Raw genomic sequence first — 114109 nt, forward strand, 5'->3', positions numbered from 1 at the left:
TTACTATACATTTCCCAAACCCTGCTTCCCGACGGAGGCAGGGTTTTTTTGTCTTGCTGCAGATGCCTGAAGGCGGTATCTCCGATTGGCCTGCCGCAGAAAGTATCGGTTTATACCCGGCTGGTTTCGAAACCTGCCGAATTGGTATCTTTGGTTTATGACGGGACTACCGGAAAAATTGAGGGAAAAGATGGTGGCCCGCGAGCGGGAAGGGAACCTGAGGACCCTCCGCGGGCCCCGGTACGGGGTGGATTTCTACTCGAATGATTACCTGGGTTTCTCCGGCAAAACCGCGGCCGATTCCCCCGAATCCGGAGCGGAACCTACCCGGCAAACACCCCAGGGAACGCCGGGGGATGCCCCTTCCGATTCCGGTGCTGGCTTCACGGCCCACGGAAGCGGCGGCTCGCGGCTCATCAGCGGCAACCACCCCCTGTATGCGGAACTGGAGAACACCTTGTGCCGGGCACACCGCGCCGATGCGGCCCTGGTGTATAATTCCGGGTATGATGCGAATATCGGCCTGCTCTCCGCAGTACCCCAGCGGACGGATTATGTATTCTACGACCAAAGCGTGCATGCGAGTATCCGGGATGGCCTGGGGCTTTGCCCGGCAAGGTCCTACAGCTTTGACCACAACTCCCTGGAGAGTCTCACCCGCCGGGTGGCCACCGTACTACCCGATGGGATCCCCCCCGGTTCCGAGGTGTATGTGGTAACGGAGACCGTATTTTCCATGGAGGGGGATGGCCCGGACCTGGCGGGGATTACCGCGTATTGCCGGGCCAACGGTTTCCGGCTTATCCTGGATGAGGCCCACGCCGTCGGGGTCTTGGGGAAGCACGGGGAGGGGGCCGTGGCAGCTGCGGGCCTGGAAGACCTGGTTTTTGCCCGGGTCGTCACCTTCGGGAAAGCCGTCGGACGCCACGGGGCGGCCGTACTATGCGATTCGGAACTCCGGGAGTATCTGGTCAATTTTTCCAGGAGCCTCATCTATACCACAGCCCTTCCCCCACGAACGTTGGAATCCATCCTGGAGGCCTACGCGCATCTGTCCGGGGATACAGGCATCCACAGGCGTGAAAGGCTTAGCGAGAATATCGAGTATTTCAGGCAGCAGGCGAGGGCCCTGGGCCTTGACCAAGGGTTTTATACAGCAGGGGGCCCTATCCAAACCTACAGGGTTGGCGACTCCCTGGAGGCAGGCCAATTGGCGGAACGGCTCCAGGAAAAAGGCTACCTGGTAAAGGCCATCCGCTATCCCACAGTACCCATGGGCAGCGAGTGCCTCCGTTTTTGCCTCCACAGTTACAATTCAAAGGATGAAATCCTGTCAGTTTTAAGTATCTTGTCCAAAGAATTGAAAAGGGAGAAATAATGGATAACCGATTTGTGGTGTTGGAATCCTTTCAGCTGGTCGCAGATGCGGAAATCCTGAAGCTGAAGCTGGAATCCGAGGGCATCCCGGTATTCCTGAAGGATGCGAATATCATGCAGGCCGAACCGTTTATTGCCACGGCAACCGGGGGGGTCAAGGTGTTGGTGGAAAAGGAAGATTTTTTACGCGCCAATGCGGTTTACGATGCCTTGCGGCAGTATGCCCTGGACAAAGACGGCAACCCGGTAACCTGCCCGAATTGCAAAGCCACCCGTAGTGAACGCTACTTTAAAAGGGAGAAGCTGCGGTACCGGCTTTTCCCATTTCTGGAACCGCCGCGCTACCGGTGCACGCAGTGCGGGATGATAACCGCTGCCGGTTCATGAAGCGAATCTTCGTCACCGGTATTTCCACGGAGGTGGGGAAGACCCTGGCATCGGCTGTACTGGTTGAGGCCCTTGGGGCGGATTACTGGAAACCCGTACAGGCCGGGGACCTGGATGCTTCCGACAGCCACACCATCAAAAACCTTGTAAGCCACCCGAAAACGGTGATTCACCCGAACTCCTACGCCCTGAACACCCCCATGAGCCCGCATGCAGCGGCTGAAATTGACGGGGTTCGGATTGATCTGGACCAGATCCGGGAACCTGAAACGACTAACCACCTGGTCATCGAAGGGGCGGGCGGGCTGCTCGTCCCCCTGAATGATACGGATACCATCGCCGACCTGATCCGTCCCGGTTACGTCGTGGTGGTTGTTTCCCGCCACTACCTGGGTAGCATCAACCACACGCTCCTCACCCTGGAAGCCCTGAAAAACAAGGGGCACAAACCCTACCTCCTCTATAGCGGCGATCCGCACCCGACCACCGAAACGATCATAAAATCCAAAACGGGCGTACCCGTCCTGGGGCGTATTGAAGAATTGGATTCCCCGGGGCGCCAGGAAGTAGTCAGGCTGGCAAAATCTTTGCGCCCCGCCCTTAGGGATCACAACCTTTTATAGATCACGGCCCGGCCGAGGACCGTGTCCTTCCGGTAGTATACCTGTAGGTAACTCATCACGGTGGCATTGGCTGCGGTGTGCCTACGGTCAAAAACGGGTTTCCCGCTGCGGCAAACCACGAAATCCGGGCGATATTCCCCAAGCAGGTATTCGAGTTCCTCCCCGGTGGATTCCCGCTCGGTGGGCATAAAGGGAAAAAGGGCCGGCCGGCAAATATTGCTCGGGTGGGTCGCCGCCGGGCTCGGGGGGGGTGTATCCAGCAACCAATAACCGATGTGGTATTCAAAAAAAAGCACCTTGCCGGGTTGTCCGTACCTTTCCCTGAAATACCGGGGTACCTCCACGCCCTCCCCATTGTAGAGGTGGCCCGTGGTACGGTGGTAACGGGCGACGGCCCCGTATTCCAGCCAGGATTCCACGGGGAGCAGGAGGAACAACATCAGGCTGAGGCCACATATTGTTTCCGGGATCCGCTGACCCGCCCGGTCCAGGATACCGGCCAGCAGGGCCAACAACAACGGATAGAATTGCAACAGGTAGTGGCCGTTGAGCTTGCCGCCGCTGATAAATGACAGCAGGATCCCGACTATCAGCGCTGTCAGGAGGCCGTTTGAAAAAAGCTTCGGGTTGAGCCATTGCCGCTTCCATGCAAAACACAGGAAGACCCCGACCAGTGCGTAAAATGGCAGGTGTCCGGCACTGAACCCTTCCTGCTCCCCGGAATAGGCCAGGGGTGCGCGTACCACGGCGTCCCACCAAAGCGCCGCATCCCCCATTAGGACATACGGAAGCACGGAAAGCAGGACAAACGACGATCCCCCGGCCAGCAGAAGCCCGAGCCTGGCCGGGGCCTGTGCGTCGCCCGTGCGAAGGGCGCGAAATACCAGAAACCACCCAGCGGCGAAAAGCGGGATGGCCAGGTTGCTCTTGGCCAAGACTGCCAGCCCCAGGAAAAGCCCGGAGGCGAAGTACCCGGGACCCGTCCTTCGACTGATAAGGAGCCAAACCCCCGGGAGGAAAAAAGCCATGCTGAGGTGTTCGGACATCACCCCCTGTACGCTGCCGAACAGGCTCATCAGGAAAAGGCAAAGCAGCCCGGAGGCAAAGCCGGCCGGTTTTCCGCCGACCTCCCGTCCGATACGATAGGTGTAAAAACTGCTGACCGCCACAGCCAGGACCCCCAGCAGGCGGATAGCGACGAAGCTTTTCCCAAAAACCCAGATAGGGATGGCAAGCAAGAGGAAAACCAGAGGGGGCTTCAGGTCCCATAGCTCTGTGTAGGGAAGGTGCCCGTCCACCAGCGATTGGGCCACCAGGATAAAGGTGCTCTCATCCCGGTCGATATAATCCCGGAAGAAAAATGGAAACCGGATGAGGAAGGAAGCGGCCAGGAAGTAAAGGAATACGACTCTTTCCCCGGCCTGTGCGACATGCCGGCCCACCCTGTCAATCATCCTTCGCAACATAGGGCTAGTTCCGATTATTTCTCATCTTTGCAAGATAGAAAATCAACTGAAGAACCCGCCGGCATGGGACAGAATCTTTCCCTTCGTGACGCCAGGCATATCTGGCACCCCCTTACCCAGCATAAGACCCACGGGATGGCCCATGGGATTGCCAGGGCGCAGGGAGTTTACCTGTACGATACGCAGGGAAAAGCCTATCTCGATGCTATTTCGTCCTGGTATACGGCGGTCTACGGACACTGCAACCCGCAAATTACCCGGCGGGTCGCCGCCCAGATGGAAGAGCTGGACCAGGTAGTGTTCAGCGGGTTTACCCACGAACCCGCCGTAAGCCTTTCCGAGAAGCTCCTTGGGCACCTGCCCGGGAACCAGGAAAAGGTGTTTTTCTCCGAAAACGGCTCCACGGCCGTTGAGGTAGCCCTGAAAATAGCCCTGCAATACCATTTCAACCTGGGGGCTCCGCGGAAGATCCTGCTGGCTTTTGAATCGGGGTTTCACGGGGATACCTTCGGGGCCCTTTCCGTATCCGGACTCTCCGTCTACAACGGGCCTTTTGAAGGGATGGCGCTGGAGGTCCGGAGGATCCCCGTTCCGGACGACCCGGACGCGGCCCAAAGCCTGGCTACCCTGGAGGCCATCCTGGCCGAAGCGCCCGTGGCAGGCTTTGTATATGAGCCCCTGGTCCAGGGAGCCGCGGCCATGAAAACCCACGACGCCGCGGGGTTGGATAAGATTCTGGCCCGGCTGCGGGAGACGGGGGCCCTGCTGATTGCGGATGAAGTGATGACGGGGTTCGGGAAAACCGGGACGAATTTTGCCTCTGCGCAACTGGAGACCCAGCCAGACCTGATCTGCCTCTCAAAGGCCCTTACGGCCGGCCTGTTGCCGATGGGTATCACCAGTTGTTCGGCACAGGTTTACAACGCTTTTTTAAGCGATTCGGTGGAAAAGGGGTTTTTCCACGGGCATACGTATACGGCAAACCCCTTGGCATGTACGGCTGCCCTGGCTGCTTTGGAGTTGCTGGAGACTGCGGAGATGCAGTCGAATATTTCGCGCATTGCCGGGGCGCACCGGGATTTTGAAACCCGGGTGCAATCGCACCACAAGGTCCTCGCCACCCGGCGTATCGGTGTGATCTTTGCCATGGACCTCGATGTGGAAACGGACCGGTACGGAAGCCTCAGGGATATCCTCTACGGTTTTTTTATGGAACGCGGCATCTACCTGCGCCCCCTGGGGAATACCGTGTATATCCTGCCCCCGTACATCACCACGGATGATGAACTCGCCCGGATCTACCAGGCGATGGAAGAAGTCCTGGAATTTATCAGCTGACCCTTATGAAAGACCTGGAAATATCCATTACCGGAATTGGATCGGTTTCAGCCCTTGGCCACGGGTCCGATTTGGGTTGGCCGGCCTACCGGGACCCGGGGCATTGCCTGGAACAGACGGATTTCGGAGGACAAACCGCATGGTGCGGCCGGGTTCCGGAGACCTCCGGGACCGAGCTGGACCGGGTGGCCAATTCGCATCCTGCTTACGAAGGCCTGGATCGAAGTGTCCTGTTGGCCATCTTCGCCAGCCGGCTGGCAGTACAACGTGCGGGATGGGGGAATTCCGAGGCCTTCGGGGTAAACATCGGGTCTTCCCGCGGGGCAACTGGTTTATTCGAGAAATACCTGGAAACCTATACTCAAACGGGCCGGGTGCCCGCCCTGGCCTCCCCGGCCACCACCCTGGGGAATATCGCTTCCTGGGTGGCCCAGGACCTCCGGGCCGGCGGCCCGGAACTCTCGCACTCCATTACCTGTTCAACCGCCCTCCACGCCATCCTCAACGGGGTGGCCTGGCTGCGCTCCGGGATGTCCGGCCGATTCCTTTGCGGGGGCAGTGAAGCCCCGCTGACCGGGTTTACCCTGGCGCAAATGCGTGCGCTGAAAATATACAGCCGGGAAAACGGGGCGTATCCGTGCCGCGCGCTCGACCCGGAGAAACCCAATAGCAGTATGGTCCTGGGGGAGGGTGCCGGGTCGGTTTGCCTGGAGACCGGCAGGCCGGATACCACCCTGGCGGTAATACGCGGGGTTGGGTATGCCACCGAACCGCTGGAACACCCGGTTTCCCTGTCCGCGGATGCCGTATGCCTGCAGGATTCCATGCGACGCGCCCTGGGGACCACGGACCCCGGCGAGGTGGATGCCGTGGTTTTGCATGCCCCGGGCACCCGAAAAGGGGATCTGTCCGAACTGCAGGCGGTCCAGGCGGTTTTCGGAGGGAAACCCCCTGCGCTGACATCCAACAAATGGAAGATCGGGCATACGTTTGGGGCGTCCGGGATCCTGAGCCTGGAACTCGCGGTAGGGATGCTCAACCGGCAGGAATTTATCGGGGTGCCCTACCTTACCGATTCCCGGAAACCCGTCGAGTTGAGAAACGTCCTGGTGAATGCCGTGGGCTTTGGTGCCAATGCGGTAAGCCTGCTGATTAGCCGTCCCTGATTGCCGGGTAAGCGATCCGGGGCCGTGGGGTGCCGAATTCGAATTGGAGGTTCGGCGGGGATCGCCTATTTTTATGCCATCAAGCAAAACAACTATGAGCGCCATACGACACGACTGGACCCGCGAGGAAGTCCTGGAAATCTATAACCGACCCGTCATGGAGTTGCTCTACCAGGCAGCCGGGGTACACCGGCAACACCACGACCCAAACACCGTCCAGGTTTCCACCCTGCTATCCATCAAAACGGGCGGGTGCCCGGAAGATTGCGGATACTGTCCGCAGGCGGCCCGCTACCACACGGATATCGAGGGGAACGACCTGATGACCGTAAGCCAGGTGAAGGCGCAGGCGCTTCGGGCCAAGGCATCCGGGAGCTCCCGGGTTTGCATGGGGGCGGCCTGGAGGAACGTGAAGGACGGCCCGGAATTCGAAAGCGTCCTGGAAATGGTGCGTACCATCAACAAACTGGACATGGAGGTTTGCTGTACGCTGGGCATGATAACCGAAAACCAGGCGCAGCGGCTGGCCGAGGCCGGCCTGTACGCCTATAACCACAACCTGGATACTTCCGAGGACTACTACAAGGACGTGATTTCCACGCGTGCCTTCGAGGACCGCCTGGAAACCATCGGAAATGTGCGGAAGACCAATGTGACCGTTTGCAGCGGGGGGATTATCGGCATGGGGGAAAGCCCGGAAGACCGGGCCGGGATGCTTGTAGCCCTCTCTACCCTGAGCCCCCAGCCGGAATCCGTGCCCATCAATGCCCTGGTAGCCGTACCCGGAACGCCTATGGAGGATATGGAGCCGGTGTCCATCTGGGAAATGGTGCGAATGGTGGCTACCACGCGCATCGTCATGCCGGAGACCCAGGTCCGCCTGTCGGCCGGCCGCACCCAGATGAGCCAGGAAGGCCAGGCGCTGTGTTTTTTCGCCGGGGCCAACAGTATCTTTGCCGGCGACAAATTGCTGACCACCCCGAACCCGGATGTGGCCGAGGATATGGAACTCTTCCGGCAGCTGGGACTGCAGCCCCAGAAGCCCTTTGTCAAAAAAGCGCAGCCCCAAACCGTTGAGGCAGCCGAATCCCAGCTCACCCCTTTAGGCGAGAAACCCCGGTGGAGTCGGCCCGGCCATGCCATCCCGCGGAATGAAGCGGCCCGATCGGCCGGGAAATCCTGAGGATTTGTAACTTTATTGGTTAAAATGCGAGAAAGGTGTACCTGAAGGACGTACAGCGTGTTGCTTCCATCTCCAGGGAAGCATTCCTCAGTGATTTTTTCAAAACCCAGACCCCGGTGGTGATTGAGAAGGCCATTGAAGGTTGGCCCGCCTATAAGAAATGGAACCTCGACTATATCCGGGAAGTCGCCGGCGACTGCATCGTACCCCTTTACGACGATCGGCCGGTAGACTACCGGGACGGCTTCAATGAGCCCCACGCCAGTATGCGGATGGCCGATTACATCGACCTGCTCCGGAGCGAACCCACCCGATACCGCATCTTTCTATGGAATATCCTCAAGGAAGTCCCCCAATTGCAGGAGGATTTCGATTACCCCGACTTTGGCCTGCGGCTGATGAAAAGTTTGCCCATGTTGTTTTTCGGGGGGCGGGATTCCTATACGTTTATGCACTACGACATCGACCTGGCGAATATCTTCCACTTCCATTTCGAAGGACGGAAGGAATGCATCCTGTTTTCACAGACCGAGAATAAATACCTCTACAAGGTACCCCATTCGCTCATCACGCACGAACGCATCGATTTCTCGGCCCCGGATTTAACCCAATGGCCGGCTTTGAGGTATGTCAGCGGCTTCCGGGCCGAGCTCGCCCATGGGGAAGTCCTGTACATCCCCGAGGGATTCTGGCACTATATGCGCTATATCACCCCCGGGTTTTCGATGAGCCTGCGGGCCATTGCCCGGAACCCGAAGAACCTGAGCAAAGCCCTGTACAACATCTTTATCATGCGGCATTACGACAACGTCATGCGGCGGATCCGGGGTCAGCAGTGGATCGACCTGAAAAACGAAAAGGCCATCACCCGCACCCACAAGCACCTGGAGGGGCGATAGCCTGCAGGCAGCCGCTCCCCATACCGGTACGGGGAAGGTCGAACAACCCGGTTGCCACCGTATCGGGACCCGGGTCTGAGAATCAATCCGGGAACTCCAGGCCCCCGAGGTATTCGTAGATTCTTTCGTTTTCCCAGCCCCGGTAATACAGGTAACTGTGCAGCTTCTGCCTGATTTCCGCGGCCGGCTTTCCGCGAAGGGATTCACGCCGTTTATCCGCGAGTTTTTCGAACTGCTCCCGGTACGCCTCTTCGGGGATAGACCCGAGGGCCTTGCGCACCAGGTAATCGGAGATGCCCCGCATCCTGAGTTCCCGCCCGATCCGGTTGCGCCCCCAGGACTTCTGCCGGAATTTCCCGCGGGCGAATTCCAGGGCAAAGCGCTCCTCGTTCAGAAAATTCCCCTCGATCAGGTGGACGACGATCTGGTCGATCGCCTCGGGGATCATCCGCATGCCCTGCAGTTTTCGGACCACCTCCTGGTGGCACCGCTCCTGGTAGGCACAATAGCGTTCCATACGCCGGGTGGCATCTTCGACCGTGTAGTTTTTCCTTCCGAATGGTGCCATGTTCAGTTCCGGGGATAGGTGATGGTTAATTCCCTGTCCGAACCCCGTACAACGGCCGTGCCGTCCGGGTTGGGGAGAAGTTGCCCCCCTTCGGTCCGGGCCCGCCGGGCTTGTTGCACATCCAGAGGGATTTCCAGGTCCCAATCGCCCTTCTGAACCACCCGGAGGGTTATCGTCTGCCTTTCGTCTTCTTCGTAGTAGACCGAAAGCGTGTTCCCGCCGATGGATACATTTTCCAGGGAGGCAACATCCCAGTCCTCAGGCATCAGGGGGTCGATCCGGATCAACCGGTCCGACGCCCGGGGGGAGATACCGAAAAACTGCTCCACGATGGGCACGGCAAAGGCATAGATATTCCACGCCTGTGCAATCATCCCGTAATCCGGAGATACTTCATACATACTGCCTGGCAGAGCATAGCTGAAACTGCGCGTCATCCTCCTGAGGTAATCGAGCGCCTGGTCCGGGCGGCCATAATTGTTCTCGGCTACGGCCTGAACCCCCGTAGGGAGCGTCATGACCGCCCCGGTATAGGAAAAGGCCGAACTGCCCTTGAACGAGCCGCTATCGCTCCCTGCAGATTCATCCCGGTCGATCCCCGTGACAAAAACGCCGAAGGGATTTGTGAATTTGCGGGCGGTTTCGAGCGCGGTGTAGGCCTTGGCCGAATCCGCAATCCCCATTTCCATGGGCGTATTCACCACCCAGTTATGGTGGAGTACAAAGGGCCGGACCCCCGGTTGCGGGTTACGCAGGAGCGCGTTGCGGGTCGTTTCCAACTCCGCAACAGCCCAGGGCTTGTCCAGGGTGTCTGCCCGGACAATGGCATCCTCGATGAGCCGTAATGCCTGCTGGTCCGTCCCGCGGAAGTCGGCAAAAGAGCCGTAGCGCTCCGACCAAAATTCCGAATTGATCCGGGCTTTCAGTTCGCTGGCCAGGGCAGCGTACTGGCGGGAAAGATCTTCTTCTCCGAGTTCGGCTGCAATCCGGGAAGCATGGTCAAACCCGGCCTGCGTATAGGAGGCCACATCGATCATTTCGCTATCCAGCCCATGGATTTCCATCATCCCGAAACCGTCGGGGAAACCATTGCCATCCCCGTCGTTTTCCCGCATCAGCCAGTCCAGGCCGTCCCGGATAGTCTGGAAATACCGCCTGAGGAAATCCCGGTCGCCGCTCCATCGGTAAATATGCCAGATCAGGGAGGCGAACTGGGGCGTTTCATTGATGTTTCCCGAGTTGAAAACAGCCCCGTTGGTGGACATCTCGTGGATGATGCGGCCGTTGCCGTTCACGGCCCGGGATACGCTGTCGATCAGGCGGATGGTCTGGAAGACCACTTCTTGCTGGCCGACTGCCATATACCCCCTCAGGGCGTATTCGCTGTCCACCCCGAACCACCAGGGGTAATCGGGGATCCCGGCCGTAACCCCCGTACCGATCCCCGGTACCTCCTGGATCATCCAGTCCGAGTTGTACTTCAACCATTCAAAAGCCTGTTGGAGGGCGGTATCCGGGACGGTTAGTTTGCTGCGCCCGGCCAGTTCCGCATACCGGTCCCTTTTGCTTTCCAGCAGGGAGGACGCCTCTTCGAGAATGCTTTGCTGTACCTGCCTGGCCGCGGCCTCCGTCGATGTAGAACCCCCTACGGCCATTCGGATGCGCTCCGTTTCACCCGGCCGGATTTTCAGGGAAAACCGATACCCTGCTGCAATTCCTTCCCCGCGTTGAATCGAATCGCGGTTTGCAGGCAGGATGCCGTCAGGGGCCCGGTTGGGCCCGAAGGCGACATACCAGGGCGATTGGCCATCCCGTGCCGTCCACGCGTTGATGCCGGAGTCGTAATAGGCGGAATCCCGCCCATCGGCCATCCCGGTTCGTTCCCCGAGCCAGGTAGGGCGCAGGTCGGTTTGCCCCAGGAAGCTGAATTCCACTGTAAGGGCCTCCTCCCCGGTGTTCTCAAATTCATATTCCAGGGCCACGCCGGGCAGGTGGTCGGGGACAAACTGCCAGCGGCTCATTCGGAGCGGCTGCCCGTCCCAGGACCAATGGTGGCTGTTGGCCATCGGGTAATTGACAAAGCGGGTGCTGTCGGCAGGCGGCAGGGGGTTGCCCCCAACCTCGATGGAGGTTTGGAAACCGTCCATCAGTTTGATGGGGTGCGCCCAGATACCCCCCATTTCCCCCGGGATATGCCAGCCGATTTCCGGGAAGCTCCCGTCCTGGTGCCCCACCATATAGGCGCGGTCGCCCGGGGTAACGTACGGACTCGCCAAATAGGCCGGTTTGCCGCTGATTGAGGGGCTCTCCCGAAGGAGTTCACTGAAGGACCCGACGTGGCCCGGAACCTCCGGGGAGCAGCCCAGCAGGAGCGCCAGGCTGGTGAGCGGAATGAATGCAAATTTCAGTGTGTTCACGGCGGTGGGTTTTATCTAATAAAAATAGGCAATTCGCAAAATTCGCCCGGCAGGCCGAATGGGAATTGCAGTCCCGGCAACTTCTGCCTGCAGGGAGGTTACCCATTTATCGAGGCCCCGGTTTTTTCCCGGGTTTCCCGCCCGGACAAAAAAAAACAGCCGCTGTTGGGCGGCTGTTTGTCTATGCTTCCTGGGCTTCCTGCAGGGGAGCCCCGTCTTTGTCGGTAAATCGGTACTCCAGGTAGGAATAGGCATCCCTTGGCTGGATCTTGATCCACTTTTTAAATTCCAGAAACCACTTGGACCGGATGGAAGGAAATCCTTTGGTCAGATAGGCTGCTATAAAGGGGTGGGCATTCAGCGTGATTGCCTTTTCCCTGCCTTCGCCTTTCATGATGCGCTCCAGTTCGTCGCTGATCTTCTCGATCAGCACAATGGGCGCCTCCACTTCCTGTCCGTTGCCGCTGGGGTCCACCTCGGTGGTCTTGATGTTGACCTCCGGCCGGACTCGTTGGCGGGTAATCTGGACCAACCCAAATTTGCTGGGTGGCAGAATCTTGTGCTTGGCACGGTCGTCCTTCATTTCATCCCGCAGGTGGTTGTACAGTTTTTTGCGGTGGTCCGGGCGGACCATGTCGATGAAGTCGATCACAATGATCCCCCCCATATCGCGCAGCCGGAGCTGGCGGGCCACTTCCGCGGCCGCGATGAGGTTGACTTCAAGGGCAGTATCTTCCTGATTTTTCGCTTTGGTGGAGCGGTTGCCGCTGTTCACGTCAATGACGTGCAGGGCTTCCGTATGCTCGATGACCAGGTAGGCCCCCTTGCTCATGGACGCGGTGCGTCCGAAAGAGGTCTTTATCTGGCGCTCTATTCCGAATTTCTCGAATATAGGCACGTTGGAAGAGTACAACTTTACGATGGATTCTTTGTCAGGGGCGATTTCGTGCACGTAATCCTTGATCTGATTGAAAAGCGTTTCATCATCTACATGGATCCCGCTGAAGCTGTCGTTAAAGACATCCCGCAGGATCGATGAGGCCCGGTTGAGTTCCACCAGCACCTTGGACGGTGTAGACGCCCGATTGATTTTCTTGCACATCGATATCCATTTGGACATCAGATTCTCGAGATCCTTGTCCAGCTCCGCGACTTTTTTGCCTTCCGCAACGGTCCGGATGATGACGCCAAACCCCTTGGGCTTGATGCTCTTCACGAGCCTTTTTAGGCGGTCTTTTTCCTCCTTGCTGCCAATCTTCTGGGACACGGAAACCCGGTCCGAAAAGGGAACCAAAATCAGGTACCGTCCAGCTATGGAAAGTTCAGAGCTGATACGGGGACCCTTGGTAGAGATAGGCTCCTTGACGATTTGGACCAGCATGGTCTGATTCGGCTTGACTACATCTTTGATGCTGCCGTTCTTGTCGATATCTTTTTCGAATGAAAAGTTCTTAAGGGAAAAGTCTTTCAACCTGCCGGATCGGGCCAACTTCAGGAATTTCAGCATACTCTTTAGCTGAGGCCCCAGGTCGTGGTAGTGAAGGAATGCATCCTTCTCATACCCTACGTTTACAAAGGCTGCATTGAGCCCGGTAACCGGTTTCCGGATTTTGGCGAGCATGATGTCGCCCACGTTGAATTTATGATCGTCTTCGTCTTTGTGAAGCTCGATGAGTTTCCCATTCTTAAGCAAGGCAAAATCGACGGAATTGGAATTGGATCTTACGATTAATTCTCTGTTCACCTGATTCATTTTTTTTCCCCGTTCCTTCTAGGGAACAGGAAAGATTAAACAATACTAATTGCAGGTTATATCGTAAACCCGTCGAAATCCCGATAGGAATTTCTATGTCAAAGAACGTATCAAAACTGAAAAAGTAGTACTGAGACTACTTTTTCTTATGGCGGTTAGCTCTCCTGCGCTTTTTACGCTTGTGGGTTGCTACCTTATGTCTTTTTCTTTTTTTACCACTCGGCATAGCTACTTCTTAACGATTTTTATTTAACCTGCACGTTGCTCTTAACGCCTTCGACAAACACTTTTGCCGGTTTGAACGCCGGAATGTTGTGCGCAGGAATCTTGATGGTTGTATTTTTGGAGATATTCCGTCCGGTTTTTTCGGCCCGGGTCTTGATGATGAAACTTCCGAATCCTCTCAGATATACATTGTCTCCATTCTCCAGAGAAGATTTTACCGCCTCCATGAATTTTTCAACGGTTGCTTGTACATCTCCTTTTTCCATTCCCAGTTCCTCTGAGATTATTGATACGATATCCGCTTTGGTCATTTTGAAATAATTAACTGTAGGTTTTCAGGGTTGCAAATATATAAATATTATTGAATCTTTCGGCCAAGGAATATTTTTTAAGTACTTAATTCAGATACGCTTGCAAGCCAGCCTGAAGCACCCGAATTTCACATCTGCCATTTTGGAGTGGTACCGGATTCACCAACGGGACCTGCCCTGGAGGGGAAGCCGCGACCCGTATGCCGTCTGGCTTTCGGAAATCATCATGCAGCAGACCCGGGTGGCTCAGGGAACCCCGTATTACCGCCGTTTCCTGGAGCGGTTCCCGGAGGTTTCCGACCTGGCCACAGCCTCGGAAGAGGAGGTGCTCAAGCTCTGGCAGGGCCTCGGGTATTATTCCCGTGCCCGGAACCTGCATGCAGCCGCCCGGAAGGTGGCTTTTGAATGGGGCGGGAAGTTCCCCGAATCCTATAAGGGCCTGCTGGAGTTGCCGGGGGTGGGCCCCTACACGGCGGCGGCCATCGCATCCATCTGTTTTGAGCTGCCCCACCCGGTGGTGGACGGGAATGTCTTTCGGGTCCTCAGCAGGTATTTCGATGTCGATATCCCAGTGGATACAGGCCCCGGCCGAAGGCATTTCGACCAGCTCGCCAGGGAAGTCATGGATCCGGGGCAAATTGGCCGGTACAACCAGGCGCTGATGGAATTCGGGGCGCTGCAATGCGTCCCGGCCAACCCGGATTGCGCGAGCTGTCCGCTCGTGCAGAGCTGCGGGGCCCACGCGGCGGGTACCATTGGCCAACGTCCTGTAAAGCAGGGGAAAACCCGGATCCGCAAACGGTATTTCCACTATGTGATGCCCATAGGCCCCGACTTGCAGACGCTCCTTATCAGGCGGGGCGGCCCGGGTATCTGGCAGGGGCTCTACGAATTCCCGCTTCTGGAACAGGAGGCAGACCCGACACCGGCGGAGATCGGGGCCCTGATCACCACCCACTGCGGGACCCGTACCACCATCGGCACAATTACCCGGTTCAACGATGCGCCGCGGGTCCATAAACTCTCCCACCAGCACCTGTACACCACTTTTTGGCTCGCTCGTGCAGAGGGCCTTCCGGAGGGCGCCCTGCCGCTTTCCGAGGCGGAAGAACTGCCGGTCCCGGTCCTGATTGCCGAATTTATGGATACCGTTAAAAATTCGTACTTTTGACCCAATAACAAGTCTATGAGCGGAACACTGAATAAAGTGATGCTGATCGGGCATCTGGGCGATGAGGTGAAGTTGCACTATTTTGAAGGAGGGAACTGCATTGGCCGGTTTCCCATCGCCACGAACGAATCCTATACGAACCGGCAGACCGGGGAGAAAGTCACCAATACGGAATGGCATAACATCGTGGTTCGCAACAAGGCTGCCGAGGTATGCGAGAAGTACCTGGGCAAAGGCGACCTGATTTATGTGGAAGGCCGGCTGAAGACCCGCCAGTGGCAGGGGGAAGACGGCAATACGCGGTATACCACCGAAATCCAGGTGACGGACTTCACCTTTCTGTCAAACCGTAACGACCCGTCGGGGAACCCGCAGGGCAACCCGCAGGCCCGGGAATCTTCGCCCGGGAGGACCCCGGAACCCAAGGGGAACGAACGTCCCGCCCCGGTGGATACCCCGGACGAGGAGGACGACCTTCCCTTTTAAATAAATAATCTTCGGCTATTGGACCCCGAACCCTTACCCTTGGCAATCTTCCAGATCGGCGCGGATGTACTGCTGATCTCCAAACTTGCCCTGCTGGTGGTCCTGCTTGGCTGCTCGGCACTGGTGTCGGGGGCGGAGGTGGCCTTTTTCGGGCTTAGCCAGACCGAACTGAACGCCTTCCGGGATTCCGGGAGTACCCCGGGGGGGATTGTCTACCGGCTGTTGCAGAAGCCCAAGAAACTGCTCGCAACCATCCTGATTGCCAACAACGCCATCAATATCGGGATTGTGCTGCTGCTTACCGATGTGGGGGAAACCCTTTTTGCCACGGTAGACCAGGTCTACCTGGGGGTGATATCCCTGCGTTTCGTCCTGGAAATCGTCCTGGCCACCTTCCTGATTTTGCTCTTCGGGGAAATCCTGCCTAAGATCTATGCGAACCGGAACCGGGAGGTGTTTGCCCTCCGCATGGCCTATCCCCTCAAGGCGCTCGATTTCCTCTTTACCCCGCTCACTGCCCCCATGCGGGCAGGAACCATCCTGTTGTACCGCCGTTTGGGCAAGCAAAAGTCCAACCTGAGCGTGGACCACCTCTCACAGGCCCTGGAACTCACCTCCGAGGGGGATACCACCAGGGAAGAACAAAAGATTTTGCAGGGCATCGTCTCCTTCGGGAACACGGATACCAAGCAGGTAATGCGCCCGCGCATCGATATTTTCGCGCTCGACGAGGGGATGAAATTCCCGGAGGTACTCGAGGAAATCCGGAAAAACGGCTATTCCCGCATCCCGGTGTTTTCCGAAAACATGGACAACGTCCTGGGGGTGTTGTACGTAAAGGACCTCCTGCCGTACCTGGACCGGAAAACGTTTAACTGGATCACCCTGATCCGGGAACCTTTCTTTGTGCCCGAAAACAAGAAGCTCGACGACCTGCTCCTGGAATTCCAAAACAAAAAGAACCACCTGGCCGTGGTGGTGGATGAATTCGGGGGGACTTCCGGGATCGTGACCCTGGAGGATGTTATCGAGGAAATCGTCGGGGATATCAGCGACGAATTCGACGACGAAGACCTGATTTATTCCAAACTCGACGATAAAAACATCGTCTTTGAAGGGAAGACCAACCTGAAGGATTTTTACCGCGTCGCGCGGATTCCCGATACGGAACCTTTTGAACAGCGGAAAGGGGAGTCCGAAACCATTGCCGGGTTTGTCCTGGAAATTTCAGGGAACTTCCCGAAACGGGGCGAAACGGTCTTGTTCAACGAATACCGGTTCCTGGTAGAAAGCGTGGATAAAAAGCGACTGAAACAAATTAAAATAACTTTGCCGGATGATGCGTAGGATTTTTTTGCTTGCCGGGCTGATGCCGTTGATTTGGGGATGCGGGGAAGACCCCCTGCCGAAACCCCGGGCAATGCTGCGCCTGGAATACCCCCGGAAAGCCTACCGGGTACTGGAGTCCGACTGCCCGTTCCGGTTTGAATACAACCAGATGGCCTCCCGGGAATTCCGGGGAGACTGCGACCTCGTCCTGGACTACCCCGAGATGAAAGGGTCGGTGTTTATCTCCTACAAGGCCGTGGACGGAAACCTCAGGTCGCTGCTTTCCGATGCGCAGAAACTATCCTACGAACACGTGGTGAAGGCGGACAACATCGTGGAACAGCCCTATATCAACCAGGAGGAAGCGGTATACGGGATGTTTTACGAAGTGCGCGGGGATGCCGCGTCCCAGTCCCAGTTTTACGTTACGGACAGCACGGACCACTTTGTAACGGGGTCCCTGTATTTTTACGCCAAACCGAACTACGACTCCATCTTGCCGGCCGCTGTCTACCTGCAGAACGATATCCGCCGGATTATGGAGAGCCTGCGGTGGAAGTAATCTTCCGGATCCATGACTGAAACCCCGCATACCCCAGAGGACCACTATACCCCGGAAAGCCTGAAGGAGGCACATGAGCTGATTGTGCCGTATATTCACAGGACCCCGGTAATGCAATCCCGGCAGCTCAATGAACTCGCAGGCGCGGAATTGTTTTTTAAGGCGGAGAATTTCCAGCGCGGGGGGTCCTACAAAATCCGCGGGGCAACCCATGCCCTGATCCGGCTGAGGCAGTCGCGGGACGCAGGCGGGGTGGTGACGCATTCTTCGGGGAATTTTGCCCAGGCGCTGTCCCTGGCAGCCCGGAGCCTCGGGATGCAGGCGCATATTGTGATGCCCGAAAATGCCCCGAAGGTCAAGCGCGAAGCCGTTTCCTCCTACGGGGGGCAGGTGGTGTTGTGTGCCCCAACCCTGGAGGCGCGTGAAGCCGAAGCGGCGCGTATTGAACGCGAGACAGGTGCGGCGTTTATCCACCCTTCCAACGACCCGATGGTTCTGCTGGGGCAGGGGACTGCCTGCTTGGAACTACTGGAAACGCACCCCGAATTGGACCGGGTAGTGGCCCCTGTGGGCGGGGGAGGCCTGTTGGCCGGAACCAGCCTGGCCTGTGCGTTTTTCGGCCGGGATTGTGAGCCGGTAGGGGCCGAGCCCCTGGCAGTTGACGATGCCTACCGCTCCCTGAAAAGCGGCCGAATCGAAAAAAATGAATCTACCGATACCGTAGCCGACGGGCTCCGCACCGTACTGGGCAACCATACATTCCCGGTATTGCAGCGCCATGTACGCACGATTATCCGCGTGGAAGAAGATGAAATCATCCGGGCGATGCGCCTGGTCTGGGAGCGGATGAAGCTGGTCGTGGAGCCCTCGAGTGCAGTAGCCCTCGCGGCGGTCCTGCGAGATCCCGGCCTGTTCCGGGGCACCCGGACGGGGATTGTAATTTCGGGGGGGAACGTCGATCTGGACAACCTGCCGTTCAGCCGTTGATGCATGGGGACACCCCGCCCTGGGGGGTTGTGCCATAAGAAGCTAACCGGGTTTTCGCAAGTGTTATTCCCGATCCGCGCCTTCCCGGGCTTCCTCAAGTACCTCCCGGGCCCGTTCGATACTGCCGAGTACCTGGTTGCGCATGGCCTCCACCTTTTCCTGTTCCTCCGCGAGCCACGCCTGTTTTTCCTGACTGAGGGCTTTTCCCTTCATGATTTCCTCGTGGTCAAACCGGTTGCCAAAGCCCTGCATCCAGTCCATCATACTCTGGTGGGCTGCCTGGAGGTCCTGCATCGCAACTGCATACTGGCTGTCCTGCCCGGTGCTGTCCGCCAGGGGTTTTAATTCGGCCACGAGGTTGGCGATGGTTTTCATTTCCGGCATCACCTCGTCGTGTACGGCGATTACCTCTTCCATCTGGCTGGGGGCGTCCTTGGCCTCCTGTTTTTTTTCGCCCCTGCATCCTGCAAGCAGCAGCATACCTGCCAACATCGCTCCCAGGACCGGCCGGCCGCCTAATAGATTCGTCATACTATCGGATTATACCTTCAAAAGTAGCAACTTTGCAGCAATTGGCTGAGAAATGAGCGAAACGCGACGCAGGTGGTTGTACCTGATGATCCTGGCAGTAATCTGGGGGAGTTCCTATATCCTGATCAAAAAGGCGTTGGCCGGGTTCAGCCCGCTCCAACTGGGGAGTGTCCGGATCGCAATGGCAGGCGGCATGTTGCTGCTGATCGGTCGTCGCTCCTTGCGCACCATCGGACGGCACCAATGGAAATGGGTGGCCCTGAGCGGCGTGGTCGGCAGCCTGGTGCCCATGTACCTGTTCGCCTTCGCGGAAACCGAGATATCGAGTTCGGTGGCGGCCGTCCTGAATTCGCTGGTGCCCCTTTTCACGCTTTTCGTAGGGTATTTTGCCTTCGGGATTGGTTTTAGCAGGAACCAGTTGCTGGGCGTTTTGGTGGGATTCGCAGGGGCCCTCCTGCTAATCGGGATCGGCTCCCTGGCCCATCCGGGGAGGAACTACTGGTATGCCGGCCTGGTAGTCCTGGCCTCGCTGGGATACGCCTGTAACGCCAATATCATCAAAAGCAAGCTGTCCGGCATAAGCCCCATGGGGATTGCGGTGGGTAATTTTGTTTGTATCCTGCCCGTGGCACTGGTCCTGACCGGCCTGTCCGGTGCCCTGAGCGAGCCGGTACGGGCATCGGCCGAATTCTGGCCTTCGGTGGGCTACCTGTTTTTGCTATGCGCTTTCGGGACCTGTATCGCCAAAGTCCTCTTCAACCACCTGATCCATATATCCACCCCCGTTTTCTCGGTATCCGTCACCTACCTGATCCCGGTGGTTGGCATCCTCTGGGGCCTGGCGGACGGGGAGGCCTTTGGGCTGAAACAGGTAGGCGCGGCGGGCCTGATCCTTTTGGGGGTCTACCTGGTAAACAAAAAAAAGCGCCTGCAGGTGCAGGCGCATAAAAATCGTTCGGGTTCCTAGGCCCATCCCGGGGTACAATCCGGGGTAACTGCCCCAGGTCCGCGGGTCAGTCAAAATCCGAATCCTGGATCTGGTAATTGACCACAGCTTCCAGCAAGGTAGTCTCCACCTGCTGGGGGCCCATCGCCTGGGATTTCATGGAGGGAAACAGGATTCCTTCCACCTCCTGGTAATCCGAGATCAGCGTTTCCTGGTTCTGGGTCTGTCCGTTCATGGAAACGACGGATGCCTCCTTGACCTTCAGGCCGGTTTCCACATCGTAGAAATAACTGGTTTGTACGGCCTGTCCGGGGACGTCAATACGGTAGGCCGGCTTGCCGTCCACTTCCTCGGTCCCCGCCAGGCTGGCATCCGGGTTGGCCGAAACAGCCTGTTCCGGGAAAACCCCCACCACCTGCATCATATCCTGTTTCATCTGTTCGGGCAGGGGTACCTTGTTGCCCCCCTGTTTCATGTAGAGTTCGTCCCCCTTGGCAACGACGCCCATCATGGCATTGTCGTTCATAAAGGTCGTCTGCGCAAAGCGGTCGGCTGTACGGACTTCTTCGATGCGGATGGCCGAGCCCATGACATTCCCCTGGTAGACCAGCTTCAGGGATTCAATCCGGCCCACCGCTTCCCGGCCTCCGATTGCCTCGAAATACCGGTCGATGACGGATTGAACGGTAACGCCTTCCGGTACGGCAGCTTCGTAATCGGGCCGGTCTACCGGTTCCGCTTCCTTGTTGTAGTATTTCACCGGGATCTTCCGGCCTTCAAAAGTGACATTTTCGAGGTTTTCGAGCACTTCGCTTCCTTTTCCGGCCACCACCACCCGGGCATTGGACGGTTCAAAATATTTCCGGGCCGCCTGCTGCACGTCTTCCCGGGTGATTTTCCCCAGGCGCTCCAGGTAGGTCTTGTAGTAATCCGCGGGCAGGTTTTCGGTTTCGATGTTGAGGGCATACCGCGCCATGGTGGCGGGTTGTTCCAGGGCCAGGACGAAACTGCCGGTATACTTGGCCTTGGCCACTTCCAATTCGCTCTCCGAAACGGGTTCCTCCCGGATCCGTTTGATCTCTTTGAGGATTTCCACCACCGAGCTGTCGGTTACCTGGTTCCGCACGCTGGCGGTGGCCCGGAACCGGGCCGGGCCGTACTTGTCGTTGTTGATCTGCGAATAGGAGCCATAGGTGTACCCCTTGTCTTCGCGGAGGTTCAGGAAGAGACGCGCTTCGCCCCCGCCTCCCAGGATACGGTTGGCCACCAGGGCAGCCAGGTAGTCCGGGTCGTTCATCTGCAGCTCCACGAGGTTCTGCACCGCGATCTCCGACTGCACGGCATTGGGCATATCGACAAAGTTGATTTGCGTGTATTGGGCGTCCGATGGCTCGGTGTAGGAGAAGGACGGGGGGGCTGCCTTGGTCCATGGGGTGAAATACTGATCCACCAGTTCGCGGACCTGGTCAAAGGACACATCCCCGATGACCACCAGGTAGGCGTTGGCCGGCACAAAGTAATTCCGGTAGAATTCCTGCACGTCGTACAGGCTTACATTATTGACGGTCTCCTCCGTGGTAAATTCCCCATAGGGGTGCTCCTTTCCGTAGGCCAGGGCGCGCTGCACCCGACCGGCTATCTGTCCCACGTCTTTCTCGCCGGCTTTCAGGGAGGTGAGCAGTTTGTCTTTCTCTTTCTGGAACTCTTCCTCGGTGAAATCCGGGTAGAGGGCTGCCTCGGACATCAACTCGAGTATGCGGGGGAAATACGTGCTCAGGGATTGCGCAAAAGCGCTCTGCGCCCCAAAGTTGATGGTTGCCCCGAGAAAGTCTACCTCCTCGTTGAATTCGTCCTTGGGAATGTTTTCGGACCCGTTGCCCATCAGACTGCCGACCAGGGAGGATACCCCGGCCTTCTCGCCTTCTTTTATCGGCGGGTTGTCCAGGAGCAACTGGATGGTTACCCGGGGGAGTTTGTGGTTTTCCACCACCAGGACTTTCAACCCGTTGCGCAATTCAAAACGCTGGGGGTCCTGCAGGTTGATTTCAGGTGCCGGGCCCGGCTCCGGCATCTGGGACCGGTCTGTCTGTCCGCGAAGCGCAATTGCGCCCAGGAACACAAAACAAAATATCAGATTCTTTTTCATGCTGTTAATTTTCGCTGGGGGGTTCGGGCAGGTAGTCGATTACCACCCGTTGATTCGGTTTCAGGTATTTTTGGGCCACCTCCCGGATTTCCTCCCGGGTGATGGATCGGTAGATCTCGATTTCCTTGTTGATGAGTTCCGTATCGCCGTAGAGCATGTAATTGGTGGCGAGGGAACCGGCAATCCCCTGGATGCTCGAATTGGAATTCACGTAGCGGTTCTCGAATTTGTTCTGCAGCTTCTGGTAATCCCGCTCGGTGATCAAATCGGTCCGAACAGCCGCAATTTCCTCTTCGATTTCCGTGACCAGGGTGTCCAGGGGCGTCTCCCCAACCGGGAGCGAGAAGACGATATACATGCCGTAATCCTCCTGCCCGATATTAAAGGCGCCTACCTGCAGGGCCTGTTTCTGGTCGTCTACGAGTTTCTTGTAAAGTTTCGAACTTTTCCCGTCGGAAAGATAGGAGGAAATCATGTCCAGTACATAGGCATCCCGTTGTTTAAAGCCCGGGGTCCGGTAAGCGACAATGGATGCGGGGATCTGGATGTTCTTGTCGTAGGCGGTACTCCGTACCTCCGAGGTAATCGGGTCTTCCACCGGGTAATCCCGTACAATCTGGTCCCCGCGGGGGATTTCCGAAAAATACTTGTCTACCAGCCGGCGCGTTTCCGCCATGTCGATATCCCCGGCTACCACCAGTACGGCGTTGTTGGGGACATAGTACTTTTCATTATAGGCGATGACGTCCTCGAGGCTGGCCGCGTCCAGGTCTTCCATATACCCGATATTCGGGTCTTTGTAGGGGTGTTTCTCGAAGAGGTTTTTCCCGAGTACCGGAAGGATCTGACCGTAGGGGGAGTTGTCGTACCGGAGCCTGCGCTCTTCCTTCACCACTTCGATCTGGGTATCCAGGCCTTCCTGGTTGATAATCGGGTGGAGCATGCGTTCGGATTCCATCCACAACCCGAGTTCCAGGTTGTTCGATGGGAACACCTCGTAATAATAAGTGCGGTCCTGGGAGGTGTTTGCATTGTTCTGCCCGCCCCGGGAGGAGACGATTTCGAACCATTTACCCTTTTCGATGTTCTCGGTCCCTTCAAACAACAGGTGCTCAAAGAGGTGTGCAAAGCCCGTCCGGCCTTCCGTCCGGTCTTTTCCGCCCACGTGGTACATCACCGAGGTCACGACCACGGGGGCCGTATTGTCCTGGTGGAGGATCACATGCAGGCCGTTGTCCAGGTCGTATTCCTCATAGGCGACCTCCTGGGCCGCTGCGGGAAGCGCGCTGGCCAGGCACAGGATTGTCAGCAATAATTTTTTCATTGATGGTCTGGTATTAAATGTGAATCTGTAGGATGCCTCCCGGAGGATGCCTCCCGGAAAGAAGCGATCGAGCTAAAATAACATGTTTCCCGGGAAAAGCAGAATTTTCGGTCTCTGGTTTACACTTTATTAACCCCGGAAATGCCCGGACAACGTCAATCCCTGCCCAAATCGCTCGGAAATTTATACAATAGTATTATCTTTAAATACATCTAAAACCAGCAACGCACCATGACGAATTACGCGATACCCGTCCGGTTCGGGCTGGCAACCAGCGGTTGCCTGATTGCCTATTTCCTGATCCTTTCCCTGTTTGACATGCATACCAATGTATTTTACAGCTTGTTCAACGGGGTGATCACAGGGTTTGGCATCTACGAGGCAATCAAGGTGTTCCGGTTGCGCCTGGGCGCGGGCTTCGACTACAGCAAGGGCTTTACCGCCGGCATTGTCACGGGGTTTGTGGCAACGCTGATTTTTACGTTTTTCTTTGCATTCTACAGTACGGAAATCAGCCAGGACTTCCTGCAGAACCTGTCAACGGTCTTCTTTAAGGATTTCCAGAATTTTGAGGGGATCGTATTTTTTACCGTAGCCATTATGGGGTTTGCCACATCGGTGGTTCTGACGCTCACATTCATGCAGCTGTTCAAATCCTCCAATAACCTGAAAAAATCTTCCTAAAATCCTCCCGGACAGCTTGCCAGTTGTGAATTAAGCAGTATATTTGCACCCGCCTTAACCGGTTGCGGCATTCCGCGTCGGAATATGGCCATTCATTAAATTATTTAGTAACGTATTCACGCTATGTACGCAATTGTAGAGATAGCAGGGCAGCAATTTAAAGTTGCGAAAGACCAGAAGGTTTACGTGCACCGCCTGCGGGAAGAGGAAGGCCAGAAGGTTTCCTTTGACCAGGTCCTTTTGATCGGGGACGGTGACTCGGTAACCATTGGCGCCCCGGCTATAGACGGAGCCGCTGTTGAGGCCAAAGTCGTTAAACACCTGAAAGGGGACAAGGTTATTGTCTTCAAGAAAAAACGCCGGAAGGGGTATCGCAAGAAGAACGGCCACCGCCAGTATCTGACGGAACTGATGATCGAGGAGATCGTCGCCAAAGGAGCCAAAAAAGCAGCCCCGAAAAAGGAAAAACCGGCCAAATCCGAAGCGGCACCTGCCAAAAAATCGGAGCCGGCCAAGGATGCCAAAGCGGAATCCGCCAAGAAGGAGGCCCCGGCCAAAACGGCCCCCAAGGCGTCTGAGGACCTGAGCAGCAAAACCGTAGCGGAACTCCGCGAAATGGCCAAGGCACAGGAAATCACCGGTTACTCTTCCATGAAGAAGGCCGAGTTGATCGAAGCCCTGGGCGGGAAATAAATAAATGAAAACCGGGAAGCGTTTCCCAGAAAACTTATAGATCATGGCACACAAGAAAGGTGTAGGAAGTTCTAAGAACGGACGCGAATCGGAATCGAAACGCCTGGGCGTAAAGATATTCGGGGGCCAGAAAGCCGTAGCAGGCAACATCATTGTCCGCCAGCGCGGTACCCGGCACAACCCGGGGGATAACGTGTATGCGGGCAAGGATCATACGCTGCACGCCAAGGTAGACGGCATTGTCCGTTTCGACAAAAAGTCAGGAGGCAAATCCTTTGTTTCCATCGAGCCCAGCGAGGCCTAGAGGCCTGCGTTTGGATTACACATCGAACCCTGGACCGGGATCTTCCCGTTCCAGGGTTTTTTTATGTCCATATCCCGCGGCACCCGGTTAATTCAGCCCTTAAATTCTGCGATTCGGTTTTTTCTTCCGGGAGTAATGGATTAGTTTTTGTGGAAATCTAAAACCACAAGACATGAAAAAATCCATGATGGCCGTTGCCCTGGCCGCATCGCTGCTTTTCAGCAGCTGTCTGGGCTCCTTCAGCGCATTTAACAACCTCAAAGACTGGAACATGCAGGTATCCGACAGCAAGTTTGTCAACAACCTGGTGTTCTGGGGGCTGAACATCATCCCGGTATACGGGCTGTTTTTCCTGGGGGATACGTTGATTTTCAATGTTATTGAATTCTGGTCCGGGTCCAACCCAATAGCGATGCGCGATGGGGAATCGGAGGTGCAGATGGTGGAATACCAGGGGAACACCTACCAGCTTAAGGCCACCAAGAACAGGATGGCTGTCAAAGTCGTTGACGGCCCCAGGAAAGGCGGAAAAATTGAATTGTTCTACAAGCCGGACGAAAAGTCCTGGAACGCTATCCGCCCGAGCGGCGAGATTATCCCGCTTTCCCGAATGGAGGAAGGCTTTTATATCGTTTACATGCCGGACGGGAAGAAGCTGCGGATGAAGCGGGAAACCACCCGGGAAGAAGGCCTGGCGCTGATCCGGGAATACCGGGATTGCTATACGCTTTACGGTATGCTGGCCGAGGCGAAGTAATACCCGCTCCTGATTCAAAAAAACCCCGGCTGGATTCCAGCCGGGGTTTTTGATTTCAAATCTGTTGTTTTGGCGGCGAATGTGAAAAAGTGGATTCCCCTGTAAGGCGACAAGAGTTGCCCGGGAATCCTTTTCCCGCCTTCGAAGCCCGCCCCTCCGGGTTTAGTAGCGGTAGTATTCCGGTTTGAAAGGCCCTTTTACGGGAACGCCGATATAACTGGCCTGATCCGGGCGGAGTTCCGTGAGTTCGGCACCGAGCCGCGACAGGTGCAGGGCCGCCACCTTCTCGTCCAGGTGTTTGGGCAGCGTGTATACCTGGTTCTCGTAGCGGTCGTGGTGTTTCCAAAGCTCAATCTGCGCCAGGGTCTGGTTTGTGAAACTGTTGCTCATTACAAAGCTCGGATGGCCGGTGGCGCACCCCAGGTTCACCAGGCGGCCTTCCGCCAGAACGATGATGTCTTTCCCGTCCAGGGTGTACTTGTCTACCTGCGGCTTGATCTCGTCCCGGGTATGCCCGTAATGCGTATTGAGCCAGGCCATGTCGATTTCGTTGTCGAAGTGCCCGATGTTGCAGACGATGGCCTTGTCCTTCATAGCGGCAAAATGTTCTTCGCGGATGATGTCCCGGTTGCCTGTGGCGGTGATCAGGATGTCCATCTGGGAAACCACGGTTTCGAGTTTCTTGACTTCAAAACCGTCCATACAGGCCTGCAGGGCGCAGATCGGGTCGATTTCCGCTACGGTCACGATGGCCCCGGCCCCCCGAAAGGAGGCAGCTGTGCCCTTGCCCACGTCCCCGTAGCCCATAACGACTACGCGCTTCCCGGCAAGCATCGTGTCCGTCGCGCGCCGGATTGCATCCACGGCACTTTCCTTGCAACCGTATTTGTTGTCGAATTTCGATTTGGTAACCGAATCGTTGACGTTGATGGCCGGCATCGGCAGGGTTCCGTTCTTAAAGCGCTCGTACAACCGGTGGACTCCGGTGGTGGTTTCCTCGGACAGCCCGCGGATCCCACTGGTGAGTTCCGGGTACCGGTCCAGCACCATATTTGTGAGGTCGCCCCCGTCGTCCAGGATCATATTCAGCGGCTGGCGGTCTTCCCCGAAGAAGAGTGTTTGCTCAATGCACCAGTCGAATTCTTCTTCGCTCATCCCTTTCCAGGCATACACGGGGATGCCCGCTGCTGCGATGGCGGCGGCAGCGTGGTCCTGGGTGGAAAAGATGTTGCAGGAGCTCCAGGTTACCTCGGCCCCAAGTGCCACCAATGTTTCGATAAGGACGGCCGTCTGTATCGTCATGTGCAGGCAACCCGCAATCCGGGCGCCTTTCAGGGGCTGTTCCTTTCCGTATTCCTCCCGCAGGGCCATCAGGCCGGGCATTTCGGCCTCGGCGAGTTCTATTTCCTTACGTCCCCAGGCTGCCAGGGAAATGTCCTTTACCTTATAGGGGGTGTATTCAACCGCTTTCGTACTCATTGGAATTAAATTAGTAATTTGTCATTGGCCCCCGGCAAGGGGGGTAATTCTGTGCAAAGGTACGGATAAACTCTTATTTCCATGCCGTTATACAAATCGATAGAAGCCGATCCGGATATCCGCATCCACGTCTGGAAGGTTACGGAGCCCGAGCCGGAACTCGCCCGGGAAGTGACCCTGAACCCCCATTGTCAACAGCGGTACGACGGCATGCGGTCCGAGTTGCACCGCCGGGCCTTCCTCAGCATCCGGCACCTGATGGCCCGGGAAGGCTATACGGATGCAGACCTGTTCTACGACGAATCCGGGAAACCCCACCTGCGGGACGGCACCCATATTTCCATCAGTCATTCGTTTGAATTCACCGGGATCGTGCTTTCCCGGAACAAAGAAGTGGGGATCGACATCGAGAAACAGCGCGAGAAGATCCTCCGGGTTGCCCACAGGTTCACCCCGCTGCGGGAATATCGGTCCCTGGCCAACGACGACGCGCTGATCCGGAAGCTCACGATGGTTTGGTGCGCCAAGGAATCTTTGTACAAGATCATGGCCATCCACGGGCTGAGCTTTCTGAACCATATCTGCATCGACGACTTTGCCATGGACAGCGGGAAGACCGGCGGATGGGTGGTGTATGAAAACCAAAAAGCTCATTTTGGGGTGGATTTCACGGAATTTGAAGGCTTTACCTGTGCCTATGCGGTCCGTCAGGATGCGTAAATGGCCGCACCGGTTGTATTATTGACCGAAACGGGACTACCTTTGGGGGGTAAACGCACCCCATGAAGATTTCCGTGGAATTAACGCTCAGTCCGCTTCAGGACAACTACGAACCCGAAATTATCCGGTTTATCAAAGCCCTCCGGGACTCCGGCCTGACCGTCCTGGAGAATCCGATGAGTACGCAGGTGTACGGCGAGTACGACCGCGTCATGGAAGTCCTCGGCAGGGAAATGCGAACCAGCTTGTCCGCCGTGGGGCAAGCCGTTTTCTTTATCAAGGTGGTTAAGACGGACCGCAGCCGGTATGAGCCCCATTTCTGATTTTTTCTTCGACCCGTACCGGGACCGGGAAACCTGGTTGATTGCCCTCGAGGCAATCGCATTCTTTTTCGGGATTGCCAGCGTGGTCTATGCAAAAAGGGAAAACATCTGGGTGTATCCCACGGGCCTCATCGCCACGGTCATCACCATGTATATTTTCCTCCGGGACGAATTGCTGGGGGATATGATGCTCAATGCGTATTACTCCATCATGAGCATTTACGGGTGGTGGAACTGGTCGCGGCGAAAGAACGACCGGAAGGTGGTGCGCATCTCCCGGACCGATACCAGGGATAAGGTCATCGGAGTGGCCCTGTTCCTGTTAACGGCGGGCTTCACTTACGCTGTTTACCGCATTTTCGGCACGGAAATCGGCTGGACGAACTATGTGGACATCGTTACCTCCGGCATCTTTTTTACGGCCATGTGGTACATGGCGACGAAAAAGATCGAAAACTGGACACTCTGGATCCTTGCGGACATCGTAACCGTGCCGTTATACGCCTATCGCGGCTGGGGGATGCTGTCCCTGCAATACCTCATATTCACTATCTTGGCCATCCAAGGCTATTGGGCATGGAAGAAGCACTTAGACAAGAACCGGCAGACGTCCTGAAAGTGGTGTTGTTCGGCCCGGAGTCGACTGGAAAAACCACCCTGGCCAGGGAGCTGGCCCGCCACTACGGGGAACCCTGGGTTCCCGAATACGCCCGGGAATACCTGCAGGAAAAATGGGACCGGGTGCAGCAAACCTGTGCCCCTGAAGACCTCCTGCCCATTGCCCGGGGCCAGATGCGCCTGGAAAACATCGGGGCCCGGGAAGCCAGCCGGCTGCTTATATGCGATACGGATTTGCTGGAGACCAAGGTGTACTCGGAAACCTATTACGGCGGGGGGTGCGACCCGAAACTCCAGGCGGCGGCCCTGGCCAATGACTACGACCTGTACTTCCTTACAGATATCGATATCCCGTGGGAAGCGGACGATTTGCGCGATAAGCCCCACGAGCGGGCGGAAATGTTCCATTATTTCAAAACGGCCCTCCGGGAGAATAACCGCAGATTTGTTATCTTAAGCGGTGGCCGGGAGGCCCGCTTCGAAAAGGCGGTAAAACATATCGATCAATTGCTGAACACTATGAGCGAATTTACATCCAGCGACCTGGAATATATGGCAGAAAAGGGGATCGACCCCGAAAAGGCCAGAGCACAAATTGAAACATTTAAAGAGGGGATCCCCCCGGTTCGACTGAGTAAGGCAGCAGTCGTCGGGGAGGGTATCGTCCGGTTCTCCCAGGAGGATGAGTCGCGGCTCCGGGAGCTGTACCGCAACCGGGATGCGGATACGGAGGTGCTGAAGTTCATCCCTGCCTCCGGTGCCGCCTCGCGCATGTTCAAGGCACTGTTCAATTTCCTGGGCGATTTTGACCCGTCTGCCGACGACCTGGACGCCTACCTGGCCGAACCCGGTCACGGGGATATGCGAAAATTTGCCGAGAACCTGCATGACTTTCCGTTTTACGGATTAGTACAGTCGCGTATCCGGGGGAAGGCAACAGACAAGGCGGCTGAATTGTATGCATTTGTACAGGAACTCCTGTCTGAAGACGGCCTGAATTATGGGTTTTACCCGAAAGGCCTGTTGCCCTTCCACAATTACGACGGCAACCTGGCAACTCCGTTTGAGGAACACTTGTACGAGGGGGCGGCCTATGCGTGCACCGGGGAAACCGCAGTCCTGCACTTTACGATCTCCCCCCAGCACAGCGACTTGTTCAATCGGGAATTCGACGGTTTGCGCGACCGGGTGGGCGACCAGGTCCATTGCTCCTTTACGGTTGGGTATTCCTTCCAGAAACCTTCCACGGATACCATTGCGGTAACCCCGGAGAATACGCCGTTCCGGGATAGCGAAGGGAAGATCCTTTTCCGTCCCGGCGGGCACGGCGCGCTGATCGAAAACCTCAACGACCAGGAAGCCGACCTGATTTTTATCAAGAATATCGACAATGTGGTAGTGCGGCCGGAACTCGATACGATCACCCGGTGGAAGGAGGTCCTCGGGGGCTATTTGATCGAATTGCAGGAGCAGGCTTTCAGTTTCTACCGCATGCTCTCGGACGGCAGCCTGGATCACGACCTGCTCAACCGGATCAAAACCTTTTTGGAGGACCAGCTCAATGCCCGGTTTGGAGAGAGTTTTCAGGGTCTGAGCATCGAAGAGCAGGTGGCGGTCCTCCAGGACAAACTGGCCCGTCCCATCCGTGTTTGCGGCATGGTAAAAAACGAAGGGGAGCCCGGGGGCGGACCTTTCTGGATTACGGACGACAAGGGCCACGATTCCCTGCAGATCATCGAGTCTGCCCAGGTGGACATGTCGGACCCCGGGCAAAAATCGCTTTTTGAGGATTCCACGCATTTTAATCCGGTGGACCTCGTTTGCGGCGTGCGGAATGCGTATGGGGAAAAATACAACCTGTTGAATTTTGTAGACGAAAAACAGGGGTTCATCACCGGGAAGACTTCTGAGGGCCGGCCCCTGAAAGCCCTGGAACTCCCCGGACTCTGGAACGGGGGGATGGCCTATTGGAATACCGTATTTGCCGAGGTGCCGGTCAGCACATTCAACCCGGTTAAAACCGTAAACGATTTACTAAAGCCTGCACACCGCTCCTCCCGGAAGAAATAGTCGGTTGCAGTTCCGGGTAACGACCCCGCCTTCCTCCCGGTTGGATACTTCCCGGCGGGTAAATTTTACACACTTCCCGTGTTTTTTACACAGAAAGACACACTGCGCCCTTTACGCAGAAAATTCCTATACACCTGAAAAACAGTGATATATGTGTATTATCCCGGTGCGCTGCCGCTATGGCACTGAATTTTCATTAAGTAAGGCAAGTCTAAACATTTAAAACACGATATATCATGAAAAAGTTAGTATTTGCCCTGCTGTTTGTATTTGCAGGACTCGGAGTATATGCACAGGATTCCGACCTCGCACAAGCCGAAACCGAAGCTACTGAAGTAGCCGCAGAAGTCCAGGACGATTTTACTGAAATCGCCGTGGATGAATTGCCTGCAGCCGTTCAGGAAGCTGTTTCCACAAATTACCCGTCGGCCACAATCAGCAAGGCCTTCGTCAACGAATCTGAACAGTACAAGCTCGAAGTAGCCCTGGAAGACGGAACTACAGGAACCCTGTATGCCGACGCCGAGGGTAATTGGATTGACATGTAATCACTGACGTGTAAAAGTCGAGCTTGAGTTATTTGTTTTGTATCAAGTTGGTTTGGTTGAAGGGAGTCGCTGTTAGCGGCTCCTTTCTTTTTGTATAAAGTCCCCAAACTTTCCAATCGGGTGCGGAATTAACGTTTTCCTCACGTCGCCGCGCCGCTGTTTCCCGTATATAGGATACAGACCCAAACCGATATGCCAAAAATCCTGATTATTGAGGACGACGCAGCCTTTGGCCAGATGCTCTCCCGGTACCTGGAACGCAACGGATACCAGGTGCAGTGCTTTCCCGGGGCAGAGCCGGCAATGGAATCGCTGGATCGGGGAGGCGTGGATCTCCTGCTTACCGACCTCCGGCTCCCGGCCTCCGACGGGATCGAAATTATGGAGTCCGTGAAGAAAAAGCACCCGGAGACTGCGGTGATCATCATGACCGGGTACGCCGAGGTGGAAACCGCCGTCTCTTCGATGAAGAAAGGCGCCGCCGACTATATTTCCAAACCCTTTACCCCGGACCAGTTGCAGGTAGTTATCCAACAGGCCCTCGCCAAAAAGCGTCCGGCCGGCCGGAAACCAGGGGCGGGGGACCCGGAAACTTCCCGGGCCAAAGACAACCAGCCGTTGCCTTCCCTGCCCTCCGACAAATCGCCGGGTATCAGCGGGGTGAGCGAGGCGTCCAAAAAACTGGCGGGCCATATTGAACTGGTGGCCCCCACGGCCATGTCCGTACTCCTGACCGGGGAAAGCGGCACGGGCAAGGAGGTGGCCGCACGGAACATCCACCGCCAGAGCAAGAGGCGCAAGGGGCCATTTGTCGCCGTCGATTGCGGGGCCATCCCGGCCGATCTGGCGGCCAGCGAATTCTTTGGTCATATCAAGGGCAGTTTTACCGGGGCCGTGCAGGACAAATCCGGATACTTTGAGGCTGCCGAAGGGGGCACCCTGTTCCTGGACGAGGTCGGTAACCTGTCCTACGAGAACCAGGTCCAGCTCCTGCGTGCATTGCAGGAACGAACTGTACGCAGGGTGGGAGGCAACCGGGAAATCCCGGTCGACGTCCGTATCGTTACCGCGACCAACGAAGACCTGGCCCGGGCCGTACGGGAAGGGGATTTCCGCGAAGACCTCTACCACCGCCTCAATGAGTTCAGCATTTCCATTCCCGCCCTCAGGGACCGGCAGGCGGATATCCCCATTTTTGCCGAGTATTTCCTGGAGAAAGCGAACGACTACCTGGACCGCACCTGCCCGGGATATGAGCAGGACGTATTACAGCGGTTCTCTACCTATGCCTGGCCAGGCAACCTCAGGGAGTTCCGGAATGTCGTTACCCGCGCCGTCCTCCTCAGTGAGAACCGCCCGATAGGGATGGAGGTGCTGCCGGCTTCCATGCAGGGGGATACCGACCCGCCAGTTGCCGGGACGGGACTCGAACTCACACGGGAGGAATACGAGCGGAAGCGCATTCTAAGCGCACTCGAGCAAACCAACTACAACAAGACCCAGGCAGCCAAATTGCTTCAGATTACCCGGAAGACCCTGTACAATAAAATCAATCGGTATAAGCTGACGGTTCCCTGAGGTCCCGCCTGAGTTTTTCCAGGAGGGACCCGATCGTCGGATCGAGTTGATCCAGGGCCTGCGATGCCCGCGCCATATCCAGCGGGTCGGATTCCCCGGCAGCTTCGATTTCCGAGAGGCGGGATGCTGCCTGCTGCAAGCCGAGTTGCCGGAACATGGGCAGTACGCGATGGGCAATTCGCGACATTTCGACCGGGTCTTTCCGGTCGCGGGCCGCCTGCAATTCACCCATGCTTTTCAGGGTACTATGGTAAAACGTCTCCAGAACTCTCCGAAGCGCCCCGGGGTCCGGGCCCAGGAATTGTTCCAGGGAACGGGTGTCCATATAGGTGCCGGGCTCCGGGGTGTTGGGCTCCGGGGTGTCCGGCTCTGGCCCGGAATCGGAAACCTCCGGCTTTACCTCCGCGCCAAGCCCCAGGCAGGCGGCAAATTCCCGTATCGAAAAAGGCTTGTGAAGCAAATCCGAAAAACCGGCTTCCACGGCAGTGTCCCGCTCCAGGTCGCGCCGGCCGCTCATGGCGATAACCGGTTGCCCCCGGTAGTGGTCAAAGGCACCATCCCGGAGCATTTTCAGGCCGCTGAAACCATCGGTTTCCGGCAATTCGATATCGGTTACGACCACATCGTAGGAGAGGGAAGCATCCCGGGGCAGGGAGGGGTAGCCATTTGCCGTCAGGCACCGGATGCCCAGGGTTTCGCAATAGGAGTCTAGCATGGCGCACAGGCTGGGGTCGTCGTCGATGACCAGGACGGATTGGATCCCGGCGGGGAGCGGGGTTGTGCCATTGGCAGCCGCTTCCCGTTTTTTCCCAGGCGTGCCGGTAGCGCCGGGGTCCTCTTTTCCAGGCGCCATACGCAGTGTCACGGGGACCCGCAGGGTAAAGGTGCTTCCCCTGCCCCATGTACTCCGCGCCGTCAGGCTGCCCCCGAGCAATTCGCTGAGTTTCCGCGAGATCGTGAGGCCCAGGCCGTATCCCTTCTGCCCGGCACCGGCATCGGCTTCCGCCTGGGTAAATTCCTGAAAGATCGACTCGAGGTTTTCCTCCCGGATTCCCATCCCCGTATCGCTCACCCGGATTTCGAGCTCCCTGAGGCCTTCCCGACCCCCATTCCCCGAGGGGCGGAGGCGTCCCGAAACGGTGATGGTGCCCTCGCGGGTAAACTTATAGGCATTGCCCAGCAGGTTGCTGAGGATTTGCCGGACCCGGAACGAATCGCCCAGGCAGGGCGTATCGAGGACGCGCTCGAGGTCCAGTTCCAGGGCTACTCTCCCGGTGCGGTTGGCCGCCTCGATGCTGTGGCAGGTTTCCCGGATCAATTCGGCCGGGATAAAAGGCAGTTCTTCTGTTTTGAGTTGTCCGGCTTCCAGGCGCGAGAAATCGAGTAGGTCGTTGGCCAGGCGCTCCAGGTAGCGTGAAGCCGAATCCATGGCCGCTGTATAGGCAGCCTGCTTTTCACTCAGCTCGGTCTGCCCGAGCAATTCCCCGTATCCCTGGATGGTATTCAGGGGCGATCGCAGGTCGTGGCTCACCGAAGCGATCAGCCTTTCGCGGCTGCGGAGCAGGGATTCGCTGTATTGCTTCTCTTTTTCGAGTTTTCGCCGGTAGGTGGCGATCCTGTCGATATCCCGGTGGATGAAGAAAGCGAAGATGACCACGGCGACCAACCCGAGTAAGGCGGCACCTCCGGCCAGCCGGATCGTATCGCGAAGCGTTTCCCTCCGGCGAAGGGTTTCCCGTAGGGACTGGGCGCGGACCTCCTGCTCCAGGGACCCCAGCAGGCTCCGGATTTGCCCGGAAAGCTCCTGGTTGTTTGCGCGGACCTGCTCCAGGCGGGCCTGTCGGGATTGTTGATTCTGGCGCTGGCTGGCCCGGGCTTGTTCCAGGAGCCCTTTGGAAACCGAAAGGATGGAGTCCAGGTAGGCGGGGTCCGCATTCTTGTCGTTTAATTGGGGGGCGTTCCGGCTGAGCAGGTCGGCGTATTCCCGGAGCGATTGCTGTACCTGGGGGCTCATGTCCTGGAAGCCGGGGAACAGGTTTTCGGCCTGGAAGCGGCCCAGGGATTCCTGAATTTTATTGAATTCGGCCAGGGCATCACCGATGGACAGGTCGGTCCGGGCTTCCTGCCTGCTGAGGTTGAGCAGCTGCCGGGTATTGCGAACCTGTTGTTCCAGGAGGCCCTGGATACTGTCCAGCCCCATGAATTCCTCCGGGAGGCGGCTCTCTTCCTTCAGGTCCTGGATTTGGGCCCGGATGGAATCCACGTTCCTGCTATAGGCCTCAAAATCTTCCTCCCGGGGTGCCAGCCGGCTGCCAATGGCGCTCTCCGCCTCGTAGATCCTGGAAATCAGCCCCCCGACCCGCACGAGGCGCATATCGGCTGCCTCGGGGGCGTCCTCCCGGAAGTAGATAGCCACTTCGTTGTAGATCGCATAGCCCGTGATTCCCGCCAGGACAATCAGGCTCAGGTAGCTCAACAGTAATTTCAGGGTAAACCGGCCTTCCCGCTTCATATAAATCGCTCGCTTCTAAAATATATACGGAGCGCAGGCCTATATCGATTAAAAGAGGCCAAAAGATTTTACAATTTTTCCCCTTCACCTTATATTTGCCCCGTCTCTCAAGGGGTGCTCCGCGCAAATTGCTTTAGTCCGCAACGGACGGGCAGCAAGCCGGGGCTGAGATTACACCCGCTGAACCTGGGCAGGTAATGCTGCCAAGGGACCGAGCGTAGAAATGCGGCGCTCAATAAATCACTATTAACCATAGAATAACAGCCCCTTTTATTCGTAAAAAACACTTTACGGATGAAATCTTTATTCACAACAGTAGCCTTGCTTGGGCTGGCTACGCAAATTTCCGCCCAGCAGATTCCCGCCGACACCACCCAAATGGATTCGATCCGCCTCGACGAGGTGCTGGTGGCGGCCGTACGCGCCACGCGGGAATCCCCGGTAACCTTCAGCAACCTGAATTCCGAACGGATCGAGACCCGCAACCTGGGCCAGGACATCCCGATCCTGATGAATTACCTGCCCTCGGTGGTGACCACCTCGGATGCAGGTGCAGGCGTGGGGTATACGGGGATCCGGGTTCGCGGCAGCGATGCCACCCGGGTGAACGTAACCATCAACGGGATCCCGTACAACGATTCGGAGTCCCATGGCACCTTCTGGGTGAATATGCCGGACTTTGCCTCATCTACCGAAAACCTGCAGTTGCAGCGCGGGGTGGGGACATCCACCAACGGGGCCGGGGCGTTCGGCGCCAGCCTGAATGTACTCACGGAAGCTGTCTCGGAGGATGCCTATGCCTCCCTGGCGGGTTCTGCCGGCAGTTTTAACACCCACAAGGCCACCCTGAAATTCAGTTCCGGCCTGCTTAAAGAACATTTTGAGGTGTCCGGGCGGTTGTCGCGGATAAGGTCCGACGGGTATATTGACCGGGCTTCCTCCGACCTGGATTCCTACTTCCTGCAGGGGGCCTACCTGGATGAAAATACGCTGGTGAAGGCACTGCTTTTCGGGGGGCATGAGATCACCTACCAGTCCTGGTACGGTTTCGACCCGGCTACCCTGGGGGCGATTGGCGTGGACAACGACCTGGAAAGCAACCGCACCTTCAATATCGCCGGGATCCAATTCGACGATTCGGGGAATTTCGAAGGCTTTTACGAGAACCAGGTGGACAACTACAAACAGGACCATTTCCAGCTCCACTGGAACGAGCGCTGGACCCGGGCGTTCCAGACGAACATCGCGCTCCACTATACCCGGGGCCGCGGATTCTTTGAGGAATACGTGGACGAATGGTATTACACGAATATCCTCTTTGCCCCCGATGCCTCGTATGCCTTCCTGGGGCTGGACAACCCGGTGATAGACGGGGAGGAGCAAACGACCACCGATTACATCCGGCGCCGCTGGCTGGACAACGATTTCCTGGGGACGGTGTTTTCGGCCATCCACAACAGCGGCCCCCTGGAACTGACCCTGGGCGGCGGGTGGAACACCTATCGGGGCGACCATTTCGGCGAACTTATCTGGGCCCGGTATTCGGGCAGTCTGGAACGGGGCGACCGGTACTACAACGACGACTCCCGCAAGGATGATTTCAACGTGTTTGCCAAGGCCAACTTCACCGCCGGGGATCACTGGCGGTTTTTTGCCGATATGCAGTACCGGAGCGTGGCCTACGAGGCCAACGGGGCCGATACGGGCCTGGTGGACGACACCTTTGGGTTTTTCAACCCGAAGCTGGGGCTTACCTACCAGTTCCGGCCGGGCAGCAGCCTGTACTTTTCCTATGCCGTGGCCAACCGGGAGCCCAACCGGAACGATTACGAAGGGGGCAACCCGCGGCCCGAACGCCTGCACGACCTGGAATTGGGTTGGCGGAGCCTGGGGGAGCAGCTGACCCTGAACGCGAACCTGTATTATATGCGGTACAAGGACCAACTGGTCCTTACCGGCCAGTTGAACGACGTGGGGGCGCCGCTCCGGGCCAACGTGGGGGACAGCTACCGCACCGGGCTGGAAATCGATGCCGACCTGCGCATTTCGCCCCGGCTTCGCTGGCAACCGAACATCGCGTTGAGCATCAACCGGAATGTGGACTATTTCTTTCGCAGGGACGGGGAACTCACCTCCCTGGGGGACACGGAAATTGCCTATTCGCCGGGCGTCGTAGCCGGCAGCCGACTGGTCTGGTCACCGGCAGAAGACCTGCAGCTCGGGGTACTCACCAAATATGTGGGCGATCAGTACATGAGCAATATCGAAGCGGAAGGATCCCGGTTGGAAGCCTATTCGCAAACCGATTTGAATGTGCAGTACCGCATCCCGGCCTCCGGGGGCTTTCCGGAGATAACCCTGACAGGCCTGGTGAATAATCTGTTCGATGCGAAATTCAGTTCCAACGGGTATTTCTATACCTATGATGACGATTTCTCGAACCCCGGGGTGGTTACCACCATCGAAGGGGCAGGGTACTACCCGCAGGCGGGAATCCATTTCCTGGCTGGGGCCCGGGTGCGATTTTAAGGGTACAGGCCTATGGGGGCGCCCGGATGGAACCGATTGAAAGAACCCGGGCGCCAATCGCATTTTTAACGCGGGGCAGCCGTACGGCGCATCGGGAAATTCCATAGCTTTCCCAAGGGTAATTAATGGGTGCCGCCATGGAGCCTTCCTTCGATTCGCGCTATCGGAAAAACCTCGTACAGGTGCCGGAAATTATCCGGGAGGCATCGGGTATCCGCATTTTTGGCCAGTTGCTCAAATCGTTCCTCTTCAGTACGGATGTGGCGCTGATCCGCAATACAAATGCCAACGCCATCATCGCGGTTTACCCGTTTACGGCCCAACCCGCCATATCCCATGCCCTGATTTCCGCTGCAGATAAGCCCATCCTCTGCGGGGTTGGGGGTGGGGTAACCGGGGGGCGCCGCGTGGTAGAACTCGCCCTGCACGCCGAATTCCAGGGGGCCATTGGGGTGGTGCTCAACAAACCCGTGCCGGACCGCGTGGTGGCGCAGGTGAAGCGCAAGGTGGACATTCCCGTGGTAGTAACAGTGGTTTCTGCGGATGAGGACTTTCCCGCAAGGATCCGTGCCGGCGTGGATATCCTCAACGTGTCGGGGGCGGAGAACACCCCGGCGATCATTCGGAAAATCCGCCGGTTCGATCCGGATATCGCCATTATCGGCACCGGGGGCAAAACGGAACAAACCATCCGGGAGACCCTGGAGGCCGGGGCGAATGCCATCTCCTATACGCCTCCCTCCACGGCCGAGTTATTTAAGGAGGTGATGCAGCGGTATCGCGCCGGAGGGTAGTAAACCGGAGGGTAGTAAAGTCGATTAGCCGGTCAGTTGCTGACGGTGACGACATCCCCGCTTCGGGTTGCCCGGTATTCGAGCAGGTTGTAGTAGCGTGCCCCGTCGTCGGGGGGGTCAAACATCTGCCCGGTGAAGAGGCTGTAGGTGTAGTCTTCACAGGGGCAGACGGCGTTCTGCCCGTCGATTTGCATGGTGGAACACCCGTTGGGCGGATGGTTCGGGCAGCTGGCTTCAAAGGCGCGCATTTGGTCAAAGCCCGTATTCATCACAAAAAAGCCGCGGATACCCGCGCCCGCATTTCCGATATATACCGGGTTTCCCGTACTGGTAAGCGGGCTGTAGAGCGGGAGGTTGAGGTTCATCTCAAAGCGGAACCCCAGCTCCTGCAGGTTCGGGTTCCGGTTGCCTGCGTCGTTGCTGCATGCCAGGAGCAAAACGGACAGGAATAGCTTGTAAATTAAGCGGCTAGGGCGCATCGGGTTCGGGCTTCTGGCACAAAAATCAGTAAAAAATCCCTATATTTGCGTTAAATCCTCTCTAAATAACCTGTACGCAGCACAGGTTTTGCAGGGGATTTTCTCTTTATAAAATCCGGATGATATGAGTAAGGTATCCTATTATACGCCCGAAGGGATGAAGAAGCTGAAGGACGAGTTGAATCATCTGCGCGACGTGGAGCGGCCGAAAGCCTCCCAGGCCATAGCCGAAGCCCGCGACAAGGGCGACCTGTCCGAGAATGCCGAATACGATGCAGCCAAGGAGGCCCAGGGCCTGCTGGAGATGAAAATAGCCAAATTGGAAGAGGTGGTGGCAAATGCCCGACTGATTGATGAATCCCAGTTGGACACCTCCAAAGTCCTGGTCCTCTCCACCGTGAAACTGCGGAACCAGCAAAACGGCCAGGAACTCAGCTATACGCTGGTGGCCGAAAGCGAAGCCGACCTGAAGGCGGGAAAAATCTCCGTTACCTCTCCGATTGGCAAGGGCCTGTTGGGAAAGAAAGTGGGGGATACCGCTGAGATCCAGGTCCCGAACGGCACCTTGAAGTTCGATGTGCTCGAGATTACCCGTTAATTTATAACGCGCCTTCGGCCCGGGCACTCCCGGGTCCGAACCACCGAAACCTGACCCATTTGCACAATTGAAATAATAATTAGATATTTATCTAAATATATAATTATTGAATGCCCTTTTTAAATCGCTGAACGACCCCACCCGGCGGGAAATCCTGCAACTGCTCAAGGAGCGCGACCTGAGTGCAGGGGAAATTGCGGACCAGTTCAATATCTCGAAACCCAGCATTTCCCACCACCTGGACCTCCTCAAGCGGGCGGGCCTGGTTTCCAGCAGGCGCCAGGGGCAGTTTATGCTATACTCACTGAATACCACCATTGTCGAGGACCTGTTGCAGTGGGTCCTGGACCTAAAAAAATAAACGATGAAAACTTCCCTGCGAACCGAATGGCCCATACTTCTGATTGTGGCCGCACCTTTTATTTACCTCGCCCTGCAATGGAATCAGCTGCCCGAGCGGGTGCCCCTGCACTGGAATATCCGCGGGGAAATCGACCGGTGGGGAGATAAATCCGAGTTGTGGCTGATACCGATTCTGACTACCGGGCTGGTCTATCTGATATTCCTGGCCGTACCGGCCATCGACCCCAAGAATAAAATCCGGGAGATGGGCGTGAAGTACACCCAACTGAAATATATCGTCACGGTCTGTATGGCGGCTCTGGCGGTGGTCATCATCCATATGACCCGGACGGAAGGCACCCTATCGCCCGCCCCGCTCCTGGCGGTAATCGGACTGCTTTTTGCGTTCCTGGGCAACTATTTCAAAACCGTCCGGCCGAATTACTTTATCGGGATCCGGACCCCGTGGACCCTGGAACACCCCGAAATCTGGAACAAGACACACCGCCTGGGCGGGGTGCTTTGGTTAATCGGCGGCCTGCTGATAGTGCTTGTGGCCGCCCTGGCAAACGGACCCTGGCTCATGTACCTGTTCTTTGGGGTGACATCCGTTATCGTCCTGGTGCCCCTGGTCTATTCCTACCTGCTTTACCGGAAACTGGACCTGGGCTGAAAGGGCCTGGAGGCAACGCCATGGCCTGCCCTTCAGGGTGCTGGCACTGGAACGCCCACCCTTATACGCCCGGATTTTTCGTATCTTGGCGGGACAAAACCAACATCACATGCCCAGTATATTTACGCGGATCATCCGGGGCGAATTACCCAGCTACCAGGTAGCCGAGGATGAGGCCCACCTGGCCTTTCTCGATGTCAACCCGAACAGCCGGGGACATACGCTTTGCGTCCCCAAACAGGAAGTGGACAAGCTTACCGACCTGGACGCCGAGGCCTATGAAGCGTTGATGCGGTTTTCCCGCAAAGTAGCCCTGGGGATCGAAGCGGCCATCCCCTGTAAACGCGTGGGGCTCACCGTCATCGGCCTGGAGGTCCCGCACGTACACGTCCACCTGATCCCCCTCAACAGCATGGCGGATGCGACCTTTGGAAAAAAGGAAAAGCTAACCGAATCGGAATTTGAGGAAACGGCAGCAGCCATTCGCCGCCAGATCGGTTAGTTGAAAGAAGGCTCCCCGGGCTTGGGAACCGCCCGCCCGGCTTCAGGTCTGGCCCCCCGGGCTTTAAAACAGATTCCCCAGGCATCAGGAATAGCCCTTCCAGGGAATAGCCAGGCCCTGCCAAAGGATCAGAACAGGCCTTCCACATACATATACACCAGGGCGCCTACCAGGCAAATCCCCAGCAATACAAAGACGTAGAACGACGATTTGAAATGGATACGGGCCCGCTCCGGGCGGACCGCTTTTTCGTAGTATTCCACGCTCCTGTCAATATCCTCCGTCCATTTTACCGGGTAAATCACATTTTTACAGGTGTTGCATTCCAGTTCCCGCGTGACTTCCGGGCTGATGCGGTGATACAGCCACCCAAATCGGTGTTTTTGGTAAAACCGCAGGGTCATATCCTGGTTAAAACACTCCGGGCAGTTGTTGCTCAGAGGCGCTTCCTTGATAACTACTTGCTTTTGTTTTCCCATAGCTAATTCTTTATGCGCAGCGAGATTTGCATTACGGTGCCTTCCTTGCCGGAAGACAGCACTTTCACTTTCCCCTGGTGGTACTCCTCTACAATCCTGCGCACCAGGGAAAGTCCGAGGCCCCAACCGCGTTTTTTACTGGTAACCCCCGGGTCGAAGATTGTATTCCAGCGGGTTTTCGGGATGCCGTGGCCTGAATCGGTGATGAGTACATGCACCAGGGGCGGGTCCGGGGCGATCTCCAGGGAGATGTCCCCCTTGCCCTTCATGGCATCGATACCGTTTTTTACAATATTCTCAATGGTCCAGTGATACAGCGAGCGATTCAACAGCACCGGAAGGGATTCCGCCCGGGAGTGGAAGCTGAACCGGACCAGTTTGGAACTCCGCACCCGCAGGTAATCAAACGCGTTGCGCGTTTCTTCCACAATGTCGAGCGTCTCCAGGCGGGGCGTCGAGCCGATCTGGGAAAACCGCTCGGTAATGGTTTGCAGCCGGCCGATGTCCTTCTCGATCTCCGCGGTAATCTTCGGGTTGAGTTCCTCGGACTTCAGCAACTCATTCCAACCCAGCAGGGAGGTCAGGGGGGTCCCGATCTGATGGGCAGTTTCCTTGGCCATGCCCGCCCAGAGTTTATTCTGTTCCGATGCCTTATTGGTCTTGAAAAAGAAGAAAATAACCGCGCCGAACAGGAAGATGATCAGGAGCAGGGCCACCGGGTAATATTTCAGCTTGTTGAGTACCTCGGAATTCCCGTAGTAAAGCGTGGCGAGCAACTCGCCTTCGTACTCGATGCGGATGGGCGTGTTTTCCGACCGGAATGTCGCAATCCGGCCCGCGATTTCCTCCTCGTCTTCCGGGGAGACGTCCGGCATGTTGTTGATCCGGTAGGAACCGTCCGAATTGACGAGGATCATCGGCGTACTCGTATTGTTCTGGAACACCCGCAGGTGCAGGTTTCCGAGTTCCTGCTCTTCCGAAAGCCGCAGGAGTTCGGATTGGGCCGTGGCCCATATCTCCATCTTGTTGCGCTCTTCTTCTTTGAATTTCCTGAAAAAGCTATTTGTGTTCCAAAGGATCAGGCTGACGATCACAAAGGACGTGATCAGCAGGATGGCGTTCAGGATTTTCTTTGGCGGATTGAATCGCATGCCCCCTTGGCGGATTTTTTTGGTTTTCCGGGCAGTCTGCCGGTTGGCAACTCCACGCGGACCATTCGGTTAAATATAACTCAATTTGGGCGGAAATGTTGTGGCGGGATCCCGGAGCGGGATTGCACATTCGATGTAATTTTACCTACCTTTGCCCCATGACCTCAGGCACCCTGTCACTCTTGCCGGAAGACTTGGAAACACGGGAGTTACACGCGTTTTTACTCGGTGCGGTAGCCCCGCGTCCCATCGCCTTTGCAAGCACGGTGGATGCCGGGGGAACCCCCAACCTGGCGCCGTTCAGTTATTTCAATGTTTTCGGGACCAACCCGCCGGTGCTCATCTTTTCGCCGGCCAGGCGCGTCCGGGACAATACGGTAAAACACACGTTGCTGAATGCCGAAAAGACCCGGGAGGTGGTCGTCAATATGGTGTCCTATGAAATGGTACAGCAGATGTCCCTGGCGAGCACGGAATACCCGGAAGGGGTGAACGAATTTGAAAAGGCGGGGTTTGGCATGGTGCCTTCCGATTTGGTGAAACCCTACCGGGTGGCCGAAGCCCCGGCCCAGTTTGAGTGCCGGGTAACCCGGATCATGCCGTTGGGTGAAGGGGGAGGCTCCGGGAACCTGATATTCTGCGAGGTGGTCAAAATCCACCTGAAAAAAAATATATTGTCCCCTCCGGGATTGCCCGATCCCAAGAAAATGGACCTGGTGGCCCGTTTGGGGGGAAACTGGTACAGCCGGGCAGCTGCCGGGCTTTTTGAAGTCCCGAAGCCGCTGTCGAGCCTCGGCATAGGGGTAGACGCCATCCCGGAACCCATACGGCTCAGCAAGGTGCTGACCGGCAACGACCTCGGAAGGCTTGGCAACGTGGAAAAACTGCCGGATGCCGCCGAGGTCAGCGCCTTTGTTTCCTCGGACGTCAACGCCCGTAAAGTAATCAGCGCCCGGGATACCGAGGCGCTGCACCGCAGGGCACAGCAATACCTGGAAGGCGGGGACGTCCATACCGCGTGGAAGTTGTTGTTGGCTGGACTGGAATGAAGCAGGCAGGGCTGGAATAGGTTCAGGCAAGGCTGCAACAGGCAAAGCTGCCACAGGGACGGACTAGGTTATAACAGGTGTAAGCAGGGACATAAAGCGGAAGAATACCGGGTTTGGTACCCGGCCCATTAAATCGAATAGAAATTTACAATTAATACAAGCGAGACGCATGGAGATTCAAGGAACCATCAAAGTAATCGAGGAAACCAAAACATACGGAAGCAATGGCTTCCGCAAGCGGGAAATGGTAGTAACCACGGACGAACAGTACCCGCAGCACCTGCTGGTGGAATTTGTACAGGACAAGACCAACCTGCTGGACAAGTTCCAGGTAGGCCAGCAAGTCAAGGTAAGCATCGACCTGCGCGGTCGGGAATGGGTAAGCCCGCAGGGCGATACCAAGTATTTCAATTCCATCCAGGGCTGGCGCATCGAGAACCTTCAGGAAGCGACCCCGGGCGATGACATTCCCCCGGTACCCCCGGCCGATGCCTTTGAGCCGGCGGACAACCTCAAGGAAGAGGATTACGACGACCTGCCGTTTTAAGGGATATCGGCGCCGGGCCCACCCGGCACAACCATGTCAGTTACCCGGACAATAGAGGCTCTTTTCAGGCGGTTTTTACCGTCCCCCTTCGCCATTGCTGTTATCCTCAGCCTGCTGGCGCTTTTTTTGGGAGGAGTGTTTGGGGTTTACCCGGACGGGACCAACAACTGGGCGGGAACGCTCAGGGCCTGGGAATCCGGGCTATGGAACCGCAACCTGCTCGTATTTGCCTACCAGATGATGCTCATCCTGGTATTGGGCCATGTCCTGGTACTCAGCGCGCCTGCCGAAAAGTTGCTATCCGCTCTGACCGCCCGGGCAGGCAATGCGGCCGGGGCCGCCCTGCTGGTGGCCTCCACCACGATGCTCGTTTCCTTCTTCAACTGGGGCCTTGGCCTGATCTTCGGGGCCCTGCTCGCCCGAAAGGTGGGGGAACACGCCCGGGACAGGGGCATCCCGATCAATTATCCGCTTATTGGTGCCTGCGGGTATCTCGGGCTGATGGTCTGGCACGGGGGTATCAGCGGTTCTGCCCCCATCAAAGCCAGTGAACCCGGACATATCCACAACCTGCTGGAGGGCATCCTGCCCGACGCATCCCTGGCGGCCCTTCCCGGCAGCATCCCAACCTCGGAGACGGTTTTCGGCCCCTGGAACCTCGGTATTTTCCTGGTGGTCTGGTTGGTTGTCAGCGGTCTGGCATACTGGCTGGGACGCACCACCCGGACAGGCCCTGTGGAACTGCCTCAGAGCGTATCCGAAGCGGAAACCGAGTCGGACCCGCAACAGGACGGGGACCGGGCAGACCGATCCCCGTGGCTGAGTCGTTTATTTGCGGCACTCGTTTTGGCTGCATTCCTGCTGCAGTACCTGCCGCAGCTCAGGCAACTAAACCTGACCCCGGACATGCTGAATTTTTTTATGTTCGGGCTTGCCCTGCTCCTGCACGGCAACTTTCGGAATTTCCTGAGGGCAGTTGAAACGGCCATCGGTGATACGGCTGGGATCCTCATCCAGTTCCCGCTCTATTTCGGGATCATGGGCATCATGACGGAGTCCGGGCTTATCCATCGTGTTTCGGACTTTTTTATCGCTGTCAGCACCCAGCGGAGTTTCCCGTTGTTCACGTTTTTCAGCGCCGGACTGGTGAATCTGTTTGTCCCCAGCGGGGGCGGACAATGGGCAGTACAGGGGCCCATCATCCTACAGGCGGCCCTGGAATTGAAAGTGCCACTGGAAAAGGCTTTGATGGCCCTGGCATACGGGGACCAGCTTACGAATATGCTCCAGCCATTCTGGGCCCTGCCCTTACTCGGGATCACCCGGTTGAAGGCCCGGGAAATCCTGCCTTTTACCCTCCTGTTTATGTGTGCTGCCGGTGGCATCTACCTGGCCGGGCTGTTGATTTGGTGAGGGATTGTACCTTTGCAAGGAGTAATAAAGGGCCCTTTTGTACCGGTTCTTGCTTGTTGCATGGGCGGGCTCAAAAACCCCATTTATTTAAACCCAAACTCCCTGGTAAAAATGCCCCCATCCCACGCACCTGTCCCGTATCTGGGTAATGCCCTGGTATTTCCCCCGGCCCGCAGCGCCGGCCCGGACGGGCTTCTGGCCATGGGGGGCGACCTGAAACCGGAGCGGCTCATGCTGGCATACCGTTCGGGGATTTTCCCCTGGTTTAGCGATGATTCCCTGATCCTGTGGTGGAGCCCGGACCCCCGGATGGTCCTGTTTCCGGATGAGCTCCGAATAACCAGGAGCATGCGTCGAATTATAGGGAAGAAAACCTTTCGGATAACCAAAAACCAATGCTTCGCGGAGGTGATATCCGCCTGTGCAGAAACTTCCAGAAAGGGCCAGGACGGTACGTGGATTACCCCGGGGATGGAGGCGGCCTACATCCGCCTTCACGAGGCCGGGAATGCCGTCTCCTATGAAGCCTGGCAGGGAAGCGAACTCGTTGGCGGCCTCTACGGGGTGGACCTGGGGGAAGTATTCTGCGGGGAAAGCATGTTTACGCGCGTATCCAACGCCTCCAAGGCCGCATTTATCCATATGGTAAGGGAGCTGGAGGAGAAGAATTACCGTCTGATAGACTGCCAGGTGCATACGCCCCACCTGGAAAGCCTGGGCGCCCGACTCGTCTCGCGGGCGCAATTCCTGAACCTCCTAAAGGGAGAGGACCAGGGTCATGGTAAAGAATAATTCATGCCCGCCGGTATGCGTAAAGTCCTCCCGCCGGTATTCCGTCCCGAGTTCTGTACGGACGCCATCCGCTGCCAGGTAACCCAGCTCCGCCCCGGCCCGGACATCCCATTCGGTAGACTGCGACCTCGAGACGCTCAGCAACTGCTCCAGGGTGCCTACCCAATACCACTCGCCCACATCGGTTCGCTCCCCTTGCAACGGGCCGTCGAACGCCAGCCGATACCGGAACCTGTGGACGGTCTGATCCGGGAAGATACGCTGTTCGGATCGCAGGCGGTGGCCGATCCGGATGACGCGGGGCCGAAAAGTGCGGTTGTATTGCTGGGTGAGCCTAATTTCGTTGGTACGGTCCGGTTCAAAAGGTTTTCTGAACCGGTATTGTATCCCGAGGCCAACGCTTTGGTTCCCTAAAAAAGCGACCGAAGTGAACAGGGCCAGGTCTACCTGGCGGCCCTGCAGCTCGGCGGCCCCGTTCCGTGAATAATACATGCGGTGGCCTGCCGAAACGTTTTGGGAGAATCCCTTGCCGAGGGAGTAATTCAGGTTGACGGCAGGCTCCAGATAGCCGGTAAATTCTCCCTGTCCCCATACCAGCGGGCCAACTGCCAGGAAACCGAGACGGATCGCCAACCGACAAAGTATCCGGGGGGTAAAACGAAGTGGTGGTTTGCTCATGCTGGCGATATCCGTTTATCAGGTATGTTATATGAGATCCAAAGCCGCAACCGTCAATAGAGGACGTGATTGTAATTCGGCGGCAAAGATTCCCGGATGCGCAATAGCCGGCCTTCGCTGTCGTACAGGAATTCATAGTGGGCCAGTCCGGAATCCTGGCGGGTCTGGATAACGAGTTCGTACCGGATTTCCGGCAAGAGCAGGTTTTGGAAGGCGTTTTTCAGGGTTTGGGTATCCGATTCGAAGGAAGCCCGGGGATACTGCTGCTGTATTTTTCGTACCCGGTACCGGCCGTAGGTTCCTTTGAGGTGGGCCTGAATGGCTTCCAGGGTTTCATTGGGGATATCAACCGGCCTGATACGGACTTCTGCATCCTCTAGCTCACCTTCCGGGGTAAACTCAATGCTGTAGTGAAGTCGCCGGTGTTTGAATTTCATTTCAAAACTGCTGCGGGCCGAGTCGATTTCCTTGTAGTACCTCAGGCGCCTGACACCTTCCAGGTAAGGTTCCATCACCTCCCGGGCCGACTCCGGGAACTGGGCTTTTCGGATACGGAATTCGCGCTCCTGTTTTTGTTGGGCGCTGGCGGGGGCAAGAGCAAGCAGCAGGATGAAAACGAAAGCCTGAAGCCTTCCGGATGAATTAAACCTGGTCATATCGGAAACATGTTACTTCGTGGTCGTTAACCATGCCGGTAGCCTGCATGTGCGCGTACACCACCGTGGAGCCCACGAATTTAAACCCCCTGCTTTTGAGGTCCTTGCTCAACTTGTCGGAAAGGGGGGTGGTAGCCGGGGCTTCCTTGTAGTTTTTTACCGCGTTGCGAATGGTCTTGCCATCCGTAAAGCCCCAGATATACTCGCTGAAACTCCCGAATTCTTCCTGGACCTCCATAAAGGCCCGGGCGTTGGAAACGGCTGCGCGGACCTTCAGGCGGTTCCGGATAATACCCGGGTCGGCCAGCAATTCGGCGATTTTGTCTTCACCGTAAAAAGCAATCCGCCGGTAGTCGAACGCGTCGAACACCCGGCGGAAATGCGCTCTTTTTTTCAGGACCGTAATCCAGCTGAGCCCTGCCTGGAAGGTCTCCAGGGTCAGGAATTCAAACAGTTTTCGGTCGTCCCTTACCGGTACGCCCCATTCTTCATCGTGGTAGGTAACGTAGAGCGGATCGCCCAGGCACCAACCACATCGGTGTTTCTCCATATGTGCAAGAAACGGAAAAAACGGGTACCGGTCAACGGGGTCATGAACGGGATAGCTCCCCGGCTTCCATGGCCTGGTCCAGTCGGGCTTCCACCCGGGGCATGAAGCGGAAGAACTTCCCTCCGTCTGCCCGCTCAAGGGTCACCCAGGTTTCGCCGTTGCGGCTGGTCTGCCCAACCACGACGACTTCCATGCCCTGGAGCCGGTTGAAATCGGCAATCGCCCCACGTTTGATAATGAAATTTTTACGGGGAAAGTCAATGTGGTCATAGCCGTGGGCATCGGCCTGGCCGAGGACCAGTGTACTGCCTTCCCGGACGTCTGATTGTTGTGCCTGGGCCGAAAACCCAGCAAAAAGCAGCGCCGCAATTGTCAATATGAAATTTTTAGCTCTCATAAAATGGACATTTAGGATTATCAAAGTTAATTATTGCGAATATATTAAAATGATAGTAATACTATCGTTAAATAATAGTTAAACCCATATTTGTTGAGAGTTGTACTATTATATTTGAACAAAATTTGGATAGTAGCGGATGGTTATCTTTGATATAAGAATCGCAATATGGATGCGTTAATCCGGAATATGGAAGTGTCGATCAACCCGGGACTGTATTTGAAAGACCCGCAGACTACCCGTTTGGGAAAGCGTATGGTGAGCTACGGAATCGCGATGATCTCCGAGATGGGAGTGGAAAAGTTCAATTTCCGGAAACTCGGGCAGGAAATCGGGTCGAATGAAAGCTCTGTCTACCGGTATTTTGAGAACAAACATAAATTTTTAATCTACCTCTGCTCCTGGTACTGGGGTTGGCTGGAACTCCGACTCGTTCAGGAAACACATGCCATTTCGGATCCGTCCAGCCGGCTGGAGCACGCCATCGATACGCTCACCCGCCCGGTGGTTACCGATGCCTCCTATGAACATATCGATGAGGTGGCCCTCCACCAGATTGTGGTCAATGAGTATTCGAAACCCTTCCTGACCCGGGAGGTGGACCAGCAGAACCGGGACGGGTACTTTGAGATTTACAAACGCCTTGTGCACAGGCTGGCCGATATGATCCGGGCAGTTAACCCAGAGTATCCCTATTCGGTTTCCCTGTCCAGTTCGGTTATTGAGGGATCGCTGCATCAATTTTTCCTCGAGCAGCACTTCCCCTCCCTCACCGAACTCGAGGGGGTGCGCAACCATACGCGATTTTTCATTCACCTGGTAACCAACACAATCCGAAAATAACCTACCCCCAACCATGGCAAAAGCGATTATGACTACCTGGCAGCGCCTGATGGGGCTCCTGAACCTTGAGAAGAAAGACATCCTGCAGGTATTCTACTACGCAATCTTCGCGGGCCTTGTCAATTTGTCCCTGCCGCTTGGAATCCAGGCAATCATCAACCTGATACAGGGGGCCCAGGTGAGCACTTCCTGGATTGTACTGGTAATTCTCGTTACCCTGGGGGTGGTCTTTGTCGGCGTCCTCCAGCTGATGCAGATCCGAATCATCGAGAATTTGCAGCAAAAGATATTTACCCGTTCCTCGTTTGAATTTGCCTTTCGGTTCCCGAAGATCCTGATGAGCGAGCTGACCCATTTTTACCCGCCGGAACTGGCCAATCGTTTTTTTGATACGCTAACCGTTCAGAAATCGCTTTCCAAGATCCTGATCGATTTCCCGGCGGCCCTGCTCCAGATTCTCCTGGGCCTGCTGCTGCTTTCCTTCTACCACCCGTTTTTCATCGCCTACGGCATTTTACTGCTCCTGCTGATCTATGCGGTATTTAAGTTAACGGCAAAAAAGGGGCTGGAGACCAGTTTGGAGGAATCCAAGCACAAGTACCGGGTGGCCCACTGGATCCAGGAAGTGGCCCGGAGCATCGTAAGCTTTAAACTATCCGGGAAAACCTCCCTGGCCGTCGATAAGAACGACCATTTGGTAACCCGTTACCTGAAGGCCCGGGAGAGCCATTTCCGGGTGCTGGTATTGCAGTTTATCCAGATGATCGGCTTTAAAGTCCTGGTCACGGCGGGGTTACTCATTATCGGCGGTTTGCTCGTCCTGAACCAGCAGATGAATATCGGCCAGTTTGTCGCTGCGGAGATTATCATCCTGCTGGTCATCACCTCGGTTGAAAAGCTCATTCTCGGCCTGGAATCCGCATACGACCTGCTCACGTCCCTGGAAAAACTCGGGCAGGTGGTGGACAAGGAACTCGAGCCCCTGGAAGGGGAGACCCCGCTGGATGAATCTGAAACCCTGGATGTAGAACTCCGGGAGATCACCTACCACTCTGCGGACGAGCAGAAAACGATCATCGATCACTTTTCCGTTCAAATACCCTCCGGGAGTCGCATCGTGATCAAGGGCCCGTCCGGCTCGGGCAAGACCACGTTGCTTCGGCTCATAACCGGGATATTGCGGCCGGATTCGGGGCAGATTTTTGCCAACGGGATTTCCCTGGACAGCATGCTGCTGAACCATTACCGCTCGCAGCTCGGGCAGTGTCTGCCCGAGGAAACGCCCTTTGAAGGCACTTTGCTCGAAAACCTGACCTTTGGCAACCCGAACATCCCCATGGAGGAGGTGTACCGGGCCCTGGAACAAATCCGGTTGCTCTCGTTTGTCAAGGCGCTACCCCAGGGCCTCAAAACGGTCATCTATCCGGAAGGACGGCAATTCCCCTATGTGGTTGCCCGGAAAATCGTGCTGGCAAGGAGTATCCTGAACCGGCCAAAACTCCTTGCGCTCAAGGACCCCCTGGATCAGTTTGAACCCGGGGAAGCCAGTGAAATCATGGATTTCCTGACCGATAAGGACAATCCCTGGTCCCTGGTAGTGGTTAGTTCCAACGACCGTTGGGAAGAGCAGTGCGCCCGTGTTCTGGAGATGGACTCCGGCAGATTAATCAAAGACTCCGGCCCATGTTGAATATCACAAAGAACAGACTGAACCGGGACGTGGACCTGCGGCAATTCGAGTCGGGGCGACTGGTCATCCACCAGCGGTACTACAAACATTTTAATCGCTTCCTGCTGGCCTTTGCAGGTATTGCGGTGATCATCCTGTTTTTGCCTTGGACACAGACCGTCAGCGGGACGGGGTATCTCACCACCCTGCGGCCCGACCAGCGGCCCCAGACGGTGCAATCACCCATCCCCGGACGGATCGAGAAATGGCATGTCCGGGAAGGGGACTTTGTCCTTGCAGGCGATACGATCCTGGTCATGTCGGAAGTCAAAGACGAATACTTCGACCCGCAGCTCGTAGACCGCACGCGTCAGCAGATCGATGCGAAAAGCCGGTCGGTGGGATCCTATCAGGAGAAGGTACGGGCACTGGAGAACCAGGTAGCCGCCCTGGGCCAGGAGCAGGCCCTGAAACTCGAACAGACGCGGAATAAGCTCATGCAGGCCCGGTTAAAAGTCAAGAGCGACAGTATTGACCTGGAGGCTGCCCGTACAGGGATTTCCATTGCCCAGCGGCAGTACGACCGGACCAGTACCCTCGAGGAGGAAGGTCTCAAGGCAGTCACGGATGTGGAAGAGAAACGGCTCAAGCTCCAGGAGGCGCAGGCGAAGCTCATATCGGCGGAAAACAAGTTGCTGGCGAGCAAGAATGAGGTGTTGAACGCCCGGATGGAAGTGGGGCGCATTCAGGCCGAGTATCAGGACAAGGTCGCCAAAGCGCAAAGTGAGCTATTTACGGCCCAGTCGGCACAATTCGATACGGAGGCCCAGGTGACCAAATTGGAAAACCAGTTCACGAATTACGAGCGGCGGCGCGAATTGAACGTGATCCGCGCGCCCCAGGCAGGGTACGTCAACAAAGCGCTGCAGGCCGGGATCGGCCAGACCTTCAAGGAGGGCGAACAGTTGGTGAGCATCATGCCGGCGTCCGTAGACCTGGCGGTGGAAGCCTACATTTCCCCCATCGACCTGCCGCTCATCCACGTGGGCGAGAAGTTCCGGATCCAGTTTGACGGCTGGCCGGCCATCGTGTTCAGCGGGTGGCCCAATATCTCCTTCGGGACCTACGGGGGGGTTGTTGTGGCCATCGAAACCTATATCAGCCCGAATGGCAAGTACCGCATATTGATAGCCCCGGACCCGGACGACCACCCCTGGCCGGACAAGATCCGCGTCGGGTCCGGGGCGAACAGCCTGGCATTGCTCGAAGATGTACCCATCTGGTTTGAAGTCTGGCGGCAACTCAACGGATTCCCGCCAAACTACTACACCCCGGAGCGGTCGGCGGCGGGATTAAGCGGAAAAAACCAGCCATGAAGATACCGGTGATTCTCATCGCGTGCATCTGCTGCCTGGCGGGGCTTCAGGCCCAACCAGGCAACCTCCCCGAACGGGCCGGCAACCCGGAAGGCCAATCGGACACCCTGGTTTTGGGGTTCCGGGAATTCATTGCGCAGGTCAAACAGTTCCACCCGCTGGCCCGTCAGGCGCGGCTCGTCCTGGACGCGGGGGAAGCCGGTTTGTTGCAGGCCCGCGGTGGCTTCGATCCGAAACTCGAGGTAGACCTCGAGCGGAAAGAGTTCAAGGGCACCGAATACTACGACCGCCTGAACGCCACTTTTAAGATTCCCACCTGGTACGGCGTGGAATTTAAGGGGCAGTTTTCCGAGAATGACGGGGCCTTCCTGAACCCGGACGAGGCCCTGCCGGACGCGGGGTTGTACAGCGCCGGGGTTTCCGTATCGGTTGGCCGGGGCATCTGGATGGATAAAAGGATGGCGGTGCTGAAGAAGGCCCGGCTCTACCGCCAACAGAGCCAGGCAGATCTGGAGCTCCTGGTAAACGCCCTTCTTTTTGAGGCCTCCCTGGCGTATTTTGACTGGTTGCAGGCCTATCAGGATCTCGCCGTTTTTGAAGGGTTTGTGCGGAATGCCCGGGTGCGGCTGGAAGGCATCCGCCAAAGTGCCCTGGCCGGGGACCGGCCTACCATCGACACGGTGGAGGCGCGCATCGCCTTTGCCAACCGGCGCCTCAGCCTGGAACAGGCCCGGGTTCGCACTACACAGGCCGCCCTGGAGGTGTCTACCTATTTGTGGCTGGAAGACGACCTGCCCGTGGAACTCCAACCCTGGGTGGTTCCCGAGGTCAATCCGGCACTGTCCGTAGACCGGGCCCTGGGTCTGGACCTGGAATTGGGCGAAGACTGGATTTCCGCCGAACACCCGAAGCTGCGCTCCCTCCAGTATAAATTGGAGGCCCTCGATGTGGAGCGCCAATTGAAGGCCAGCCGGTTGCTCCCCGAGATTGACCTGGAATACAACTTCCTGACCGAGACGCCCGAATTGCTGAACTCCTTCGATACGGGTCAGTACAAAGGGGGCCTCAGTTTCCGGATGCCGCTGTTCCTCCGGAAGGAACGGGGGGAACTCAAACTGGCCAAAATCCGGTTTCGGGACACGGAACTCGAAAGGCTCAGCACCCAGGTGGGGATTCGGAACAAGGTTTTGGGTATCTTTACCGAGTTGGAGTCCTTTGAGACCCAGAACAGCCTGATCCGGGATATTGTCAGGGACTACGATCAGCTGCTTCGCGCCGAGGAGCGGAAGTTTGAATTCGGAGAGAGTTCCGTGTTCCTGATCAACTCCCGGGAACGGGCCCTGATCGACGCCCGCCTGAAATCGAATGAAGTGGGCAACAAGTTCCTTTCTGCCAAGGCGAAGCTCTTCCAGGCACTGGCGCTGGGGCAGGAGGAGGTTGGGGAACAACCCTGAGAAGGCATCGAGCAGCGCGCCAGCGGATACTCCGGGTTGCAGAAAAGACCCGCCGTGTATCCATTTAACGGCCCGCCAGTGTAAATTCGCGACGCAGTCCAAACCCGCAACCGCCATGAAACAACGCAGCCGCACCGCCCGGAATATCCTGATAGACACCTTTTACATCGTGCTGGGGATTGCCTCGGCCGCCTTCGGCCTGGAAAGTTTCCTGTTGCCCAACCGGTTTATCGACGGGGGCGCCACAGGGATCTCCCTGTTGATCTCCAGCGTGGCGGACGCACCCCTCGCCCTGCTCATCGTTTTGGTAAATATCCCATTCCTGGTCTTCGGATACCGGGTGGTGGGACGGGGTTTTGTGCTGCGGGCCGCCCTGGCCATCCTGGGCCTGGCCGTCTCCCTGACCCTGTTCGAGTACCCGGAAGTGACGGACGACCCGTTGCTCGTTTCCGTGTTTGGCGGTTTTTTCCTCGGGGCGGGGATCGGCCTGTCCATCCGGGGAGGCGGCGTGCTGGACGGCACCGAAGTCCTGGCCATCTACCTGAGTAAGAAACTGCGGGTGAAAATCGGGGATGTAATCGTGATGATCAATATCGTGATTTTTGTCGCGGCCGCCTACCTGCTCTCCCTGGAAGCGGCCCTCTATTCGATGCTCACCTACCTGGCGGCATCCAAAACGCTCGATTTTGTGGTAGACGGGGTGGAGGAATATCACGGGGTGACGATCATTTCGGAGAAAAGCGACGCAATCCGCGAAATGCTTATCGAGAAACTCGGGCGCGGGGTGACCCTGTTACCCGCCCGGGGCGGTTACCGGGTTAGCGGAGGCCACCGGAGCTACGAGGCGGTGTTTTCGGTGATCACGCGATTGGAAATCAGCAGGTTGTATCGTGAACTGGATGAAATTGACCCCGGGGCCTTTGTGGTGATGCACCGTATTAGCGATACGCGGGGCGGGATGATCAAGAAACGCCGGCTCTAGCTTGTTGCCGGAGGGTCTGCGGCGGGGCCGATCCGGGCCTGCAAGCGAACTTATTTGCTGATAAAGAGATAGGTAATCGAGCCCTTCTGCCCGTCCCGGGTGGCCGGGCTGAAACGCGCCCGTTGCGCATAGGCGATCGCATTCTCCACCAGGCAGCCATTCGATGTGGAGGAACTGTTCGCGTTGAAGTGTGCATCGGTGACATACCCCTGGCGGTCCACTTCGATGTTGACCACCACTTTACCCCCTTCGATACAGGTGTAGATGGGGGGCGGCAACTCATAGGCATTGCGGTCTACCAGGGAATAGGAGATGGAAGTCCGCTTGTCCTTCAGGTAATTCGTGTACTCTTTTTTTACAGCCTCCTTTTCCCCCAGCAACTCCCGGGAAGCTTCCCGTTTTTGTGCGAGTTCCCTGAGGTGATCCGAAAATGCTGCGTTGTCTTCCGAAAGGTCGGAACCGGGGTCTGAGTCGGAGAGTTCCTGGCGCTCCTCGAGGATTTCCTGAAGGGTTTTCAGGGGTTCGGGATTGCCGAAACTGGGTTTCGCCGTCTCGTTAAAGGCCATGTGGCTTTCGACGTCGGCCTGCTGGGTCTCCTCCACCTCCTGCTCTTCCTCCACCAGGGTCTCCAGGTCTTCCTCGGAAAGGCTCATCTCGATTACGTACTCCTCGGCCTGTACGCTGCCCAGATGTATGTTGAACAGGGTCAATACCACGATTCCCAGCGTAAAGCCGGTAATGAGAAGCGATAATTGACTGCGGTTCAACTGCATAATCCTAATAACCCTTATTTCTGTATTTTATTTCATGCCGGCGCCGGATACTGCGGCCGCCGATGTTGTCCATGTGCCGTGTAACGGGTCAGACATCGAAGCCCTTTTCCCGAAATGCTTCCCGGAATGCGTCCGGGGTATGGGCTTTATTTACGGAATACGGACCCGTTTTGGTTCTTTTCAATGCAGAAAGATACGCCCCGGAACCCAGAAATTGCCCGAAATCATGGGCCAGGGAGCGGATATAGGTGCCTTTGCTGCAGGTGACGCGGAAATCCACTTCGGGCAGCGCAATCCGGGTCAGCTCAAAGGCATCGATCCGGACCACGCGGGTAGGGATATCCACTTGCTGGCCTTTCCTGGCGTACTCATAGAGCCGCTTGCCGTCTTTTTTAATCGCTGAAAAAACAGGGGGTTGTTGCCGGATTTCACCGGTAAAGGCCCGGGTTGCCTCCAAAAGGGCCTCCGGGGTAATATGTTCGGTGGGGTAGGTGCCTTCCGGGGGGGTCTCCAGGTCGTAGGACGCCGTGACTGCGCCCAATCGGATGGTCCCGGTATACTCCTTGGGCAGGCCCTGCAGGCCGGCAATTTGTTTCGTGGCCTTCCCCGTGCAGATCAACAGCAGGCCTGTGGCGAGCGGGTCCAGGGTCCCGGCGTGCCCCACCTTGATTTTCTTGAGGGAAAAAGCGCGCCGGAGCGTCCATTTAACAGCGTTCAGCGCCTGGAATGACGACCATTCGTACGGTTTGTCGATCAGCAGGACCTGACCGCTTAGGTAGGATTCTTTGCTAAATTCCAATTGTAGTTCTTTGGGGGTGCCGGGTTAACCGGCGAGCCAGGTTCCCAACCCGATGGCCAGGAGACCTGCCAGCAGGCAATATACGGCAAAATAGGTTAGTTTGCTGTTGCGGACCAGGCGGATCATCCAGGTGCATGCCAGCAGGCCCGAGAGGAACGCTGCCGCAAAACCGGCCGCAACGGGCACGGTATTCCCGCTTTCGAACACCAGGCCGCCGTCCAGGAGGTCCTTGGCGATTTTGCCCAGGATCAGGGGGACCACCATCAGGAAGGAAAAACGGGCAGCCTTCGATTTATCGACCCCCAGCAGGACGCTGGTGGCGATAGTGGCCCCGCTCCGCGAGATGCCGGGGAGCAGTGCCACGGCCTGCGCGATGCCGATTACAAAGGAATTGACGTATGAAACGGGCCGCTGGGTCTGCCGGGCCCTGTCTGCCAGGAAGAGGAGCAAGGCCGTAATCAGCAGCATACAGCCGACAAAGACGATGCTGCCCCCGAAAAACATTTCGAGTTGTTCCTCCAGAAAGAAACCGATCAGTGCAGCCGGGACCATGGACAGCACAATTTTCGCCGAAAACCGCGTGGCCTCGTTGTCGCGGAACTGGAAGAGCCCGCCCAGGATTTCAGCTACGTCCCGGCGATAGACCACCAGGGTGCTGAGGGCCGTGGCAAAATGCAGTACCACCGTAAAAAGCAGGCTTTCTTCAGGCAGGGAATCGTCGCCCAGGAGGGCCTTGCCGAGTTCCAGGTGGCCGCTGGATGATACGGGGAGGAATTCGGTGAGTCCCTGGATAATCCCGAGCAGGATGGCATCGATGAGCTCCAAGGATCCTAGCTGGATTTTTTCTTGTGGGGGTTCGCGAGAATCGCATAGACCTGAATCCCCAACCCGATCAGGACCAGGGTAGGCGCCAGGCGGATACGCCGGAAACTGAAGATTTCCGGGTTAAAGACGTTCGGGTCGTCGCTGCCCCCGCCCGCCATCAGGATATAGCCGAGGGCGATAAAGCCGAGGCCGACAGCCATGAGTATGTAGTTTCGCTTCTGGAATATAAACTCCCGCTTGGGCTTCTGGCTTTCCGGGGATTTGTGTTTTTTACTCATGCGACAAAGGTAATGAACCTAATAATATAAATCGTCCGTCCGCAGGTTCAGGAAGCGCTGCGTGGCAAAAAAGGTGCTGATTCCGGCAATGAATATGCCGAGCAGGAAAACGACCCCAAAGAGCAACCCGATTTGCGGGAGGTCGTCCAGCAGCCCCAGTTCCGGGAAGTTGCCGTCCAGGTAAACCAGCAGGCCGTAGAGTGCCAAAAGTGCCAGGCAGGCTCCGATCATCCCGAGTTTGACACTGGTGGCGATAAACGGCCGGCGGATAAAAGCCTTGGTGGCCCCCACCATTTGCATCGTCTTGATGATAAACCGGCGGGAATAGATCGAAAGCCGGATGGAGGAGTTGATGAGCAGCACGGCGATCAGCGTGAAAACCGCCGAGGCCACCAGGATGCCCAGCCCGATCCGCTGGACGTTTTCACTCAGCAATTCGATGGTGGGCCGGTCGTAGCTCACTTCTTCCACAAAAGATTTTTCCCCGATGACCCCGGCGATGGAATCGACCTGTACCGGGGAGACAAACGCGGCATTCAGCTGGACGTCAATGGAGTTTTTTAAGGGGTTGTACCCGAGGAATTCCATAAAATTCTCGCCGATCTCCTCGCTGTGCAATTCGGCGGCTTCCTCCTTGGATACGTACACGGCCGATTTGGTGTAATCCGCCATCACCAGGCTTTTTTGGAGCTGGTCAATTTCCACCTGTTTGGCGGAATCCCGGAAAAACACGGAAATCGTGATCTGTTCCTTGAAATGGTCGCCGAGTTTCTGGGTGTTGAGGACCAGCAGCCCGAGTATTCCCAGGAGGAAGAGCACGAGGCCGATGCTCAGAGTCACCGAAAAATAAGAGGATATCAGCTTCCGTTTCTGGTAGCGTTCAAAAGACTTGCTCATAGCGCTTGCTCAATGAATACCGGAACCGGCGGGCAGTTGTATCGGACGGGTTCCGGCAGGTCCGGACCCGGCGCCAGGCCCTGGCCCAATTCACCGTAAAAATAGGAAAGTAAACGGATTCCCCTTATTTTTGCGCAAATTAATGACCGGGGGTTCCGCCCCGGTTGGTTTACCCCTGAGACATGCAGTACAATTTTAAGGAAATCGAGTCCCGGTGGCAGCAATATTGGGCCGATAACCAGACGTTTCAAGCGGAGTTCCCTTCCGATAATCCCAAGTTCTATGCGCTGACGATGTTCCCGTATCCCTCGGGCGCGGGATTACATGTCGGCCACCCGCTGGGCTACATCGCCTGCGACATCTATTCGCGTTTCAAAAGGCACCAGGGTTACAACGTACTACAGCCCATGGGGTATGATTCCTTTGGGTTGCCGGCCGAACAATACGCCATCCAGACCGGCCAGCACCCGGCCATCACCACGGAGGCGAATATCGCCCGTTACAGGGAGCAGTTGGATGCCCTGGGATTCTCCTACGACTGGAGCCGCGAGGTGCGGACTTCGAACCCGGGGTACTACCGGTGGACCCAGTGGGTCTTTATGCAGCTTTTCGATTCCTGGTACGACCGGGAGACCGATAAGGCACGGCCCATCCGGGAGCTTGTCGATCGCTTTGAATCCGGGGGGAACGCCGCCGTGGATGCGGTATGCGATGCGGACACACCGGAATTTTCCGCGTCCGACTGGCAGGGTTTTGACCGGGCGGACCAACAGCGCATGCTGTTGAAGTACCGGCTTACCTACCTGGCCGAGGCAGAGGTAAACTGGTGCCCGGAATTGGGGACGGTACTCGCCAATGACGAAGTGGTCAACGGGGTATCCGAACGGGGGGGCTTCCCGGTGGTGCGCAAAAAGATGACCCAGTGGATGATGCGGATTACCGCCTATGCCCAGCGGCTGCTGGACGGGTTGGACGAAATTGACTGGCCCCAGCCCCTGAAGGATGCCCAGACAAACTGGATCGGCCGCTCGGTCGGGGCTTCGGTGATTTTTAAAACCGTGCCAAACGCCCATCAGGCCGAATCCTTCGACATTGAGGTATTCACCACCCGGCCCGATACGATCTTCGGGGTGAGCTTTATGACGCTGGCGCCCGAGCACGAGCTGGTGGGACGGATCACCACCCCGGAGCAGCAGGAGGAAGTGCAGGCGTATATCGAAGCCACTTCCCGCCGTTCGGAACGCGACCGCATGGCGGATGTGAAAACCGTATCCGGGGCCTTTACCGGGGCCTATGCGGCCCATCCCCTCACCGGGGAGCCCGTGCCGGTCTGGATCGGGGATTACGTGCTGGCAGGATACGGTACCGGGGCGGTGATGTCGGTGCCTTGCGGGGACCAGCGGGACTACGATTTTGCGAAACATTTCGAGCTGCCCATCCCGAATATCTTTGAGGGGGTGTCCCTGGAAGAGGGGGCTTATGAAGAGAAGGACGGGGTGGTGATTGCCCAATCCGGTTTTATCAGCGGCCTGGGGCGGGAAGCCGCCACCCGGAAGGTGGTCGACGCCCTGGAGGAAAAAGGCCTGGGCAGAGGGACCATCAACTACCGCCTGCGCGACGCGGTATTCAGCCGGCAGCGATACTGGGGGGAACCATTCCCCGTATACTACGACGCAGACGGGTTGCCCCGCCTGTTGCCGGAGCACTGCCTCCCTCTGGAACTGCCCGAAGTGGAAAAATACCTGCCCACGGAAACCGGGGAACCCCCACTGGGGAACGCCACCCGATGGGCCTGGGATACCGAAAAGGAAGCCGTGGTGGAGAATTCCCGGATAGACCGCAAAACCGTGTTCCCGCTGGAATTAAACACCATGCCGGGTTGGGCGGGAAGTTCCCAGTACTTCAACCGGTACATGGACCCGGGCAACGACCAGGCCCTGGTCTCTGAAGAAGCTATCGGCTATTGGGAGGACGTGGACCTGTACATAGGCGGAAGCGAACACGCCACGGGCCACCTGCTGTACTCGCGGTTCTGGCAAAAATTTATGTTCGATCGCGGCTGGGTGCCCAAAGACGAATATGCCCAAAAGCTGATCAACCAGGGGATGATCCTCGGCACGAGTGCGCTGATGTACCGCAAAAGCGGCACGCAGACATATCTCAGCAAAGGACTGGCGGATCGTGAAGCGACAGATGCCATACGCGTGGACGTCGGTCTGGTGAATGCATCCGATGCGCTGGACCTGGCTGGCCTGAAAGAGTGGCAGCCCCAATATGAAGACGCGGAATTTGTTGGGGAAGACGGGGAATTCTACGTGGATCGAGAAGTTGAGAAAATGTCCAAGTCCAAGTACAATGTCGTCAACCCGGACGAGATCTGCGAGGAGTACGGGGCGGATGCGCTGCGGATGTACGAGATGTTCCTCGGGCCCCTGGAACAGTCCAAACCCTGGAACACGGCCGGCCTTAGCGGGGTGTATGGTTTTCTGAAAAAATTCTGGCGCCTTTTCCACCAGGGGCCGGACCGCACCTTTGAGGTATTGGATGACACGCCCTCCGCGGCAGACCTGAAAACGCTGCACAAGACCATCAAAAAGGTAACCGAGGACATCGAGGCCTTCTCCTTCAACACGTCCGTCTCCACGTTTATGATTTGCGCCAACGAACTAACCGCGAGCAACTGCCGGTCTCGCGCCGTGCTGGAACCGCTGGTGGTGCTCATTGAGCCCTACGCGCCCCACATGGCCGAGGAACTCTGGCATCAATTGGGGCACTCGGAATCCGTGGCGCGGGAACCCTATCCGGTTTACGACGAGAAGTACCTGATAGAGAGCAGCAAGGAATACCCCATTTCCTTCAACGGTAAAATGCGCTTCACCCTGGAACTCCCCCTGGATATGAGCAAGGAGGAAATCGAAAAGACCGTGCTGGCCAACGAAAAAACCCGGCAGCAACTCGCGGGCCGGACCCCCAAAAAGGTCATCGTCGTGCCCGGCAAAATTGTCAACATCGTCGGATAGGGGTGTGTCGTTAATAATATTTAATAAATAGTTGTTACCCCCAAAAAAATAGGGGGTCAACATGAAAAACACTTGCTTTTTGACAGGCCAACCCCCTTGTTTTGTCGAAAAATTGGTTTGCATTCAATTTTTTACTACATCTTTGTTGTATAGCAACCAATCAAGCGACAAATGATTATCGGGATCCCAAAAGAGATTAAAAACAACGAGAGCCGGGTCGGGATGACGCCGGCCGGCGTCATGGAACTGGTCCACAACGGGCATACGGTACACGTGCAATCGGGTGCCGGGGCGGGAAGCGGTTTCTCGGACGATGATTACAAAAAAGTCGGGGCGCATATCCTGGATACCATCGGTCAGGTGTATACCCTGAGCGAGATGATCGTCAAGGTCAAGGAGCCTATCCGGGAGGAATACGACATGGTGCAGAAGGGCCAGGTGGTTTTCACCTATTTCCACTTCGCCTCCAGCCAGCGGCTCACCCAGGCGATGATCGACAGCCGGGCCGTTTGTATTGCCTATGAGACCGTCGAGGATTCGGACGGGACGCTGCCGCTGCTCACGCCCATGTCCGAGGTGGCCGGGCGGATGGCCATCCAGCAGGGGGCCAAATACCTGGAGAAGCCCAAGAAGGGACGCGGCGTGCTTCTGGGCGGGGTGCCCGGGGTGCCCCCGGGGCGGGTCCTCGTGCTCGGCGCCGGTACCGTGGGGATCCAGGCGGCCAAAATGGCAGCAGGCCTCGGGGCCCACGTAACCATGCTCGATATCAACATGAAACGGCTGCGGTACGTCAACGACGTAATGCCCAGCCATGTGGTCACCGAATATTCCAATGAATACAACATCCGCAAGCATATCCGGACGCACGACCTCATCGTGGGCGGCGTCCTCCTCAAGGGGGCCCGGGCCCCGAAGCTCATCACCCGGGACATGCTTCGCTGCATGCGGCCGGGGACGGTCATTGTGGACGTGGCCGTAGACCAGGGGGGCTGTGTGGAGACTACCCGGCCCACTACCCACGAGAACCCGGAATATATTGTCGACGACGTGGTGCATTACTGCGTCGCGAACATGCCGGGAGCGGTACCCTATACGTCCACTCTGGCGTTGACCAACGTTACCCTCCCCTATGTGCTGAACCTGGCCAACAAAGGCTGGGAGGCCGCCTGTGCCGCCGATGCATCCCTGAAAAAAGGGCTGAATATCGTAGATGGGCAGGTAGTCTATTCGGAAATCAGCGAGGCCTTCGACCTGAGTGCCCGTGTCCTGGTCTGACAGTACATTCTGTCAGTTTTAACCCATTTGGAATTGCAATGCGCGGATCCGGCTGGTATGGCCGGATTTTTGCTGTAGAAGTGATACATTTAGAACATTAAAGTTACAAGACCATGATGGGATATTATATACTGATCGGCGCCATTGCCCTGGTGAGCTGGCTGGTCAGCAATAAACTGAAATCAAAATTCCGCCATTATTCCAAGGTGCAATTGCGCAATGGGATGAGCGGGGCCGAAATTGCGGAAAAGATGCTGGCGGACCACGGTATCCGGGATGTTAAGGTGGTGAGTGCTTCCGGGATGCTCACCGACCACTACAACCCGAGGAACAAGACGGTGAACCTGAGCGAGGGCGTCTATAGCCAGCGAAATGCTGCCGCTGCCGCAGTAGCCGCCCACGAATGCGGACACGCCGTCCAGCATGCCCAGGCCTATGAGTGGCTGACGTTGCGTTCCCGCCTGGTCCCCGTGGTGAGTATCACTTCCGGGCTGTCCATGTGGGTGGTGTTTGGCGGGTTGATCCTGGGGGCCGCTTCGGGTGCCGGGATGGGCTTTTACATCGCCGTGGCGGGCCTGATTATGATGGGCCTGGCTACGCTGTTCAGCTTTATCACCCTCCCTGTGGAATACGATGCCAGTAACCGCGCACTCGCCTGGCTGAAACAAAAAAACATGGTTACCCCGGACGAGTACAAAGGATCCGAAGATGCCCTAAAATGGGCGGCGCGAACCTACCTGGTAGCAGCCATCGGTTCCCTGGCCACCCTGGTCTATTGGGGGCTGCAGGTATTTGGCGGAAGGGATTGAGGTATTACGGTCAGATACTGATCTGACGGTCGATTTGCTGATCCAGCGAAATGAAGGTCTCCGTTCGGGACACCCCTTCAATTTGCTGGATTTTTTTATTCAGCAGGTGCATGAGGTGTTCGTTGTCGCGGCAGAGTACCTTGATCAGGATGGACCAGTTGCCGGTGGTGTAATGGCATTCGAGCACTTCCGGGATTTTTTCGAGTTCCCGTACCGCATAGGGGTTGCTCATGGCCTTGTCCAGGAAAATGCCGATGTACGCCATGGTGGTATAGCCCAGCACCCGGGGGTTGATAACGAACTTGGAACCGGTGAGCAGGCCGGATTTTTCGAGTTTGCGAAGGCGCTGGTGGATGGCGGCACCCGAAATCCCGATATTCCGTGCAATTTCGAGTATGGGTTTCCGGGCATCCTCCATCAGGTATCTGAGGATTTTCTTGTCGATCCCGTCGATATGCAGGTTCCCATTGGTAGATTTCATGCGCCTACAGGTGTTGGAACCTTAAAGATACCATAATTATACAGAGTGCATGTGTCCAACCGCGGGTAGGGCACCCGGCCTCAGCTAGCCACCGAATCCGGATTGTATCCCAAATAGGGGACATCGTACTCCCGGAAGGCGATGCCGTTTGCCGCCAGTTCTGCCAGTACGGGCTCGTAAATACCGGGGTCTTTCGGGATCTGCACCCCGGGGGTATCATAGGTGCCCTCCAGGATCAGCAGGGTGGCCATCGCCACGGGCAGCCCGACCGTCTTGGACATGGCTGTCAGGCGCTTGTTTTCCCCGAGCACCACCATATTCGAGTCGAGTTGGTGCTTCCTGCCATCCAGCTGGTAGCCAAATTTATGGTACATGACGATCATATCCCGGTCGTCGGGCCCCAGCGTCCAGCTGGCCTCCAGGATTTCCTGCAGGATCTGGGCCGGCGTTGCATTCTCCAGGGTGATGGTTCGGTCCCGGTCAAAGAGGTGGATCTCCAGCAGCTTGCCCCAGATGATATCGTCCTGATCGATTTTCAGGTAGTGCCGGAGTTTGAGTTCCACCGAATCCGTAGGGGAATAGGGAAGGAACAGGTTCGTAAAATCCCGGTAGGACATCCCCCGGGAATTTTCAATCCGGTAGCTGTCGTCGGTCATGCCGAGCTGCACAAAGATGTTCCACGCGCGGGAGAACCCCACCCGCCGCATGGTCCCCCGGTAGAGCGTGAGGGCATCCTGCAGGCCGTAATCTTCCCGGTAGCTGAGGGAGTCCCGGTTTGCGTAGGCCTCGAATGTGCCGTACCCTTCGATTTCAAGAAATTCGGTCCGCCGGAAAAGTTTGTGGTACGGGATGTACTTGTAGGTGCCTTCCTGCTTGAATTTGGCCGCACCCCCCTGGCCCGCCACTACCACATTTCGGGGATTCCAGGTAAATTTGTAGTTCCAGAGGTTTGTATCGCTCTGGGGGGAGACCAACCCGCCGGTAAAAGATTCGAACAGGAGGATTTTGCCCCCCCGGGATTTGATCCGGTCGATGACCTGCATGGCGCTCATGTGGTCGATGCCGGGGTCCAGGCCAATCTCGTTCATAAAAACGAGGCCTTTTTTGCGAACTTCGGAATCCAGTTCCCGCATTTGCGGGCTGATATACGAGGCGGTGACCAGGTGCTTCCCGAATTCCAGGCAATCCCGGGCAATGTCGATATGCAGGGCGGCCGGAAGCATGGAAATAACGATATCAGACGCGCCGACCGCTTTGCGGCGCGCTTCCGCCCGGGCGATGTCCAGGGAGACTATTTCGGTTCTGGGATGATCGCTCACCGCTTTGGGGAGCTGATCGGGGTGTTTATCGGCAATCACCAGCCGGAGGTCTTTTTCGCCAGACTTGCCGAGGAGGTAATGCAGCAGGTAGGATGAGGATTTGCCAGCCCCAACCACCAGGATTTGTTTTGACATGAGAATCTGTTTGGTGTTTGAGAAATACGAAGGTATCAAATTGTTACATTTGTAAAAAAATAGCGAGGTATAGTTGTGAACAAAACAATTGTTATTGCCGGGGCGGCCCTCGGACTCACAGGCGTGGCCCTGGGCGCCCTGGGCGCGCACGCACTCCGGGAGCAGTTGGAACCCGTCGCCCTGGAGAGTTTTCAGACGGGTGTCCGGTACCAAATGTACCACGCCCTCTTTCTCTTGTTTCTCGGGGTGGAGCGCACCCTGGGGGAAGGAACGCGAAAATGGACTTTCCGGTTTATCCTGGGCGGCACCCTCTGCTTTTCATTTTCGATCTACCTGCTGAGCACTTCGGGGATCACCGGCTGGGATTTCAGTTCCATCGGCTGGGTAACCCCGGTAGGGGGGCTCCTCCTCCTTACAGGCTGGGGATTACTGCTTTACCGAGTTTTCCGGTTAACCGGCAGATAAGTTTTCTGCCCTTAGCCGGGCACCTTACATTTGCAATGAATTAAACTAACATAAATTCAATTTCTATGAGTACATCCACCTCGCAGACGAAATCGATTTCGTTGAAAGCGTACGGAATTACCTCAGACACGGTACACTATCAATTGCCGGCAGACGAATTGCACCGAATCACCATTGAAAAAGGCATGGGACGGGAAGCGGATTCCGGAGCGCTTGCAGTGGAAACAGGCGAGTTTACGGGCCGCTCCCCCAAGGACCGCTTTATCGTAAAAGACGACATCACCGCGGACCGGGTATGGTGGGGGGATATCAATATTCCGTTTGAACCTGCGGCCTTTGACCGGCTCTACGACAAAGTAGTCAGTTACCTGAGCGACCGGGAGGTGTATGTGCGGGATTGTTTTGCATGCGCGGACCCGGAATACCGGATGGGAATCCGCGTGGTCAACGAGTACCCGTGGTCCAACCTTTTTGTATACAACATGTTTATCCGACCGGAGGCCGGGGAACTCAAGGGGTTCGACCCGGAGTGGACGGTAATCAATGCCCCTGGTTTTAAGGCCGACCCGGCGGTGGACGGGACGCGGCAGCACAATTTTGCCATACTGAATTTCAGCCGCAAGGTGGCGTTGATCGGCGGAACAGGGTATACCGGGGAAATCAAGAAGGGAATTTTTTCGGCATTGAATTTTATCCTCCCGGTTTTCCGGGATACGCTGCCCATGCACTGCTCGGCAAACGTGGGGGAATCCGGGGAAACTGCCATCTTTTTTGGCCTGTCCGGCACGGGAAAGACCACCCTGTCAACGGATCCCACGCGGAAGCTCATCGGGGATGACGAGCACGGATGGACCCCGGACAACAAGATCTTTAATTTTGAAGGGGGTTGTTATGCCAAGGTCATCAACCTCTCTTCGGAAAGCGAGCCCGAAATCTACCAGGCCATCCGGAAAGGGGCCATCCTGGAGAACGTCCGGCTCAACCCGGACGGTGAGGTCGATTACTCGGATACGAGCATTACCCAGAACACCCGCGTGAGCTATCCGATTCACCACATTGAGAACCGGCAGGAACCCTCTGTGGGAAAGAATCCCCGGCACATCTTTTTCCTGACCGCCGATGCCTTTGGGGTGATCCCGCCCATCTCCCGGCTCACACCGGCCCAGGCTGCCTACCATTTTATATCGGGTTATACGGCCAAGGTGGCGGGTACCGAAGCGGGTGTGGACGAACCGGTCCCTTCGTTTTCCGCCTGTTTCGGGGCACCTTTTATGCCGCTGCACCCAACGGTGTATGCCGAGATGCTCAGCCGGAAGATGCAGGAGGCCGGCACAAATGTCTGGTTGGTGAATACCGGCTGGACAGGTGGGCCATACGGGGTTGGTAGCCGGATGAAGCTCAAGTATACCCGGGCGATGATCCACGCGGCCCTGAGTGGCCAGTTGGGGCTGTACACCTATGATACCTACCACATTCACTCCGTATTTGGGGTAGCCCAGCCGCGTAAGTGCCCGGGGGTGCCCACGGAGGTCCTGAGTCCGCGGGCTACCTGGAACGACGATAAAGCCTATTACACGATGGCCTTCAAGCTCACAAATGCCTTCCGGGAAAACTTCAAGAAATTTGAGCAGTACGCCACAGAGGAAATCCGCCGGGGCGGGCCGCAGCGATACGCATTTTGACCCTTCCTCCGCCCGGGAGGCAGGAAGGCGGTGCCTGCCGCTTCCCAATGAGAAATCACTGCAATAAAAAAAGGCTGCCAAAACCGGCAGCCTTTATTGTTTCGGGGTATTGCTGAATACAGCCCGGCTTATTTCTTGTTGACGTCGTTGATATACTTCTGGAGGGCCATCGTCATGGACGGGGTTTCGGGCGTCGGGGCCTTGATGTCGATGCGGAGCCCTGCGTCCGTGGCGGCATTGATGGTGGAGTTGCCGAAGACAGCGATCCGGGTGTTGTTCTGTTCAAAGTCCGGGAAGTTCTTCAGCAGGGATTCAATGCCCGACGGGCTGAAGAACACCAGGATGTCGTAGTAGACATTCCTCAGGTCCGACAGGTCGCTGATTACGGTGCGGTAAAAGATGCCGCGGGTCCAGTTGATGCCGGCCTGGTCCAGGGTTTCCGGCACCTGGGGCTTAAGCACATCCGAAGAGGGCAGCAGGTACACCTCGTCCTTGTATTTCTTGAAAAGCGGGAGCAGGTCTACGAAATTGCGCTTCCCGACATAGATTTTCCGCTTGCGGTAAACCACGTATTTCTGGAGGTAATAAGCCACCGCCTCGGACTGGCAGAAGTACTTCATAGTATCCGGCACCTTAAAGCGCATTTCCTCTGCAATCCGGAAAAAATGGTCTACGGAATTCCGGCTTGTCAGGATGATGGCCGTGTACTTGGAAATATCGATCTTTTGCTGTCGGACGGCTTTGGCATCTACCCCTTCCACATGGATAAACGGTCTGAAATCTACTTTAACTTTTTCCTTTTCAATGAGCCTGGAATACGGGCTATTCTCCATTTTTGGTTCCGGTTGTGAAACCAGAATCGTCTTTACCTTCATAGAATCAAGCTTTTAGCAATCCTGAGATGATTAGAAAGGGGGAAATTTCAAGTGCGCAAAGGTACAAAATAAAATAGAAAAACTGCGATGCTATTACCTTTTGATGAATTTTCAGCACGGAGATCCAACCGATGGCATTAATGGTTATTAACAGGAATAATCCGATGCCTGCAACCACCTGGGACTGGGGGGTCAGGTAGGTGAGCAGCAGGTTGGCGGCAAATAGTATCAGGGCGCTGTAATTCAGATAACTCAGCTTGCTGAAGACCATGGATGCCGCCAGTTGCTCCGACTCAAACAGGTAGCCAGCAAGGAGTTGCGCCCCGACTTTCAGCAGCGTAAAAACCAGGAGGCCCCCGAGGATCACCGGGAAGATGAAGCGGGTACCCCACCGCATTTCCCCATCGAAGGCCAACCCGGCCAGGTAGGCAAACAGGGCCAGGTTCAGGAGTTGGAACACACACATGGCGATGTGGAAACCGCTCAGCAGGCGCCCCTTTTTGTTGTAGAGCACCACGTATTTATTGTTAAAGGGCAGGATGATAAAATTCTCGAAGCGGCTGTAGAACATACTGCGGGCGAATACCAGGGCAATCAGCCCGAGGAGGAGCAGGGCCGTGATCCAGTCATTCGAAGCGATATACCGTTCGACAGGTTCCATCAGCGATCGACTTTTTGGCTGTTCCCATTGAGTCCGAATACCAGGCCCGGCACCCCGGCAACCGCGCGGATATATGTAGGTGCTTCCCCCTTGTGGTCCTGATACCGGAACCGGAACGATACGCTGTCGGCCGGCGCCAGCATCTCGGGGAGGCTGTTGGTGTCATCCGGCCGGACACCGACGATGGACTGGGTTTCCTTATAGGGATCCATCAGGGCGATCCCGAATTTGAGCCCGGCCAGGGGAACCGGCCGGGCGTATGGGTTGTACAACCAGAAAGTACCGGTGTCCCCGGGGCGATAGGCGTTTTCCGGCCGCGTCCCCGCCTCGAGTTTGCGGTAAGAGGTAAACGGGTCCAGGAAGGTGCCGTATTTTTTTTCGCCTGCCTGGTCGGTGTAGTAATAGGGCGTCTCCCGGTCGATTACCCGGATAAAAAATACCCGCCGGCCCTGTACCCGGGCTTCGGAATCGTCGATGGAGTACTGGTTCTTCCGGTAATAGGCGTTGTTCAGGCTAAAGGCCGTCTCCCCGGAGTAAAAACGGTACATGGAAGCCTGGCGGTAGGAGTTTTCGAACACCACCGGATTCCCGTCGGCCACTTCCTGCAGGCTGGCCACCCAGGCTTTGTTCCCGTGGGCTTCAAAAGGCACCGGGAACAGGGGTTCATAGGCCAGGCCGATACGGAGGAAAAGCAGTACGGCGATGTTGGCGATGGAGGCCCGGGCGACCCATTTGCCTGTGGCCGGGTGTGTCAACAGGGTTTCCGCTACCAGAACGGCCATCGGGATGCAGGCGGCGATGAGCCACTGGGTCTGAATACGGCGCTGGAAACTGGAGAAGAGGAAGAACAGGAAGATTCCCCAGGCCACAAATTTCAGGGAGCGGCGAAACGTATCGGTGGGTCGGTATTTCCAAAGGCTCAGGTAGGCCCATGGGAAGGTCAGGCCGAACAGGGCGATGAGGTTTAAAAAATACCCGGCGGTAAATTTCGAAAAGCTGTACGGTTGGTTGGGCCGCTCAAAGAGGTGGTAACGCACGGAGACGAATTCCTGCTCGTAGAGCCAGTAGAGGTGCGGAAAGTAGGCCAGCAGGGAAACCGCCAGGGCGAGCCAGGCATACCCGGACCTCAGGAGCTTCAGGTTGGATAGCAGCACAAAGAGTATCACCAGGGCCGCGTGGTACTTACTGTACATCAGGGCGGCCATCACGAGCCCCAGGCCCACTGCAGGGACCATTCCCGGACTTCTCAGGAAATACCGGTAGGCCAGCAGGAAGAGGGCCGTAAAGAACAGCAGGGGGGTATCCGGCAGGCTCAGAAAGCCGTAGGCGTGCAACAGCGTAATGGAGAGAAACCAAAGCAGCACCCGGGCGGGGTTTTCGCGTTTCCCGGGGGCATCGATGAGCAACCAGAGGAGGAACAGGGTCCCGACACCCATCAACACGCTGACCACCCGTACGCCGAGTTCCCCGGGGATCAGGTTGCTTCCCAGGGCAATCATCCAGGCCACCATGGGCGGGTGGTCGAAATACCCCCAGGAGATATTTTGGGCATAGTACCAGTAATAGGCCTCGTCGTAAAGCAATTCGGTAAAAGCGGCCTGTGCCAGATTGAGGAGGAGCAGGCACCCTAGAAAAGCCGGCACTAGCCTGGGAGTCGTTTGGTTCATCGGCATGGAGGTTCGGCCAAAGTTACAAAATATGGGCAACGGCCCCGGCGGGCCGAACCCACAAAATTCCGGCCGTGTTGTCCCCGCGCCTCTAAAATTGGTATTTTTGCCCAAAACCCGGGATTCCATGACTGACGGGCTGGTGATTATCCCCACCTACAACGAAATAGAGAATGTCGAAGCGATCGTCCGGGCTGTATTCGGTCTGCCGAAGCCTTACGATGTGCTGATCGTGGACGATGCTTCCCCGGACGGTACGGCCGGTAAAGTCCGCGAAATGCAAGCCGAGTTCCCGGGGCGTCTGCACCTGGAAGAGCGGCAGGGGAAAGCGGGCCTGGGAACAGCCTATATCCACGGATTTAAATGGGCCCTCAAAAGGGACTACGCCTATATCTTTGAGATGGATGCGGATTTTTCCCACCGTCCCGGGGACCTGCCCCGCCTGCATCGGGCCTGCCTGGACGGTGCGGATATGGCCATTGGCTCTCGGTATAAAAAGGGGGTGAATGTGGTGAACTGGCCGCTCCACCGGGTACTGCTGTCTTACGGGGCTTCCTTCTACGTCAAATTGATCACCGGGATGAAAGTGGACGACCCCACGGCAGGGTTTATCTGTTACCACCGCCGGGTACTCGAAGCCATCGACCTGGACCAGGTGCGTTTTGTCGGATACGCCTTCCAGATAGAGATGAAGTTCCGCGCATACCTGCGGAAATTCCAAATTCAGGAAGTGTCTATCGTGTTTACGGACCGGGAGCGCGGACAGTCCAAAATGAGCAAGACCATCGTCTGGGAAGCCGTGTTCGGCGTGATCAGCATGAAGGTCCGGAGCCTGTTTAGAAAGAACGGATTATAGATGAAGAAATACCTCCTTACCAACGTCCGCATGGTCAACGAAGGCCGGATCACCGAGGGTGACCTGCTGATCCACGGACCCTATATCGAACGCATCGGCCCGCAGATCACTGCCGGGGGTGCTACGATTATCGACATGCGGGGGGCCTGGCTGCTGCCCGGCCTGATCGACGATCAGGTGCATTTTCGCGAACCCGGCCTGACCCATAAGGGGGACATCGCCTCGGAGAGCCGCGCAGCGGTTGCCGGGGGGATCACTTCTTTTATGGAACAGCCCAATACGGTGCCCCAGACCACCACCCTGGAAAAACTCGAGGAGAAGTTTGCCCTTGCCCGGGCCTCCTCCCATGCCAATTACAGCTTCCTATTCGGGGGTACGAACGACAACCTGGAGGAACTCAAGCGGCTCGACCCGAAAAGCTGTTCGGGCGTCAAGTTATTCCTGGGGTCTTCTACCGGGAATATGCTCGTGGATGACGAAAAAGTGCTGGAACAGATCTTCCGCAATACGGACATGGTCATTTCCGCCCATTGCGAGGACGAAGAGACGATCCGCAAAAACCTTGCGTATTACAAGGAGCAATACGGGGACGACATCCCTGTGGAACTCCACCCGATCATCCGCAGCGAAGAGGCCTGCTACCTCTCATCCTCGCGGGCGATTGAGCTCGCCAGGAAAACCGGGGCCCGCCTGCATGTCTTCCACCTGTCCACCGGGCGCGAAACCGACCTGTTCCGCAACGACATCCCGCTCTCGGAGAAGCAGATCACGGCCGAGGTGTGCATCCACCACCTCTGGTTTTCCTCCGACGATTACCGGGACAAGGGCACGCTGATCAAATGGAACCCCGCAGTCAAATCGACCCAGGACCGCTCCCGGTTATGGGAAGCACTGCTGGACGACCGCATCGATATCATTGCCACCGACCACGCGCCCCATACGCTGGAAGAAAAGAAAAACCCGTATACCTCCGCCCCATCCGGGGGGCCGCTCGTACAGCACGCTCTGCCGGCCCTGATGGAGAAAGTCCTGGACGGCAGGATTTCGATCGGGAAGGTGGTGGAAAAAATGTGCCACAACCCGGCCATCCTGTTCGACATCGATCGCAGGGGCTACCTGCGCGAAGGGTATTACGCCGACCTGGCGGCCGTTGCAGAAGACGACCCCTGGCGGGTAGGCCCGGCCAATATCCTGTACAAATGCGGCTGGTCGCCCTTTGAGGGTCAGCCATTCCGGACCCGGGTTATGTATACGTTCGTGAATGGGCACCCGGCCTATGAATTGGGCAGGGTTTCTGAAAAGCGAAACGCCAGAAGACTTACATTCAACCGATGATGCGCTACCTCTTTCCCATCTTATTGTTGATCTTGTTGCCCGGCTGCAGGCAGGAACTTGTCGAGAAACCCGATAACCTGATACCTCCGGAGCGCATGAGTGCCATCCTCTACGACCTGGCCATCATGGAAGCCATTGACGGGACCTACCGGGGAACCCTGGATCGAAACGGAATCGAGCCCGTTACCTGGGTCTATGAAAAACACGGGGTGGACAGCCTGCAATTTGCCAAAAGCGATTTCTACTATGCCTCCCGGCCCGCAGCCTATGAACGCATCTACCAGGAAGTGGCCGACCGCCTGTCGCGGGAACGCGACAGTATCGGGGAGGTAATCCGGAAGGGCAATGAGGCGGGCAGGGAAGCCGTTTCCGGGAAGTCTGAGAAGGATTCCCTTTAACTATTGGCCGTTTCGCGGTAATGCCTGCCGCAAATTTCCAGGATATCCCGGATGTCTGTGAACTGAAAGCCCCCGAGGGTTTTCAGGATTTTCCCGTTGTCGAATTGCTTCGGGTTCCTGAATGATCGGATTTGCGCCCCGGTGAGCCTGCGCTTACGCCCGGAAATATGCGACGCCAGCCAATCCAGTGGCCTCAGGAAGTTCATCTGCCAGTATTTCAGGGGTTTCTCAGGTGCCCGGACCTCTAGCACCCCGGCGATTTGACCAAGGATCTCCCGATAGGAGAGGTTGTTGCCCACCAACAGGTATCGGTTGTTGAAATGCCCGCCGTCCATGAGCAATATCATGGCGCGGACTACATCGCCGACCCCGACAAAGCCCGTACCTCCGGGGGGATAGTAGCGCAGGCCATTCCCTGCTGCAGCAATCAGGCGCCCGCTGCCCGAGTCGTAGGATCCGGGACCCAGGACCACCCCGGGGTTGACGATGGCAACCTCCAGGCCTTCCTGCCCGCCCCGCCAGGCCTCCATCTCCGCCAGGTATTTACTGGTGGCATAGACGTTCGTGCGCTGCGGGTCCCAGGGGTCTTCCTCCTTGCCGGATCCCAACTTGCCCCCGATGGTGGCAATTGAGCTGACGTGGCAGAGCTGTTTGATCCCGAGCCCCAGACAGCAGTTTACCACATTGCGGGTCCCCTCGAAGTTTGTTTTCAGGAGTTGGTTCCGGTCCGACGGGTCGAAGGAGATCAGCCCGGCACAGTGGTAGACGCGGCTGGCCCCGGCCAGGGCGGCTTCCAGGGCCGGCAGGTCCGAGAGTTCCGCTTCCACCCATTGGATGGCGTCCCAGGCCATGGCCAGTTCCGGGCCGTACCAGGCAAAGAGCCTGCGTACCCGCTGCAGGTCGCTGCCGGCCCGGTGGATGGCCCGGACCGGGCGCCCGGCCCGGGCCAATTCCATCAGCAAATGACTCCCCACCAGACCCGTTCCGCCAGTCACTAAATCCATGCGCCTAAATTAGGGAATCTGCCCCGATATATCCTTTGATTCACAACGGGAGCGCCCTGTTTTAACTATATTTGCTCCGAAAATTCAGGTACATGGCGACTAACTTTGTAAAGGAATTGGAATGGCGCGGGATGCTCCACGACGTCATGCCGGGTACGGAAGAACATTTGCTCTCCGGCATGCAGGCGGCCTATGTGGGAATCGACCCGACGGCGGACTCGCTCCATATCGGGCACCTGGTAGGGGTGATGATGCTCCGGCATTTCCAGATGGCCGGGCACAAGCCCATTGGCCTGGTAGGGGGAGCTACCGGGATGATCGGGGACCCCTCGGGGAAATCCGCCGAACGAAACCTGCTGGACGAAACGACCCTTAGGATGAACCAGGAAGCCATCAAGATGCAGCTTTCCCGGTTCCTGGACTTTGAAAGCGATGCCGAAAACGCCGCGGTCCTGGTGAACAACTACGACTGGATGAAGGATATCACGTTCCTGGATTTTATCCGGGACGTTGGCAAGCACATCACGGTAAACTACATGATGGCCAAGGACTCCGTCAAGAAACGCGTCTCGGACGAATCCGGCGAGGGCATGTCTTTTACGGAATTTACCTACCAACTCGTCCAGGGGTACGATTTTCTGCACCTGTACCGGAAATACAATTGCACGCTCCAGATGGGGGGCAGCGACCAGTGGGGGAATATTACCACAGGGACCGAGCTGATCCGCCGGATCGACGGGGGGAAGGGGTATGCCCTGACCTGTCCGTTGATCACCAAGGCGGACGGCACGAAATTCGGGAAGACCGAATCCGGGAACGTCTGGCTGGACGCCCATAAGACAAGCCCGTATAAATTCTACCAGTACTGGTTGAACACCTCGGATGAGGATGCCGAGAAATACATCAAGATTTTCACCTTCCTCAGCCGGGAGGAGATCGAAGGGCTGGTGGCGGAACACCGGGAGGCCCCGCATAAAAGGGAGCTGCAACGACGCCTGGCCGAGGAACTCACTACCATGGTCCATTCCCGGCAAGACCTGGAGAACGCCGTGACGGCCAGTTCCATCCTCTTCGGGAAATCGACTGCTGAGTCGCTCCGATCCCTGGGGGAGGAAACATTTATGGAGGTGTTTGAGGGCGTACCGCAATGCCACCTGCCAATCGGCGATATCGAATCGGGACTCGACATGGTGGCGGCCCTGTCGGCCCGCACCGGGTTCCTCAAATCGAACGGGGAGGCGCTGCGGGAACTCAAACAAAATGCCATCTCCGTCAATAAGGCCAAGGTAGACGACTCTTACACGATTACCGAAAAAGACCTGATCAGCGGGAAATTTGTTTTACTTCAGCGGGGCAAGAAGAATTATTTTGTACTCGTAGCCGATACGGACTGAGCCAAAGCAGCATCCCGGGCGCCCCCACCTGCCGCGAAATTGGCAGGATTTGCTTCTTTTTCCCTGCTTACCGGCCGATGGCGAGCAGGTTACAACCCCGGATATCCGAATGGTCGAACCGGCCGAGCACTTCAAAACCCTGGTCATCGGGGAGATGCCTGCCCAGATCCTGGGTGGCGATGAACGAACAGGAATGCCAGTTGGCGAGGTCGATGACATTGATCCCCCCGGTTCTCCCGGGGGTTACCGGGCTCAGCGGATCTTCCGTATCCCGGATTCGCACCTGCATCCAGGGCGGACACTGGAAGATGCCCCGGCCGGAAGAATAGGCCTGGGACAGCAATTCGGTCATCCCGTATTCCGAATGGACCCGCTCAAGCCCCAGGCCCCTGCACAGGCGCCCGTGCAATTCCTGCCGGATCAATTCCTTTCGCCGGCCCTTCATACCCCCGGTCTCCATGACCGTGGTTCCGGAGAGCTCCATCGGATGGGATTCGGCCAGGTCGAGCAGGGCAAAGGAAACCCCGATCAGCAGCACCCGGTCGTGCGCCCGGTCTGCCTCCCGAATCCGGGCGGCAATCCCGTCTGCGTCCCCATTGAGGAAACCGCTGCCTTCCCGGGCACCGGCCCGGATCAAACCCTCTACCATGTATATCAGGGACGAACCGGGACGTTCCTGATACGAGGGCAACAGGGCGAGGATACACCAATCGGAGACAGGGCCGAAAAAATATTCAAATCCCCGGGTATAGGAGGATGCGTAGAGCGACAAATCGGGCACAAAATGCCGGCTGAGCCCGCTGTCGGTGGTGCCGCTGCTTTGGAAAACGACAGTTTCGGTTGCCCCGCGGCGCAGGACTTTATGGCTTTTGAAAAATTCGATCGGGAGGAAGGGGATGTCTTCTGCCTGCGTCACTTCCCCGGGCGTCCGGCCGAGATGGCGGCAGAATTCCCCGTATACCGGCACGGTGCGGAACTGTGCGCGGAACACTTCCAGGGCGGCCTGCTCAAACGCCTCTCTGGAGGATATCTCAAAGAAATCATATGCTTCCATGGGTTGCCGGCTTGCGGCAAAAATAATACAATTGCCGCTGCGGCATGCGGGGATGACGGGATTCCGGTACCCGGGAAGGGATACGCTAGCGTACCACCAGTTTTTTGGTGGCGTACCGGCCTTTTTGCTCAACCCGGACCATATACACCCCCGGAACCAACAGGTCGATGGCCAGTGCATCTCCGCTGAGCCGCCTTTCCAGTACTACTTTTCCAAAGAGGTCGTAAACGCGGACGGTTTTAGGTGCCGCGGAGTCCGATTCGATATACACCACATTGGCGGTAGCCGGGTTGGGGTGCAGCCGGATGCGCGCCTCCCCCGATCCCGCGACCGCATCGGTCTGTTGGGCGGCGAGGCCGAATGTTCCCATGAAGAACAGCAGTAGGTAGATTTGCTTCATCAGGATGGTATTGATTTGGGATCAACAGTTTAAATATAAGGGCTCAGGGGCCTATCGGGGATAATTTGTTGTGAAGGGGGCATTTTTGTAGGTAAAGAAAAGGGGCCATGCCGTTCGTCGATAAAAACAGCAATTTTAACGACTGGCTTTCAGGGGGTAAGCTACCGGTGGAGGGAGGGGAATCCGTCTTATTTAACGATCAGTTTGCGGGTGGCGACTTTGTCGCGCTCATATACCTGGATGAGGTATACCCCTGCATCGAGGCCGGTGAGGTTCAGTTCCGAGCCCAGGATGGTCGTCTTCAGGACCGGGGTGCCCAGGACATTGTAGATATGCACGGTCTTGGGAGCATTCGAAGCGGTTACGATCTGTACTTTACCCTGTGTAACGGGGTTCGGGTACAGTTTGAAGCCCTCAATATCCCCCCGGTTATTCACCTCCTGGGAGAATCCGGCAGTAACAAAAAGCAGTAAAATAAAGGTGTAAAAGTGCTTCATACTCAGAGGCTCGCAAACCACATGCCACAAAGATAGCAGTTTTGCCCTGCGATTGCCCTGCAGCTTCCCTAAAGATCGAAATTTTTCGACGAAATGCGCTATCCCTGTACACTTTAACACGAAAGGCCGGCGGTATGTTATCGAATTGTTAGCTGTATTAAATTGGCGTTAAGCTACCTTTAAACTAGCGCTTTTGTTATATTTTTGGAACTCGTTCAACCAAACCGCGGCACCATGAAAAATCAGGATATCAAAATTCTACTCGTCGACGACGAACCCGATATTCTGGAAATCCTCAGCTACAACCTCACTTCCGAGGGCTATCAGGTGTATACGGCCAGGAACGGGGCAGAAGGCGTCGAAAAGGCGCGGAAAAAGAATCCCCACCTGATCATACTCGATGTGATGATGCCCGAAATGGACGGCATCGAGGCCTGCGAGATCATCCGCAAGACCAAAGGCCTGCAGGACAGTATCATCGCTTTCCTCACGGCCCGGAATGAAGATTATTCCCAGGTTGCCGGATTCGATGCCGGGGCGGACGACTACATCACCAAGCCCATCAAGCCCAAGGTGTTTATCAGCAAGGTCAAGGCGCTGCTGCGCCGGCTCAAAAATCAGGAAGGCTCCGGGGAGGACATCCTCAAGGTGGGCAAACTGGTCATCAACCGGGAAGAGTACAAGGTGGTCAATAAGGGAGAGGAACTCACATTGCCCCGGAAGGAATTTGAATTGCTGGCGCTGCTGGCCTCCAAGCCGGACAAGGTATTTAAGCGGGAGGTAATCCTGGACAAGGTCTGGGGCCAGGAAGTGGTCGTGGGCGGGCGAACCATCGACGTGCACATCCGGAAGCTCCGCGAGAAAATCGGGGAATCGCATTTCAAGACCGTCAAAGGCGTGGGGTATAAGTTCGTCGAATAATGGCCACCAAGCTCCGCAGGTCCTATCGTTTTTCCCTTCGTTCCGCCTTCTATATTACGTTGTTTCTGATACTGTCAGCCGGGATCCTCCTCTACCTGACGGATTTGATCGACGCCTATTGGATGGCGTTACCCGTGCTGGCTGTCCTGGTCTTTAGCATTGCGTTCCTGGTGGTCCAGATCCGGGCCGAACGCTTTATCTACCGTCGCATCGAGCAGATCTACGAGGACGTATCCCTTTTGGAATCCACCTCCCTGACCTCCGGGCCCATCACCACGGACCTGCGCACCCTGAACGAAGAGATTGAAAATTTTGCCCGTGCCAAGAAAATTGAGATCGACACGTTGCGGATCCGGGAAGAATACCGGAAGGAATTCCTGGGCAATGTGTCCCACGAGCTGAAAACCCCCCTCTTCACCGTGCAGGGCTACATCCATACGCTGCTGGACGGCGCCCTGGACGACAAAAAGGTTAGGCGCAAGTATTTGAACCGGGCGGCCAAGGGGGTTGAGCGGCTTATCTATATCATCAAGGACCTGGACCTGATTACCAAGCTGGAGGTTGGCGACCTGCACCTGGAATGGGAGACCTTTGACATTGTCGAGCTGATACAGAGCGTGTTCGACCTGCTCGAAATGAAGGCGGCCAGAAAGGAGATCAGCCTCGTTTTCGACATGGAATACACCACCCCCATCTACGTCCGGGCAGACAAGGAGAAAATCCAGCAGGTACTCACCAACCTGGTGGTCAATTCCATCAAATACGGGTATCCCAAGGGAACCACGGAGGTAAGCGTGGAGAACCTGATCAAGAACAAGGTCATTATCCGCGTCACCGACAACGGGGAGGGGATTGCCGAGCAGCACCTGACCCGCCTTTTCGAGCGCTTCTACCGGGTAGACAAAAGCGGCAGCCGGAAAGAGGGGGGCAGCGGCCTGGGCCTGGCCATTGTAAAACACATTATAGAAGCCCACAACGAAAAAATCTACGTGGAGAGCGACGTGGACGTGGGGTCCGAATTCTCCTTTACCCTTGAAAAGGCCAAGGGCAGCCCGGGCCCGGATTGAGGCAGTGTTCTGGCCCCGTTTTCGTAGCTTTGCGCTACCAAACGACCAATTGAGTGGGCAGTAAGAATAAACTGAAGCGCTTCCGCGACAACGAACGATTCACCAACGTCATCCAACCCGAACGGGAAAACCTGCTGAAAGGGGATTTTGAATACCGGGGCCGCTGGTCCGCGTTTTTCGGCAACGAAAACCCAATTGTGCTGGAACTCGGCTGCGGCAAAGGGGAGTATACCCTGGAATTGGCCCGCCGCAACCCGGGAACCAATTACCTGGGGGTGGACATCAAGGGAGCCAGGATCTGGCGGGGGGCCAAAACCGCCCTGGAAGAACCCCTGCCCAACGCGGGCTTCCTCCGGACGCATATCGAACTGATCGACCGGGTATTTGCCCCCGGGGAAGTGGCTGAAATCTGGATTACGTTTCCGGACCCGCAGATCAAATTCAAACGGACGAAGCACCGGATGACCAACCCGGATTTCCTGCGTCGCTACCGGGATGTGTTGGAGCCGGGCGGCCGGGTGCACCTGAAGACAGACAGCGAGTTCATGCACGGGTATACCCTGGGCTTGCTGCAGGGGCTGGGGATCCCGGTTCTTTATGCCAACCACGATATTTACAAAAACTCCGGCGCACCGGCCGAAGCGACCGGGATCCAGACTTTTTACGAAAAACAGTATCTTGAAAGGGGAAAAGCCATCACCTATCTCGCTTTCAGCCTGGATGCCTTATGACACACATGCTGACCTTGTTTTTTGCCACATTCTCGGCGGCCTTCATGGCTACCGTGCCCCCCGGGTTGCTCAACCTGAACGCCGCAAAGATCAGTGTGGAAAAAGGCAAGTCCAACGGAATCATCTTCAGCCTGGGGGTGTCCACCATGGTGGTGATCCAGGCGTATATCGCCGTGCTCATTTCCAAGTTCCTGTACCGGAACCCCGAGGTCATCGTCTGGCTGCAAAAGGCCGCCCTGGTGGTCTTTGCTTTTTTTGCCATCTACTTTTTCGTCAAGGCGCGAAAGGAAAAAGACCTCCCCCGTCAAATGGTGGAGGTGCGCCGGCGGAACAGTTACCTGAAGGGCATGGTCCTGGCCTCCCTGAATTTTCTCACCATCCCCTATTACAGCGCCCTGAACGCCATGTGGAACGCTTCCGGCTGGATCGACTTCAAATTCTGGGACATCGCGGTTTTTATCCTGTCGGCGGGATGCGGGACGTTTTCGGTCCTCTACCTCTATACCGTGTATTTTACCAAACTGGACTCGCGCACCAATGCATTTTCGAAGAACTCCAACTATGTGCTGGCCGTATTGATGGTAGTTCTGCTGGTCATCACCCTGATCCGCGTCTTTTACACCTGAACCCATGAGCGACCGCGACCCCCATTTTTTTCAGCGCGTTTACGAAGTAGTCCGCCAGGTGCCCTACGGGCGGGTGACTTCCTACGGGGCCATTGCCCGTTATCTCGGAACCGCCCGCAGCGCCCGGGTCGTCGGCTGGGCCATGAACCAGTCGCACGGGATGGAAGACGTGCCTGCCCACCGGGTGGTCAACCGCAACGGGTTGCTTACGGGGAAACACCATTTCGGGGGGACCCGCCTTATGCAGCAGCTCCTGGAAAACGAGGGCGTCCGCGTAGTGGAGAACCAGGTGGTGGATTTCCGGCGCCACTACTGGGACCCGGGAGAAGAACTGTAGGCCCGGGGGAAGAACTGGAGGCCCCGGGGAAGAACTGTAGGCCCGGGCTTTTTCATTGCCTTATTTATAAGGGGTTTGCCTTTTTCGGTTTGGATTCCAAGCCGTATCTTTGTTGTTTAGAATGAATTTGAATAAATCTATGGCTGTTTCACTCGACAAACAAGAAATCCGAAAAGCACTGGAAGGCATCACCGTCCCCGGGGAAGGCGAGAATATGGTGGCAAGCGGGGCCGTCCGGAATATCCAGGTGTTCGGGGATGAAGTGGTCGTGGATATCACGATAAAAAACCCGAGCCTCCAGGCCAGGAAAAAGACAGAAGTGAGTATTCTGCAAACCATCCACCGGGAGGTCTACGAGAAGGCGAAGATCAAAGTAAACGTAACCGTGGATGCCCCGGCCAAAAAGCCGGCCGGCAATACGATTCGGGGCAAAGCGATTCCCGGGATCGACAATATCATCGCCGTGGCCAGCGGCAAAGGGGGCGTGGGAAAATCCACCGTAACGGCCAACCTGGCGGTAACCCTGGCCCAGATGGGGTTCCGGGTAGGCCTGCTGGATGCAGATATCTACGGCCCTTCCATCCCGATTATGTTCGACGTGGCGGGCGAGAAGCCCCTGGCCGTTGAGGTAGCCGGGAAGTCCCGGATGCGCCCGGTTGAGAATTACGGCGTCAAGGTGCTTTCCATCGGCTTCTTTACCGAACCCGACCAGGCGGTGATCTGGCGGGGCCCCATGGCCGCCAAGGCGCTGAACCAAATGATATTCGACGCCCATTGGGGCGAACTGGACTTCCTCCTGGTAGACCTGCCGCCAGGAACGGGGGATATCCACCTGAGCATCATGCAATCCCTCCCGATTACAGGCGCGGTGGTAGTGAGTACCCCCCAGCAGATCGCACTGGCCGATGCCCGCAAGGGGGTGGCCATGTTCCGGCAGGAAGCCATCCGGGTCCCCGTACTGGGACTGGTGGAAAATATGGCGTATTTTACACCGGCAGAACTTCCGGATAACCAGTATTATATATTTGGCCGCCACGGTGCCCGCAACCTGGCCGAAGACCTGGATATCCCATTCCTGGGGGAAATCCCGCTGGTACAGGGTATCCGGGAAGCCTCGGATGTCGGCCGGCCGGCAGCCTTGCAGGAGGGGACCCCTACGCGGGAAGCCTTCGAGGAACTCACCCGGCGTACCGTTCGGGAACTCGTCGCTCGCAACGAGTCCCTGCCCCCTACCCGGGCGATTGAGATTACAACCATGGCCGGCTGCGAAGCCGTTAAAAAGAGCTAAACATGACTTCAGAAGAATTAACCTCAAAGATCGAAGCCGCCCTGGAGGAGATCCGTCCGTTTCTCCAGAGCGACGGGGGCGATATTTCACTGGTCGGCATAGAAGACGGCACCCGGGTAAAGGTGCGACTCGAAGGGGCCTGTGTAGGGTGTACCGTGAACCAGATGACTTTAAAGAGCGGTGTGGAAATGACCATTAAAAAACACGCCCCTCAAATCGAACAAGTCATCAATATCTCATGATCCAAACGGATATCCTCATTATCGGTGCTGGCCCCACCGGGCTATTTGCGGTATTCGAGGCCGGCCTGCTGCAGCTTAAATGCCATATTATCGATGCCCTGCCGCAACCCGGGGGGCAGCTGGCCGAAATCTACCCAAAGAAACCCATATACGATATCCCGGGCTTCCCGGAGGTGCTCGCAGGTGACCTCGTCGACAACCTGATGGAACAAATCGAACCGTTCCAACCGGGTTTTACCCTGGGGGAGCGGGCCGAAACCATCGAAAAACAGGAAGACGGCAGCTTTATTGTGACCACCAGTGAGGGGACCCGGCACCAGGCGCCCGTAGTGGCCATCGCCGGGGGCCTCGGCAGTTTTGAACCGCGGAAACCCCTGTTGAAAAACCTGGATGAATACGAAGGCAAGGGCCTCACCTACATGATCCGGGACCCGGAAATTTACCGGGGAAAGCAGGTGGTCATCGCCGGGGGCGGCGATTCGGCCCTGGACTGGAGCATCTTCCTGGCGGATATTGCGAGCAGCGTGACCCTGGTGCACCGGCGGAATGAATTCCGGGGCGCCCTGGATTCCGTGGAAAAGGTGCGGGAACTGAAAAATAAGGGCAGGATCCGGTTAATCACGCCTGCCGAAGTGGTACGCCTGGAAGGCTCCGGGAAGTTGGAGGCCGTCGTGGTGCGACGCTCTGCCGAACCGGCTGGAGACACGCGGATTGAGACGGATGCCTTTATCCCGTTGTTCGGCCTTTCTCCCAAATTGGGACCCATTGCCAACTGGGGCCTGGAGATCGAGAAAAATGCCATCCGGGTGGATAATACGCTGGACTATCAGACAAATATCCCCGGCATCTATGCCATCGGGGATGTGAATACCTACCCGGGCAAACTCAAACTCATACTCTGCGGCTTCCACGAAGCCACCCTGATGTGCCAGAGCGCCTACCAGCGGATCCACCCCGATAAACGATATGTCATGAAGTACACGACCGTCGGGGGTGTCCAGGGCTTTGACGGCAGTAAGAAGGAGGCACCGAAAGCCGTGATACGATCCATAGACTAACCCCTACCCAATAGCATGAGCGACATTAACGTAACGATTACCGACCGGGACGGACAGATCCACGAGGTGACCGCCCCAACGGACATGAACATGAATCTCATGGAACTGGTCCGGGCCTATGAACTGGCGCCGGAAGGGACCATCGGGGTCTGCGGGGGCATGGCCATGTGCGCCTCCTGCCAGTGCTATGTAAAAAGCGACCACCCCCTGCCGCCGAAATCCGACGAGGAGGAAGCGATGCTCTCCGAAGCTTTCTATGTGGAGGAAAACAGCCGGCTGGGTTGTCAAATCCATCTCAATGAAGGCCTGGACGGCCTGGAAGTAGAGCTGGCCCCCGAGAGTTGACCCCCAGGCGGGCTGCAGCCGGCCATTCGGAAGTTGGTGCCGGGAACGGCTCCCCCGGGGCACCGGGTCCCTGACGAATTTCCGTATCTTCCGTCAAAATTTTACCGACATGAGAACAGCATGCATCGGGTTGCTGACCCTGTTGCTGGCATCCTGTAGCCAGGAACCCGCCAACCCCGAAGTGGCCGCCTGGGAAGAACAGGCGTCACGCATTACCATCCACCGGGATGATTTCGGCGTCCCGCACGTTTACGGAAAAACGGATGCGGACGCCGTCTTCGGAATGCTATACGCCCAATGCGAGGACGACTTCAACCGGGTGGAACGGAATTATATCTGGGCCATTGGAAGGCTCGCCGAGATAGAAGGGGAGGAAGCGCTCTACAGCGACCTGCGGGCCAGGATGTTTATGACCCGGGAAGAAGCGATTGCTGCCTACGAAAACAGTCCGCCCTGGTTACGCGACCTTTGTGACGCCTTCGCGGACGGGGTGAATTACTACCTGCATACGCACCCGGAGGTAACCCCGAAACTCCTCACCCGCTTTGAGCCCTGGATGCCCATGTATTTCAGCGAGGGCTCTATTGGGGGCGATATCGAACGGGTGCGGACCGACCGGATTCGGGCCTGGTACGAAGAAGGGGCGGAATTTCCGGAGGCCGCTTTCCTGGAATCCGGGGAGCAGGAAGCCGCGGGGCAGGAGGTCCGGGAGCGGGAACCCGAATCGGAACCGCAGGGGTCTAACGGGATTGCCCTTTCCGGGGAACTCACCGATTCGGGCCACGCGATGTTGCTGATCAATCCGCACACGTCCTTTTACTTCCGCGGCGAGGTACACATGGTTAGCGAAGAAGGCTTGAACGCTTACGGAGCAGTTACCTGGGGGCAGTTTTTCATCTACCAGGGATTTAACGAAAAGACGGGGTGGATGCATACCTCCACCTATACGGATGTACTCGACGAATTCCGGGAAGTCGTCACCCGGGTGGGGGACAGCCTGTATTACCAGTACGGGGAGGAACTGCGCCCGGTGGAACAGCGGGAGGTGGCCCTTGCCTATCGTTCCGGGGACAGCCTTGCCCGGAGGACCTTCCTGGTTTACCGGACGCATCACGGCCCGCTGACGCACGTTGCCGAAGGCCGGCCCGTGGCCACGGCCATGATGTGGGATCCCGTGAATGCCCTGCAACAGTCCTTCATCCGAACAAAACAGGACGGGTATCAAGGGTTTCGCAAGATGATGGACATCCGGACAAACTCGTCGAACAATACGGTGTATGCGGACGCAGACGGCAACATCGCTTATTTCCACGGGAATTTTATCCCAAGGCGCGACCCCCGGTTCAACTACCGGGAACCCGTGGACGGCAGCGATCCGGCTACGGACTGGCAGGGGTTGCATACGGTGGATGAGAACATCCTGATCCGCAATCCCGCCAATGGCTGGATCCAGAATTGTAATTCCACGCCCTTTACAGCGGCCCTGGAGTACAGCCCGAAACGGGAAGACTATCCGGGCTATATGTCCCGGGACGAGGAAAATTACCGGGGCATTCACGCCATCCAATTATTGAGGGGGCGGAAGGGGTATACGCTGGACAGCCTGATATCCCTGGCCTACGACCCGTACCTGCCCGCCTTTGAAGACCTCATCCCCGGGTTGGTGGCCGCTTATGAGGAACACGCCTCCGATTACCCGGATCTCGCGGGTCCCATCGGGACCTTACGGCAATGGGATTACCGGACTTCTGAAGCGTCTGTGGCTATGACCCTGGGGCATTTCTACGGGGATTTGTACAGCTGGAAGGCCCGGCGCCCGGCGCACATTTCGGAGGGTGACTGGCAGGATATGAGCGGGATGGAATTCGTGAAGTACCTCGGGGCGGACTCCCCGCCTGCGGAACGCCTGGAAGTTTTTCGGGAGGTGATCGAAAAGCTGGAGGGGGATTTTGGCACCTGGGAACTCCCCTGGGGAACGGTCAACCGGTACCAGCGCATTAACGGGGACGTCCGGCAGCCTTTCAACGACAGCCTGCCGAGTATCCCCATCGGGTTTGCCTCCGGGCGGTGGGGCGCCCTGGCCGCTTACGGGGCCCGGTACCACAACGATACCAAAAAAATCTACGGTACCCGCGGGAACAGTTTTGTCGCGGTGGTGGAATTCGGGGAGAAAGTCCGGGCAAAATCCATATTGGCCGGCGGACAGAGCGGCGATCCGGCCTCCCCGCATTTCGACGACCAGGCCGGGATGTACCGGCGGGCGGAATTCAAGGAAGTTCCCTATTATCCGGAGGATGTGATTGAGCGGGCTGCGGAGACGTATCATCCCGGGCAACGGGGCGATTAGGCTTATTCGTCTTTTACGAGGATCAGGCTTGCCTTGGAGCCCGTAGACAACAGCCACTTGTTGGAATAGATCAGCTGGCCCTTGTCGTCGTATACGTCTACCTGTGCGGTGTTCGGGCCGGTAGACCCCTGGTTGAGCGCCTCGAAGTCGATCCGGTTAAAGCCCTTATCCAGCTCCAGGTTGATCCCCTTGAATGTCCCGGTTAGCAGGATATTCGGCTCGGCCACCTCCCCGTCCACCAGGATGCGGACGCGGTCGCCGTCTACGAATTCGTGGTCCCGGCAAACGATGCCGACGAATTTTGACGAGGTTTTCACATCCCCCAGGTACATGTCGCCGAAGTGTTTCCCGGAGCTGCCTTTTTCAGCTTCCCCGATTTTGGGTTTCAGTACCAGGTCGTGGCCGGCTTGCTTCAGGTCCCTGTCGGGCAGCATCCGGACCGGGTTCTTCCGATCGGAGAGGCCCAGGTCGATTTCCGGTTTTTTATCGAGGAGGTTCGGGGCCGGGAGGCCTTCGGGGCTCGCATTGACGTCCTTGTCCGGTTCGGCCGAAATATCCAGCCGCCGGGTTTGCGGGACATCCGTCTGGGCCAGGGCCCCGGTGGCGAAACATACCGCGAGTACGAAGAAGATCAAGAGGCTCCGCATAGCTATAACTGCATAACGTAAAAGTAGCAAATACCTTGCCGGACCGGTATAAATTGCTGTTAAATTCGACAGGCGACCAGCCGGGGCTTACTTCCAGGCCTCTTTGAGGAAGCGGATGGCATTGCCGTGGAAGATGTTCGCCACATCGTCCCGGGTAAACCCTCGTTCCGTGAGCATGGGGACCAGTTGTTGCAGCCCCGCAATCGTATCCAGGTCTGCAGGCCCCTGTTCCTTTCCGAAACCCCCGTCCAGGTCCGTGCCCAGGGCGGCGTGTCGGGTATTTCCCGCCAGGTTGCACAGGTATTCCAGGTGATCTGCAACATGCCGGAGGCCCACATCGGTGTTCTGGGGGTTCGATTGGCCCTTCACCCAACCGGGCACGAGCATCCAGGCATCCAGGGCCGTGCCGATAACAGCCCCCCGTTCGAGCAGGGCGCGAAACTGGTCGTCCGCAAACTGGCGCTGGTCCGGGACGAGTTTCCTGGAATTCGAATGGCTCGCCCAAACGGGCCCCTGAAACATCTCAAGGGCCTCCCAGAACCCGTCATCGCTCAGGTGGGTAACGTCCAGGATCATCCCGAGGCGATCCATCTCTGCCAGTAACTCCCGCCCGGCAGGCCCGAGCCCCCCTTCAGCGTGCGTTCCCCGGGCATAGGTGCCGGGGCCGTAATGGGCCGGCCCCACAATCCGGAGTCCCATGTCGTAGGATCGTTGCAGGAGCCGGGGCTCCACGATGGAGTCGGCACCTTCCAGGCTGAGTACGTACCCGATGGGCCCGCCGGAATCCTCTTGCCAGAGGCGTACGTGTTCGTCCAGGAGCTGCGCCGAGGTGATACATCGCAAGTGGCCCTGCCGCTCCATTTCGCGGTACCAGGCGAGTTGCCCCTGGGTCTGGGCCCAGGCCTGGGCCGGGGAATGCCACCCCGGCAGCGGGTTTCCCGGTTTTACATGGCGCGCAATCAGCGTAGCCACGCAAAGGCCCACAGATCCGCGAATCATTTCCGGGAAGCAGACGGTTCCTTTCCCGCGATCCGGTTTATCGTCCCAACCGGCTTCGCGCCGGCGGATTTCCGAAATGGGCCGCGTCAGGTCCCGGTTCCATTCCATGGCATTCATCGCCAGGTCCAGGTGGATATCGAATAGCAGCATGGTTATATTTTAATTTTGTAGTCCCGGGCAGCAACTTTCCAGGCCTTCCGCACCTGCCGGTCTTCCACCACCAGCAGTTCCGGGTATTTGGCTACAGTCGGGCAGATGTGCATCGGAAACCCGTAAAGGACCTGTCCGATCTCCGGCACAGCGCCTTCCCCGCAATCCAGGACCAGGTGTTCCTCGCTCTGGCCCACCTGTCGGCATCCGGGCAGTTCGGGCAATGCGACACGGGGAAAGTCCATTTCCGGGGCGATGGCTTTGTGGCCCAGATCCAGGCAGGCTATACCCGGCCGGGGGTGGCTCACCACCCGGGTGAGCAATACGGCCGCTATCTCAAAGGGCATGTCCGGAAAGAGGCTTTGGTAACGGGCGTCCCAGAGCAATGTAGTGCCCGGGCTGAGTTCCACGCCTTCCCGGGAGGCGTGCATTGGGAAGCTCGGCGAGCCTCCCGCAATGATTGCCGGCACGTCCAACCCTTCGGAAACCAACTGGTCCCGCAGTTTGGCGACCCCTTCAAATGCCTTGTCCGCGGCCGCCTGTCGCTCGCTGGTATCGGTCTGGCGGTTGTGGCCGTCGTAGGCGTGCAACCCGCAGGCTTCCAGGTGGGGGTGGGCGGCGATTTTTCGGTACAGGGCCGCAGCCGCCGCTCCCGGAACAATCCCCGTGCGGTCCATTCCCGTATTCAGGTCCAGGTAAAGGCGGATTTGCGCATTGTGGGAGGTGGCCAGTTCCCCCAATGCTTTCAGGGTTTCCTCGTGGTCCACGAGGGCTGCAAACCGCACCCCGGGGTAGGCCGCCTGCAAGCGTAATAATCGTTCCTGGTCCGGGCCGACGGGTTGATAAGCCAGCAGGATATCCCCGGCCCCGAGGCTGCCGAGCAATTCCGCTTCGGCAATGGTTGCGCATTTAAACCGGTCGATACCCCGCCCCCTTTGCATTTGGATGATTTCGGCCGTCTTGTGCGTTTTAATATGGGGCCTGAGGCGGTCGGGGCTCCCCGCGATTCGGATCATCGCGTCGATGTTCCTGCGGATACGCTCGGGATACACCAACAGGGCCGGGGAGGGGACTTCCCGGGCGTTTTGGATTTCGTACCAGGCGGGAGCTGCTGAGCCTGCGGAGTTTGCTGCCATATCTGCGGAGTTTGCTGCCAAATCAGCGGAGTTTAAACACAGCTTCCACTTCCACCGGGATGTTTCCCGGGAGCATCATCCCCACGGCGCTTCGGACCCCCACGCCTTTGTCCGGCCCGAAGACCTCCTGCATCAGTTCGCTGAACCCGTTGATTACCAGGGGGTGGTCCGGGAATTCGGGCGTGGCATTGACCATCCCGAGGGTCTTCACCAACCGGTCGATGCGGTCTACCGACCCAAAATGGGTCCGGATGGTGGAGAGCATGGTCAGGCCCACCTGCCGGGCGGCGGCCTTAGCCTGGCTGAGGTCCAGGTCGTCTCCCGCCCGGCCGCGCATCAGCGAGCCGTCTTTCTGCATGGGCCCCTGCCCGGATACGTAGAGGAAGCCGTCCAGTTCAAGGACGGGCTTATACAACCCGGCCGGGGGCGGGGCGGGGGGGAGTTCATTTTCAAGGGACTTGAGGACTTCTGCAGGGTTAGGATTCATCGAGGTAGTATTTTTGATTGTTTGGATGACTATAAAATGGCATTCAGCACCAGCACGCCAAGAAGGCCCATGATACCGACGGTGGTTTCCATCACCGTCCAGGTGCGCAGCGTGTCGTTGACGGACAGGTTGAAATATTCCTTAAACAGCCAGAAACCGCTGTCGTTGACATGGGAAAGCATCAGGCTCCCCGAGCCGATGGCGAGGACCATCAGTTCCGGGGAAACACCGCTCCCCTGAAGCAGCGGCATGGCGATCCCCGCAGCTGTGAGCCCGGCTACCGTTGCCGAACCCACGCATACACGGATGACCGTGGCGATCCCCCAGGCGAGGATCAGCGGGGAAATGGTGGTGTCCTTGAGCATCTCCGCGATGTAATCGCTTACCCCGCTGTCCACGAGGACTTCTTTCAGCGCCCCGGCCCCGGCGATGACCAGGGTCACCATCGTAATGCCCGTGACGCCTTCGGCCGCAGTCCCCATCACCTCCTTCATGCTTTTGCCCCGGGCGAGCCCCAGGGTGTAAATCGCAACGAGGACGGCCAGCAACATGGCGATTACCGGGTTCCCGGCAAACTGCAGGATTTTCAATAGCACATGCCCTTCCGGGAGCACGTATTCCGCCAGGGTGGCAACCGCGATCAGGAGGACCGGCAGGAGGGCCGTGAAGATACTCACCCCCATCCCGGGCATCTGGTCCTCCTCCAGGATCTCCGGGTTGACGAATTCCTTCATCGGGGAGGCCGGGATATTCTTAAACGTACGGGAAAGCAGCGGGCCGGCCACGACGATTGCGGGGATGGCGACGATTATACCGTACAGGAGCGTCTTCCCGAAATCGGCCCCGAACATCCCGACAATGGCGGTGGGGGCGGGGTGGGGTGGCAGGTAGCCGTGGGTAACCGAAAGGGACGCCAGCATGGGAATCCCCACGTAGAGCAGGGGCAGGCGCGTGGATGCCGCCACGGTAAACACCAGGGGGACCAGGATCACGAAGCCCACCGAATAAAACATGGGGATTCCCACGATAAAACCGGTCAGGACCACGGCCCACTGGATATACCTGCGGCCGAATTTTGCAATCAGGGCCGAGGTGATTCGCTGGGCGGCACCGCTGTCTGCCACCAGCTTGCCGAGCATGGCGCCAAACCCGAGTATCAGGATCAGAAAACCCAGGGTGTTGCCAATTCCGTTCTGGATGGCGGTGATGACACCGTCCACGGACATACCCTGTCCGAATCCGACGAGCAGGCAGACGATGATAAATGCAATAAAGGCGTTGAGTTTGAGGCGGGCCACCAGCAGGAATAGCAGGAGAATGCCGCCGAATACAATGAGTAAGGGCATGTAGGAGGTTACTGGTTGTTTAGCATCGCTAAAGATAGCATTTTCCGCTAACCGTCCCCATCGGGTTTGCCCCCTCTGTCATCACTGCCATTCCCGGAATCCTGGCGGATTTCCTGGCCGATGATATCGGAGGCAGTCTGCAGGTCTTCTTCGCTGGCCGGTTCCGGGGACTGATCCCCGGCTCCCTCCGGAAAGTAGTCCAGGTGTATATATACCGGGAAATGGTCCGAGCCAATGTCCGGCATCACCTCCAAATCCCTCAGGCGGAATTCCCTGTGGGCAAAAATGTGGTCCAGGGGCCACCTAAGGATCCAATTTTGTGCGTGGTAGGTATTGAAAAATCCCCGGCCTTTCCTGGGGTCCAGGAGCCGGCCCACCCGCTGGAACAGGCCGGTGCTCTCCGACCAGGCCACGTCATTGAAATCTCCCAGCACGATTGCCGGGTAATCACTTTGACGGGTCAGGCGGGCCGTTCGCATCAGTTCGGCATCCCGGTCCGTGGACATGGGGTTGTGCTGGGGCATGGGGGGTGTGGGGTGGATGCAGTGTAGCTGCAGCGTATCCCCGGAAGGGAGTTTGATACGGGTGTGGATGGACGGGATACTGTCGTCTACCATAAAACGCACCTCCGGCTCGATCAAGGGAAATTTTGAATAAAGCAGCATCCCATATGTATTCTCCAGGGGGATTTCCTCCTTATAGGAAAATCGCTTGCCCGTTACGGGTGCCAGGGCGTCCCGCCAGCGGGCGTTTGCCTCGGTCAGCAATAGCAGGTCCGGGTTGTACGCCTTGATTTGCGCGGCCAGCAGGCTGTCTGTTTTGTTCGATTGGAGGACGTTTGCAGTGACCATGCGGATACCCGGGGCGGATTTTGTTTGGGCCGCGAGTATCTCCATATCCGCCAGGGGCGTAAACGGGTAAATTCGCGACACCTGAAATGTAAGGCACCCTGCAAGGATGGCTATAAACGCGTAATCCCTGGGCTCCCGCAACTCGAATTTCCAGAAAAAAGCGAGTATGGCCAGCAGGGTCAGGGCAGTGAGTTGGAGGTGCGGGAAATCGAACATGCGGATCCACCAGTAGTCTGCCGCGATGAGCGGCAGGAGCGAGAGGAGTACCGCGAGGCATCCGAATAATTGCAGTCCTTTTTTAAGGTCCATGGGCGGCCGTCAATGCGTTAAAACCCAAATCCAAAACCCACCTGGAAGAAATTCCCTTCCCGGGAGTTAAAATATCCGATGTTGAATGCCAGGTAATTGAAACCGCTGATCCAGAAGCCCCCGCCCCGGCTTGTGTGCCATACGCCGGATGATTCCCCGGGGTTCCAGACGCGGCCGTAATCGAATCCGCCATACAGCCCCACGGTTACGGGTGCCACCAGGGTGACATATCGCTTGATCCGCCATCGCAGGTCGGTGCTCTGGTAGAAATACGTCCTGCCCGTGAATCGTTGGTCCCGGTACCCCCTCAATCCGTTGTCCCCACCCAGGGCAGGGGCCTGGTAGAAGAAATAATCGCCCCCGAAGTTCGTGCGAACCTCCGCAGTGGTACCCAGCACCAGGTCGCCGGAGGGGATTACTTTATGGGAAAGCGACAAGCGGCTTTGCAAGTAGCCAAAATGCCTTTCGGCATCCCGGAGGTTCCATTGATACCCGGCCGATAACCCGATGTAAATGGCTTTTGTGGGGAAATCGTCCACATCGTCCGCATGGTAGCTGAGCTCGGTTTCGGCCCCCGCGTAATGCTGGCGCGTGAAGACATCCGGGTCCAGGTTTTCAGGGGTAAAGAACCGGTCTTCGAGTTCCTGGGCCTTATGGGTTTCGTACACGGCCCGGATCTTCAGCGTATGGTAGGCGAGGCCGGCACTTGCACGGGCAGACTGGACGCGGGCGCGATAATAATCGATGTCCAGGTCGTCCTCCAGGTTCACGGTTTCATTGCCGATCCCGAAAAAGTTCCGGACAAAGCGGTTGGAGGCGTAATAGGCTTCCGTCTCAAAGTTCCACCCCGGCAGGGCATTGGCATACACCCCGGAATAGGAAGCTTCGAGCGCTCCGAAATTAAAAAAGTACTTGGCGCCAAATCGGTGCTGCTGCCGGAAGTCCTCCCCGTTGAAGCCTTTATACGTATAGGTGTCTGTGGCACCGATGGCCAGGCCGTCGTCTACCCGAAACCCGAGGAAGGGGACCAGTTTGTTGAAACTCGGCTCGTAATAGCGCCAGTGATAGGTGTTCGTGGAATAGATGTTCGTATACTGGTGGCGGGGTTCCCGGTTGGAGAATTCGGTCTTCTCGTATTCCCAGTCGTAGACCTTCAGGCGTGAATCATTCCCGATTTCGAACCGGTCTTCCCCGTACCCCCCGATCAGGCGGATGAATGTCCTTCCTGTACCCGGGCCGGTGACGCGGAAGATATCGTCATCCCCCAGGCCGTAAATCCAGAGTTCCCGCGTTTCCGCAGCCTCCAGGGTACGGTCCAGCATCACCGTATTCGGCTCGTCAGTCAGGTTGCGGCGGATTACCACCCGCGTATTGCCTTCGGGCAGTCGCTCTATCTCGATAATATCGTCTTTTTCGGTGCCGCGGAGGATTACGCGTCGATCCAGGGATTCCCCATAGGCCAGAGCCGCCTGATGCAGGTTTTTCAGTCGCACTTTCAGGTCGTTGCGGATGGATGCGGCCGTGCTGTCCTGCACCTCCTGCGGCAACCTTTCAAAGGCGGCATCTATTTCCGCGTCCCCGAGGTGCTCCTGGATATACCGGGCTTCGGCCACCCAGTCTTCTTGTCGCATATCGGGGAGCAATACCTTATCCAGGCGCCCGCCGGAGGTATTCAGCCATTTCAGGTTTCCGTATTCCGGGCCAAAGGACTGGAAGCGCCGGCTTCCCGGGGCAAACCACTGGATTACCGGGAGGGCTGTCCCGTCAAACTTCGGGAACGCATTGTCGCGGTCCCTGGGGACCGGCATAAACTCCACGGAACCGTCGGGCTTTTCGTATTCCACCCAGCGCCACTGGTCCTGGTGCCGGTCCCAGTCGCCTATGAGCATGTCAAAAAGCCTGGCCCGGACATAGGCCCGTTGGTCCAGGGTGTAGGACTCATCGCTCCGCAGGAGCTCCAGCATGTCCGTCGTGCTCTCAAAGTCCTTGATCTCGCCCTTCTCGTCGATGGTGCGGCGGTACCCTTTGTAATTCAGCTGCTCGTCCGATGGGCGTTCCTCGATAAAGTAAAGTTCGTCGCCGAACTCCGCATTCAGTTCGCCCAGGGCTTCCTGTTTGGGGATGTAGTACAGGCTGGGGCTGGAGTGGTTGACCCCGATACTCCTTGCCAGCGGGCTGATAACCAGTTGCATGTAGGGATGGGCCGTGGTAAAAAAATCGCTTACCACCTCGTGTGCCAGCGTCTCCTTGTAGTCGTCCGGGACGTAAGCCACCCCGGGGACCTTGAAGGCCAGGAATTTCAGGGCGTCCTTGCGGAGGGAGCGCATGGCGTATTGTCTGCCCTGGGCATCTTCCAGGCGGATGGAATACGACTGGTGGCCGCCCCCTTTCTGGGTGACCTTCAGCCCCCCGTAAAGCGTATCGAGGGAGGCCACCGGCGCCGTGACTTTCTCCCCGAAATACTCCCGGTAGCGATCCCCCCACAGGAAGGTGTAGAAACCGTTCTTCCGGTATTGCTCCGGATCGTCCAGTACCCTGGAGGCCACTTCCGCCTCGGCGGGCATTTCATACGGTCCGCCGGATTCGGGTTCCGGCAGGGCCGGCAGCAGTTCATAGGACACTTCCTGCCCCCCTTCCGGGAAAAACCGGACCGAAACGGACCCGTCCGGATAGGTGTCCAGCCGGGAAAATCCCCGGGAACCGTTTGTATAGATACCCTCGTATTCCAGGGATCCCCCAACGGTTGCCAGGGTTTCTTTTGACCGGTGGGTTGCCGTGGCCCGGCCCAGGGAACCGCTGATAATCTGGTGGATGGACTCCGACCTCAGGTACTGCAGGCTCTCCTCATGGGCGGATACGACGACGGCCCGGTCGGATTTCTGCGCCAGGGCCGAGACGAGGATACGCAGGTAGTTGTATCGGCGGGAGATCAGGCGGTCGGGCGAAAAGGCGCCCAGGTCGGCAGTGGCGTGGATCATCGTTCCAATAACCGGGGCGGGTCGCATATGGCTCCCAAGGGTTTCTTTCCCGGCGTATTTCCCGTTGCTGAAGAGTGGGTGGTGCATGGCGATAATGAGGTTTTTTCCCTGGGCATCGTTGATATACCCGTCCAGCTCCTCAGCAAAGCGCTTCCGGGTATCCATCACGACGCACGCTTCATTGATGTGTTCCACCCGCGACCAATTCGAGATAAACCATTTGGAATCCACCAGGATGATCGCCAGGCGGTCGTTGATATCCCGGTATTCGATGGGGCATTCGCCGACGAGCTGCATCTTGAGGGCAGTATCCCGCTCTTCCATGTAATCCTCCACCCACTTGCGTTTGCGCGCCGAGAATTCCTTCCATTCGTTATTCCCTGGAATCAGCGTGGTCCGTCCCTGAAACCGGCGGAGCAAATCCAGTTGCTCGCCCAACAGGGCCGAATCCCGCTCCCGGTTTCCGGGCTCCTCCGAGATCATATCCCCCAAAAGGAGCAATTCGGAATTCGTGCCGGCAGCTGCCAGTTCGCTTTCCAGGCGGGTGAGGGATTCCGCGGGCTTCTCGGGGTCTGTGTGGCCCCAGCCGCCGGCCAGGAAAAAGGTGTATTCGGGTGAAGCGGCCGCGGGTCCGGCTGTCGGGACCGATTTTTTGACCTGTGGCTTGTAGGTGGCGCACCCCTGGAACAGGAGGGCTGCGAGGATGGCTCGGGCCGCCCATTGGACCGGGCGGCAAAGGCCTTGGTGAAATGTTTTGTTCTGGGACATGCGTTGCATTGGGAGCGCGGGGTTTAATTCTCCGTTACGTGTGGCAGTCGGAAAGGGTTTGACTATTGATCCAGGAATACCCCGGATTTGTACAATGCTGCAATAATAAGTAAAACGGCTACTGCAATGATCATGATTGCCAGTTGCGTTTTGCTGTTTTTCTGAAAGATGTATCCACGGGTTTCCTTTTCCGGATCCTTGATGAATTCGGTAGATTCTTCTCCTTGCTTTTTATCCATTGATTTTTTGTTAGTCATGATCAAAAGATAGGCGAAACGGGTCGGGTGCATGTTCCGGACAGGCATTTTTTTGAGCCTGATCGAGTAGGTGCATCAAATTGTGGCAAGAGATCCGGCACGTACCGGTAACCGGGATGGGGCGTTCGTGTTTGGTGGACAACCCCTCATTACCCGTCAGTATCCGCGGGTGCGGAAATGCATTAAGCTTTCTCCCGAATGAGCACATCCGGCGGCATCATTTCAGGTATCTTACACCTAATGGCAGCACACACCTGAAGCGGGTATGGCGTTCCGTTCTGCTACTGGGGCGCCTATCCAATAAGCTTTGAAGTTTAGTTGGTTAGTTATAAAGATTCCGGTTCGCTGCCAGGCCGGAGTCTTTTTTTTATCCGATCCCTGTTTAATCCGATCCCTATGAATATCTATGAAGCAATCCGGCAGGACCACGACCTGCAGCGCAGCCTGTTGGACCAATTACTGGAAACATCCGGAGATACCTCCACGCGCCGCACCATCTTTGCGAAATTGAAAAAGGAGCTCCAGGTTCATGCAGATGCGGAGGAACGATTTTTCTATGTTCCCCTGATCAAAAAGGACGCTACCCAGGAAATGGCCCGGCACGGGGTTGCCGAACACCATGAAATTGACGAACTTGTGGAGCGCCTGGAGGAAACCCCCTTCGATTCGCCCGGGTGGCTCACCCTGTGCAAATCGTTGCAGGAGCAGGTGGAGCACCACCTGGCAGATGAAGAAAAGCAATTTTTCCAGGTCTCCGGGAAAGTCCTGACCGAATCACAAAAGACCGGGTTGGCTGAGGAGTATTCGACCTACGTGGAAAAGAACCGCTAGGCAGTTGCTTCCGGTTGTCCGGCAGGCACGGCACACGAACCAAACCAAACGCACTTCCATATGGAAACCAAATTTAGCGAAGCCTGGGGCAAGATGCAGGAGAAGCTCCTGGGATGGGTAGACACCCTCGTCCTGAACCTGCCGAATATCCTGATCGCCCTGGTGGTCTTCACCATTGCGGTGATTTTTTCAAAATACACCAGCCGGGCCACCTTAAAACTCCTGGATCGCTCCAAACTCCAGGATTCCATGAAAAACCTGATCTCCCGCCTGGTTTCGGTGGTCGTGATCCTTCTGGGCCTGTTCCTGGTGCTGGGCATCCTGAATCTGAGCCGGGCGCTGAACACCATCCTGGCAGGTGCCGGGGTGGCCGGCCTTGCAGTGGGTCTCGCCCTGCAGGGGGCCCTGGCAAACACCTATTCCGGTATCGTCCTCTCCTATGTCAAGTATATCAAGTTCGGCGACTGGATCCACACAAATGACTACGAGGGGGAGGTGGTCAACATCGACCTGCGGTCGGTTACCCTGAGGCAACCCGACAACAACATGGTGTATATCCCCAATAAGATGGTGGTGGAAAACCCGATTAAAAATTACAGTACCACGGCCCAGTCGCGGGTAATCCTCACCTGCGGGGTCGGGTACAGTTCGGACCTGGAGCACGTAAGGCAGGTGGTTCGGGACACCCTGGTCAAAACGTTCGACGAGGTGGAGAAAGACGGGGATATCATATTCCTGTATACGGAATTCGGTTCGAGTTCCATCAATTTTGAAACGCGCTTCTGGATCGATTCCACATCGGCCCTCGAGGTCGCCCGGGCCAGGACCGAGGCGATGATCGCCATCAAGAAAGCCTTCGATGCGGAAGGGATCAACATCCCGTTCCCGATCCGGACGCTGGATTTTTCCGGGCCGCTACGGGTGGAACACCATAACGATTCCGGGCCGGCAGAAAAAGAATGACCCGCCGACGGAATACTCCGGCGACGGGCCACACATCCCTTACCGGGATTCGGTATCAGGGTCGTATCAGGCGGACACCTCGGACAGATTCACCTTGTTCAGCCTTTTGCTCTTGTATTGCTTGGGGCTGCAATTGTATTTATTCTTAAAGATCTTGCAGAAATAACTCCGGCTGGTGAGGCCAACGGAGTAAACCACTTCCGAGATATTCATGTCTGTGGTCCGCAGGAGTTCCTCGGCTTTTTCCACCCGGACGTTCCGCACATAGTCGGAAACCGTTCGCCCGTGCATGAATTTAAACCCCTCCTGCAGCTTATTCGGGGAGAGGCCGGATTTTTTGCATAGCGATTTGATGGCGTGTTGTACCTCGGGGTAGTTCACGATAAATTCACTCACCTGATGAATGAGCTGTAACTCCTGCGAGGTGAGGGAGGTCGTATTCGAACGCTGGTTTACATCCAGGTAGAACTGGGAGATCTGGTTGGCGAGGATCAGGTTGCAGATCCCTTCAAAACGAAGGAAGGAGGCAATTTCATTGTCAAATTGCTGTTCCTGCAACATCTTAATCTGTTCGCCGATCTTCAGGTTGTAGGCCCCCATATGCAAAAACTTTTTCCCGTTGCCGAATTGTTCCAGCAAATGCCGGAGTTTCCCTTCCAGGCCGTGGAAATTGTCTTTGAAATGCGATTCGTACCGCTTTTTGTCGATGCCGATGAGGTTAAAAACAAAACGCTGCCCTTTCTCTACCTTCAGGACCCCTTCGGTTTCCTGGTTGTTGTAGACCACGGCAGTCTGTAAATTGTCGAGCCTTACAAAATTGCCGGACTCCTGAAGCCGGACGGAACTGCTGCCTTCCAGGCAATATGCAAAATAGAGGATATCCATGTCCGGGGCATTCAGGGGGATATGCATGTCTTCTTTCAGCGTGATGTCGTATTCATAGGCGGTCATGCACTTGTTGAAGCAAATGCAGGTCACCGACCCGCTGCCGACCTGCTGGCCGATATCGAGCTTGAAAAGCCCTTTATTTTGGCTGATTGATCCCAGCAGGTGCTCGTTGAGCGCCCGCAGGTGTTTTTCAGCCCTTTTGATAGTTAATTCCATAGTTTCAAAGTGTTACCCGTTCATTTTAATTCTTGGGGTAGGGTAAATTTATCGCTTCCCCTTCAGTATTCTTAATGGTTTTCGGAAATTGTTTAACAGTTTTGCGGAAATTGGGTCAATCTTAACACAAAATTTAAACGCGGCGGGCGAAACGGACTAACAATCATTTTATTAGGGCAAGTTTCGCTTATAAATTATCGCGTAATTGCAGTAAAAAGTCCCCGATGTTTTACAGGTTATCGAATATGACGAGACGAGGGAAGATTGAAGAGGAATTCGGTACGCCATTCAAGTTTCCCGGAATTTACGAACCCCGGCAGGTCATCAACGGTCTCAATGAGGAGACGATTCCGTTGATTACCCAGGACAATACGGAATATATCCAGCACGGTATCTGGGGAATATTACCCGACGGATTCCGGGAAGACTGGCAACTTTTCCAGAACAGCCTGAACACCCTGAACCTGGGTCTGGAAACCGTTAACCGGCAGGACTGGCTTCGGCAAAGTCTCCTCAGGCGCCGTTGCCTGATCCTGGTGAATGGGTTTTTCACAATGTACCATTACGAGGGGGAACTCTATCCGTATTACGTCTACTACCGGGACAAAAGGCCGTTTGCCCTGGCAGGCATCTACAGCGTGCTGGACGACGGTTTTCTGACAGCCTCCGTCCTGGTAGGCCCTTCCAACCAGATGCTCCGGCAAATCCAGAATCTCGATGCGGGCATGCCGCTGGTCCTGGAGCCCGGGGATCGGGAACACTGGCTGGAGGATATGGATGAGGAAAAGGTGCATGACCTGACGGAACACGCCACAAAATCGGATCTGGTAGCACACCCGATTGCCCGGGAACTTTACAACCGGAACATTTGCTACGACAGCATGCTCGAGCCCGTTTTCTACAAAAATATTCCTATCCCCTTATTCTGAAACCAATCGTCCTGCGGGCTTCTTGCCGGGCTTCCTTGCTTTGAGTCCGAACAATGGATGGAGTACGCGTAACGGCCGGATCAGGAAGTGATAAATCAGCAGGCTTCCCCCAAAAGTTCCGAGGCTGAGAATCGCGAACTCTGCCGGCAACCCCAGGTTCGTGTCCATCAGGAAATAGGCGATGCCCACCGTTAGGGTCTGGTGCAGGATGTAAAACGGGTACACGGCCCGGTTGCAATAACGCAGCAGATTACTTGGGCGGTTCAGGTAAACGGCAGCATAGCCGAAGAGGATAAATATCCAGGTCCAAAGGTTCAGCACCTTGAGCCCCGCTTCGGTGAAGTGGCGCAGCGCGGTATCCGGGAATTGCCAGAGTACCAGCAGGGCGGCAAAGCTCAAAATGCCTATCAGCAGGTTGCGGCCGCGGTAGCGAATGGCAAAATCCCAAAAGTCTTTTCCGGCGGCTGTCAGTATAAACCCATAGAAGAACAGCGTCCCGAAGTTCGCCAGGGCAAACCAATCCCCGATAAGCGCATGGGTCACGTTGAAGAATGGCTCCATCAGGGCTTCATAGATGTAGAGCGGCAGGATGAATACCAGCCAGCCCCAGGGCGAGCGGAGCCGGCGGCGGACCCAGCCGACCAACCGGCCCGGCCGGTCCCGTAACCTGCGGAATGGCCGGGCGAGGACCAGTGAAAACAACAGGAGGTAAGGGAGGAACCAGAGGTGGTGCCAGCTGATGTTTCCCTCCGGGTAGACCCCGCTGAAGGCGGGGCCCGCCAGGAATTCCCAGTAGGAGCCCTGGAAAGCGCCGGCGGCAAGGCGTTCGGTATACACCTGCGGGGGCACGATAACCAGCATGCCGAAAACCAACGGGATGCCCAGCCGCCCCAACCGTTCGAGGGCATAGCGGCCCGGGGTTCGGTAGGAATAGGCGAAGTAGGTCCCCATCCCCGAAATCACAAAGAGGATCGGCAACCGCCACTGGTTGACAAAAAGCATGGGCCACCGGAGCTCCGGGTAGATCACGTCATTTTTTAGGTGCCAGCCCCAGGGTACGAAAAACATGCCCACATGGTAGAAAATCAGGAGGGCAAATACCCCTACCCGCAGCCAGTCCAGGTCGTATCGTCTCGTTGCATTCATCCGTGAGAATTTTCACCAAAGATGCATACTCCCAGGCATCCGGCCCGGGGATTTTGTCCGGAAAACGTACGGTTTTGTAATTCCGGACAAGGCGGTATGTCAGGGCTTCCCTGTAGATTTCATGAATTGGGTGGGCGAGCACCCCACCTGTTTGCGGAACGCCTCGTAGAAGGAGGATTTGGAGCGGAACCCGACGCTCCGGCCGATGGCCTCGATTGTCAGGTGGCGGAATTCAGGGGAAACCAGCCGGCGTTTTGCCAGGTCAATCCGATAGGCATTTACAAAGTCGTTGAAATTTCCGTCCGTCTCCTGGTTGATCAGTCGGGACACCCGGTTGGGGTGGACCCCCAGGTGGGCGGCAAGCGCCTTGAGCGATGCCTTCGGGGACTCGAAGAAACGCTCCTCACCGGCCACCTCCCTGAGGGCTTCCAGGGTAATTTCAGGCGGCGTGGTTGCAGAGGATTCGTATTTGTCCAGGAGCCAGGTGCGTTGGAAAAACCGGCTTTCCGAAATAAAGGCAATGCAGGTGGACAGGGTTACGGCAAGGGTGAAAAGCGAAAGGTAGTGATCGCCTCCGTCATCGTCGTAGCTGATGTAGACCACCAGCATGAGGCCCAGGCTGAGCAGGAAGGTTACCAGGGCGTACCTCCCGAACCGATATTTGGATATCCGGACCCCGGTGGCCGGGTGGCCAAACGATTTGCTGGCTCGTTGCCAGAGCCGGAAGGACAACAGGCCGTATACGGCAAAGCCCAGCAGGAGGAGCCACCGCTGCATGTCCTTGACCCACTGGTACCCATAGGTGGTGCCTTCGGGTACCTCCGCAAAGGGGATTTCCGAAAAATAGGCCCCTTTGTAAGCGTTGAATTTAACGGCCAGGGGCTCCGAATAATACCCGATTTGGGAAAGGGCGTAGAGCAGGGCCGGCGCCAGGTGGAGTGCCACCACCCATGCCGGCAGCGGTTTGCGGACTACCAGGTGGCGGATGCACAGGTAGAGCAACGGGGCGAACAGCAGGGTTAGGGGTTCCGTGGAATCGTTCCAGGCCAGGGTGAATTTCATCCAGCCGGTGTAGCAGAGGAAGGTGTCCAGGTTCGTGATGGAGAGGCAGCCGATCATCAGCCCAAAAAAAAGGAGCGCCCTGTTGTCCCGGGGGGCCCGCAGCAGGACGACTCCAGATAGGAGGAACCCCAGGAATACCCCGCTGAACATCAGGTAGGAGATGGGGTTGTGGCGAATAGGGATGGAGTCGATCAGTGCCTGCAGCTCGGTCATCTCCCCGATCTTTTGGCGTAGTCTGCCAGTTTCTGGGGGCCCTCCAATAGGACGCGGACCACGCGGAGTACGCCGTCGTCGGTGGTGGCAATCTGCCATTTGATCAGCGAGATCCTGCCATTTTCGATTTCAAGCCCGGTGATACTCCTGGGGTGTACGCAGCTCCCGTCGTTGAACAGGGGGATGTCGCCGGGTTCCGGGAATCTCGGCCGGTGGGTATGCCCCACGATCACGGGAAGCATGTCCTTGCTGAGGATCCATTTCTTGATCCGCTTCTCTATCCGGATCAGCTCTTTGTAATTGCGGGCCGGGGAAGTGGGGTCTGCAATCCCCCAAACCTGAAGCGGCTTCCAGAGAATGCGAACCAGAAACCGGCTCCACCGCCAGAAGGTGTAGTTCCACCAGTCTGCCTGGTGCCCGTGGCACAGGAACAGTTCCTGACCCGTCTGCTCGTGGCGCAATACAATGCCTTCCTCGTACCGGATGCCTTCGAACAGTTCCTTGTCCCTGCCGTCGATCGGTTCAAAATAACTGCTGAGGTGGGCCTCCACATATTCGGGATCCTTATACACCATGTCGTGGTTGCCCCAGATCATGTAAAGCCGGTTCTCCAGGTGGAATTTGCGCAGGAGCGTATAGATGTTTTTATGGGCTTCGAAGATGGATTCAAAACTGAGGTTTTCCCAAAGCTCGTCCCCGTCCCCGAGTTCAAAATAGTCAAACCCCTGCTGGTAATAGTGGTTCAGGGCGTGGTAATAGATGTTCCGGTTGTTGGCAAATTCATCGGCAAAGCTGTTGTCCCCCCGGTGGCAGTCACTAAACAGGATCAGCCGGGAGCGGTCGTCAAACGGGACAACCCGTGCATTTTTGTAGGCGCGGTCGAGGCGGCGGCGGGAGGACATCCTGGAATTTTCCCTAAATATCCAAAAAATGTGCGGAATGCGTTCGTCTTAGCGCTCGATAGGGAACCGTTTTATTTTGTAATTTTACATGCTCTGCTGCGACGAAACAGGGGTAAACATAAGATTATGAACCAGGACTTCCCGGCTAAATTCCTGATCAGCTTTGACAAGTACCTCCGTTTTTACGACCGGTTGGCGGAGGAAGGTACGCCCTACCAGCAGGAAAAGGCCCGGCGGATCCTGAAAGCCCAGGCCCCCTACCCGGAACTCCGGGAGGGGTTTACGGAGGTCGAAAAACTGGAAACGCACCGGGAAATCCTCGATGTAATCCTGCAGGACGCCTTTTCGGAAGTCCTCAGCCACAATGAGATCAAAGCGCTCTCCCTGCCTTACGTGGATGTGCTTTCCCACCCTTCCAAACGGTTGCAAAAGATTCTCGAGGCGGCGGGGAAAGACTTCAGTCCCATCCTGATGAGCCGCACCGAAGGGCAGGATTATATCATGACCTGCACGGTCATCCTCAACAACTTTTACGGCTATAAACTCGATTTCAGCCGGCCTTATTTCTTTGAATTCCCGGATGCCAACGGGGTAAAGCGGCATTACCGGATCCTGTACAACGCGGATTTTATGGAAATCCTTCCCAACGGGGAGGCGCCTGAAATCTCCCAGGACGATGTGGACGAAATGCTGTCGCGTCCCGAAGACCTGGAATACTGGAAATCGATTATCCCGCCTGAGAGCTTTATCATCAAGGGGTTTGTCATCGCAAACATGTTCGACGTTACCTCGGAGTATTCCATTTCCGCGATAAAATCCGAGTTGATCGCCAGCGATAAACGGGGCAGTGATAAATTTATGGGCGAATTGCAGGATACGTTCCGATCCTTTTTCCGGCTGAACGACCTGAAGGTGGGCTTCATCACCTATAACCGCAAGGACGGGCAGTTCGAAAAAGTTTACGGCAAGGGCATGGACAGCTTTATCCTGGGCGATGCCGCAGCCAGTAAATGCAATAAATGCCTCTGCGAAAAATCCTATGACAGGTTGCTCCGGCAAAAGTCGTATTACGTCATCCCGGACGTCGAAAAATACCAGAAGCTCTCCAAGGGGCAGGGATTCTACAATAACCTGTACGAACAAGGCATCCGCAGCGCGATATTTGCCCCCATTGCCGACCAGGACGAGATACTCGGCCTGCTGGAGGTAGTCTCCAGCGAGCCGAATGCGCTCAACGGGGTGAATGCCACCAAGCTGGACGACGTAATGCCTTTTATCGTTTCGGCCGTGGTCCGCTCCAAGATCGAGGAGGAGAACCTGATCGATGCAATCATTCAGCACGAGTGTACCACCGTCCATGAATCCGTGCTGTGGCGCTTCCAGGAAGAGGCCAAGAAATTCATCATCGACCAGCTGGAAGGCAACGACCCGGCTTTTAAGGAGATCGCCTTCCAGGACGTACACCCGTTGTACGGGCAGATCGATATCCGCGATTCCTCCCGTGCCCGGAATTCGGCCATACAACGCGACCTGATGATCCAGCTTTCCCGGATCCGGTCCGTTCTGGAATTAGCCTTTGAGAAGACCGAGTTACCCATTTACGAGGAGCTGATCTACCGGGTCAACAACCATATGGAGGATATCAAGGAGGTACTCCACACCAATAGCGAGCAGGCGATATTCAATTTTGTACAGGACGAGATCCTGCCCGTCTTTGAGCACCTCAAGGGGGTGGACAAGCAGCTGGGCGCCGAAATCCTCTCCTACGAAGCGGGGATCGATATGGGGACCCAGTCCTATTACGACCACCGCAGGAATTACGACGAGACCGTGATGCGGATCAATAAATCCCTGGCCTCGGTACTCGACCGGAGACAGGAAGATGCCCAGAAGATGTTCCCGCATTATTTTGAACGCTACAAGACCGACGGGGTGGAGCACAACATGTATATCGGGGACTCCATCGCCGCCGAACGCGATTTTGACCCGCTCTACCTGAGTAACCTCCGACTGTGGCAGCTGCAGGTGATGTGCGAGATGGAGAACGCCTACTACGACTTCAAGGCCGAGTTGCCGGTACAACTCGACGTGGCTTCCCTGATCCTGGTTTACAACACCTCCCTGAGCATCCGTTTCCGGATGGACGAGAAGCGCTTCGATGTGGACGGGACCTACAACGCCCGCTACGAGGTCATCAAAAAGCGCATCGACAAGTCCAAGATCAAGGGGTCCGACGAACGCCTGACCCGCTCCGGGAAACTGGTGATTGTCTATTCACAGAAAAAAGACGAACTGGAGTACCTGAGGTATATCCGGTTCTTGAAATCCAAGGGGTATTTTACCGATGATATCGAAATTGTGGAACTCGAGGGCTTGCAGGGGGTTTCCGGCCTCAAGGCCATCCGCGCCGGCATCCTCTACCGCAAACTGTCGGGTAATGAGGAAGGCTCCAAGGAATTCTACAACTACGACGACCTGATGGAAGAGCTTCAGACCTGAGCGTTTCCCGGCAGGCTGTGCCCCGACGCATTCGTCGAAAGGTTTCGGGTAAGCCGCGCCTATTGGGGCAATTCAATAATCCGTTCCGGCCCGTAGAATTTCAGGGCGACAAAGAAGGCGATCACCGAAAGGATCATCCCCACCATAAATATCGTGTAGGTCCATCGCAGCAACTTGTATTTGCGCTGCAAGACCACCCCGAGGAAATACAGGTCCTTGGTGAGCGTGTTGTACACGTAATATTTGTCTTTGATCAGCTCCTGCATGGCCCATTCGTAATCCGGCAGCTTCATTTTGTGGAAGTTGCCGAAAAACAAAAGGTTGACTTTTTTCTCGGCCACATCCTCCTTGGTGAACTGGCCGCTGGTAACATTCGGCCGGGTAGCCAGGATGGACAGGATCATGGATATGATACTGAATACGATAAAGATCACCGTCGGGTAGATCAGGTAGTCGTTTGTCGGGTTGTCCAGTTTGGGGATGAGGTTGGCGATTACCAGGGAGATGATGATCGCGTTCACGGACAGCAGGATATTCGCCTTGGTGTCTGCTATATCGCTTAGCTTCAGGTGGTTTCGCATGGATACGCGGTACATGGTCTGAATGCCGCGTTCCGGGCTTTCGTTTTTGTAGTAGGCCTTGAGTTTTTCCTTCTTGGCCATCTTCCGCCGCTTTTTCTTGTCTTTGACCAGCCGGCGGATATTGTCGTCTTTGCCTTCCTGCCAGTTCTCCAGGGCGTACTGCGTGTAGTACTGGTGTTCGGCGCGGAACATCTTGATGTTCGTCTCCCGCCATTCCTCGGGGGTGTATTCGGCCAGGCCCAACAGGGAAAGCTCCTCCCGCAACAACTCGGCGGTCTCCCGGTAGCTTTTCTGGCTCAGGTGGGAGGAATCCGCATCCCGGAGGATTTTTTCCGCCAGATTTTTCGGGGTGTAGAACCGCCGGGTGGCCTCGATCAGTTCGCATACCCGCTCAATTCGATCCTCTTCCAGGTCCTTCCCGCCCAGGAATTCCCGGGCAATTTCGCAACTTTTTGTCTCATGGTCCTGACTGCCAGCGGTGTATCCCGTATCGTGCAGCCAGGCAGCCAGGATGACTTCCTCGGCCCGCCCCGGGTCCAGCTCATGGTGTTCAAGCAATTCTTTTGTACTTTGTACCACGCGCTGCGTATGCCTCAGGTTATGGTATAAATACCGCTCATCCAGCTCTTCGGTGAGCAATTTGGTCACATACTTGCCCGTGCTTTCCGCCAGCTTTGTCATACAGGAATTTGTTGTTGATCATCCAAAGTACAAAATTTTACATGTCTCCCAGAAGTGCCCTTGCAAAACATTTTGTCGCAATCGCCGCAGGGGTGTTCCTTTTGGGGTCCTGCGCCACCTATGCCCCGAAGTATGCAGACCCGGAACAGGCCACCGATGTCGAAAGCCAGTCGGAGGTGGCCCATACATTCTATCTGATAGGGGATGCCGGCCTCTCCCCCCTGGGAGGGATGAACCCGGTCCTGGAGCGCTTCCGGGACCGGCTGGCAGCCGCCGATACGAATAGCACTGCAATTTTCCTCGGGGACAATATTTACCCGGCCGGACTGCCTGATGCCGCGGATTCCACCCGTGCCTTCATCGAAGCATCCAGCCACCTGGAAGCCCAGTTGCGAACCCTGGAGAATTACAGGGGGCGCCCGGTTTTTATCCCCGGGAACCACGATTGGTACAACGAGGGGATCATCGGCCTGAAGCGGCAGGAGAACTACGTGGAAAACTACCTGGGCCGGAAGGATGTTTTCTTGCCGGAAGACGGCTGCCCGATCGAGACCCTGGAAATATCCGACGACCTGCTGGTAATCCTGGTGGACACGGAGTGGTACCTGACCAACTGGGACAAGCGCCCGGCCATCAACGACGACTGCGAAATCAAGAACCGGGACGTGTTCTGGGAGGAACTCGGGAGCGAGATTAAACAACACGCGGACAAGACCATCTTACTGGCCACCCACCACCCGATGTTCAGCTACGGGGTCCACGGCGGGCAGTACACCTTCCGGCAACAATTCTATCCGTATTCCGGCAAAATACCCCTCCCGATCCTCGGGACGCTGGTTAATTTGTTCCGGAAGACCGCGGGGGTATCTGTGGAGGATATGCAGAACAAACGCTACCTGGAGCTACAGAAGCGGCTGCTGACCCTGGCACGGTTTGGGGAACGGGTGGTGCTTGCCTCCGGTCACGAGCACACGCTCCAGTACATTGTATCGGACGGGTTGCCGCAGATCGTCAGCGGATCGGGAGCCAAAAAGGGGGCCACCAACCAGTTGGGCGGCAGCGTGTTCACCACGGGGCAACGGGGGTATGCCGTGCTGGAGGTGTACGAGGACGGCAGCTCCCGGGTGCGATACTATGGGGTGGACGATGCCGGGAACGAACGATTTTTGTTCACCTCCTCCGTTTACTCCCCCCCATTTGAACCGGACCCGGAGATTTTCGAGGGCGAGTTCCCGCCTCGGGTAAAAGCCTCGGTCTACGATTCGGTAGAAGTAGACAAATCCCGGTTGCATACGCGGCTCTGGGGGCCCCGTTACCGGAGGCTCTACGGGGAGCCGGTGGAGGTCCCGACCGTGCGCATCGACACCTTGTACGGGGGGCTGACCCCGGTTCGGAAAGGGGGCGGACAGCAGTCCAAGTCCCTGCGGCTTCGCCATCGAGACGGCCGGGAATTCGTGATGCGGGCCCTGCGGAAACAGGCCGAGCAAAACCTGCAGGCGATGGCTTTCCAGGACCAGTATATTATCGGGGACCTGGAGAACACGGCCCCGGCAAACCTGTTGGAAGACCTCTACACGGGGGCGCACCCCTACGCGCCTTTCGGGCTTTCCCCATTGATGGACACCCTGGATATCTACCACACGAACCCCCGGCTGTTCTATGTGCCGAGGCAACCGGCTCTGGGCAAATACAACGAGGATTTTGGAGACGAACTCTACATGATTGAGGAACACCCCTCGGAAGGGCACGAGGACCTGGCGAGTTTCGGGTATGCCGAAGACATCGAGAGCACCTTCGACCTGCTGGACAACCTGCGGGATGACGAAAAGTACCGCGTGGATACTGATGCCTATATCCGCGCCCGGCTCTTCGATATGCTTATCGGCGACTGGGATCGTCACCAGGACCAGTGGCGCTGGGCGGAGTTCGAGGACGAGGAAACCGGAAACGTGGTCTACCGGCCCATCCCCAGGGATCGCGACCAGGCGTTCTCCATCATGGGCGACGGCCTGATCGGCAGTATCCTGACCCGCCTGGTTCCCGGGGTTAAAAAGATGGAGGGCTTCAATGAGGAAATCCGCAATATTCGGACCTTCAACACGAATCCTTTTTCCCTGGATATGACGCTGCTCGGGGGGACGACGCGTTCCCAATGGCAAGAGCAGGCCCGTATCATCCGGGAACGGGTGACCCCGGAGGTAATCGAATCGTCCCTGGAAGGCATCCCTCCGGAGGTTCGCGGCACAACCAGTATCCGGATCCGGGAAACCCTCCTGGCCCGGCTGGGGAGCCTGGACCATTTTGCCAATACGTATTTTGAGGTATTGCAGCGCTACCTGGTGGTTGCCGGGACCGACAAGGACGACTGGTTTGAAATCCATTCGCTTCCCGACGGGGGGGTATCCGTCAAAGCCTACCGGAATATCCAGGGAGCGAAGAGCAAGTTATTTTTCGAACGGACCCTGCAGCCCGGCCTGACGCGGGAAATCTGGGTGTTTGGCCTGGACGACGGGGACCGTTTTGACCTGAACCTGGCCCGGGAGTCCAAAATTAAAGTGCGGATTGTCGGGGGACTGGGGGAAGATCGCTACCTCACCACTTCGGGGGCCAAAGCGGTGGTATACGACCACGCCTCGGCAGATAACCGATTCGACGGCCCCGGACGCGTCAGGAAGGTGCTGACGGACAACTATCTGGTAAACACGTTTCAGCCGCTGAACCTGGCCAGCTTTACCAGCCAGCTTTTGCCAACCGCCGGGTTTAACCCGGATGACGGAATGCGGCTGGGCCTGGGCTACAGTTTTACGCGCTACGGGTTCCGGCGCAACCCCTTTACTTACCGCCACACGGTGCAAGGGGCATTCTATTTTGCCACCAGCGGTTTCGATCTGGGGTATGAGGGAGAATTTGCCAATATCGCTGGCAATTGGAACATCCAGTTGAAGGCGCGGTATACGAGCCCGAATTTTACACGGAATTTCTTTGGCCTGGGCAACGAGACAGTGAACCCGGACGACGATTTGGGCCTGGATTATAACCGGGTTCGCCTTCGAATCCTCAGTGCCCGACCAGCCCTGATCTGGCGCGGCCCCCTGGGAGGCAGCTTTCGCCTGGGCATGGACTATGAACGCTTTACGGTGGAGGAGACCGGAGACCGGTTCGTGAATACGTTTTACCAGGCCAACGGAGAAGAAAATTCCAACCAGTTCCTGGGGGCTACGGCCCGGTATTTCTATGAAAACCGCGACAACGACGCCTTCCCGACCCTGGGGATGGCCTCCAGCCTGGAAGCCGGGTTCAGGGAGGAACTCAATTCGGGGGGGGAGCGTTTTGGTTTTATTGTCCCGTCCCTGAGCCTGGACCACCGGCTGGTCCCGTCCGGCAGGCTGGTCCTGGCCACGAGGTGGAAGGCCCATTTTAACCTGGGGAACGGGTACGCGTTCTACCAGGCAGCGAGTATCGGTGCCAGCGACGGGCCAAGGAGTTACCGGAACGAGCGGTTCTCGGGCAAAACAGCCTACTACCAGATCACCGATCTGCGGTTGCAATTCGGGGAGATGTGGACGGGCCTGGTGCCATTATCCGTCGGGGTATTCGGCGGTTTTGACTACGGGCGCGTCTGGCAGCCGGGAGATCCGTCCAAACGCTGGCACACATCGTACGGAGGCGGGTTTTTCCTCAATGGGATCGACGTGATCACTTTGAACACGGCCCTGTTCCACGGCGCGGACGGCTTCCGCTTCTCCTTTGGGCTGGGCTTTACGTTTTAATCCTCGGCGTCCCGGGGGATCGGCAGGGGAAAACTGTATAAATTGCCCCCGCGCCCCACGCTCCGTTCATCGGCGAGGTAGACGAGGGTTTCCGTCACAAAACAAATGCCTTCCAGTTGGGTATTGGTCCTGAGGGAGATCTTCCGGGGGGGCTCTTCAAACCCGGTCCTGGCAAAGTTCTCGTAGACCCAGAGGTAGCCATACCCAAGCAAGACCAGCCGGTTTCCGCTGGGCGAAAGGGCGGCGTCGGTTACCTGGCACGCGCGCCGGTCATCGCATATGGGGATCCGGGCAAAGATTTCCGCCTCGTATTCGCCGGGTTGGTCGGGTACCCGGTAGACGGTGGCCATCCCGTTAAACGGCACCGCCCGGTTTTTGGTCACGATGTAGAGATGCCCCCCCTGGTGGAACAGGGCTTCGGCATCAAAGAACCGCCCCTTCTTCTTGGGCGGGAATTTTTTCTGGTCGGGATAGGTAAAACGGATGGCCTCCGCGTCGATCTTGTCGCCGGGCTCCGACCGGGGGTCGGGCAGGCGGTAAATCACCAGGTCGTCCCGGTAGTTCTGGTTGTTTCCGAAGTCGCCGATATAGACCCGGTCCAACGAATCGCGGGTCATGGCCTCCCAGTCCGTATTGCGGGCATGGTCCACTTTGAACTCGCGGACCAGGTTGCCGGTGGAATCCACCTCCCGGATCTTATCCGGGTTGCTGCTATCCTCGACAATCCAGACTGTTTTCCCGTCATAGGTGATCATGCCGGAGGCCTCGTTTATAGGGCCCGGCAACCGGCAAACGTATTCCAGCTGTCCGTATTGCGTACAGCTATATCCCAGGAGGGCGGTGATTAAAATCAGGGATTGACGAAACGATTTGCTGCCGAGTTGGGCCATACGGAGTACATTGTATTAGGGAAGGGCCTGCGCGCGACGCTGGGGCGGATGCAGCGCCTCCGGTAGATCCGGAGCTAAAAATAAGGAATATACGGGAGGCCCTGAAGCTTTTGGGCGCCCGGAGGTCGGGGGAATTTGCGGGAATAACTGAAATGGGGGCTCAGTTAATGAATAATCCCCTATTTTTAAGTGCTAAACCAAACTATCCAGCTACCATGGTCGGAATACTTTCCTTTGTGGGATTCACGCTGCTTGTAGCGGTAATCTCCTATCTCGCCACGCGTAAAACCAATGAATCCACCTCGGATGGGTACTTCCTGGGGGGGCGCAGCCTGACGGCCGGCGTCATTGCGGGGTCCCTGTTGCTCACCAACCTGTCTACCGAACAAATCGTCGGGTTGAACGGCAGCGCCTACCTCGACGGGCTATCCGTTATGGCCTGGGAGACCCTCGCGGCCATTACCATGGTGATTACCGCCGTATTCCTGTTGCCGCGCTATTTGAAAGGCGGTTTGACCACAGTGCCCGGCTTCCTCGCCAAGCGATTCGACATCACAACTAAAACCATAACCTCCGGGCTCTTTCTCACCGGCTATGTGGTAGTACTCCTGCCGGTGATCCTGTATTCCGGTTCGGTGGCCATCAGCGGCATGTTTAATGTGGCCGGACTCCTGGACGTTTCAGAGCCTACAGCCCGGATTATCTGTATCTGGGGCATCGGGATTATCGGGTCCATCTATGCGGTTTTCGGAGGGTTAAAGGCAGTGGCTGTTTCCGATAGTATCAACGCCATCGGCCTGCTGATCGGCGGTGTGCTGATCCCGGTTTTCGGCCTGATGGCCATTGGGGACGGCAGCGTCATGACCGGACTGGACAACCTGATCGACAGCAGTCCGGAACGCTTCGACTCCACAGGGGAACACTACCAGGAAGTCCCGTTCAGCACCATCTTTACAGGGATGATGCTCGTGCAGCTGTTCTATTGGGGGACCAACCAGCAGATCATCCAGCGCGCCCTCGGGGCCAAAAACCTGGCCGAAGGGCAGAAGGGGCTGCTATTGGCCTCATTTATCAAAATCCTCGGGCCGATTATCCTGGTCCTTCCGGGAATGATCGCCTATTATTATTTCGAAGGCAACCTGGCCTCCAGTAACGACGCCTACCCGGAACTGGTTCGGGCCGTATTGCCCGGCCCGCTCGTCGGTTTCTTTGCGGCCGTACTCTTCGGGGCCATCCTGAGTTCCTTCAACAGTGTGCTCAACTCCTCGGTAACTCTCTTCGGCATCGACATTTACAAGCAACACATCAACAAAGA

At 56.9% G+C, this 114109-nt stretch carries 109 protein-coding genes (1 of these 109 cut by a window edge); 64 read left to right on the top strand and 45 right to left on the bottom strand.

The genetic code is table 11. The features are described from left to right. Positions 1–157: 157 nt before the first annotated feature. The 3 genes from RB2501_RS04595 to bioD are packed head-to-tail and all read left to right on the top strand — an operon-like array spanning position 158 to position 2387. Positions 158–1378 carry an aminotransferase class I/II-fold pyridoxal phosphate-dependent enzyme gene (locus tag RB2501_RS04595; protein WP_015753586.1) on the top strand — a complete coding sequence of 407 codons (1221 nt, stop codon included), beginning with the start codon at positions 158–160 and terminating at the stop codon, positions 1376–1378. Continuing rightward, entirely contained in the window at positions 1378–1764 is a 387-nt protein-coding gene (locus tag RB2501_RS04600) for a putative signal transducing protein (RefSeq protein WP_015753587.1), read from the top strand. Before RB2501_RS04595 ends, RB2501_RS04600 begins: the two co-directional genes overlap by 1 nt. Beyond that, positions 1761–2387: a dethiobiotin synthase gene (gene bioD / locus RB2501_RS04605; RefSeq protein ID WP_015753588.1), complete on the top strand. Its 627-nt coding sequence runs from the start codon at positions 1761–1763 to the stop codon at positions 2385–2387. The genes RB2501_RS04600 and bioD overlap by 4 nt, the downstream gene beginning before the upstream one ends. Here bioD and RB2501_RS04610 read toward each other — a convergent pair. Further along, on the bottom strand, positions 2372–3853 hold the full coding sequence (locus tag RB2501_RS04610; protein ID WP_041326990.1) for an ArnT family glycosyltransferase: 1482 nt from the start codon (positions 3851–3853) through the stop codon (positions 2372–2374). The two genes, bioD and RB2501_RS04610, sit on opposite strands and share 16 nt — an antisense overlap. Positions 3854–3916: 63 nt before the next feature. Between RB2501_RS04610 and bioA the strand changes: the two genes are divergently transcribed. From bioA to RB2501_RS04630, 4 genes are all read left to right on the top strand, one after another. After that, on the top strand, positions 3917–5191 hold the full coding sequence (bioA, locus tag RB2501_RS04615) for an adenosylmethionine--8-amino-7-oxononanoate transaminase (protein WP_015753590.1): 1275 nt from the start codon (positions 3917–3919) through the stop codon (positions 5189–5191). 5 nt (positions 5192–5196) lie between these two features. Further along, positions 5197–6357: a beta-ketoacyl synthase N-terminal-like domain-containing protein gene (locus RB2501_RS04620; RefSeq protein WP_015753591.1), complete on the top strand. Its 1161-nt coding sequence runs from the start codon at positions 5197–5199 to the stop codon at positions 6355–6357. A 94-nt stretch (positions 6358–6451) separates the two neighbouring features. Continuing rightward, positions 6452–7540 carry a biotin synthase BioB gene (gene bioB, locus RB2501_RS04625; protein ID WP_015753592.1) on the top strand — a complete coding sequence of 363 codons (1089 nt, stop codon included), beginning with the start codon at positions 6452–6454 and terminating at the stop codon, positions 7538–7540. Between the two features lie 35 nt (positions 7541–7575). Continuing rightward, a complete protein-coding gene (locus tag RB2501_RS04630; RefSeq protein ID WP_015753593.1) occupies positions 7576–8439 on the top strand; it encodes a cupin-like domain-containing protein in 864 nt (287 codons plus the stop codon). A gap of 82 nt (positions 8440–8521) precedes the next feature. Here the strand turns inward: RB2501_RS04630 and RB2501_RS04635 are convergent, their stop codons facing one another. The 4 genes from RB2501_RS04635 to RB2501_RS04650 all read right to left on the bottom strand — a co-directional run bounded on the left by RB2501_RS04635 (position 8522) and on the right by RB2501_RS04650 (position 13713). Beyond that, positions 8522–9007, bottom strand: coding sequence for a regulatory protein RecX (locus RB2501_RS04635; protein ID WP_015753594.1), 486 nt, complete (start codon positions 9005–9007; stop codon positions 8522–8524). A 2-nt stretch (positions 9008–9009) separates the two neighbouring features. Then, a complete protein-coding gene (locus RB2501_RS04640) occupies positions 9010–11424 on the bottom strand; it encodes an amylo-alpha-1,6-glucosidase (protein ID WP_015753595.1) in 2415 nt (804 codons plus the stop codon). Between the two features lie 181 nt (positions 11425–11605). After that, positions 11606–13168 (bottom strand): Rne/Rng family ribonuclease, encoded by a 1563-nt coding sequence (locus tag RB2501_RS04645; protein ID WP_041327497.1) that lies wholly within the window; start codon positions 13166–13168, stop codon positions 11606–11608. Positions 13169–13422: 254 nt separating this feature from the next. Further along, the gene (locus RB2501_RS04650) at positions 13423–13713 is read right to left on the bottom strand and encodes an HU family DNA-binding protein (protein ID WP_015753597.1); all 291 of its coding nucleotides are present in this window, start codon (positions 13711–13713) and stop codon (positions 13423–13425) included. Positions 13714–13813: 100 nt separating this feature from the next. On the opposite strand from RB2501_RS04650, the gene mutY reads away from it, so the two are divergent. The 5 genes from mutY to RB2501_RS04675 are packed head-to-tail and all read left to right on the top strand — an operon-like array spanning position 13814 to position 18248. Beyond that, positions 13814–14884, top strand: a complete 1071-nt coding sequence (mutY, locus tag RB2501_RS04655) for an A/G-specific adenine glycosylase (protein WP_015753598.1) — start codon at positions 13814–13816, stop codon at positions 14882–14884. 15 nt (positions 14885–14899) lie between these two features. Next, positions 14900–15370, top strand: coding sequence for a single-stranded DNA-binding protein (locus RB2501_RS04660; protein WP_015753599.1), 471 nt, complete (start codon positions 14900–14902; stop codon positions 15368–15370). Between the two features lie 18 nt (positions 15371–15388). Continuing rightward, a complete protein-coding gene (locus RB2501_RS04665) occupies positions 15389–16717 on the top strand; it encodes a gliding motility-associated protein GldE (protein WP_041326991.1) in 1329 nt (442 codons plus the stop codon). Continuing rightward, the gene (gene gldD, locus RB2501_RS04670) at positions 16707–17261 is read left to right on the top strand and encodes a gliding motility lipoprotein GldD (protein WP_041326992.1); all 555 of its coding nucleotides are present in this window, start codon (positions 16707–16709) and stop codon (positions 17259–17261) included. The genes RB2501_RS04665 and gldD overlap by 11 nt, the downstream gene beginning before the upstream one ends. A gap of 12 nt (positions 17262–17273) precedes the next feature. Beyond that, entirely contained in the window at positions 17274–18248 is a 975-nt protein-coding gene (locus tag RB2501_RS04675; RefSeq protein WP_015753602.1) for a pyridoxal-phosphate dependent enzyme, read from the top strand. Between the two features lie 63 nt (positions 18249–18311). Here RB2501_RS04675 and RB2501_RS04680 read toward each other — a convergent pair whose 3' ends face one another. After that, the gene (locus RB2501_RS04680; RefSeq protein ID WP_238528105.1) at positions 18312–18779 is read right to left on the bottom strand and encodes a hypothetical protein; all 468 of its coding nucleotides are present in this window, start codon (positions 18777–18779) and stop codon (positions 18312–18314) included. A 52-nt stretch (positions 18780–18831) separates the two neighbouring features. Between RB2501_RS04680 and RB2501_RS04685 the strand changes: the two genes are divergently transcribed. After that, positions 18832–19746, top strand: coding sequence for a DMT family transporter (locus RB2501_RS04685; RefSeq protein ID WP_041326993.1), 915 nt, complete (start codon positions 18832–18834; stop codon positions 19744–19746). Between the two features lie 46 nt (positions 19747–19792). Here the strand turns inward: RB2501_RS04685 and RB2501_RS04690 are convergent, their stop codons facing one another. Both RB2501_RS04690 and RB2501_RS04695 read right to left on the bottom strand, forming a co-directional pair. Further along, positions 19793–21871, bottom strand: a complete 2079-nt coding sequence (locus RB2501_RS04690; RefSeq protein ID WP_015753605.1) for a M16 family metallopeptidase — start codon at positions 21869–21871, stop codon at positions 19793–19795. 4 nt (positions 21872–21875) lie between these two features. Next, the gene (locus RB2501_RS04695) at positions 21876–23195 is read right to left on the bottom strand and encodes a M16 family metallopeptidase (RefSeq protein ID WP_015753606.1); all 1320 of its coding nucleotides are present in this window, start codon (positions 23193–23195) and stop codon (positions 21876–21878) included. 231 nt (positions 23196–23426) lie between these two features. Here RB2501_RS04695 and RB2501_RS04700 point away from each other — a divergent pair, with 231 nt between their 5' ends. The 4 genes from RB2501_RS04700 to RB2501_RS04715 all read left to right on the top strand — a co-directional run bounded on the left by RB2501_RS04700 (position 23427) and on the right by RB2501_RS04715 (position 25633). After that, complete coding sequence (locus tag RB2501_RS04700) at positions 23427–23879, top strand: DUF4199 domain-containing protein (protein ID WP_015753607.1); 453 nt, start codon at positions 23427–23429, stop codon at positions 23877–23879. Positions 23880–24002: 123 nt separating this feature from the next. Next, entirely contained in the window at positions 24003–24572 is a 570-nt protein-coding gene (gene rplU / locus RB2501_RS04705; RefSeq protein ID WP_015753608.1) for a 50S ribosomal protein L21, read from the top strand. Between the two features lie 43 nt (positions 24573–24615). Continuing rightward, the gene (gene rpmA / locus RB2501_RS04710; protein WP_015753609.1) at positions 24616–24876 is read left to right on the top strand and encodes a 50S ribosomal protein L27; all 261 of its coding nucleotides are present in this window, start codon (positions 24616–24618) and stop codon (positions 24874–24876) included. A gap of 172 nt (positions 24877–25048) precedes the next feature. Continuing rightward, positions 25049–25633 carry a DUF3332 domain-containing protein gene (locus RB2501_RS04715; protein ID WP_015753610.1) on the top strand — a complete coding sequence of 195 codons (585 nt, stop codon included), beginning with the start codon at positions 25049–25051 and terminating at the stop codon, positions 25631–25633. Between the two features lie 162 nt (positions 25634–25795). On the opposite strand, the gene ahcY is transcribed toward RB2501_RS04715, so the two are convergent. Further along, positions 25796–27112, bottom strand: a complete 1317-nt coding sequence (gene ahcY, locus RB2501_RS04720) for an adenosylhomocysteinase (protein ID WP_015753611.1) — start codon at positions 27110–27112, stop codon at positions 25796–25798. A gap of 81 nt (positions 27113–27193) precedes the next feature. Between ahcY and RB2501_RS04725 the strand changes: the two genes are divergently transcribed. The 6 genes from RB2501_RS04725 to RB2501_RS04750 all read left to right on the top strand — a co-directional run bounded on the left by RB2501_RS04725 (position 27194) and on the right by RB2501_RS04750 (position 32969). Then, entirely contained in the window at positions 27194–27832 is a 639-nt protein-coding gene (locus tag RB2501_RS04725; RefSeq protein WP_015753612.1) for a 4'-phosphopantetheinyl transferase family protein, read from the top strand. A 62-nt stretch (positions 27833–27894) separates the two neighbouring features. After that, positions 27895–28155 (top strand): thiamine-binding protein, encoded by a 261-nt coding sequence (locus tag RB2501_RS04730; protein ID WP_015753613.1) that lies wholly within the window; start codon positions 27895–27897, stop codon positions 28153–28155. After that, a complete protein-coding gene (gene pnuC / locus RB2501_RS04735) occupies positions 28139–28771 on the top strand; it encodes a nicotinamide riboside transporter PnuC (RefSeq protein ID WP_015753614.1) in 633 nt (210 codons plus the stop codon). Before RB2501_RS04730 ends, pnuC begins: the two co-directional genes overlap by 17 nt. After that, positions 28732–30843 (top strand): DUF4301 family protein, encoded by a 2112-nt coding sequence (locus tag RB2501_RS04740; RefSeq protein WP_015753615.1) that lies wholly within the window; start codon positions 28732–28734, stop codon positions 30841–30843. The genes pnuC and RB2501_RS04740 overlap by 40 nt, the downstream gene beginning before the upstream one ends. A 236-nt stretch (positions 30844–31079) precedes the next feature. After that, positions 31080–31391 carry a hypothetical protein gene (locus tag RB2501_RS04745; RefSeq protein ID WP_015753616.1) on the top strand — a complete coding sequence of 104 codons (312 nt, stop codon included), beginning with the start codon at positions 31080–31082 and terminating at the stop codon, positions 31389–31391. A 192-nt stretch (positions 31392–31583) separates the two neighbouring features. Continuing rightward, complete coding sequence (locus tag RB2501_RS04750) at positions 31584–32969, top strand: sigma-54-dependent transcriptional regulator (protein ID WP_015753617.1); 1386 nt, start codon at positions 31584–31586, stop codon at positions 32967–32969. Here the strand turns inward: RB2501_RS04750 and RB2501_RS04755 are convergent. Next, complete coding sequence (locus RB2501_RS04755; protein ID WP_015753618.1) at positions 32941–35481, bottom strand: ATP-binding protein; 2541 nt, start codon at positions 35479–35481, stop codon at positions 32941–32943. The two genes, RB2501_RS04750 and RB2501_RS04755, sit on opposite strands and share 29 nt — an antisense overlap. Positions 35482–35775: 294 nt before the next feature. Here RB2501_RS04755 and RB2501_RS04760 point away from each other — a divergent pair, with 294 nt between their 5' ends. Both RB2501_RS04760 and RB2501_RS04765 read left to right on the top strand, forming a co-directional pair. Beyond that, on the top strand, positions 35776–38010 hold the full coding sequence (locus tag RB2501_RS04760) for a TonB-dependent receptor (protein ID WP_041326994.1): 2235 nt from the start codon (positions 35776–35778) through the stop codon (positions 38008–38010). 137 nt (positions 38011–38147) lie between these two features. Continuing rightward, positions 38148–38804, top strand: coding sequence for a beta/alpha barrel domain-containing protein (locus RB2501_RS04765; protein WP_041327503.1), 657 nt, complete (start codon positions 38148–38150; stop codon positions 38802–38804). Positions 38805–38836: 32 nt separating this feature from the next. On the opposite strand, the gene RB2501_RS16505 is transcribed toward RB2501_RS04765, so the two are convergent. Continuing rightward, positions 38837–38998, bottom strand: a complete 162-nt coding sequence (locus RB2501_RS16505; RefSeq protein WP_187289184.1) for a Rieske (2Fe-2S) protein — start codon at positions 38996–38998, stop codon at positions 38837–38839. Between RB2501_RS16505 and RB2501_RS16510 the strand changes: the two genes are divergently transcribed. The 5 genes from RB2501_RS16510 to RB2501_RS04790 all read left to right on the top strand — a co-directional run bounded on the left by RB2501_RS16510 (position 38993) and on the right by RB2501_RS04790 (position 41398). Further along, on the top strand, positions 38993–39256 hold the full coding sequence (locus RB2501_RS16510; protein WP_394330204.1) for a hypothetical protein: 264 nt from the start codon (positions 38993–38995) through the stop codon (positions 39254–39256). The two genes, RB2501_RS16505 and RB2501_RS16510, sit on opposite strands and share 6 nt — an antisense overlap. A gap of 151 nt (positions 39257–39407) precedes the next feature. After that, positions 39408–39881 carry a transcription elongation factor GreA gene (greA, locus tag RB2501_RS04775; protein ID WP_015753622.1) on the top strand — a complete coding sequence of 158 codons (474 nt, stop codon included), beginning with the start codon at positions 39408–39410 and terminating at the stop codon, positions 39879–39881. A 106-nt stretch (positions 39882–39987) separates the two neighbouring features. Continuing rightward, on the top strand, positions 39988–40242 hold the full coding sequence (locus tag RB2501_RS04780; RefSeq protein ID WP_015753623.1) for an autorepressor SdpR family transcription factor: 255 nt from the start codon (positions 39988–39990) through the stop codon (positions 40240–40242). Between the two features lie 3 nt (positions 40243–40245). Beyond that, positions 40246–40896 carry an SdpI family protein gene (locus RB2501_RS04785; protein WP_015753624.1) on the top strand — a complete coding sequence of 217 codons (651 nt, stop codon included), beginning with the start codon at positions 40246–40248 and terminating at the stop codon, positions 40894–40896. A 109-nt stretch (positions 40897–41005) separates the two neighbouring features. Beyond that, positions 41006–41398 (top strand): HIT family protein, encoded by a 393-nt coding sequence (locus tag RB2501_RS04790; RefSeq protein ID WP_015753625.1) that lies wholly within the window; start codon positions 41006–41008, stop codon positions 41396–41398. Positions 41399–41526: 128 nt separating this feature from the next. Here RB2501_RS04790 and RB2501_RS04795 read toward each other — a convergent pair whose 3' ends face one another. Together RB2501_RS04795 and RB2501_RS04800 are read right to left on the bottom strand one after the other, a co-directional pair. Then, positions 41527–41877, bottom strand: a complete 351-nt coding sequence (locus tag RB2501_RS04795; RefSeq protein WP_015753626.1) for a hypothetical protein — start codon at positions 41875–41877, stop codon at positions 41527–41529. A gap of 2 nt (positions 41878–41879) precedes the next feature. After that, a complete protein-coding gene (locus tag RB2501_RS04800) occupies positions 41880–43028 on the bottom strand; it encodes a sensor histidine kinase (protein ID WP_015753627.1) in 1149 nt (382 codons plus the stop codon). A 158-nt stretch (positions 43029–43186) separates the two neighbouring features. On the opposite strand from RB2501_RS04800, the gene RB2501_RS04805 reads away from it, so the two are divergent. The 4 genes from RB2501_RS04805 to aat all read left to right on the top strand — a co-directional run bounded on the left by RB2501_RS04805 (position 43187) and on the right by aat (position 46829). Beyond that, entirely contained in the window at positions 43187–44077 is an 891-nt protein-coding gene (locus RB2501_RS04805) for a flavin reductase family protein (RefSeq protein ID WP_041326995.1), read from the top strand. Between the two features lie 169 nt (positions 44078–44246). After that, a complete protein-coding gene (locus RB2501_RS04810) occupies positions 44247–44624 on the top strand; it encodes a DUF3127 domain-containing protein (protein ID WP_015753629.1) in 378 nt (125 codons plus the stop codon). Between the two features lie 33 nt (positions 44625–44657). After that, positions 44658–46037, top strand: a complete 1380-nt coding sequence (locus tag RB2501_RS04815; protein WP_041326996.1) for a short-chain fatty acid transporter — start codon at positions 44658–44660, stop codon at positions 46035–46037. Positions 46038–46148: 111 nt separating this feature from the next. Beyond that, positions 46149–46829: a leucyl/phenylalanyl-tRNA--protein transferase gene (gene aat, locus RB2501_RS04820; RefSeq protein WP_041327504.1), complete on the top strand. Its 681-nt coding sequence runs from the start codon at positions 46149–46151 to the stop codon at positions 46827–46829. Here the strand turns inward: aat and RB2501_RS04825 are convergent. Genes RB2501_RS04825 through RB2501_RS04840 form a run of 4 tightly spaced genes read right to left on the bottom strand, consistent with a single transcriptional unit; the run spans position 46794 to position 49110 of the window. Next, positions 46794–47507: a DUF2490 domain-containing protein gene (locus tag RB2501_RS04825; protein ID WP_083760685.1), complete on the bottom strand. Its 714-nt coding sequence runs from the start codon at positions 47505–47507 to the stop codon at positions 46794–46796. The two genes, aat and RB2501_RS04825, sit on opposite strands and share 36 nt — an antisense overlap. Before the next feature lie 53 nt (positions 47508–47560). Next, entirely contained in the window at positions 47561–48163 is a 603-nt protein-coding gene (locus RB2501_RS04830) for a hypothetical protein (protein ID WP_015753633.1), read from the bottom strand. Then, positions 48150–48713, bottom strand: coding sequence for a DNA-3-methyladenine glycosylase I (locus RB2501_RS04835; protein ID WP_015753634.1), 564 nt, complete (start codon positions 48711–48713; stop codon positions 48150–48152). Before RB2501_RS04835 ends, RB2501_RS04830 begins: the two co-directional genes overlap by 14 nt. 40 nt (positions 48714–48753) lie before the next feature. Next, the gene (locus RB2501_RS04840; RefSeq protein ID WP_041326997.1) at positions 48754–49110 is read right to left on the bottom strand and encodes a hypothetical protein; all 357 of its coding nucleotides are present in this window, start codon (positions 49108–49110) and stop codon (positions 48754–48756) included. A gap of 168 nt (positions 49111–49278) precedes the next feature. Between RB2501_RS04840 and RB2501_RS04845 the strand changes: the two genes are divergently transcribed. The 5 genes from RB2501_RS04845 to RB2501_RS04865 all read left to right on the top strand — a co-directional run bounded on the left by RB2501_RS04845 (position 49279) and on the right by RB2501_RS04865 (position 55434). After that, positions 49279–49953, top strand: a complete 675-nt coding sequence (locus tag RB2501_RS04845; protein WP_015753636.1) for a TetR/AcrR family transcriptional regulator — start codon at positions 49279–49281, stop codon at positions 49951–49953. 13 nt (positions 49954–49966) lie between these two features. Next, positions 49967–51643 (top strand): peptidase domain-containing ABC transporter, encoded by a 1677-nt coding sequence (locus tag RB2501_RS04850; RefSeq protein ID WP_015753637.1) that lies wholly within the window; start codon positions 49967–49969, stop codon positions 51641–51643. Then, positions 51637–52998 carry an HlyD family secretion protein gene (locus tag RB2501_RS04855; protein WP_015753638.1) on the top strand — a complete coding sequence of 454 codons (1362 nt, stop codon included), beginning with the start codon at positions 51637–51639 and terminating at the stop codon, positions 52996–52998. The genes RB2501_RS04850 and RB2501_RS04855 overlap by 7 nt, the downstream gene beginning before the upstream one ends. Then, positions 52995–54452: a TolC family protein gene (locus RB2501_RS04860; protein WP_015753639.1), complete on the top strand. Its 1458-nt coding sequence runs from the start codon at positions 52995–52997 to the stop codon at positions 54450–54452. Before RB2501_RS04855 ends, RB2501_RS04860 begins: the two co-directional genes overlap by 4 nt. Positions 54453–54567: 115 nt before the next feature. Further along, positions 54568–55434 (top strand): YitT family protein, encoded by an 867-nt coding sequence (locus RB2501_RS04865; protein WP_015753640.1) that lies wholly within the window; start codon positions 54568–54570, stop codon positions 55432–55434. Positions 55435–55484: 50 nt separating this feature from the next. Here the strand turns inward: RB2501_RS04865 and RB2501_RS04870 are convergent, their stop codons facing one another. From RB2501_RS04870 to RB2501_RS04890, 5 genes are all read right to left on the bottom strand, one after another. Then, positions 55485–56207 (bottom strand): TonB family protein, encoded by a 723-nt coding sequence (locus tag RB2501_RS04870; protein WP_015753641.1) that lies wholly within the window; start codon positions 56205–56207, stop codon positions 55485–55487. A gap of 88 nt (positions 56208–56295) precedes the next feature. Next, positions 56296–57006: a tRNA pseudouridine(55) synthase TruB gene (truB, locus tag RB2501_RS04875; RefSeq protein WP_015753642.1), complete on the bottom strand. Its 711-nt coding sequence runs from the start codon at positions 57004–57006 to the stop codon at positions 56296–56298. A 24-nt stretch (positions 57007–57030) separates the two neighbouring features. Then, positions 57031–57831, bottom strand: a complete 801-nt coding sequence (locus RB2501_RS04880; RefSeq protein ID WP_015753643.1) for an undecaprenyl-diphosphate phosphatase — start codon at positions 57829–57831, stop codon at positions 57031–57033. A gap of 5 nt (positions 57832–57836) precedes the next feature. Beyond that, on the bottom strand, positions 57837–58109 hold the full coding sequence (locus RB2501_RS04885) for a DUF3098 domain-containing protein (protein ID WP_015753644.1): 273 nt from the start codon (positions 58107–58109) through the stop codon (positions 57837–57839). A gap of 18 nt (positions 58110–58127) precedes the next feature. Then, positions 58128–59006, bottom strand: coding sequence for a cell division protein FtsX (locus RB2501_RS04890; protein WP_015753645.1), 879 nt, complete (start codon positions 59004–59006; stop codon positions 58128–58130). 182 nt (positions 59007–59188) lie between these two features. Here RB2501_RS04890 and leuS point away from each other — a divergent pair, with 182 nt between their 5' ends. From leuS to RB2501_RS04905, 3 genes are all read left to right on the top strand, one after another. Continuing rightward, positions 59189–62026 carry a leucine--tRNA ligase gene (gene leuS, locus RB2501_RS04895; protein ID WP_015753647.1) on the top strand — a complete coding sequence of 946 codons (2838 nt, stop codon included), beginning with the start codon at positions 59189–59191 and terminating at the stop codon, positions 62024–62026. Positions 62027–62197: 171 nt separating this feature from the next. Continuing rightward, the gene (ald, locus tag RB2501_RS04900) at positions 62198–63301 is read left to right on the top strand and encodes an alanine dehydrogenase (protein ID WP_015753648.1); all 1104 of its coding nucleotides are present in this window, start codon (positions 62198–62200) and stop codon (positions 63299–63301) included. A gap of 113 nt (positions 63302–63414) precedes the next feature. After that, positions 63415–64110 (top strand): zinc metallopeptidase, encoded by a 696-nt coding sequence (locus tag RB2501_RS04905; RefSeq protein WP_041326998.1) that lies wholly within the window; start codon positions 63415–63417, stop codon positions 64108–64110. 10 nt (positions 64111–64120) lie between these two features. Here RB2501_RS04905 and RB2501_RS04910 read toward each other — a convergent pair whose 3' ends face one another. Together RB2501_RS04910 and RB2501_RS04915 are read right to left on the bottom strand one after the other, a co-directional pair. Next, a complete protein-coding gene (locus RB2501_RS04910) occupies positions 64121–64591 on the bottom strand; it encodes an Lrp/AsnC ligand binding domain-containing protein (protein ID WP_015753650.1) in 471 nt (156 codons plus the stop codon). 80 nt (positions 64592–64671) lie between these two features. Continuing rightward, positions 64672–66045 (bottom strand): saccharopine dehydrogenase family protein, encoded by a 1374-nt coding sequence (locus tag RB2501_RS04915; protein WP_015753651.1) that lies wholly within the window; start codon positions 66043–66045, stop codon positions 64672–64674. Positions 66046–66120: 75 nt separating this feature from the next. Here RB2501_RS04915 and RB2501_RS04920 point away from each other — a divergent pair, with 75 nt between their 5' ends. Both RB2501_RS04920 and pckA read left to right on the top strand, forming a co-directional pair. Further along, entirely contained in the window at positions 66121–66510 is a 390-nt protein-coding gene (locus tag RB2501_RS04920) for a DUF423 domain-containing protein (protein WP_015753652.1), read from the top strand. A gap of 65 nt (positions 66511–66575) precedes the next feature. Then, positions 66576–68192, top strand: a complete 1617-nt coding sequence (pckA, locus tag RB2501_RS04925) for a phosphoenolpyruvate carboxykinase (ATP) (RefSeq protein WP_015753653.1) — start codon at positions 66576–66578, stop codon at positions 68190–68192. Positions 68193–68320: 128 nt separating this feature from the next. Here pckA and RB2501_RS04930 read toward each other — a convergent pair whose 3' ends face one another. The 3 genes from RB2501_RS04930 to RB2501_RS04940 are packed head-to-tail and all read right to left on the bottom strand — an operon-like array spanning position 68321 to position 71395. Then, positions 68321–69067 (bottom strand): uroporphyrinogen-III synthase, encoded by a 747-nt coding sequence (locus RB2501_RS04930; RefSeq protein ID WP_015753654.1) that lies wholly within the window; start codon positions 69065–69067, stop codon positions 68321–68323. A 4-nt stretch (positions 69068–69071) separates the two neighbouring features. After that, a complete protein-coding gene (locus RB2501_RS04935) occupies positions 69072–69728 on the bottom strand; it encodes a DUF4271 domain-containing protein (protein WP_015753655.1) in 657 nt (218 codons plus the stop codon). Continuing rightward, positions 69728–71395, bottom strand: a complete 1668-nt coding sequence (locus tag RB2501_RS04940) for an ArnT family glycosyltransferase (protein ID WP_041327507.1) — start codon at positions 71393–71395, stop codon at positions 69728–69730. The genes RB2501_RS04935 and RB2501_RS04940 overlap by 1 nt, the downstream gene beginning before the upstream one ends. A gap of 127 nt (positions 71396–71522) precedes the next feature. On the opposite strand from RB2501_RS04940, the gene RB2501_RS04945 reads away from it, so the two are divergent. From RB2501_RS04945 to RB2501_RS04955, 3 genes are read left to right on the top strand one after another with little or no spacing between them, the layout of a single operon-like run. Beyond that, a complete protein-coding gene (locus RB2501_RS04945) occupies positions 71523–72251 on the top strand; it encodes a polyprenol monophosphomannose synthase (protein WP_041327510.1) in 729 nt (242 codons plus the stop codon). Then, a complete protein-coding gene (locus RB2501_RS04950; protein ID WP_015753658.1) occupies positions 72252–73586 on the top strand; it encodes a dihydroorotase in 1335 nt (444 codons plus the stop codon). Then, positions 73583–73984 (top strand): DUF4296 domain-containing protein, encoded by a 402-nt coding sequence (locus RB2501_RS04955; protein ID WP_015753659.1) that lies wholly within the window; start codon positions 73583–73585, stop codon positions 73982–73984. The genes RB2501_RS04950 and RB2501_RS04955 overlap by 4 nt, the downstream gene beginning before the upstream one ends. On the opposite strand, the gene RB2501_RS04960 is transcribed toward RB2501_RS04955, so the two are convergent. Beyond that, complete coding sequence (locus tag RB2501_RS04960; protein WP_015753660.1) at positions 73981–74988, bottom strand: NAD-dependent epimerase/dehydratase family protein; 1008 nt, start codon at positions 74986–74988, stop codon at positions 73981–73983. The two genes, RB2501_RS04955 and RB2501_RS04960, sit on opposite strands and share 4 nt — an antisense overlap. A 92-nt stretch (positions 74989–75080) precedes the next feature. On the opposite strand from RB2501_RS04960, the gene tyrS reads away from it, so the two are divergent. Then, the gene (gene tyrS / locus RB2501_RS04965; RefSeq protein WP_015753661.1) at positions 75081–76382 is read left to right on the top strand and encodes a tyrosine--tRNA ligase; all 1302 of its coding nucleotides are present in this window, start codon (positions 75081–75083) and stop codon (positions 76380–76382) included. Between the two features lie 67 nt (positions 76383–76449). Here tyrS and RB2501_RS04970 read toward each other — a convergent pair whose 3' ends face one another. The 3 genes from RB2501_RS04970 to RB2501_RS04980 form a co-directional block, all read right to left on the bottom strand. Further along, positions 76450–77436, bottom strand: a complete 987-nt coding sequence (locus tag RB2501_RS04970) for a long-chain-fatty-acid--protein ligase (protein WP_015753662.1) — start codon at positions 77434–77436, stop codon at positions 76450–76452. Positions 77437–77521: 85 nt separating this feature from the next. Then, on the bottom strand, positions 77522–77836 hold the full coding sequence (locus RB2501_RS04975) for a T9SS type A sorting domain-containing protein (protein ID WP_015753663.1): 315 nt from the start codon (positions 77834–77836) through the stop codon (positions 77522–77524). Between the two features lie 188 nt (positions 77837–78024). After that, positions 78025–78333 carry a T9SS type A sorting domain-containing protein gene (locus RB2501_RS04980; RefSeq protein ID WP_015753664.1) on the bottom strand — a complete coding sequence of 103 codons (309 nt, stop codon included), beginning with the start codon at positions 78331–78333 and terminating at the stop codon, positions 78025–78027. 234 nt (positions 78334–78567) lie between these two features. Between RB2501_RS04980 and RB2501_RS04985 the strand changes: the two genes are divergently transcribed. The 10 genes from RB2501_RS04985 (at position 78568) to RB2501_RS05030 (ending at position 87295) form a co-directional block, all read left to right on the top strand. Continuing rightward, the gene (locus RB2501_RS04985) at positions 78568–79254 is read left to right on the top strand and encodes a response regulator transcription factor (RefSeq protein WP_015753665.1); all 687 of its coding nucleotides are present in this window, start codon (positions 78568–78570) and stop codon (positions 79252–79254) included. Then, positions 79254–80321, top strand: coding sequence for a sensor histidine kinase (locus tag RB2501_RS04990; RefSeq protein ID WP_015753666.1), 1068 nt, complete (start codon positions 79254–79256; stop codon positions 80319–80321). The genes RB2501_RS04985 and RB2501_RS04990 overlap by 1 nt, the downstream gene beginning before the upstream one ends. Before the next feature lie 53 nt (positions 80322–80374). Next, positions 80375–81052, top strand: a complete 678-nt coding sequence (trmB, locus tag RB2501_RS04995) for a tRNA (guanosine(46)-N7)-methyltransferase TrmB (RefSeq protein ID WP_015753667.1) — start codon at positions 80375–80377, stop codon at positions 81050–81052. Beyond that, positions 81049–81678, top strand: coding sequence for a LysE family translocator (locus tag RB2501_RS05000; protein WP_041326999.1), 630 nt, complete (start codon positions 81049–81051; stop codon positions 81676–81678). The genes trmB and RB2501_RS05000 overlap by 4 nt, the downstream gene beginning before the upstream one ends. A gap of 4 nt (positions 81679–81682) precedes the next feature. Then, positions 81683–82015 (top strand): MGMT family protein, encoded by a 333-nt coding sequence (locus RB2501_RS05005; RefSeq protein WP_015753669.1) that lies wholly within the window; start codon positions 81683–81685, stop codon positions 82013–82015. Positions 82016–82154: 139 nt separating this feature from the next. Then, entirely contained in the window at positions 82155–83303 is a 1149-nt protein-coding gene (locus tag RB2501_RS05010) for an Mrp/NBP35 family ATP-binding protein (RefSeq protein WP_015753670.1), read from the top strand. Between the two features lie 2 nt (positions 83304–83305). Further along, positions 83306–83545, top strand: coding sequence for a NifU family protein (locus tag RB2501_RS05015; protein WP_015753671.1), 240 nt, complete (start codon positions 83306–83308; stop codon positions 83543–83545). Further along, the gene (locus RB2501_RS05020) at positions 83542–84603 is read left to right on the top strand and encodes an NAD(P)/FAD-dependent oxidoreductase (protein ID WP_015753672.1); all 1062 of its coding nucleotides are present in this window, start codon (positions 83542–83544) and stop codon (positions 84601–84603) included. Before RB2501_RS05015 ends, RB2501_RS05020 begins: the two co-directional genes overlap by 4 nt. Positions 84604–84618: 15 nt before the next feature. Continuing rightward, positions 84619–84948, top strand: coding sequence for a 2Fe-2S iron-sulfur cluster-binding family protein (locus tag RB2501_RS05025; protein ID WP_015753673.1), 330 nt, complete (start codon positions 84619–84621; stop codon positions 84946–84948). A 109-nt stretch (positions 84949–85057) separates the two neighbouring features. Beyond that, on the top strand, positions 85058–87295 hold the full coding sequence (locus tag RB2501_RS05030; protein WP_041327000.1) for a penicillin acylase family protein: 2238 nt from the start codon (positions 85058–85060) through the stop codon (positions 87293–87295). Positions 87296–87297: 2 nt separating this feature from the next. On the opposite strand, the gene RB2501_RS05035 is transcribed toward RB2501_RS05030, so the two are convergent. The 8 genes from RB2501_RS05035 to RB2501_RS05070 all read right to left on the bottom strand — a co-directional run bounded on the left by RB2501_RS05035 (position 87298) and on the right by RB2501_RS05070 (position 97256). Continuing rightward, positions 87298–87942, bottom strand: coding sequence for a hypothetical protein (locus RB2501_RS05035; protein ID WP_015753675.1), 645 nt, complete (start codon positions 87940–87942; stop codon positions 87298–87300). Positions 87943–88029: 87 nt separating this feature from the next. Beyond that, positions 88030–89091, bottom strand: coding sequence for a dipeptidase (locus RB2501_RS05040; protein ID WP_015753676.1), 1062 nt, complete (start codon positions 89089–89091; stop codon positions 88030–88032). Between the two features lie 2 nt (positions 89092–89093). Next, a complete protein-coding gene (locus RB2501_RS05045) occupies positions 89094–90227 on the bottom strand; it encodes a D-TA family PLP-dependent enzyme (protein WP_015753677.1) in 1134 nt (377 codons plus the stop codon). Between the two features lie 22 nt (positions 90228–90249). Continuing rightward, a complete protein-coding gene (locus tag RB2501_RS05050) occupies positions 90250–90714 on the bottom strand; it encodes a RidA family protein (protein ID WP_015753678.1) in 465 nt (154 codons plus the stop codon). Between the two features lie 29 nt (positions 90715–90743). Further along, positions 90744–92060 carry a gluconate:H+ symporter gene (locus RB2501_RS05055; protein WP_015753679.1) on the bottom strand — a complete coding sequence of 439 codons (1317 nt, stop codon included), beginning with the start codon at positions 92058–92060 and terminating at the stop codon, positions 90744–90746. Positions 92061–92107: 47 nt separating this feature from the next. Next, positions 92108–93220, bottom strand: a complete 1113-nt coding sequence (locus RB2501_RS05060) for an endonuclease/exonuclease/phosphatase family protein (protein WP_015753680.1) — start codon at positions 93218–93220, stop codon at positions 92108–92110. 17 nt (positions 93221–93237) lie between these two features. Then, positions 93238–96975, bottom strand: a complete 3738-nt coding sequence (locus RB2501_RS05065) for a BamA/TamA family outer membrane protein (protein ID WP_238528106.1) — start codon at positions 96973–96975, stop codon at positions 93238–93240. 53 nt (positions 96976–97028) lie between these two features. Further along, the gene (locus RB2501_RS05070; RefSeq protein ID WP_148214295.1) at positions 97029–97256 is read right to left on the bottom strand and encodes a hypothetical protein; all 228 of its coding nucleotides are present in this window, start codon (positions 97254–97256) and stop codon (positions 97029–97031) included. A 363-nt stretch (positions 97257–97619) separates the two neighbouring features. Between RB2501_RS05070 and RB2501_RS05075 the strand changes: the two genes are divergently transcribed. After that, entirely contained in the window at positions 97620–98054 is a 435-nt protein-coding gene (locus RB2501_RS05075; protein ID WP_015753683.1) for a hemerythrin domain-containing protein, read from the top strand. 60 nt (positions 98055–98114) lie between these two features. Beyond that, entirely contained in the window at positions 98115–99017 is a 903-nt protein-coding gene (locus tag RB2501_RS05080) for a mechanosensitive ion channel family protein (protein ID WP_015753684.1), read from the top strand. Positions 99018–99083: 66 nt separating this feature from the next. Here RB2501_RS05080 and RB2501_RS05085 read toward each other — a convergent pair whose 3' ends face one another. Then, positions 99084–100121 carry a helix-turn-helix domain-containing protein gene (locus tag RB2501_RS05085; protein ID WP_015753685.1) on the bottom strand — a complete coding sequence of 346 codons (1038 nt, stop codon included), beginning with the start codon at positions 100119–100121 and terminating at the stop codon, positions 99084–99086. Positions 100122–100366: 245 nt separating this feature from the next. Here RB2501_RS05085 and RB2501_RS05090 point away from each other — a divergent pair, with 245 nt between their 5' ends. Beyond that, complete coding sequence (locus RB2501_RS05090) at positions 100367–101050, top strand: SOS response-associated peptidase (protein WP_015753686.1); 684 nt, start codon at positions 100367–100369, stop codon at positions 101048–101050. On the opposite strand, the gene RB2501_RS05095 is transcribed toward RB2501_RS05090, so the two are convergent. From RB2501_RS05095 to RB2501_RS05105, 3 genes are all read right to left on the bottom strand, one after another. After that, on the bottom strand, positions 101042–102196 hold the full coding sequence (locus tag RB2501_RS05095) for an acyltransferase family protein (protein WP_015753687.1): 1155 nt from the start codon (positions 102194–102196) through the stop codon (positions 101042–101044). The two genes, RB2501_RS05090 and RB2501_RS05095, sit on opposite strands and share 9 nt — an antisense overlap. Before the next feature lie 99 nt (positions 102197–102295). After that, on the bottom strand, positions 102296–103471 hold the full coding sequence (locus tag RB2501_RS05100) for a helix-turn-helix domain-containing protein (protein ID WP_015753688.1): 1176 nt from the start codon (positions 103469–103471) through the stop codon (positions 102296–102298). Continuing rightward, entirely contained in the window at positions 103468–104373 is a 906-nt protein-coding gene (locus RB2501_RS05105) for a metallophosphoesterase (protein WP_015753689.1), read from the bottom strand. The genes RB2501_RS05100 and RB2501_RS05105 overlap by 4 nt, the downstream gene beginning before the upstream one ends. A gap of 126 nt (positions 104374–104499) precedes the next feature. On the opposite strand from RB2501_RS05105, the gene RB2501_RS05110 reads away from it, so the two are divergent. Further along, positions 104500–106872 (top strand): GAF domain-containing protein, encoded by a 2373-nt coding sequence (locus RB2501_RS05110; RefSeq protein ID WP_015753690.1) that lies wholly within the window; start codon positions 104500–104502, stop codon positions 106870–106872. Positions 106873–106931: 59 nt separating this feature from the next. On the opposite strand, the gene RB2501_RS05115 is transcribed toward RB2501_RS05110, so the two are convergent. Further along, the gene (locus tag RB2501_RS05115) at positions 106932–108134 is read right to left on the bottom strand and encodes a Pycsar system effector family protein (RefSeq protein WP_015753691.1); all 1203 of its coding nucleotides are present in this window, start codon (positions 108132–108134) and stop codon (positions 106932–106934) included. Positions 108135–108175: 41 nt separating this feature from the next. Here RB2501_RS05115 and RB2501_RS05120 point away from each other — a divergent pair, with 41 nt between their 5' ends. Next, entirely contained in the window at positions 108176–111904 is a 3729-nt protein-coding gene (locus RB2501_RS05120) for a metallophosphoesterase (RefSeq protein ID WP_015753692.1), read from the top strand. On the opposite strand, the gene RB2501_RS05125 is transcribed toward RB2501_RS05120, so the two are convergent. Next, positions 111901–112794 carry an NHL repeat-containing protein gene (locus RB2501_RS05125; RefSeq protein WP_015753693.1) on the bottom strand — a complete coding sequence of 298 codons (894 nt, stop codon included), beginning with the start codon at positions 112792–112794 and terminating at the stop codon, positions 111901–111903. The two genes, RB2501_RS05120 and RB2501_RS05125, sit on opposite strands and share 4 nt — an antisense overlap. A gap of 215 nt (positions 112795–113009) precedes the next feature. Here RB2501_RS05125 and RB2501_RS05130 point away from each other — a divergent pair, with 215 nt between their 5' ends. Next, on the top strand, positions 113010–114109 hold the 5' portion of the coding sequence (locus tag RB2501_RS05130; RefSeq protein ID WP_015753694.1) for a solute:sodium symporter family transporter. The gene runs 553 nt beyond the window's last position; the window shows 1100 of its 1653 coding nt (coding positions 1–1100); its start codon is at positions 113010–113012; its stop codon lies beyond the right edge, outside the window.

This window comes from Robiginitalea biformata HTCC2501, from assembly GCF_000024125.1.
GTDB lineage: Bacteria > Bacteroidota > Bacteroidia > Flavobacteriales > Flavobacteriaceae > Robiginitalea > Robiginitalea biformata.

Bases quoted from the DNA above. Each gene is read 5' to 3' on its own strand.
- RB2501_RS04870 (WP_015753641.1), bottom strand. From the start codon at position 56,207: ATGCAGTTGAACCGCAGTCAATTATCGCTTCTCATTACCGGCTTTACG.
- RB2501_RS04815 (WP_041326996.1), top strand. From the start codon at position 44,658: ATGTCAGTTACCCGGACAATAGAGGCTCTTTTCAGGCGGTTTTTACCG.
- aat (WP_041327504.1), top strand. From the start codon at position 46,149: ATGCCCCCATCCCACGCACCTGTCCCGTATCTGGGTAATGCCCTGGTA.
- RB2501_RS04930 (WP_015753654.1), bottom strand. From the start codon at position 69,067: ATGAAGGTAAAGACGATTCTGGTTTCACAACCGGAACCAAAAATGGAG.
- RB2501_RS04860 (WP_015753639.1), top strand. From the start codon at position 52,995: ATGAAGATACCGGTGATTCTCATCGCGTGCATCTGCTGCCTGGCGGGG.
- leuS (WP_015753647.1), top strand. From the start codon at position 59,189: ATGCAGTACAATTTTAAGGAAATCGAGTCCCGGTGGCAGCAATATTGG.
- RB2501_RS04935 (WP_015753655.1), bottom strand. From the start codon at position 69,728: ATGGAACCTGTCGAACGGTATATCGCTTCGAATGACTGGATCACGGCC.
- RB2501_RS04950 (WP_015753658.1), top strand. From the start codon at position 72,252: ATGAAGAAATACCTCCTTACCAACGTCCGCATGGTCAACGAAGGCCGG.
- RB2501_RS04725 (WP_015753612.1), top strand. From the start codon at position 27,194: ATGCCGTTATACAAATCGATAGAAGCCGATCCGGATATCCGCATCCAC.
- RB2501_RS04960 (WP_015753660.1), bottom strand. From the start codon at position 74,988: ATGGATTTAGTGACTGGCGGAACGGGTCTGGTGGGGAGTCATTTGCTG.
- RB2501_RS05095 (WP_015753687.1), bottom strand. From the start codon at position 102,196: ATGAATGCAACGAGACGATACGACCTGGACTGGCTGCGGGTAGGGGTA.
- RB2501_RS05005 (WP_015753669.1), top strand. From the start codon at position 81,683: ATGAGCGACCGCGACCCCCATTTTTTTCAGCGCGTTTACGAAGTAGTC.
- RB2501_RS16505 (WP_187289184.1), bottom strand. From the start codon at position 38,998: ATGCAAATCGACGGGCAGAACGCCGTCTGCCCCTGTGAAGACTACACC.
- RB2501_RS05075 (WP_015753683.1), top strand. From the start codon at position 97,620: ATGAATATCTATGAAGCAATCCGGCAGGACCACGACCTGCAGCGCAGC.
- RB2501_RS05040 (WP_015753676.1), bottom strand. From the start codon at position 89,091: ATGCTGCTATTCGATATCCACCTGGACCTGGCGATGAATGCCATGGAA.
- RB2501_RS04740 (WP_015753615.1), top strand. From the start codon at position 28,732: ATGGAAGAAGCACTTAGACAAGAACCGGCAGACGTCCTGAAAGTGGTG.
- RB2501_RS05080 (WP_015753684.1), top strand. From the start codon at position 98,115: ATGGAAACCAAATTTAGCGAAGCCTGGGGCAAGATGCAGGAGAAGCTC.
- RB2501_RS04975 (WP_015753663.1), bottom strand. From the start codon at position 77,836: ATGAAGCAAATCTACCTACTGCTGTTCTTCATGGGAACATTCGGCCTC.
- RB2501_RS04695 (WP_015753606.1), bottom strand. From the start codon at position 23,195: ATGAAAAAATTATTGCTGACAATCCTGTGCCTGGCCAGCGCGCTTCCC.
- RB2501_RS04980 (WP_015753664.1), bottom strand. From the start codon at position 78,333: ATGAAGCACTTTTACACCTTTATTTTACTGCTTTTTGTTACTGCCGGA.
- ald (WP_015753648.1), top strand. From the start codon at position 62,198: ATGATTATCGGGATCCCAAAAGAGATTAAAAACAACGAGAGCCGGGTC.
- RB2501_RS04940 (WP_041327507.1), bottom strand. From the start codon at position 71,395: ATGAACCAAACGACTCCCAGGCTAGTGCCGGCTTTTCTAGGGTGCCTG.
- RB2501_RS04810 (WP_015753629.1), top strand. From the start codon at position 44,247: ATGGAGATTCAAGGAACCATCAAAGTAATCGAGGAAACCAAAACATAC.
- RB2501_RS05110 (WP_015753690.1), top strand. From the start codon at position 104,500: ATGAACCAGGACTTCCCGGCTAAATTCCTGATCAGCTTTGACAAGTAC.
- pckA (WP_015753653.1), top strand. From the start codon at position 66,576: ATGAGTACATCCACCTCGCAGACGAAATCGATTTCGTTGAAAGCGTAC.
- RB2501_RS04765 (WP_041327503.1), top strand. From the start codon at position 38,148: ATGGAGCCTTCCTTCGATTCGCGCTATCGGAAAAACCTCGTACAGGTG.
- RB2501_RS04600 (WP_015753587.1), top strand. From the start codon at position 1,378: ATGGATAACCGATTTGTGGTGTTGGAATCCTTTCAGCTGGTCGCAGAT.
- RB2501_RS05025 (WP_015753673.1), top strand. From the start codon at position 84,619: ATGAGCGACATTAACGTAACGATTACCGACCGGGACGGACAGATCCAC.
- RB2501_RS04755 (WP_015753618.1), bottom strand. From the start codon at position 35,481: ATGAAGCGGGAAGGCCGGTTTACCCTGAAATTACTGTTGAGCTACCTG.
- RB2501_RS04905 (WP_041326998.1), top strand. From the start codon at position 63,415: ATGATGGGATATTATATACTGATCGGCGCCATTGCCCTGGTGAGCTGG.
- bioA (WP_015753590.1), top strand. From the start codon at position 3,917: ATGGGACAGAATCTTTCCCTTCGTGACGCCAGGCATATCTGGCACCCC.
- RB2501_RS05030 (WP_041327000.1), top strand. From the start codon at position 85,058: ATGAGAACAGCATGCATCGGGTTGCTGACCCTGTTGCTGGCATCCTGT.
- RB2501_RS05055 (WP_015753679.1), bottom strand. From the start codon at position 92,060: ATGCCCTTACTCATTGTATTCGGCGGCATTCTCCTGCTATTCCTGCTG.
- RB2501_RS04635 (WP_015753594.1), bottom strand. From the start codon at position 9,007: ATGGCACCATTCGGAAGGAAAAACTACACGGTCGAAGATGCCACCCGG.
- RB2501_RS05100 (WP_015753688.1), bottom strand. From the start codon at position 103,471: ATGACCGAGCTGCAGGCACTGATCGACTCCATCCCTATTCGCCACAAC.
- RB2501_RS05125 (WP_015753693.1), bottom strand. From the start codon at position 112,794: ATGGCCCAACTCGGCAGCAAATCGTTTCGTCAATCCCTGATTTTAATC.
- RB2501_RS05050 (WP_015753678.1), bottom strand. From the start codon at position 90,714: ATGAATCCTAACCCTGCAGAAGTCCTCAAGTCCCTTGAAAATGAACTC.
- RB2501_RS04795 (WP_015753626.1), bottom strand. From the start codon at position 41,877: ATGGGAAAACAAAAGCAAGTAGTTATCAAGGAAGCGCCTCTGAGCAAC.
- RB2501_RS05070 (WP_148214295.1), bottom strand. From the start codon at position 97,256: ATGCACCCGACCCGTTTCGCCTATCTTTTGATCATGACTAACAAAAAA.
- RB2501_RS04730 (WP_015753613.1), top strand. From the start codon at position 27,895: ATGAAGATTTCCGTGGAATTAACGCTCAGTCCGCTTCAGGACAACTAC.
- RB2501_RS04660 (WP_015753599.1), top strand. From the start codon at position 14,900: ATGAGCGGAACACTGAATAAAGTGATGCTGATCGGGCATCTGGGCGAT.
- RB2501_RS04805 (WP_041326995.1), top strand. From the start codon at position 43,187: ATGACCTCAGGCACCCTGTCACTCTTGCCGGAAGACTTGGAAACACGG.
- RB2501_RS04915 (WP_015753651.1), bottom strand. From the start codon at position 66,045: ATGTCAAAACAAATCCTGGTGGTTGGGGCTGGCAAATCCTCATCCTAC.
- RB2501_RS05035 (WP_015753675.1), bottom strand. From the start codon at position 87,942: ATGCGGAGCCTCTTGATCTTCTTCGTACTCGCGGTATGTTTCGCCACC.
- greA (WP_015753622.1), top strand. From the start codon at position 39,408: ATGAGTAAGGTATCCTATTATACGCCCGAAGGGATGAAGAAGCTGAAG.
- RB2501_RS04840 (WP_041326997.1), bottom strand. From the start codon at position 49,110: ATGAGAGCTAAAAATTTCATATTGACAATTGCGGCGCTGCTTTTTGCT.
- RB2501_RS04990 (WP_015753666.1), top strand. From the start codon at position 79,254: ATGGCCACCAAGCTCCGCAGGTCCTATCGTTTTTCCCTTCGTTCCGCC.
- RB2501_RS04800 (WP_015753627.1), bottom strand. From the start codon at position 43,028: ATGCGATTCAATCCGCCAAAGAAAATCCTGAACGCCATCCTGCTGATC.
- pnuC (WP_015753614.1), top strand. From the start codon at position 28,139: ATGAGCCCCATTTCTGATTTTTTCTTCGACCCGTACCGGGACCGGGAA.
- RB2501_RS04610 (WP_041326990.1), bottom strand. From the start codon at position 3,853: ATGTTGCGAAGGATGATTGACAGGGTGGGCCGGCATGTCGCACAGGCC.
- ahcY (WP_015753611.1), bottom strand. From the start codon at position 27,112: ATGAGTACGAAAGCGGTTGAATACACCCCCTATAAGGTAAAGGACATT.
- RB2501_RS04790 (WP_015753625.1), top strand. From the start codon at position 41,006: ATGCCCAGTATATTTACGCGGATCATCCGGGGCGAATTACCCAGCTAC.
- RB2501_RS05010 (WP_015753670.1), top strand. From the start codon at position 82,155: ATGGCTGTTTCACTCGACAAACAAGAAATCCGAAAAGCACTGGAAGGC.
- rpmA (WP_015753609.1), top strand. From the start codon at position 24,616: ATGGCACACAAGAAAGGTGTAGGAAGTTCTAAGAACGGACGCGAATCG.
- RB2501_RS04595 (WP_015753586.1), top strand. From the start codon at position 158: ATGACGGGACTACCGGAAAAATTGAGGGAAAAGATGGTGGCCCGCGAG.
- bioB (WP_015753592.1), top strand. From the start codon at position 6,452: ATGAGCGCCATACGACACGACTGGACCCGCGAGGAAGTCCTGGAAATC.
- RB2501_RS04885 (WP_015753644.1), bottom strand. From the start codon at position 58,109: ATGAGTAAAAAACACAAATCCCCGGAAAGCCAGAAGCCCAAGCGGGAG.
- RB2501_RS04745 (WP_015753616.1), top strand. From the start codon at position 31,080: ATGAAAAAGTTAGTATTTGCCCTGCTGTTTGTATTTGCAGGACTCGGA.
- RB2501_RS04985 (WP_015753665.1), top strand. From the start codon at position 78,568: ATGAAAAATCAGGATATCAAAATTCTACTCGTCGACGACGAACCCGAT.
- RB2501_RS04955 (WP_015753659.1), top strand. From the start codon at position 73,583: ATGATGCGCTACCTCTTTCCCATCTTATTGTTGATCTTGTTGCCCGGC.
- RB2501_RS04845 (WP_015753636.1), top strand. From the start codon at position 49,279: ATGGATGCGTTAATCCGGAATATGGAAGTGTCGATCAACCCGGGACTG.
- RB2501_RS05000 (WP_041326999.1), top strand. From the start codon at position 81,049: ATGACACACATGCTGACCTTGTTTTTTGCCACATTCTCGGCGGCCTTC.
- RB2501_RS04620 (WP_015753591.1), top strand. From the start codon at position 5,197: ATGAAAGACCTGGAAATATCCATTACCGGAATTGGATCGGTTTCAGCC.
- RB2501_RS04690 (WP_015753605.1), bottom strand. From the start codon at position 21,871: ATGAAAAAGAATCTGATATTTTGTTTTGTGTTCCTGGGCGCAATTGCG.
- RB2501_RS04865 (WP_015753640.1), top strand. From the start codon at position 54,568: ATGAAACAACGCAGCCGCACCGCCCGGAATATCCTGATAGACACCTTT.
- RB2501_RS05085 (WP_015753685.1), bottom strand. From the start codon at position 100,121: ATGGAATTAACTATCAAAAGGGCTGAAAAACACCTGCGGGCGCTCAAC.
- RB2501_RS04830 (WP_015753633.1), bottom strand. From the start codon at position 48,163: ATGACCAGGTTTAATTCATCCGGAAGGCTTCAGGCTTTCGTTTTCATC.
- RB2501_RS04680 (WP_238528105.1), bottom strand. From the start codon at position 18,779: ATGACGAATCTATTAGGCGGCCGGCCGGTCCTGGGAGCGATGTTGGCA.
- RB2501_RS04890 (WP_015753645.1), bottom strand. From the start codon at position 59,006: ATGAGCAAGTCTTTTGAACGCTACCAGAAACGGAAGCTGATATCCTCT.
- RB2501_RS04945 (WP_041327510.1), top strand. From the start codon at position 71,523: ATGACTGACGGGCTGGTGATTATCCCCACCTACAACGAAATAGAGAAT.
- RB2501_RS05120 (WP_015753692.1), top strand. From the start codon at position 108,176: ATGTCTCCCAGAAGTGCCCTTGCAAAACATTTTGTCGCAATCGCCGCA.
- RB2501_RS04715 (WP_015753610.1), top strand. From the start codon at position 25,049: ATGAAAAAATCCATGATGGCCGTTGCCCTGGCCGCATCGCTGCTTTTC.
- RB2501_RS04855 (WP_015753638.1), top strand. From the start codon at position 51,637: ATGTTGAATATCACAAAGAACAGACTGAACCGGGACGTGGACCTGCGG.
- RB2501_RS05045 (WP_015753677.1), bottom strand. From the start codon at position 90,227: ATGGCAGCAAACTCCGCAGGCTCAGCAGCTCCCGCCTGGTACGAAATC.
- RB2501_RS05105 (WP_015753689.1), bottom strand. From the start codon at position 104,373: ATGTCCTCCCGCCGCCGCCTCGACCGCGCCTACAAAAATGCACGGGTT.
- RB2501_RS04760 (WP_041326994.1), top strand. From the start codon at position 35,776: ATGAAATCTTTATTCACAACAGTAGCCTTGCTTGGGCTGGCTACGCAA.
- RB2501_RS04650 (WP_015753597.1), bottom strand. From the start codon at position 13,713: ATGACCAAAGCGGATATCGTATCAATAATCTCAGAGGAACTGGGAATG.
- RB2501_RS04970 (WP_015753662.1), bottom strand. From the start codon at position 77,436: ATGGAAGCATATGATTTCTTTGAGATATCCTCCAGAGAGGCGTTTGAG.
- RB2501_RS04835 (WP_015753634.1), bottom strand. From the start codon at position 48,713: ATGGAGAAACACCGATGTGGTTGGTGCCTGGGCGATCCGCTCTACGTT.
- RB2501_RS04825 (WP_083760685.1), bottom strand. From the start codon at position 47,507: ATGAGCAAACCACCACTTCGTTTTACCCCCCGGATACTTTGTCGGTTG.
- RB2501_RS05065 (WP_238528106.1), bottom strand. From the start codon at position 96,975: ATGCAACGCATGTCCCAGAACAAAACATTTCACCAAGGCCTTTGCCGC.
- RB2501_RS04700 (WP_015753607.1), top strand. From the start codon at position 23,427: ATGACGAATTACGCGATACCCGTCCGGTTCGGGCTGGCAACCAGCGGT.
- RB2501_RS04785 (WP_015753624.1), top strand. From the start codon at position 40,246: ATGAAAACTTCCCTGCGAACCGAATGGCCCATACTTCTGATTGTGGCC.
- bioD (WP_015753588.1), top strand. From the start codon at position 1,761: ATGAAGCGAATCTTCGTCACCGGTATTTCCACGGAGGTGGGGAAGACC.
- tyrS (WP_015753661.1), top strand. From the start codon at position 75,081: ATGGCGACTAACTTTGTAAAGGAATTGGAATGGCGCGGGATGCTCCAC.
- RB2501_RS04910 (WP_015753650.1), bottom strand. From the start codon at position 64,591: ATGAAATCTACCAATGGGAACCTGCATATCGACGGGATCGACAAGAAA.
- RB2501_RS05020 (WP_015753672.1), top strand. From the start codon at position 83,542: ATGATCCAAACGGATATCCTCATTATCGGTGCTGGCCCCACCGGGCTA.
- RB2501_RS05090 (WP_015753686.1), top strand. From the start codon at position 100,367: ATGACGAGACGAGGGAAGATTGAAGAGGAATTCGGTACGCCATTCAAG.
- RB2501_RS05115 (WP_015753691.1), bottom strand. From the start codon at position 108,134: ATGACAAAGCTGGCGGAAAGCACGGGCAAGTATGTGACCAAATTGCTC.
- RB2501_RS04850 (WP_015753637.1), top strand. From the start codon at position 49,967: ATGGCAAAAGCGATTATGACTACCTGGCAGCGCCTGATGGGGCTCCTG.
- RB2501_RS05060 (WP_015753680.1), bottom strand. From the start codon at position 93,220: ATGGACCTTAAAAAAGGACTGCAATTATTCGGATGCCTCGCGGTACTC.
- rplU (WP_015753608.1), top strand. From the start codon at position 24,003: ATGTACGCAATTGTAGAGATAGCAGGGCAGCAATTTAAAGTTGCGAAA.
- RB2501_RS04750 (WP_015753617.1), top strand. From the start codon at position 31,584: ATGCCAAAAATCCTGATTATTGAGGACGACGCAGCCTTTGGCCAGATG.
- RB2501_RS04685 (WP_041326993.1), top strand. From the start codon at position 18,832: ATGAGCGAAACGCGACGCAGGTGGTTGTACCTGATGATCCTGGCAGTA.
- RB2501_RS05015 (WP_015753671.1), top strand. From the start codon at position 83,306: ATGACTTCAGAAGAATTAACCTCAAAGATCGAAGCCGCCCTGGAGGAG.
- RB2501_RS04675 (WP_015753602.1), top strand. From the start codon at position 17,274: ATGACTGAAACCCCGCATACCCCAGAGGACCACTATACCCCGGAAAGC.
- gldD (WP_041326992.1), top strand. From the start codon at position 16,707: ATGATGCGTAGGATTTTTTTGCTTGCCGGGCTGATGCCGTTGATTTGG.